We start from the raw sequence: 109361 nt of genomic DNA on the forward strand, positions 1-109361 counted from the left end.
TAGGCAGCCACCGCTCCCTTGCTGATGCCAACCGCGGCCGCAAGGGTCCGGTCGCTCAGTCCAGCCTCGAACTTCAGACGCAGTACGTCGCGGATCCGTCGCATCGACAATCTCTCAGTAGGCATCAGGCAGACCCCGTTCAGAACGAGGTCCCTTAGCCGGCTCAGACTGTCGGCAATCCACCCCAGGCAACCCTCAACAGGGTGCCCACGATCCCGTGGAATCCGTGCCCACCATCCCGTGGAACCGCTGCCCACGATGCCGTGGAATCACTGCCCACCATCCCGTGGAATTCGCACTGACCGCGAGCACCGCCTATGAGTGGGCTGTCCGAGGGTTCAACGATGCCGGCGCCGGACCGTGGAGTGCTACGGCGGTCGCGACCACAATGGCGCCCTTCGCGGTGCCGAGCATCTCCGGCCTCGCGGATTGGCGAAACATGATGGAGAGCGTGGCGGCAGCGCGGCGCAACCACGTGACCGGCACCGATCTCACCGTCGTCGGCACGCCCGTGATGACGGACGCTGGCGTGCGGCTGAAGGGTGGGACGAACTACTTCGTCGGCGTCCCGGAGGCATTGACCCAGACGATCTACTTGGTTGGCAAGCTGCTGGTCCCGATCACCGGCAGTGGCAACAGGCCGGTCCTCATCGGCTCGCGCGTGGGCAATGGAGACATGGGCATCGCAATCTATCCTGCCGCGGTCACGCCAGATCTGAGCGTGATGGAGGTGCGCTGCTATGCGGGCCTGACTACCGGATCGAATGTTGGTGCGGCGGCCCGGGTGCTGGCCTCGGGCGGGGTGGATATGACAGGGCTGGTCCTTATGCGGGGGCAGGTCCGCGACGGCCTGGACGTATCCATGGCCGATCTCACGCACGATCTCATCGGCGCGCCGGTCGCGCTATCGGCCGCCAGGAAGCTGTCGGCCAGCCAGCCCCTCAGCTACGGCTCAGACAACAGCGGCAGCTACCTGGGCGAATGCGTTTTGTCCTGCATCGTCATCGTCAACGGCGTCCCCTCGACACAGGAGGATGCGGCGATCGTCGCGGGGATCCGGGCGGAGATGGCCTACTGGGGTGTGGCGGAGGGGATGTGATGCCCACCCTCATAAAGCGCGCCCCATGAAGCGCCGCTTCCACGCCGCGCTGCGGCAGACAGGGGAGGGCCGATAGGTGCCAAGCAGCCCCAACCTACGCCCCCCGGGCAACACGGGGGCAAGCGACGCAGCAATAGAAGCTGCGGCCAGAGCCGCCAACCGAACTCGCGCGCTCGGCCTGTTCCGCGACCCCTTCCGCTATCCGCAATGGCTGGAGGCCACCTTCGCCATCACCTGGCTGAGCTGGTCGGTCGCGAACCTCCTGGCGCCGAATGCGCTGACGGACCGCCCGACGCTCGCGATACTTAACGTGCTGGGCGGCTGGCTCTGGCCCTGGGTCGGCTTCGCGCTCTTCCCCTGGCAGATCGCCGCTCTCCGGATGGGCAGCCTCCGACAGCGGGCCATGGTGCAGACCATGGGTTACGGCATTCTCCTGCACGTCACGGTCTGCGTCGGGGCCATGAGCCTGGACCCGTTCTCGCCCATCATCACGCTGCTGCTCGCCCTCACCACTATCGCCGGGATCCTCTCGTGGAGGCTCTGGCGCCGATATGCCTAGCCTGACGGCGGAGCAGATCGTCGCCATCGGCTCCATGATGTTCGCCGGCCTAGCTGGGCTTCTCACTGCCTACGGGGCCATCCGGTCGCGCCGCGACGCCATCAACCGCGAGGACGAGGAGGAGATGGAGGCCGAGCTTCGGTCCCTCCGCCGTCGCCTTGCCCACGCCCACTCGTTCATCAGCACCCTGACCCTGGCCGCGGTGAAGATCAGGCACGTCGCGGCTGAGCGCCTGATGCGTGCGGGGGACGACGCTCCTCTGCCTGAAGTGCCGGTCTTCCAAGACCTGGAGTAACCGCCGCCGGGAGGCACCCGGCACCCCTGACAATCTGGAGAAGACGATGGACACCCTACAGGTGGCCCTGGTCGCGCTCACCGTGGCTTTTCTCGGCCTGCTGACCGGCCTGATCCCCTACCTCGGCGCCGCGGCGAAGGCGGCGCTCGTCGCCTACACCGAGAGCAAGCACCAGGCCGCCATCAACAACGCGGCCGAGACGCTGGCAATCAAGGCGGAGAAGGAGGGCGTGGATCCCGCTACCCTGGTCGGGACGCTGCGGCAGCGCCTGCCGGATGCCATGGCCGCTCTGTCGCCCACCGACGCCACCCTGCGTGACGTGTTGACCAAGGCCGGGGCGAAGGTCACCGGCCGCATCGCGATGGAACTCGCGACCGGCCTTGAGGGGCGCGGGGCATGAGCGACGCCATCGGCAGCAGCTACCCGCCACCGCACAGCGCCGGCGATGCCGGGCGGGTCTACTTTGGCGACCGTGAGGTGGGTTCCGGCACTGCCTCAGCGCCGCCGAACCACGCGGTCTGGCTGGGCGACCCGCTCAAGTATCTCAGCCCACCCGCCCTGACGCCTCCGCCCGACTTCTGGGACCGCGTGGCGCGCGAGGCGGCGCGGCTGATGGTGGAGCGGCAGGCGGCGCAGGCTCTCGGTCCCTCTGTGGCGGATGCCCGGTGATGACCCGGCTCCTCCAGGCCCTCGCCCGCCTGTTCGGCACCTACCAGCCGCCGCCGACCTTCCCGACGCAAATCCCGGCCGAAGTCGGAATTCCGGTGACGGAACAAAATCAACCACTTGCAGGCGCGCCCGCAAAACCCGGGCAAATCATCCCCGTCTCCACGGTGGCCGAGACGGTGGAGCTGGCGATCCCGGCGAAGGTGGCCACCTGGGACGGCACCGTCCCGCAGGAGGCCATCGAACTCTCCGAGATGTTCGAGGCCCGGCGGCTGCGTCCCTATCAGGACAGTCGGGGTGTCTGGACCATCGGCATCGGCTCCACGCGGGACATCAACGGTAAGCCCGTGACGGCCGCCACGCCGCCCGTCACCGACGCGCAGGCCGAGACCATGGCGCTGCGGGATCTGAAGCAGGCCGCGACGCTGGTGCGCTCGGCCGTGAAGGTGGACCTGTCCCCTCGGCAGGCGGCCACCCTGATCCTGCTGGCAAACAACGTGGGCGACCTGCGGGTGGCTGGGCCGTCGCTGGTGAAGCTGGTCAATGCCGGCGACTGGCGGGCGGCGGCCGACTTCCTCAAGAACTTCCGGAACGAGCGGAAGAACGGCGTGCTCACACCCAACCTCGGCCTCCGCCGCCGCCGCTGGGCCGAGGCCGCCTACAGCCTGGGGATGGAGCCGAAGAGGGCCTATGACCGGGCCTGGGCCGAGATCAAGACGGTGGACGGGTGGCCGAAGCTGCCTGCCTGAAAGCGCTGGAGATGGCGCGGGGGCAGGGGTATTCTTCGGGGGCTGTGGCGTCGCTCACCGACAACGGCCCTCGGGCCCTTCCTCGGCCGAGGATAGGTGAGATCAGCAATTAGCTCGTCGGCAGCATTCAAGACCTGGGGCAACCCAGGCCGCCCGGGTTGATCGCCGGGCGTTCGCTTTCAGAAGCCGCCCGGCTGGTGAGGCATCCCCTCATCGGTCGGGCGGCTTTTCTGTGTTCAGGCCAACCGCCTAACCCGCGCCCCGCCGCCGCAGACTTCCGCAACTCGCCGATCCGGCCGGTCCACCAGGTCCACCCTCTCCGGCCGGCGGTTGCACTTCCGGCAGCGCAGGCGGGTGGCGACGCGGCTCAGGTCCGCGTCCGGGCCATACTGTTCCGCCAGGAACCGCACGGCATAGTCGACATGGCGCTGGCAGACGCAGGAGGCTGCGAGCCACCAGGTCATGTGGTCGCGGGCGAGGGGCGGGGGCATGGTGGGGGGAGGGTAGGGCCGTGAACACAGGCGGAACAGGGGAATTTCCATCTCCCGTTCTATGCCTGTTCCCGCCCGATCCGTAAGTTATTGATAACGGCCGCGCAGCTTCCCTATCCGCTTGCCTCTTAATCAGCGGGTCCAAGGTTCGAGCCCTTGTGCGCCCACCATTCCATCCTCTTCCTCATTTTTCGGACGGGCCCGGTTCGGCCAGTGGCTTCGGCCAGCCGCCATCGGGCCTGATGGCGGGCGTTGGCATGCCTGCTGCCCGGCCGGGTGCGGCGATGTTCCGCCCGGGGCGGGATGGCGGATCGGTCTGGGCGCGGCGGTCTCTCGGCTTCGGGGCCTCTGAGTCGCCTTCGTCGGCGAAGGGCGGCCGTTCCTCGGCGCTGTGACGGGTTCGCCGCCGGTTCGGGAAGAACTCAGAAGGTCCCGATGATCTCCGTCAGCCGGTCGGAGCGGTCGGAGCGGATGCCGGGGCGGATCAGGTGCTCACGGGCCTTTTCGGCCACGGTGCCGCGCAAGCTGGACATGTGGAGCTGTTGCACCGGTACGCCCTCGGCCTCGGCACGTTGGATCTCGTTCCGGAAGTAGCCGATCGGGCCTGCCACGCGGCAGGTGCTCGAGTATTCCCGGAGATGCGCGACGTTCAGCGTCAGGCGCGATCCTCCCGCGCGGAGTATGTCTCCGATCGCTTCGAAGCAGGCTTCCGCGCGCGCCGTGTCTCCGCGGACGAGGCTGTGCCCCGCCAGGACGCAGAGGCTGCGGACCGTGTTGTAGCAAAGGGTGAAGACGAGGGTGTTGGCGCAGATGGACGCGGTCCGGTCGAAGATGGCCGTCAGGCTGCGCTGGAAGCCGGTCATGTCCTCCAGCGCGGCGCAGGCATGCCAGCGGGCGGTGAGGAGCGAGACGATGGCGTTCTCGTTGTAGTCGCTCGGCGGCAGTTGCTCGATCTGCCCGATCAGCGCGTCGAGGAGCTCCACGGCACGCTGTGCGTGGTCGCGGCGCAGGAGGTCGGTCGCGCGATAGGCGTAGCTCGCCGTCATCGTCATCGCGATCTCCATCCCGCCCGAGGAGATGTCCGCATAGGCGACGGCCATCTGGGCCGTCATGAACATCTGGGTTTCCTTGTCGAGCGGCCGGTTGCACTTGCGCCGCGCGATCTGGGAACGGGAGAACTCCTCCGGTGTCGGGTAGAAGAGCTCGTCCAGCTGGAAGCGGTCGCTGCGCTGGATGCGGATCGGTCCCTGGCTGGAGCGCAGCTCGAAGCGGCGGACCGGCCCGTGCTCGGGGGTCAGGCGGGAGCGCGCCTTCATCCTGAGGAGCCCTGCCTCCACGTAGGGGTTGGGCTCTGCCTCCGGCTCCGCCGTGGCCGGGGGTTCCGCCGAGGGCGGGCGGAGCCGCCAGGTCGCGACCGCGGAGCCGTCTGCCCCGACCGCGACCAATTGCAGGTCCGAGGAGACCGCTTCCCTGGCATAGAGCGTGATGAGCGCCTGGCCGTTGCGGATCACCCCCAGGTCAAGCACGACATCGTCCTCGCCCGAGAGGGTCGGCGCCGTGTCGATCACCTGGCTGCTCATCAGGCGCTGCTCCTCAGGGGCACGAAAATCCGAGATGGGGCCGGGCCAGGGGCCCGTCCGGCCGCTTAGGGCGTGGCCGGATGCCCGTGGTCAAGGGCTTGCAGGAAGAGCGAGGCGATCCGCGCCTCCGGCCCGTCGAGGCGTGCCTCGTAGAGCGCGCGCAGCCGCGCGGTCTCGCTTTCGGGTTCTTTTTCGAGCTTCAGCCGGAGCAGGTCCACGAGGCGGAAGGACTCGGGGTCATGCGGCGGCTGGATGACGAAGCGCTCGGTCATTTCCGCAATCACGACATCCGGCCGCTCCAGGCGCAGGAACCCGGCATCCACCGTGTTGGCGTGGACGAAGACCATGCGCCGGAAGGCCGAGTTGAGGGGGAGGCGGAGGCGGTTCGCGAAGGAGTCGCCGAAGATGACGACGGAGCCTTCGGGCGCCTTGGGGTTGTGCATCACCACCACGCGGCCGCGGTTGTTCAGCTCGCTGTCGAACTCGACGGTCACGTCGGTGTTGCGGCGGCTCAGCTCCAGCACGTCGCCTGCCGGCCGGCCGGGGATCTTGGAATCGAGATCGCCGTAGCGCGGGCGGGTCCTGTAGCCGAAGCTCAGCGGATCCGGCATGTCGCGCCCGACCGTGCGCACGGCCAGCTCGGCCGCGATCGCGGCGCCGAGGTGGTTCCAGTGGGTGTCGCCCTTGTCATAGGTGTCCGCCCGGCCGGGGCGGGGAGCGAGCTCCGCGCAGGGATAGAGGACCGGGACGTCCTTGGGCGCGAGGGACAGGACGGTTTCGATGGGGCGTTCAGCCGCGCGCCGCGCCCGGTGGGGATACCACGCCTCGTAGACGCTTTCCTTGGAGGGAGCGAAGAGCTGCACGAAGCGGAAGCCGAGTTCCGCCCGCAACGCGACGATGCGGTCGAAATGCACGCGCCAGGAATGCTCGGCGGCGGCGGAGAGCTTCACCCGCCCGGTATACTGGCCGACGCTGTCGTTGCCGTCATGGTCCAGGTACAGCCAGCCGTCGTCTCCTTCCATCACCTTGGGGGGAGGGGTGGCCATGGTGGTGGAAGCGTTCGTCATCCCGGCCTCTGCGACAGGCGCGCCGAACCGCGGGCCCGATGCTCCGGGCCAGGCCACGCGCGAGCGGCGACATCGTTCTTCGGACGGCACGATGGGTGTATCATCGCGCCGTCGTGAGTCAAGGTGAATGCTGCGCTGCAGCGTGGGCCGTCAGCCCTTCCTGGGCAGCTGCCGCTCCACCATCGCGGCCCACCAGGAGGCGCCGAGTGGCAGGATGGCGTCGTTGAAGTCGTAGCGGGGGTGGTGCACCTGCGGGTCCTGCGGGCCGCGACCGGCGCCGAGCATGAGATAGGCGCCCTGCTTGGCGTTGAGCATGAAGGAGAAGTCCTCGCCGCCCATGGTGGGCTTGGGCAGTTCCACCACCTTCGCCTCGCCCGCCACGGCGCGCGCGGCATCGGCGGCCAGGCCGGCGCTGACCTCCTCGTTGATGGTGGCGGGGTACATGCGGTCGAACTGCACCTCGGCCCTGGCGCCGAAGGCCTCTGCGATGCCGGAGGCGAGGGCCTTCACCTTCGTCTCCAGGATGTCGCCCACTTCCGGCAGGAACCAGCGCGCGGTGCCGCGCAGGGTGACCACCTCGGGGATCACGTTGAAGGCGTTGCCGCCCTTGATCTCGCCGATGGTGACGACGCCGCCCTCCACCGGCTCCACGTTGCGGGCCACGATGGATTGCAGGGCGGTGACGATCTGCGCGGCGATGACGATGGGGTCGTTGCCCTGATGCGGCATGGCGCCATGCGCGCCCTTGCCGGTGACGGTGATGCGGATGTCGGCGACCGCCGCCATCACCGGGCCCACGCGCCAGAGGAAGGTGCCCTCGGGGGCGCCGGGCCAGTTGTGCAGGCCGAAGACGCGGTCCATCGGGAAGCGCTCGAACAGGCCTTCCTTGACCATCACCTCGCCCCCGCCGCCCATCTCCTCGGCGGGCTGGAAGATCATGTAGGCGGTGCCGGAGAAGTTCCGCGTCTCCGCCAGGTAGCGCGCGGCGCCGAGCAGCATGGTGGTGTGGCCGTCATGGCCGCAGGCATGCATGACGCCGGGGGTGGTGGAGGCGTGGGGAACGCCGGATTCCTCGTGGATGGGGAGCGCGTCCATATCCGCGCGCAGGCCGATCGCGCCGCCCTCGCCGCGGCCCCCTCCCTTGCCGTGGATGACGCCGACCACGCCGGTGGTGGCGATGCCGGTGATCACCTCGTCGCAGCCGAATTCCCGCAGCTTCTCGGCGACGATGCGGCTGGTGCGGACCTCCTGAAAGTTCAGCTCGGGGTGCTGGTGGAAGTCGCGGCGCCAGGCCGTCATGTCGTCGTGGAATTCGGCGATGCGGTTGATGATGGGCATGGGGGCTCCGGTGGCCGAAGAGGTCTGCTGCTTCGCTAGCGCGGCGGGAAGGTGAGGGCCAGCCCCTCCTCAAGCCCGATGGGCGCGACGCCGAGCAGGGTGCGCATGGGGGCGGTGTCGAAGGCCTTGTCCTCCGTCAGGCGGCGCAGCTCGGCGGCGCGGATGCGGGGCAGGCCGGGGAGGAGGCGCAGCAGCGGCGCGGCGGCGAGCAGTGGGGCGAGGGGGATCGGCACCACCCCGGGGGGCGGGAAGCCGGCCGCGCGGCAGACGGCGCGGAGGAAGTCGGCGTAGCGGACCGGTTCCGGCCCGGCGATGACGACGGCCTGCGGCGTCTCCCATTTCCGGCGCAGCGCGGCGAGGACCGCGCGGGTCACGTCGGACTGGTGGATGGGCTGCACCAGGGCGCGGCCGCCGCCGGGCAGGGGGGCGAGGGGCAGGCGGCGGAGCAGGGCGGCGAGGCGCTGCACATTGTCCTCCCCCTGGGCGCCATAGATCATGCTGGGGTGCAGGATGACGCCGGGGCGGGTGCTGGCGAGGAGCGCCGCCTCGCCCTGGCGGACGCCGTCGCCATGGTCGTCGGCCCAGCGGGAGAAGCGGCGGGTGCTGCCCATGAGGACCAGCGGCACGCCCGGAGGGGCGGCGGCCAGGATGGCCGGGGCATGGCGGGCATGGGCGCAGGAGACGATCCGGCCCGCGCCGGCCAGGGCGGCGCGCAGGGCGGGGGCATCGGTCAGGTCCGCGAGGCGCGGTTCGCCGGCCAGGCCGGTGGCGGCCCAGCGGGCGGCGGAGCGCACCACGGGGCGGAAGGAGAGGCCCTCGGCGGCAAGGGCGCGGCACAGGCTGCTGCCGGAGCGGCCGGAGGCGCCGATCACGGCGACGGGCTCCAGCCGGGCGTCGGCGGTGCGGCGGATGGATTCCAGGGCGGCGCGCGCGCGGCCGGCGGCGGCGAGGTAGCCCGTGCCTTCGCCATTGCCGGCCCGGATGTTCCCGGCCCGGATGTCGCCTGCGGCGGAGGTCATCGGCAGGTGCTCCAGCCTCCTCGGTCCAGATGGAAATGGTCACGATGGGCGGCGTTGTAGTCCGGGCCCAGCACGGCGCCGAAGGCCCGGCAGGCGCCGTCGCGCACGGCTCGCAGAAAGGTGTTGGCGGGTGGCGGGGCGTCCCAGTCGCGCGGGAGGCCGATGCTGCGGCCGTCGGCCAGGGTGAAGCCGGCGATGTCCAGCGCGTCGGCGGTGGCGTGGCGGCTGCGGCGGCCGGCCTCGCGGTGATAGACGTTGCGGCAGTTGTAGCTGCCAAGGTGGCGCACCCCGGTGACGCGCTGGCCGAAGGCCTCCTCGGCCGCGGGCTGGAGGCTGTGGCGCTCGAAGACCGCCCAGGCGGCGGCGAGCGGGCAGTTCACGATGGGGACGCCGGGGGAGAAGCGCAGCTCGCTGGGCAGGCGCACGGGTTCGGCGATGCCGCAGCCGTTCCGCATGGGCTGGGGCGGGAGGGGCTGGAGCGGGATGCCGGAGATGGCGAAGGAGGCGGTGCAGAGGCCGGGGTCGCGGCCCATGCGGGAAAGCTTGTAGCGCGTGAGGAGGCCGGGGGGCGCCCGGAGGTCGAGCGGCGCCGAGGGGTCCAGGGTGGGCGGCAGCACGAGGGCGCGCGGCAGGAGCAGGAAGAGGGCGGCCAGGGTGGCCAGCAGGGGGAGGAGGAGGAGCCAGCGGCGCATTCGTGCGTGAGATGGGGGCGGTTCGCGCCGTCCGGCAGGGGTCGGGAGCGTTGTGGTAAGATGATACCACACATGTTTTGCTTGACCTGGGGAGCCGCGGCGGCCATACCCCGCGCCACCTTACTGACTGAACACACGGATCATGCTCGAAACCCAGACCCGCTCGATCAAGCCGGCCGAGGTCCAGAAGGACTGGATCCTGATCGACGCCGATGGCCTCGTCCTCGGTCGTCTCGCCGCGCTCGTCGCGAACCGCCTGCGCGGCAAGCACAAGCCCACCTTCACGCCGCATGTCGATTGCGGTGACCACGTGGTCATCATCAATGCCCGCCGCGTTCGCCTGACCGGCAACAAGGCCGAGCAGAAGGTGTTCTACTGGCACACCGGCTATGCCGGCGGCATCAAGCAGCGCACCGCCCGCGAGGGCCTCGAGGGCCGCTTCCCCGAGCGCGTGCTCGAGAAGGCCGTGGAGCGCATGATCACGCGCAACAATCTCGGCCGCGCCCAGATGCGCAACCTGCATGTCTATGCCGGTGCCGAGCACCCGCATGCCGGACAGGCGCCGAAGACCCTGGATGTCGGCGCGCTGAACCGCAAGAACATCGCTGCCGCCGGCGGCGCCAGTGGCGCCGACGCCGCGAAGAAGGCCGCCTGAATATGAGCGAGCAGACCACCGCCACGTCCGCCACCTCGCTGGCCGACCTGAAGACCCTCGTCGCCGGCACCCCCGCCTCGCCCGAGAATGCCGCCGTCACGCGTGAGCCGAAGAAGGACGCCTTCGGGCGCGCCTATGCGACCGGCCGCCGCAAGAACGCGATCGCCCGCGTGTGGATCAAGCCCGGCAAGGGCACGGTGACGATCAACGACAAGCCGGCGGCGAAGTACTTCGCCCGCCCGGTGCTGCGCATGCTGATCGCCCAGCCCTTCCTGGTTGCGGACCGCTACCAGCAGTTCGACGTGGTCTGCACGGTCGTCGGCGGTGGCCTTTCCGGCCAGGCCGGCGCGGTGCGCCATGGCCTCTCCCGCGCGCTGACCAACTTCGAGCCGGGCCTGCGCCCGATCCTGAAGAAGGCTGGCTTCCTGACCCGCGACCCGCGCGTGGTCGAGCGGAAGAAGTACGGCAAGCCGAAGGCCCGACGTTCCTTCCAGTTCAGCAAGCGCTGACGCTGGCGGGCCGGCGTCGCGCCGGTCCGTCTTCCACTGGACCGAGATCAGGAGGGGCGGCCCGCAAGGGCCGCCCCTCTTGCGTTTCCGCACCCCCCGATCCCTATTTCCACCCGCAGAGGAGAGCCAGATGGCCCAGGGTACCAAGTCCGGCAGCATTCCGAGCGTCTTCATCGATGGCGAGTCCGGCACGACCGGGCTGCAGATCATCGAGCGCCTGCAGGGCCGCGCGGACATTGCCCTGCGTTCGCTGCCGCCCGAGCGCCGGAAGGACCCCGAGGCCAAGCGCGACATCTTCGCCGAGGTGGACGTGGTGGTGCTCTGCCTGCCCGACGATGCCGCGAAGGAGGCGACCGCGCTGGCCACGGGGCTCGGCGCGCGGGCGCCGAAGCTGCTCGACGCCTCCACCGCGCATCGGGTGAACCCGGACTGGGTCTATGGCGTGCCGGAGCTTGCCCCGGGCCAGGGCGCGCGGATCGCGGCCGCGCCGCGCGTGACCAATCCGGGCTGCTACCCCACCGGCGGCATCCTGCTGCTGCGGCCGCTGGTCGAGGCCGGGCTGCTGCCGAAGGACTATCCCGTCACCGTCAATGCAGTCTCCGGCTATTCCGGCGGCGGCAAGGCGATGATCGCGGCCTATGAGGGGGAGGGCGCGCCGCCTTTCGAGCTCTATGGGCTGGGGCTGGAGCACAAGCACCTGCCGGAGCTGCAGCATTATTCCGGCCTCACGCGCCGGCCGATCTTCGTGCCCAGCGTCGGCGACTTCCGCCAGGGCATGCTCGTCTCCATCCCGCTGCATCTGGACCTGCTGAGCGGCGCGCCTTCCCCGGCGGCGCTGCAGGAGGCGCTGGCGGCCTATTATGACGGGGCGGAGTTCGTGCGGGTGGCGCCGCCCGAGGCCAGCGGCAAGATGGAGCCGGAGGCGCTGAACAACACCAACCTGGTGGAGCTGCGCGTGTTCGGGAATGAGCGGCGCGGGCAGGCCGTGCTGGTCGCGCGGCTGGACAATCTGGGCAAGGGTGCCTCGGGCGCCGCGGTGCAGAACCTGGAGCTGATGCTCGGGCTGGGCGCCGCCAACCGGATGGGGAAGGCCGCTTGAGCGGTCCTCTCTACCCCTTTCGGGGGCAGTGGCCGCGCGTCCATGAGGGGGCCTTCGTGGCTCCCTCCGCCTCCGTGATCGGGGATGTCACGCTCGAGGAGGGTGCGAGCGTCTGGTATGGCTGCGTGCTGCGCGGGGACACGATGTTCATCCACGTCGGCGCCCGCAGCAACGTGCAGGACGGCACGATCGTGCATGTGGCGCGCGGCACGCTGCCGGCGATCATCGGCGCCGATGTCACCGTCGGGCATGCCTGCATCATCCATGCCTGCACGCTGAAGGACCGGGCCTTCGTCGGCATGGGCGCCACGGTGCTGGATGGCGCGGTGATCGAGGAGGGCGGGATGCTCGGGGCCGGCGGGTTGCTGCCGCCGGGCAAGGCGATCGGGGCGGGGGAGCTGTGGGTCGGCGCGCCCGCGCGCTTCGTGCGCGTCATGTCCGCCGAGGAGCGGGCTGGCTGGGACCGGACCACGGCCCATTACGTGGAACTGGCGCGGGAGCATCGCGCGAGCCTAGGGGGCGGGGCGCCCTAGGCCGGGCGGGCGGCGGGCTGGTCCTGGAGTTGGCGGGTTCTCGACCATGCGCATCGCATGGTTCTTCCCTCCATCGTCATGGCCGCCGGCGGCATCGCGGGGCTGACGATGCTGACCAAGACCGTGTTCCTGGCCGAGATCGGCAAGCCCTATGTCCTCAGCGCGCGCCCGTGGGGTGCGCGAGGGGCGGGTCCTCTATGGCCATGTCTTCCGCCATGCGATGCTCATCGTCATCGCGGGGCTGCCGGAGGTGGAGGCGATGGCGCGGCGGAAGGGGGCTTGGCTGCTGTGGCCGCCCATCCGCTCCGGCCCGCGCAGCATCGCCTATGACCATCCGCTGCCGGCCCCCGCCCCGCCGGGGCATGGGCATCTCCTCGGCACGGACGACCAAGGGCGGGACGTGCTGGCGCGGCTGATCCATGGGCTGAGGAACTCGCTCGCCTTCGGGCTGATTCTGACCCTGGTCTCCGGCACGGCGGGGGTGCTGGTGGGGGCGGCCATGGGTATCTCGGCGGCGCGGCGGACCTGCTGGGGCAGCGGCTGCTGGAGCTCTGGTCCGGCCTGCCGCTGCTCTATGTGCTCATTGCGCTGTCAGCGCGCGCGGCAGCTTCGTCACGGCGGGCTGGGAGAGCGAGAGGATTTCCGCCGCGCGGGTGACGGAGCCGCCATGCATCACGGCCCGGAATGCTTCGAGCTGGTGGAGGCGGCGCGGGGTCATGCTTCGCTACTCCAGGGAATGGATACGGGAAACTTACGAATCTGCGTGGCCAGGCGAAAGGGTGCCAGCGTTCCGGCAGGACGAGCCGTCCCTCCGCCGGATAGGCAGCGCCGGCTTCTCCGCCAAGGCGTCCGCACCCTGCAAGACGAAGCTCGTCGCCGCCACGCTCTCCATCGCGGACATGGGCACGAAGGACGCGATGAACGGGCCGCGCCGAGGAGCTGGCGGTCCGGGGCCGGCACGGCCGCTGCGGGTTCCTCAGGCCGGTGCATCGGGGGAGCGGATGGTGCTAGGCAGGGGCTCCTGTCGCCGGGAGGGCCACTGATGCGGAGATGCGCGTTCCTGATCGTCCTGGCCCTCGCCGGCTGCGCGGCGCGGCCGGAGCCCGTGCCGCCGGTGCCGCCTCTGGCGGGCCATGGCAGCCGCGCCCCCGGCATCAACGCGATCGAGGGTGCGGCGGAGGCCTTCCGGCACCCCGAGCGCCTGCAGGGCCGGCCAGCGGATGCGGCGGTGGCGGTCAGCCGGCTGGAATGGGCGGCGCTGGCCGTGCCGGCGGATGAGACCTTCGACACCTTCAGCACCGTGACCGGTCCGGCGCTGACCGCCGCGCGCTGGGAGGTGCGGCGCGCGCTCGGCATTGCGACCGACGCGCCGGGGAGCGTGGTGATGGCGGGCATGGAGGGGGCGGCGGCTGCCCTGGCGCGGGGCGATTCCGCCGGCGCGGCGGCGGCGCTGCCCCCGCCGGTCTTCGCGCCCGACACCCTCGCTCGGCTGGCGAACCTGCCGCGCCTGCCCCAGGCGAACCTCGCGACGCTGCGGGCGCAGCGGGATATCGAGTTCGGCCGGGCCGAGGATTGGGACTTCCCGTGACGCGGCGCCTCGGGCGAGGCATCCTGCGCGGCCCATGGCACCGATTCCCCCGATGACCCGACGCCGCGCCCTGGCTTCCCTCCTCGCCCTGGCGCCGCTTGCCGCCTGCGCGGAGCTGAGCCGGCCCAACCTCTCCTGGGCGCCCCCGCCAGGGCTGATGCCGCCGGGGACGGATCCGGGACGCACCGCCATCGCGCTGCTCGTGCAGGACCTGCAGGGCGCCAATACCGGCCTTTCCGGCCAGCCGGCCCGGGTGGCGCGTGCCGCCGCCCTGCTCGAATGGCTGGCGGTGGACCTGATGGCCAACCCGCGCTGGGCCCCCGTGCCGCGCGACGCGCGGGTGGGGATCGGGCTGGCGCGCGACGAGATGCGAGGGGCCCTGGGTGCCGACCCGCTGGCCGCCTCGCCCCGCCTGGCCGCCGCCCTGGCCTCGGCGCATCGCGCGCTCCTCGCCGGAAACCGCGCGGCCGCGGCTTCGGCCCTGCTGGAGGCCCTCTTCCCCCGCGGCGGGGAGGCGACGCTGGGGCGGCTTTCGGACCCGGGGCCGTTGCCGCAGGGCGAGATCGCCAGCGCCGCCCTGGCGGAGAGGGTGCGGCTTCTGGACGAGACGAATGGCTGGGCGGCGGATTTCGACACGCCCATCCCCGCCGAACGGGGCGGGCGCGGGTCGCTTCCTTTCGGGATTTGATGCTGCCCAGAGGTTAGGCGAGGGCTCTGCCCTCGACCCGCCAAGGGCCTGAGGCCCTTGCCCCGTCTGACTGCCGTGGATACCCCGGACCAGTGGGGTCTCTGCTTGGGGTGACTTTCCGGCCCTTGCAGTCGCCTCGGGTCATGGACCCGAGGCGCACCGTCAGCCCCGTAATTTCAAACTTGAAGAAAAAGATGATGGTGAGGGGTCCGGGGAGAGGAAGAATTTCTTCTTCCTCTCCCCGGGACAGACCGCCGCATTCAAGTCAGCACCGCCACCGGTAGGACGCGGGTTAATCCCCCGCCATCACCTTCACATAGCTGCCCGGCGCGTCCTCGAGCGCCGGCAGGGCGCCGGCGCCGGGTTCGCGGGCCGGGACGGTGCTGCGGTCCTGCGCGGTGATCCAGCGTTGCCAGTCCGGCCACCAAGAGCCGGCGAATTCGGTCGCGTGCTCGAACCATTCGGCGGGTTCGGCCGGGAAGTCGCCGGTGGAGACCCAGTGGCTGTACTTGCCGCTGTCGGGCGGGTTCACGACCCCGGCGATGTGGCCGGAGGCCGCGAGGACGAAGCGGACTGGCCCCGAGAAGATCCCGGTCGCGCGGTAGCTGCTCTTCCAGGGCGCGATATGGTCCTCGCGCGTGGCGAGGAAGTAGGACGGCACCTTGATGTCGCGCAGGTCCAGCGCCTCGCCGTCGAGGGTGATGCCGCCCGGCTTTACCAGGTCGTTCTGCTGGTACATGCGGCGCAGGTAGAAGCTGTGCATCTTCGCCGGCATGCGCGTGGAATCGCCGTTCCAGAACAGCAGGTCGAAGGGGAAGGGTTCCTGGCCCAGCAGGTAGTTCTGTACGACGAAGGACCAGATGAGGTCGTTGGCGCGCAGCATGTTGAAGGTGTCGGCCATCTCGGAGCCTTCGAGATAGCCGCGCTGGCTCATCTTCGCCTCGATGGCCTGGAGCTGCTCCTCGTCGATGAAGACGCCGAGCTCGCCCGCTTCCTCGAAGTCCAGCATGGTGGTGAAGAACGTGGCCGAGGCGACGCGGTCGTCGCCCCGCCTGGCCATGTGCGCGAGGGTGGAGGCGAGCAGCGTGCCGCCCAGGCAGTAGCCGATGGCATTCACCTGCCGCTCGCCCGTCGCCTTCTCGATGGCGTCCAGTGCCGCGTAGGGGCCGAGGCGCATGTAGTCCTCGAAGCCCATCTCGGCGAGGGACTCGTCCGGGTTCACCCAGGAGCAGATGAAGACCGTATGGCCCTGGCTGACGGCCCAGCGGACGAAGGAGTTCTTCGGGCGCAGGTCCAGGATGTAGAACTTGTTGATCCAGGGCGGCAGGATCAGCAGCGGGCGCTTCAGCACCGTCTCGGTGGTGGGGCTGTACTGGATCAGCTCCATCAGCGCGTTCCGGTACACCACCTTGCCCGGGGTGACGGCGATGTTCTCCCCGATGGTGAACTTGCTCTCGTCCGTCATGTGGATGCGCAGCTTGCCCTTGCCGCGTTCCAGGTCCGACAGGAGGTTGGACAGGCCTTTCAGCAGGTTCTCGCCGCCGGTCTCGGCGGTCTTGCGCAGCACCTCGGGGTTGGTGAGCCAGAAGTTGGTCGGGCTCATCGCGTCCACGAACTGGCGCGTGTAGAAATCGACCTTCTGCGCGGTCTTGGGCGCCAGCCCCTCCGCCCCGTGCACCACGTTGGTGAAGTAGCGGGAGTAGAGGAGGTAGGACTGCTTGATGAAGTCGAAGACCTCGTTCTCGCGCCAGGCGTCATCCTTGAAGCGCTTGTCGCCGCGGCGCTCGGCGATCACGGGTTCGGCCTGGCCGCCCAGCATGCGGCGGGCGGTGTTCTGCCAGAGGGTGAGATAGTCCTGCCAGAAGCCGATCTGCGCCTGCATCATGCGGGCGGGGTTGGCCATCAGCCGCGTCGTCATCTCCAGGAAGGCGCTGCCGATATTCAGCGGGTCCGGGTTCGGCGGGCCGTCGGCACCGCCCTGGCGGCGCAGGAACTCGTGCACGATGCGCTGCCCGCGCTCGGCGACGTCGGCCATGGTGCGGCCGACCAGGGCGGGGTCGGGCAGGCGGAAGCCGGCCTCGGGCGCCGGGGAGGGGGCGGCGGCCGGCGGGGGCTTCGGCGCGGCGGATTCGGCGGCGGGGCGAGGTGGCTCCGCGCCGGGGGCGGGCTCAGGCGACGGCGTCGGCGCTTGGGAAGGCTGCTGAGGGGCAGGCGGGGGGGCGCCGGAGGCGACGGCCAGCGCGATGCGGGCTGCCTCGGGCTCTGCGGCCGCGGGCATGCTGGCGGGGGGCTCGGCCCTGACCATCGGCGCCTGGTCCGGTTCTGCCGGGGCGGAGGTGACCTGGGCCGGCGTGCCGGTTCCCACGGGGGGCTTGCGCGGGGCGGGCGGGCTGCCCTCGGCCGGGCCGCCGAGCGCCGCGGCCCCGGACTGCGCCACCTCCGGCGGGGTCCGGCCACTCCTCGGCTTTCTGCTCATGCTTGCGTCGTCTCCCTGGTCCCGGCCAGGCGGTCGGGCCCTGGGCTCGCCCGCCATCCGGTGCGCCGGCTGTCCCGGCGTCCTGTTCCGTGGCTTCCGCCGGTCGCCATTCTGCGGCAAACCCCCCGGGAGAGGAGCGTGCGATGCGAGAGCAGGCCATGCCGTCCCGGCCGGTTTCCGTCCGGTACAGGGAAGCTAGGGAGCGGAGAGGGGTGAGGCAAGCAGGCCCGGCCGTGCGATGGGCCGCGTTCGCCGTATGGCTGCCCCTCGGGCTTGCCCTGGGCGGCTGCGTCGGCTCGCCCGCCGAGGGACCTTTCGAGTTCTACCGCCAGATCACGGGGGAGGCGCTGGAGGGCCGGCCGCTGCCGCCGGGGATGGAGGAGCGCAGCCCGAATCTCGGCACCGTTCCCCAGCGGCCGGACCGGGGCCCCGCCAGCAGCCGGGCGGAGCTGTCGAGCCTTCTGGCGGCGAACCGCGCCGCGGCGGCCAATCCTCTTCCCTCCGGCGCCCCGGTTCCGGAGCGGCCGGCCACCGAAGGAGGGGCCGTGGTTCCCGCCGCCCCGCCCGCGCCCCCGCGCCTGGCCCCCGCGCCGCCGGTCGGCGCCGGCCCGGCCACGCTGCTGCTGCCGGGCACCGAGGCGCCGCGCATGGACGAGACCGCGCCCGAGGCGCCGCCCGCCGAGATGGCCGCGCCGCCGCCACCCGATCTCGCAGCGCCACCCAGCTTCCCGCCCATCGCGCCTCGCGGCCTCTGACCACCGCCGCTATCCTGGACGCACCCCATGCCGAGCACCGGATCATGACCGACGAGTTCCACCGCATCCGCCGCCTGCCGCCCTATGTCTTCGCGGAGGTGAATTCGGCCAAGGCGAAGGCGCGGGCCGCCGCCGAGGACGTGGTGGACCTCGGCATGGGCAATCCGGACAGCCCGACGCCGCCGCATATCGTCGCCAAGCTGATCGAGGCGGTGCAGGACCCGCGCACGCATCGCTACTCCTCCTCCAAGGGCATTCCCGGCTTGAGGCGCGCCCATGCGGCCTATTACGCCCGCCGCTTCGGCGTGAAGCTGGACCCGGAGACGGAGGTGATCGCGACGCTCGGCTCGAAGGAGGGGCTCGCGAACCTCGCCCAGGCTATCGCCTCGCCGGGGGACACCATCCTGGTGCCGAACCCGTCCTATCCGATCCACCAGTTCGGCTTCCTGATCGCGGGCGCCTCGGTGCGTTCCATTCCGTATACGCCGGATGACGAGATGCTGCGCGCAATCGACCGCGCGGTGCGGCATTCCGTGCCCAAGCCGACGGCGGTGATCGTCAACTTCCCCTCGAACCCGACGGCGCTGGTGGCGAGCATCGAGTTTTACCGGGAGCTGGTGGCCTTCTGCCGGCGGCACGAGCTCTTCATCCTCTCCGACCTCGCCTATGCCGAGCTGTATTACGGCACGACGCCGCCGCCTTCGGTGCTGGAGGTGGAGGGTGCCAAGGATGTGGCAGTGGAGTTCACCTCCATGTCCAAGACCTACAACATGCCCGGCTGGCGCATGGGCTTCGCGGCGGGCAACCCGCGGCTGATCGCGGCGCTGACGCGGGTGAAGTCCTATCTCGACTACGGGGCCTTCACGCCGATCCAGGTGGCGGCGACGGCGGCGCTGAACGGGCCGCAGGACTGCATCGAGGAGATGCGCGTGCTCTACAAGGAGCGGCGCGACCTGCTGGTGAAGGGGCTGCATGCCGCGGGCTGGGACGTGCCCTCGCCCGAGGCCTCGATGTTCATGTGGGCGCCGATCCCCGAGCGCTTCCGGCATCTGGGCAGCGTGGAATTCTCCAAGCTGCTGCTGGCGCGGGCCAAGGTCGCGGTCGCGCCGGGCGTCGGCTTCGGCGAGCATGGCGACGACCATGTCCGCATCGCCCTGGTCGAGAACAACCATCGCATCCGCCAGGCGCTGCGGGGCATCAGGACCTTCCTGCAGGGCGACAATGCCGCGCCCACGATGGAAGAGGCTGCTAAAGAGGAAACCGTCCGCGCATGACCCGTCCTCTTGCGGTGGCCGTTGCCGGGCTCGGCACGGTCGGGGCCGGTGTGCTCGGCCTGTTGCGGCAGAATGCGGAGATCGTGGCGGCGCGGGCCGGGCGGCGGATCGCCGTCACGGCCGTTTCCTCGCGCGACCGGACGCGCGACCGGGGCATCAGCCTCGACGGGCTGCGCTGGTATGACGACCCGGTGGCGCTGGCGAATGATCCGGCGGTGGATGTCATCGTCGAGACGATCGGCGGCAGCGAGGGGCCGGCGCGCGCGCTGATCGGGGCCGCGCTGGCCGCTGGCAAGCCGGTGGTGACGGCCAACAAGGCGCTGCTGGCCATCCATGGCGCCGAGCTGGCCGAGCTTGCCGCGAAATCCGCCGTGCCGCTGGCCTTCGAGGCGGCGGTGGCGGGGGGCATCCCCGCCATCAAGGCGATCCGCGAGGGGCTGGCGGGCAACCGCATCACCCGCGTGACCGGCATCCTGAACGGCACCTGCAACTACATCCTGACGCAGATGCGCGAGCGCGGGCGCGAATTCGCGGAGGCGCTGAGCGAGGCGCAGAAGCTGGGCTATGCCGAGGCTGACCCGACTTTCGACGTGGACGGGATCGACGCGGCGCATAAGCTCGCCATCCTGGCCGCGCTGGCCTTCGGGCGGCCGGTGGATTTCGATGCCGTGCATGTGGAGGGCATCCGGGCCGTCTCGGCGCTCGACATCAAGCTGGCCGAGGAGCTGGGCTACCGCATCAAGCTGCTCGGCATCGCCTCCTGCTCCGAGGCCGGGGTGGAGACGCGGGTGCATCCCTGCATGGTGCCCGTCTCCCATCCTGTCGCGACCGTGGATGGCGTGTTCAACGCGGTGGTGGCCGAGGGCGACCATGTCGGCCGCGTGGTGCTGGTCGGGCGCGGGGCGGGGGCGGGGCCGACGGCTTCCGCCGTGGTTTCCGACCTCGTGGACATCGCGCGCGGGCGCCACACGCCGGTCTGGGGCGCGGAGTCCTTCTCGGCGCTGCCCTCTGTCGGCATGGAGCGGCATTCCGGCGCCTATTACCTTCGCCTGATGGTGGTGGACCGGCCCGGCGTGATCGCGGATGTGACTGGCGCCCTGCGGGACGGCGGGATCAGTCTGGAATCCATGATCCAGCGCGGCCGGGCCCCGGGCGAGGCGGTGCCGGTGGTGCTGACCACCCATGAATCGCGTGAGGCCGCGATGCGCGAGGCCCTTGCGCGCATTGCGGCGCTGGACGCCGTGCTCGAACCCCCCGCCCTTATCCGGATCGAAAACCCATGAGCCAGACCGCCTCCATCAACCTCGACGCGCCGCTCCAGAGCGACCGCAACCTGGCGCTGGAGCTGGTGCGCGTGACGGAGGCGGCCGCGCTCGCCTCCTCGCGCTGGATCGGCCGGGGTGACAAGAACAGCGCCGATGGCGCCGCCGTGGACGCCATGCGCCGCGCCTTCGACAGCGTGGCCATCAACGGCACCGTCGTGATCGGCGAGGGCGAGATGGACGAGGCGCCGATGCTCTATATCGGCGAGAAGGTCGGCGCCGGCGGGCCGGAGGTGGACATCGCGGTGGACCCGCTGGAGGGCACCTCCATCTGCGCCCGCGGCATGCCGAATGCCATCGCGACCGTGGCGGTGGCGGAGAAGGGCGGCTTCCTGCACGCCCCCGACATCTACATGGACAAGATCGCGGTCGGCCCGGGGCTGCCCGAGGGCGTGGTGCATATCGATGCCAGCCCGAAGGAGAACCTGAAGAATCTCGCCCAGGCGCGGAAGGTGGCGATCGAGGATCTGGTGGTCTGCACCCTCGACCGCGACCGCCACAAGGAGATCATCCGCGCCTGCCGCGAGGCCGGGGCGCGCATCATGCTGATCCCCGATGGCGACGTGGCGGGCGTGGTGGCCTGTTCGCAGCCGGAGGCCGGGGTGGACATGTATCTCGGCTGGGGTGGCGCGCCGGAGGGCGTGCTGGCGGCGGCGGCGCTGCGCTGCATCGGCGGGCAGATGCAGGGCCGGCTGATCTATGAGGACGACGCGCAGCGCGAGCGCGCGAAGTCCATGGGCATTTCCGACCCCGACCGGATCTTCAGCGTGACCGAGATGGCGAAGGGGGACGTCATGTTCTCCGCCACGGGCGTGACCACGGGCGCCATGCTGCGCGGCGTGCGGCGCACCGCCTTCGGCGCCATCACCCATTCCATCGTCATGCGCAGCAAGACCGGCACGGTGCGCTATGTGGAAGGGCACCATAACTTCACCATCAAGCCGAACCTCCTCATTGGCTAATCCCGGGCTTCTGGAGGCGGAGGCGCCGGCGGCGGAATCGGTTCTCGGCGTCTCGCGCAGCGTCACCGGCCGTCGCTGGGTCTGGCGCGCCGCCGATGCGCGGACGGGCCTGGCGATCGCACAGCGGCTGGACGTGCCGGAGCTGGTCGGGCGGCTGCTCGCGGCGCGGGGCATCGGGGTGGAGGCGGCCGCCGACTTCCTGGAGCCGCGGCTGCGGGCCCTGATGCCGGACCCCTCCTGCCTCCGGGACATGGACCGGGCGGCGGAGCGGCTGGCCGAGGCCGTGCGCGCCGGCGAGCGGGTTTCCGTTTTCGCGGATTACGACGCGGATGGCGCCTGCGCCGGCGCGCTCACGGTGCGCGTGCTGCGCGATCTCGGCGTGGCGGCCAGCCATTACGTGCCGGACCGGATCAAGGAGGGTTACGGGCCCAACGCACCGGCCATTGCCGCGCTGTGCGAGGCGGGGGCGACGCTGATCGTCTGCGTCGATTGCGGCATCGCGGCGCATCAGGCGCTGGAGGCCGCGCGGGGCCGGGCGGATGTGGTGGTGCTGGACCACCACAAGGCCGAGGGGCCGCCGCCCCCGATCCTAGCCGCGGTCAACCCGAACCGGCTGGACTGCAATTCGGGCCTGCGCACGCTTTGCGCCGCCGCCGTCTGCTTCATGACGGCCGTGGCGCTGCACCGCAGCCTGCGGAAGTCCGGCTTCTTCGAGGGGCGCGCCGAGCCGCCGCTGCTGGACCTGCTGGATCTCGTCGCCACGGCGACGGTCTGCGACGTGATGCCGCTGACCGGCCTCAACCGCGCCCTGGTTTCCCAGGGGCTGCGGGTGATGGCCCGCCGGGGGCGGCCCGGGGTTGCGGCGCTGCTGGAGGTTGCCGGGGTGAAGGATGCGCCGACGGCGCATTCCCTGGGCTTCGCCTTGGGCCCGCGCATCAATGCCTCCGGCAGGATCGGGGAAAGCGACCTCGCCCTGCGGCTGTTGCTGGAGGAGGACCCGCTGGAGGCGCGGGCCATGGCCGAGCGCCTCGACAGCACGAACCGCCGCCGCCAGGAGGTGGAGGCGGAGGTGATGGGGACCGCCATGGGCATGGCGGAGCAGGGCATGGCCGCGGGCCATCCCGTGCTCATGATCTGCGGGGAGGGATGGCATCCGGGGGTGGTGGGCATCGTCGCCGGCCGGGTGAAGGAGCGCTTCAACCGCCCGGCCCTGGTGGCGGGGGTGGCGGACGGGCTGGCCAAGGGCTCCGGCCGTTCGGTTCCCGGGCTGGATCTCGGGGCGGCGATCATCGCCGCGCGCCAGGCGGGGCTGCTGGAGACCGGGGGCGGGCATGCCATGGCGGCCGGCTTCAGCTTCCGCGCGGAGCGGCGCGAGGCGGTGCATGCCTTCCTGAACGAGCGGCTGGCCGCCGCCACCGCCCTGCCGGATGCGGCCGCCCTGGTGGTGGAGGGCACCCTTTCGGTGGCCGCGGCGAATACGGTGCTGGCCGAGCAGGTCGGGCGCCTGGCGCCCTTCGGCACGGGCAATGAGGAGCCGGTCTTCGCCATTCGTCACGCGCGGGTGGTTCGGGCCGACCGGGTGGGCAAGGAGGGCGGCACCATCCGGCTGTTCCTGGAAGGCGAGGGGGGCGGGCGGCTGAAGGCCGTGTGCTTCCGCGCGAAAGAGGGGCCGCTGGCCGAGCTGCTGCTGAAGGCGCGGGGCACGCCGTTGCACCTCTGTGGCACGCTGCGTGCCGAGAGCTGGAACGGCGAGGTCTCGACCTCCCTTCATGTGCAGGATGCGGCGCCGGCCTGACGTCGCGCGGGTTGTGGCGGGGCGTGGTCCGTCCTACCTCGCGGCGCGGTGCCCGGCCGGGCGCCCTGGATTGCCGGCTCCGATGGGCCGGTTCGCTCAAGCCGGACCCCGTGGAGTTTCCATGCCGCCCAGCCGCTTCCTGCTCCCCCTGCTGCTGCCCCTTCTGCCCCTGGCCGGCTGCACCGGGGACTATTCGCCTGACACCTATTCGACCCGGGCCGTGCAGCAGGCGAACCCGGTGCAGCAGGGGGTCATCATCGGCGCGCGGGAGGTTGCGATCTCCTCTGATGGGAATGCCGGAGCGGCCGCGGGCGCGGCGGCGGGCGGTATCATCGGCGCCGCGACTCCGGGCAGCAACATGACCTCGGCCCTGGCCGGGGTGGGCGGCGGGCTGATCGGCGGGCTGTTCGGCTCGGCGACGGAGCGGGTGGTGAATGACAACCGCGGCACCGAATACATCGTGCGCAAGACGAATGGCGAGCTGGTGAACGTCACCCAGCGCGACGTGCCGCCGCTGCCCATCGGGGAGCGGGTGCTGGTGATTGCCGGGGCGCAGGCGCGGATCGTGCGGGATTATACGGTGCCCGGCGCGGCTGCCGCGGTCGGTGGACAGACTCCTGCGCCGATGGAGTCGCCCGTGCGGGCCGACCCTCCGGCCTCTGGTGGGCCCTCGGGCGGCTCGGCCGGCCAGGGAGCCACGCCGCCTCAGGGCACGCCCCAGCCCCCGACGGAAGCCCCGACCCGTTCCGAGCTTCCGCCCGCCGCGCCGGCCAGCGCCGACGCGCCGCCTTCGCCGCGCGTGCCGCTGGTCCCGCCCGAGGCGCCGCTCTCGCTCTGAGCGCCTGCTTCGGCCGGTGCAACGACGCACCCTGGGTGCTGGACGGGAGCTTGCGGCCGTTGTAGTGACCGCGCGCCCCTGGTGGTTTGGCCAGGGCGAGGCCTGTCCCGTTCGTCTAGAGGCCTAGGACGCGGCCCTTTCAAGGCTGCAACACGGGTTCGAATCCCGTACGGGACGCCACTGTTTTTATTAGCCTTTTCCAGGGCTTTCGCCGCTGCTGTTGGCAGTTGGCAATCCTGTTGGCAGCGCGGAATCACGCCGTGCCTTGGCCGCTGCCCGACCCGTGAGGCCTGAGAATCGGCGGCTGTTCGCCCCCTCGGCCTCGATCGCGTCCAGCAAAGGCCCGAACCGGTCATCCAGCGCTTCCTGGGCCTGCCGGGCGAGCAGGTGCCCGTCGACGTCATCGAGGTAGATCTCGAGGTTCCCGTCGTTGTCGTGGCCCGTGAGCTCCCGGATCGCGCGATTCTCGAAGCCGAGAAGCTTGAGGGCAGACGGGCCCGTCCGGCGGAGCCCATGCAGGGTGTAGCGCTCGAGCCCCAGGTTCTTCAGCAGGGTGCGAAGGGTCTCCTCGGCATTGGAGCGGGTCCAGGCCACGCCGCGGGGCGTGACGAAGAGGCGTTCGGGGTGCCTGCCGTGGACGCTGTCGAACGCCCGCTGCAGGCGGGGAGGGACGTAAAGCAGGAGCCGCTTCGGCTGTGGCCGGTTCGCGGTCTTCGCCTGGACGAATTCCAGCGTCTTCGCCTCGGGATCATAGGCTTCGGGCCGCCAGCTCGTGACATCGCCGCCACGCTGCGCAGTGAGCAGGTAGCCGGTGAGCAGCGCGCGGAATTCGGGCGTTGCGGCTCGGAACACCGGGACGAGCACGGGCTCGAGGGGCCACCTCCGGTTCTGGTTCCCGCGCACAACGGGCAGGTTCCGTGCGGTCTTCCAGGGGTTGTCCGCCATGACCCCGGGATTCCGCCGCCGGAAGAGGTCAACGACGGCGATCATGCGGCTGCGCAGGCGGTTCCAGCCGTCCGGGTCCTCGCCATGCGCCTCGCGGAGCTGGTCGATCCAGACCTCGTCCAGCGCCGGCAGCAGCAGGTCTCCGAAGGATCCTCGGAACAGGTCCAGGGTGCGGCGGTAATCGCGCTGGGTGGGCGAGGCGAGCTTGCCGAAGTCGACGCTGCCAAGAAAAGCCGTGACGGCCGCCTGCACCGAGTAGCGGCCGGGGGCGTCGCGCAGTCCCTCCGCCTCGCGCCGCGCCTTCTCATAGGCGACCTGGAAGGCGTTCGAGCCGAGAGGAAGGGGCAGGGGGATGCGGCGGCCGTTCCGCCGGTAGTAGGCGTATTGCCGGCCGTCAGGCTTTCTGACGAGCTCGACGTGCGGCCACAGCCGGGGGGACGAATCCGGCGAGGCGGTCTGCAGCAGCGGCGCGGGCAACGGCCTGGCCATGATCGTCCTGCTTCTCCATCTTGAATATGCGGCGGGAGCAGGCCTCCAGCTCCTCGCGGTGCCACACCTTCACCCCGTCGCCCCGATCCCGTCCAGCAGGCAGCAAGCCGGCCTGGACGAAGGCGTTGAACTGGCCGGCCGTGTAGTGGAGGAAGCTGCAGCTCATCGCCAAAGGCATGTGCAGCGGCCACCCGGGCAGGTCGCCAGCCCTACCCATCGCGCAGCTCCTTCACCAGCCGCAGGGTCCCTCCGGCCCCCCGCTCGACGAGGTTGTTGTTGCGGAGGTTGGACAGGCCGCCGTTCCAGTGCCCCCCGCGTGGTGCGGCGCCGAGCATCGAGGCGAGCAGAGCCGGTGGGGTCCAGGCCTCGCCCTGGGCGGCCAGCGCGGCGATCATGCCCGGGGCCGGTGCCAGGCAGCGGGCGCAGCTGTTGGGATCGTGCGGCGTGTCAAACACGGGTCACCTCGCAGATGAGGGGGCGGTTGGCGATCTCGAGCAGGACGTCCGCGTGGCAGGGCTCGTGGAGTAGGCACCAGCAGGCCAGGTTCTTGCCGCGCAGTGCGACGACTTCATGAGGGTCGAAGTCGAGCAGATGACCGTGCCCCCCGACGGGGTTCAGGATCGCCCTCCGGAATGCACTCACCGCGCCCTGCTGCGTCTTGTGTTCCGGAAGGCCGCTGCCTGGCCGCCCGACCTTGAAGGGATTGCCCCACTTCGTGGGCCTTGCGACGGACACCGTGTTGGGCGGCATCCTCCATCCCTTCTTGCGGGAGAGCTGGACGCGCTCAGGCATCGGTGAAGAGCTCCCTGGTGCGAGGATCCTGCAGGGCCACGGCGAGTACGAGATGACGGGCGACGCGCAGGCGCAGGAGGCCAAGCTCGAACTCCGTCGGGCGCATCTCGACCAGGTAGGCGTCCGGAGAGAAGAAGGCCCCATCACCGGGCAGCACGAACTGGTACCGCCCGTGATGGGTGTTGAAGTGCCAATCGCCGGGCTGCATGGCGGCCTTCCACCTCTCGGCGGCGAGAGCGCGAAGCGCGGGTGCACGGTGATCGTGGGGGCGGAGGAGCTTCACGCCACTTCACTCCTCAGCGCACCGCCAGGGGCCGTCATGCGGCCCGTCTTGCGGCGCTCGATCAGCATCTCCACGAGCTCGCGGCGGGTGAGCTCCACGGCGCCCGCCTTCACGGCCAGCGCGCGCTTGCTCAGGGCGATGTCGTAGTGGCTGTCGTGCTGGGGTGGGCCCTGGTGGTGCCGCCGAGCGACGCCGATGCGAGCCGCCATGGCGTGCAGCTCGGCGTCCGTGTCGGCGATCATGTGGCAGAGGATCATCTTCCCCAGCCGCGCGCGCATATCGTCCACGTAGACGGTCATGCCGGCACCTCCAGGTGCTCGGCGCCGTCCAGCAGGTGCCCGCCCGCTGTGGGTGTCCGGCCGCCCCATTGCTTGAAGTGGAAGGGAACGCCCAGGGCGCCGCACTGGTCGCGGAGCTCCTGCAGCCAGGGCTGCTCGACGGCGCGGGCGCGGGGGCCGCTCTCGCCGCCGGCGATGACCCATCCGATGCGCCGGGTCTCGACCCGGTCGCTTCCGACGTGGAGCAGGCCGGAGAGAGAATCGAGCCAGCCCCAGCGATCGTCACCGGTCGAGACGTGCCGGAGATCCAGCGGCCCCAGCAGCGGCTCGCAGGACAGGAAGTGCAGGGCTGCTGGGACGTCCAGCAGCTGCCGCACACGGGTGTCGGCTGCCGCCTGGTTCTCCACGCTCGTGCCCAGCCAGACATGCGGCCAACCGTCCGCCCAATCCCTGGGGAGCATCCGGGGAATGTTCCCGGGCCGCTTCGTCAGCAGCATCCAGGTCAGGGAAGGGGTCGCGCGGATCAGCTCCCAGAGATCCTCGCGCGCGCCCTCGGGCGCCCGGTTGTCGAAGACATCGGCGAGGCTGCTGCAGAAGACGCGCCAGGGCTGCCCGTCCTTCGCCGCCTTGCGGTTCCAGGCCAGCGGCTTCTTCCAGTTGCCCGGGCTAGTGCGGCGACGAAGGGCATGCGGACCCCAGGCGACGCCGAGACGGCTGGTGGCCAGCGTCTCGGCGTAGCAGTGATTGCAGCCGGCGGAGACGGGTGTGCAGCCGATCCACGGGTTGAAGGTGCTGGTTGCCCAGCTGATGCCGGTGACCTCAGCCATGGCATGCCTCCGGCGTGGAGAGCTCGGCCTCGATGCGGTCCCGGATGTGGTGCAGGAGCTCAACGCGCTGCTCGTGGGAGCGGGTGGGAGCGCTGGTGGAGAGGTTGATCTCCTCCAGCAGACGGGACGCGGCCGCCTCGGGGCTGAGGAGCGCCGGGCCGGGATGGAGATCCTGGATGCCGAAAGCCGGGGAGCCGCCCAGCCATGCGGTCGAGAGGTAGAGGCCGGCGCTGGTCAGCACCGCCAGGGCAAGGCCGCGCGAGGACCGTCTCAGCATGGCACGGCCCCCGCGGGGCTGAACTTCCCCACCTCGTCGCCCCAGGCTTCCCAGCCCGGCGCAGCCTCGCGCGCGAAGAGCTCGACGCGCGGGGCGGGGAAGACGCGCTCCACATCGGCGCGGAGCTGGTCCGGCTTGCGCGAGTGCTCCCGCACTGGCGCGACGACCAGGTTGCAGACGTTGCGCGCCATCAACGGCACGGCCCCCCGCGTGCCGAGGAGGTAGGGCTCCATGCGGGTGCGGAGGCGGTAGCCGGGCCCCATGTTCCAGGTCCGCCCGGTCCGGGACTGCTTCGCCCAGGCGCCTGCGGTCACATAGGTGAAGCCCCAGGCCGCCATGGTCGCGAGCGCCTGCGGGAGCATCGGGGCGGTGCCCCAGAGCACGAGGCCGCAGCCCTCCGGATGCGCCAGCTCCACCACAGGCAGGGCCAGGATCTCGGCGAGCGGCATCGTCCGGTACTTGGCCTGGGGGCTCTTCTTCTCGCCCTTCGTGGACCGCAGGACGAAGCGCCAGGGCGGGTCGGCCAGGATGGTGCGGTAATAGCCCGAGCGCAGGTCCCCGAAGGGCCAGTTGCGCAGGCCGTGGAGCAGGTCCGGCGTGTAGGGCGTCATCCGACGAAGGCCCTGTAGAGCAGCATCCAGCCGCCGATGCCGAAGACGGTCGCGGTCAGGAGGCCGAAGCAGGCCCCGAGGTCCTTGCGGTTCGCGTTGTGAGGGGAGGGGAGGCGGGTCATGCCCGGCCTCCCTGAACGACGGCGAAGCGCGGGCGCCTGTGCGCCTGCGTGCGCCAGTGCAGGGGGACGGCAGGCGGCGGCACCATGGGCAGGACCTCGACCAGCCGCAGCACCAACGTTGCCTGCCGCAGGGTGTCCTGCAGCGCGTCCATCACCGCCGCCGGCTGCGCCGGATGGGCCGCGCGCGCCGTGACCAGGTGGGCTGCAATGCGCTGCCCCGCGTGCCGAAGGGGCGCGGCAGGCTCGCCCTGCAGCTCGAGGAGCCGGTCCGTCTCATCGGCGAGCCGGTCCAGCACCGCGGGAAGCATCTGCGGACGGCAATTCGCCACGAGGAGCGCCGCCTCGGATGCCTGGAGCAGGTCCCGGGCGATCATGCCGCTACCTGCCCAGCGGGCTGCCGCTTCTTCCAGGCGAAGTACCAGCAGCTGACCTGGCCGATGTCGACCTTCAGCTCCGCAGAAACCGCGCGGGCGAACATGCCGGCGGCGAAGAGCTGCTCGGCGGCCTCGCGGTCGCCATTGTCCGCCGGGAGATAGGCGCCGCCGTCCGAGGTGGTGAGCGACGTGCCCTTCACGCCGGACATGCCGTGAAGGTTGGGGCCGGCCTCCTGGGCGGACTCAGCCCGCACCTGCGACGCGGTCGGCGCGGCCGCCGCGGGACGGCGCACGGACGGAAGGCCGAGGCGCTTCGCCATGGCAGACACGGTGGTGCCGCCCGCGAGCGGATGGCCCTGCATGGCATTCAGGCTCGCGGCGAGATCGGCCAGGGAGAGACGCGTGTTCGCCCAATTGGCGCGGAGGAACGCGTCGCGCTCCGGCGTCGAGCAGCTCTGTCTCATCAGACCACCGCCCCGGCGCGCCGCGCCGCTTCGATGATCATGGCGCCGAAGCGGGCGGCCTCGTTGGCCGTCAGCGCCTCGCTCGTGCCGTTGATGACGACGAAGACGCTGTCAGGGCCGTTGAACTCCACGCGGAGCTCATGATCGAGCTCCCGCGTCGGCTCCAGCAGCTGCCGTTGCGAGCGCGCGCGGAGGGACGGAGTGTGGGCCTGGTGGGAAGCGATGGACATTCGGACCTCCTGGTGGAGGCCCGAACGTAAACGGGGAAATCCCCGTGTCAACTACAAAACGGGTATTTCCCCGTATTAGCCGGGGTAGATGGGTGTCTCTGGCTTGTAGCTGCCCAGCACGAGCGCCGACACGGTAACCTCCTCCCCAGCGCTGGGCTTGGCCTCGATCTGCTCCGGGAACCGACGATCCGTCACGATGTCAGTTCCCTCAACGATCAGCGGCTGCTGATAGTCGGGATCGTTGCTGCGCGGCCAAAACAGGTGCCGCCCGCGCGCGTCCCGCAGATACTCCTTGAGCGTGGCCTCGAACTCAGACCCGGTAGCAGAGCGCCTCATCACCACCACGCGCTCACCGGGGAAGGGTCCACGCCCGATATCGCTATACCGCACGACAATGACGATCGTGCCATCCGGATACACCTTGTCCATGCTGTCCCCTCGGACGAGGAGCCCGAACCGCTCTACGCCAGGAAACCTGCTGTCCGCAGGGACGGTGATGGTGAACCAGTCCACCGGCGCCCATTGCACTGCTTCCCTCCAAACCCCCGCCTGAACGTCGCCCATGACGTGAATGGTGCTCAGGGTGAGCATTGGCTGCAACTGCGCCTGTGAGGGCTGCACGTTTACTGCATCGAGCAAGTAGCTGGTGGGAACGCCAAGTACATTGGCGAGAGCTGCGAGCTTATCTGCCTTGGGAACGTGGCCCCGGCGCCGGATATCCCTGATCCAATCCACTCCGACACCTGCCATCTGCGCGGCAGTTTTGTCGTTTAACTTCAGGGTAGCCATGCGCTGATCTATGCGCTGCAGGAGCTCCCGCACGGCTTCGGGGTACTCCTCCGGCGAGGTTTTGCGGGTTCTTGCCATACGGGTTTTTCCCCGCTGATGGCGGTGCTCGTCATTCGGGATGATCCCCGTTGCCATAACGGGGATATCCCCGTAACGTGCCGCCATGGCCCTTGAAGACGATCTCCTCAGCTGCTCGGACGCATACTGCGACGCACGCGGCATCGCTCGATCCACACTGTCGAGCTTCATGGTCAATGACAGCTCAATGCTCGACCGCGTCGCTCAAGGCGGAAGCCTGACGGTGCGGAACTGGCAGCGCTGCATGGACTGGCTGGCGGAAAATTGGCCGAAGGACGCAGCTTGGCCACCGGACGTGCCGCGCCCCAGGAGGCCACAGGCTCAGCCGGCGCGAGCGCAGCAGGCCAAGATCGTTGCAAGGAGCCGCTCGACGCAGCGGCGTCGGCGGCGTGCGTGATTGGGGTGATGTGCATGCCCGCAATGTCTGCCATCCATGGTGTCGGTTCACCCGGAACGTGTCCGGGCGCGGTAGGCGCGCCATGAAGCGCATTCGCCACTGCACGCCGGAGCGCCTGTCCGCGCTGAAGACGGCCACCGGCAACCTCGTCGCCCATGTCGGCGGCGGCCTGGCTTCGGAAAGCGTCACGCGCGTCCACAAGTCGCAGCTCTCCGACTATGCGAATCCGCACAAGCCGGAGTCCTTCATGCCGGTTGACGTGCTGGTCGATCTTGTCGCTCGCGCGGGAGAGCCCGCGCTGCTCCGCGAGATCGCCTTGCTCTGCGGCTACACGATCGTGCTCATCGAGCCGGCCGACGAGACCGAGCTGGCCGCGGCTATCGCGGAGAGCATGCGCGAGGGTGCGGACGTCTCCGTGTCATTCCTCGACGGGTTGGCGGATGGCGGGATCTCGCCGGACGATGCGCTCCACATCGCGCGCGAAGCCGACGAAGCCGCCGAGAGCCACAAGAAGGTGGCCCGGATCGCCGGCGCGCTTGCCCGCAAGACCATCACGAGCTCGCCCGGCGCCCCCGCGCCGAAGGGCGAGGGACCGTCCGCCGCGAGCCCCATGCCCCCCTCGGGCCGCGGCGGGCGGGTGCCCCGCAGGCGTCAGACATGACTCCGGGGCGCGCACCCGGCCCGCGCGGCCGTCGAGCCGCCCCGCCGCCTCTTCCTCCGATCGACTTCCAGGCGATCAACCGGGTTGCCCTGCACCGGCTGCCGGAGATCTGCGCCCGGTGGCTGCCAGGAGGCCGGAAGGAGGGGGACGAGTGGGTCTGCGGCGACCTGAGCGGCAAACCCGGCCGCTCCTGCAAGGTCAACCTCTTCTCCGGGAAATGGGCTGATTTCGCCGAGGGCGGCGCCAGTGGCGGCGACGTCATCAGCCTCACCGCCGCCATTCACAACCTGAGCCAGGGCGAAGCCGCCCGGCGCCTCGCCGACATGCTCGGCATCGACCTGGGGGGTCGCCATGTCTGAAAATCACCAGCCCGCACCGGTCGGACCCGACGCCTTCGCGCCGCTGCCTGCCGTCAACGGTCACGCCCATGCGGGGCCTCCGAAGAAGCGCGATGAGGAGTGGCACCCCTCGCGCATGCCTGTCGCGGTGCCCGCGCCGAAGCTGGGGGAGCTGTACCACCCAGAGCTCGGGCAGGCCGTGGCCATGTGGCCCTATCGCGATGCGCGGGGGTGCCTGCTCTTCGTGGTCGCGCGCTTCGAGAAGGAGATCGGCGGCAAGCTGAAGAAGGACGTCGCGCCCTTCTGCCATGGCCGCCGGATCTGGACGGACGCGCAGGGGCGGCCCCAGGACAAGACGCGCTGGCACATGAAGGGGCCGGCCGCGCCGGTGCCGCTCTACGGGCTGCAGGACCTGGCCGCCCGGCCCGAGGCGCCGGTGCTCCTGGTCGAGGGCGAGAAGGCCGCCGAGGCGGCCCGGCTCCGGTTCCCGGACCATGTGGTGGTCACGAGCCAGGGCGGCAGCAAGGCCGCGAAGAAGGCGGACTGGCGCCCCCTGCACCGTCGGAAGGTCGTGTGCTGGCCGGACCAGGACGAGCCGGGGCGGCGATATGCGAACGACGTCGCTGCCCTGGCGCGCACGGCGCGGGGGACGATCCGGGCGGCCTCCTTCTCGATCGTCCAGGTGCCGCGCGAGTGGCCGGAGGGGTGGGACCTGGCGGATGCGCTGCCGGAGACCGTGACGGAGGACCTGCTCGCGGAGCTGCTGGAGGAAGCGCTCGACGCAGACCCGCCGGAGCTGCCGAAGGGCTTCGTCTTCCGCGATTCCGGCCTCTGGTTCGACGCGCCGAGGGATCCCGATTCGGAGGCCCTCGCCGAGCCCTTCTTCGTCACCGCGCCCTTCGAGGTGGTCGGGGAGGCCAATGACGGAACCGGCATGGCCTGGGGCCTGGTCATCCGCTGGAAGGACCGGGACGGGCGGCAGCACCAGTGGTCGGTGCCGAAGCGCCTGGTCCACTCGGATGGCAGCCGGATCGCGGAGGAGCTGGAGGACGCGGGGCTGCACTGCTCCCCGAGCGGCCGGGCAAAGACCCTCCTGAAGAACTTCATCGGCGGGGTGCGCAGCAAGCGCCGGCTGATCTGCGTGGATCGGACGGGGTGGCACACCAGCCAGGGCAAGCCGGTCTTCATCCTGCCTGGTGGGGAGGCCTTCGGCCCGGCGGCCGGCTCGGTGATCCTGCAGACGGATCATGCCGGCACAGACGGCGCCTTCATCCCCGCCGGGGACCTGCAGGGCTGGAAGACGAATGTGGCGGCCTATGCGGTCGGCAACCATCGCCTGGCCCTGGCCATCTGCACGGCCCTCGCCACGCCCCTCCTGGACGTGGTCGGCGGGGACAGCGGCGGCATCCACATCGTCGGCGACAGCCAGACCGGGAAGAGCACCACCCTCTATGTGGCGGGCTCGGTTTGGGGGAAGGGGGCGCGCGGCGCCCAGGTGCGGCAGTGGCGCGCGACGGCCAACGGCCTGGAGAGCGCGGCCTCCGAGACCTCCGACACCGCCCTGATCCTGGATGAGATGGGCCAGGCCAGCGCGGCCGACGTCGCGGACACGATCTACATGCTGGCGAACGGGGCCGGGAAGCTCCGGGCCGGCAAGGAGGGGGGGGCCCGGCGGACGAAGACCTGGCGGACCATGTTCCTCAGCACCGGGGAGATCACCCTCGCGGCGAAGCTGGCCGAGGCGCAGCGCAAGGTGATGGCCGGCCTCGAGGTGCGGCTGGTCAACCTGCCGGCGAATGCCGGGGCCGGGATGGGGGTCTTCCAGAACCTCCACGGCATGCCCGGCCCGGGAGACCTGGCCAAGCACCTGCAGCTGCAGGCGCGCACCCACTACGGCACCGCCGGCCGGGCCTTCCTGACCCAGCTTGTCCGCACACGGGTCAGCAAGCAGCGGGAGCTCGAGGCGCGGGTGAAGGGCGCCCAGGCCTCCTTCGCCAAGCTCCATGTCCCCGAGGACGCGGCGGGCCAGGTGCGGTCCGTGGCTGACCGATTCGCGCTCATCGCCCTGGCCGGGGAGATGGCGATCGAGTGGGGCGTGGTGCCCTGGCCCAAGGGCGAGGCGGTGCGGGCAGCGGGGGAGTGCTTCAAGACCTGGCTGCGGGAGCGCGGCGGCGCCGGGACCACGGAGGACCAGCAGGCCATCAACCAGGTGCAGGCCTTCCTCGAGGCCCATGGCGAGAGCCGCTTTACCCCCCTCGTGCGGCACGACCAGAACGGCAATGCGGAAGCCCCCCCGGCCGAAGCCCTTCGCACCAGCAACCGAGCTGGCTGGCGCCGGCGGCCGGCCGGGGACAAGGACGGGTGGGAGTACCTGATCCTGCCCCAGGCCTGGACCAATGACGTCTGCAAGGGGATGGACGCCAAGCGGGTCGCCGCGGTGCTCGCGGGGCAGGGGCTGCTCGTCGCCGGCAAGGGCGGTAAGTCCGCCGCCGTCGTGAATGTCCCGGGTGAGGGGAGCGTTCGGGTGTACCGGGTGAGTGGCGCGATTTTGGGCATTCGGGAAGAAGCGGGGGCCGAAGAGGCGGACGACGCCGCCTGACCTGAAAAACCCGGTGTAACCGGTGTAGCGGGTGTAAAGTCTATGATTTTGAAAGGGAAAACCGGTTACACCCCTGCCGAAAAGGCGTGTAACCGGTGTAAGTCCCACACGCCCCGATTACACCCATTACACGGCCTTCAGCGGCGGGTGTAACCCTTTTCGCCCCGTTAAAACAAAGGGATAACACCTATAACACCGGTTACACCGCACTTTTCAGGTGCGGATTGCCGGAGACCCCTGCCCCCAGCGCCACTGCACAAGGATTGTGCTGCACAGATCGCAGAGGCGTGATACGAAATGGGAACGCGCCGGGCGGGGGCCCGCCGCCCGAGGGACCGTGCAGAGCATCACCGCCGAGCGCCGGGCAGGCGCCTCAAAACACACTTGCCCAGATTCCCCAGTTTCCGGTAGGGCTGGCCCCACGCTGAGGCGAGATGCGCTCGGGGGCTTTCCGCCTCCGGGCGCTTTCGCGTTCCAGGGCCGTGCCATCGAGCACGCCGCCATCCCCACCGACCCCGATCCACCCTCCGGCGACGCGGACCTCCGCGGGCGCCTCTTCGCGCATGGGAGCGCCGAAGCCGTCATGTCGTCCCAGCCCCAGGCCGCGAAGGCGTCCGAGCTGCCCCAGCCCATCTACGCCACCGAGCTGGTGGAGATGCGTCTCTGCGACGCCACAGACACGCTGCGGGCGATCCCCGGGCGGGGCTGCTTCCCGGCCGGCTTCCGGACCAACTGGCCGGCCGAGGCCTTGGCCATGGCCGAGGGCGCCCCAGGGGTGGACGAGGATCTGCCGCGCCGGGTGCCGACGGCCAGGCAGATCGACCAGATGGACGAGGCCTTCCGCTGGATCTCCTACATCCCGGAGACCCATGTCGATCACCGCCGCATCGTCCTGCTGCGCTCCCTGATCTCGGTCCGCCAGAAGAAGCACCTGATGAGCTGGCGCCAGATCGGCGAGAAGATGGGCATGGAGCACCGGACGGTGCAGCGGCGTTTCGCCCAGGGCATCGGGTGGATCTGCCAGGAGCTCTACCGCCAGCAGCTCGCCGGCAAGCAGTGGGCCCTGGACTGGCAGCGCATGCGCCAGGTGGCCGGGTCGCTCAACTCAAAGCAGCTGGTCCCGGAGGCGTCGCCGATCGTCGTGCCCGTCGAGCCAGGCCCGGCGCCCGACCCCTACATCCGCGCTTCACACGCGCCGATCGCCTTCTCCGTCTCCGAGCGCGCGGAGCGCATCTCGCGCTTCCTCTGCGGCATGACCGGGCGCTGCCAGGCCGCCATGGAGCACTTCCCGACGGACGGCTCGCCGCGGTCGATCGCCGGCGGGCGCGGCTTCGGCATGCAGGAGCTGGTGGTGCTCGAGGGCGTGGGGATCCTCGCGGCCGAGCCGGGTGGGCGGGAGTACCGCTTCACCCCCGATGGGGTGACCGCCCGCGCCATGTGGGGCCGCACAGCCGTCGCCGCCTAGGTTACAGCCCGTCCACTTTTCGCTTGCCCGGATTCCCCATCCTGGGGTAAGGGCGGAGCCACACTGAGGTGACGAGCGCCCGGGAGCCACACGGCCCCCGGGCGCTTTTCCGTTCTGGACCTGTCTCGATGGGCGCCGCGCTCTTCTGTCATGCGGTGCCGGGAAGCGGTCGGATGGACCCCCTTGCCCTAACCCGGCGGCGGTCATGTGACGGAGCTCGCGCCGAACATGGCTGGCGGCCTCGGCGCCGCGTACGGCCGCCAGCCCTTATCATTTCGTCAAACGTCCCTTTCGGAACGTGACCTGACACCGGCCGGGACGCGGCTTGCTCGTAGCCCAGGAGCGTTGGGACCGGCGCCGATCACGTTCCCCTTGCTGGGCGACGGCCTTCCACAGATACATGGCGCTTCGCCTTGGGCGGCCCGCAGGCTCTGGATGTGCGGCGGAATGGACAGCCATTCCGACGATGCCCGCGAGCCTGATGCTCTCGGCTAAGAGCTCCTGAACATAGCCGAAGCGCAGCTGCGCTCTGGGCTCCAGCACCAGGTTGTGAGCCAGGTGCTGATGACGAAATTCGCGAAGCGCCTCTAGCCGAGGGTCGCTCATCAGCCGGTCCAGGCTCTCCCCGAGTTGGGCGGCAAGACGCTGGATATCCGCCACAGGCAGGCTGCCATGCAGGACCTGCTCCAGAGCCAGCCGCTCGGCCAGCAAGACGGGAATCTCCGGCCGCTTAAGATCACGCAGGGCCGTGTGAAACGTGACCCTATCCCTTTTCGCCGGATCGAACAGGCGCGCGATGCCCGAGACAACCTCTCGGAGCAGGGCTCTTTGCATGACCTCTGCCGCGCCGGCCGCACCTGAGCGGCCGACCTCTATGCGGATGCACCGAGTGTCGTTGAGGGTGGAGAAGACGGCGAAGAGCTGCTCCACCGTCGAGACCTGGGCCCTGATGTACCGGGCCTGATGCCTAAGCCGCTCCACGAGGGGCAGCTTTTGATCGTCACTCATGCGGCGAAGGATAGGCGAATTCCCGGCAGACGTGGCGGGGCTTGGTTGAGAACATCGAACGCTGCCTCCAGTCCGTCCAACCTCCGGCCGCGGAGCTCGCCAATCGCCACAACACAGGTAACTTGTGTCAGGACATCCGCGCCGACTTTAACTGCTCGTTCGTGACCCGGAACTCGCGGAAGTATTGCTCGAAATTACTGGCGACCTCCGCTCGCGGGCGCCACTGAGCTGATCCTTCCTGTAGCTTCACAGAAAACTTGTGGAGCTCTGTCACGGCTAGGGCGATGTTAAGAGGTAGCGGCTGCTTCAACACAAGCCGGGTAATCCTCTCCAGCTCCTCGAGAGCTGGAGTCCAAACACTTTCTGGTTCGTCCTGTGGCGGCCCGATCTGAACTGAGGACAAGCGTTCACTTAGCTCTCGTTGCATCTCATGGAGTGCTCGGTCAGCGCATTCGGAAACTAGATCAATCGGAAGATTGTGCTGTCGCACTATCGACTGATGCAGCTCTCGGCGGCTCTCCCCCGACCTCCGCCTCGAATCGTATACCGACCAAAAGAATATTAAGAGCGTGCCGACCGTCTGAATAGCCGAAGACACGAACGACGCCCACGCAGCAAAGACCTGCTGCTTAGCCGCGTCTGCTGATACTTGCGCGGCGGCTACGCTTAAATTCGCCAGCTCATCTGGTGACATTCGGTTTCCTTGTGGTTGTCGACCTGAGCGAGCGTGCGCCTCCTCCCAGGTGAGGCAGGCAACTTAATCAAGGACGGCACGCGCGGGCAGGCCGAGTTTGACAATTCAACCAGCGCCCACTGGTTGGCGGCTGCGGGGGCCCATCAGACTTCCAGCAATCGGCCCTGACAGAATTCCCATCTATTCCAACGGCCCACACGTTCCATCGGCGAAGAGACGGCCTACCTGGAGAAGTCGGGAATTACCGGCTCAGCATGACAGCGGCACCAGCCGATGGCGCAGCAGAGGACCTCGCCCGGATATCCCGCTGCCGGAGGGTGATCGAAGCGGAACTTCTTGCCATCGAGGCGTGCGCAAGCTGGGCACGCCCCGGCTTCCCAGCCGCAGCTTCGCCACGTGAAATGGCTGCACCCGAGCGCTACTGCGCGCTCCCTGTCTCGGCGGGCAGTCGCGGCGAACTGGTCGCGCATGCTTTGCCTGTATTCCTCAATTGCCCTCGCACGCTGATCAGGAGCTAGGCCGCGGAGGCGTGGGCGGCTGATGCGCCTTACACGCTCTTCTCCTATGCCCGGGGTACCACTGCGGTCAGCACGCTTCCGATCAGGATCCCCGTAGCCGAACAGGTCCTTCAGCCAACCCATTATGGCTCCCCTCGCTGTCGCCTGATCCTCTCATGATGAGGGGGCACTGTGACAATGCCCACAACGCCCGTTGAAGAGTGACACAGCGCCAGAATGCCCCGCCCTCGGCTCAGGGCGCCCGTACAGGGCGCCGCCGGCGGACCTCTCTTCGTGGCCTACTACCGCGTCTCCACCGATCAGCAGGGCCGTAGCGGGCTCGGGCTCGAAGCTCAGAAGGCGGCAGTAGCCGCATTCATGGCCTCCCAGCCCACCGCGCGGCTCGCCGCCGAGTTCGAGGAGGTGGAGAGCGGGAAGAGGAATGACCGCCCGCAGCTCGCCGCCGCTCTCGCGGCCTGTCGCGCCCGGCGCGCGGTACTCGTCATCGCGAAGATTGACCGCCTCGCGCGCAACGCGCGCTTCCTCCTCTCGGTCGTGGAGGGCGTCGGCGATGCCGGCGTGGCCTTCTGCGACCTGCCCCAGATCCCGCCCGGGCCGACCGGGAGGTTCCTGCTGACGCTGCTGGCCGCCGTGGCCGAGCTCGAGGCCGGCCTGATTAGCCAGCGCACCAAAGCCGCACTCGCCGCCGCGAAAGCGCGCGGCGTGAAGCTCGGCGGCCCGCGCAACTGTCCAGGCTTCGATACCACGCAGACCAGAAATGCCCGCGCCGCCCGCACGGCGATCGCGGCCGCCTACCACGTCGACGTCTGGCCCTACATCGAAGCGGCCCAGCGCGCCGGCGCCACCAGCCTCCGCCAGATTGCGGAGGCGCTCACCGCACGCGGCGTCCGGCCGCCCTCAGGGGGCGAGGTCTGGCACGCGAAGCAGGTCTCGCGCCTGCTGCAGCAGAGGAAAACCGCCTGATGGCCGCCGCGCCCCGCAAGTCGACTGCCGCCCCGAAGGCCGCACCGCTCACCCGTCCGGTCCTGAAGGACGCGAAGCTGGTGAAGATGGTGTCCGAGTACGCTCTGGCCCAGGCCGATGCGAAGGCCCTCGAGGCGCGAATGAAGCAACTGAAGCCCGAGATCTTCGCGGCCATGGGAGAGCACCCGAGCGTCATCGTGGGGAACCACGTAGTGACCCGAGCGGAGGTGAGGGCCCTGGAGCCAACCCCGAATGTGACCATCACCAAGGAGATGGTTGGGCAGGTGATCCCCGGCCGAAGGGGTACGGCGGGCTACAGCACCCTTAAGGTGCAGTAGTTTCCGGCACAGCCGCCGTCTTCGCCATCCGCCGGATTGAGGCCAATAGTTCATCCCGGGCTTCGAGCCAGGATGCATGCTCCTGCTGCGATCGCGTCAACTCTCGGGCGTATCGCTCCGCGATCGGCAGAAGAAACTCTGCGAGGCCGCCGGCGAGATACTGATCACCCTGAGCCAGTGCGGTCTGGATCGTTTGGAGCGTGCTCCTCCGCCACTCCTCAAATCCGTTCTCGTGCTCTCGCTGGCTCACGGCCCCTCAACTCGCTCCTAAGTTGCTTCTGCATATCGCAGCGTTCACCCAATGGTTGCAGTGCAGCATTCGTTGTTAACGAGAGGTTTCGATGAAGCTCGGGGAGGTGAAGGCCGACTTCGAGCCTGTCACCCGGGGGCTGGATGACTTGGCCAAGCGCCAGGTCCCGTTCGCCACAGCGCGAGCGCTCACCAGCGTGGCCCAGACCGCCGCGGTTGCGAACCGGCGCGCTCTGCCATCGGTCTTCGACCGCCCCACCCCGTTCACCATGAACGCCTTCGGCGTCCAGGCGGCCCGAAAGGGCAAGCCGGTCGCGCGGGTCTTCGTGAAGGACAAGCAGGCCGAATATCTGAAGCTGCAGGAGACGGGCGGGACACGGCAGCCGGAGCGCTCGAGGCAGGGCGGCACCGGCAAGGGTCAGGCGATCGTTATCCCGCGCGCGATCAAGCGGAACGCCTTCGGGAACATGGCGCGCGGCGCGCTCGCCTCGGTTAAGCGCCGGAAGGACACGTTCATCGGCAAGACGCCCGGCGGTACAGGCGGCTTCTTCCGCCGCATGGCCGACGGCGCGCTGCAGCCGCTCGCGATCTTCGTGCGAGCCGCGAAGTACAAGCCGCGCCTCGGCTTCCAGGCACGCACCGCGAAGGTCGTGCGAACGGCATCGCTGCCCGCATTCCGCGAGGCGCTGGCCAAGGCAATCGCGACCGCCCGCCGCTGACGCGGGCTCTGCTTCACATCACCGGAGACACTGCGGATGCATCGTCCGTCGCTCGCGCGCGTCCTCGTCGGCGTGGTTGCCGCCCACTTCACCGTGGCTGCGCGCTCCATGGCCGCGCCCACCGTCGAGCAGCTGCAGCGCCTGAAGGCCGAGCAGCTGGCACGCAGCCCGCGCAATCGCGCCGAGGCGCGTCGCCTCAATGCGACGAACGGCCGCGTGGCGCGCGTGGGCGGGGGCGGCACGTATAGCCCGCTGCTCAGCCTGCACCGCCGCATTGAGGTGAACGAGCGACGCCAGGAGGCTCGCTTCCTGGCCGGCCGGCACGTCTGGGCCTGACCTAACGAGTTGCGCCGCGCCCACGTCCTCCCGACCGAGCCCCAGAGGGTGGCCGACGGGGAGAAAGCACGGGGCGCGACGTCGAGGGGTCAGGAGGTGACCCGCGGGCACGGGGAAGGGGGGCCTGACCGCCCGCCCACCCCCCCCCGGTCTGGGTCCTTCCTGACCCCTCCCCCTCGCACGGGACGCTTCGCGCCCCGCGTCTCCCCCAGCTATGGGCGAAAAAAGGTGTCCGCACCCCTGTCCGCACCCACGGTCCGCGGGATCTCCAAGCGCGAGTTCGCCCGGCGCGAGGGGTGCGACGACAAGCTCGTCCGCAAGGCCATCGAGGCCGGCAAACTCAAGCCTTTCGGGGATGGATCGCTCGATCCCGCCCTTGTCGGCACCGGCTGGCGCCACGGTAACCGGCACCCCGTGGCGGGTGCGGACACCCCTGCGGACCGGTCCGCGGACACCCCCGCGGACTCCGGTCCGCAGTCCGCACCTGTCCGCACCCCCAGGTCCGCACTGCCCGACGCGCCTCCGGCGTCCCGGATGGAGCCCCAGCCGCACGGCGGCGAGCTGAAGCGGCGACAGAAGCCGACCGAGGACGAGCCCGATGAGGAGATCGACCTCGAGGGATTCCAGCGCGAGGTCCTGGCCGGGAACATCCCCGATCTCGCCCGCTCCGAGAAGGTGAAGGCCGCCGCCGCTGCCATCCGCGGCATGGTGTCCGCGCGGCGTGACGCCGACGCGGTCGTAGAGATCGGGGTGGCCGAGGCCGTCATGTTCGAGACCTTTCGGGCCTTCCGGGACGCCTGGATGAATTGGCCCGCCCGCGTCGCCCCGCTCATCGCCGCGGACCTCGGGATCGAGGCCGGCCGCGTGCTCGAGGCCCTGACCCCCCATGTCCAGCAGCAGCTCGAGGACCTCGGCGAGCCGGAGCCCGACTTCACCCCGCCCGACGACGAAGCATGAGCGCCTGGCGCGCGCGGCCCGCAAGGGCCTGACGCCGCCGCCCCGGATCTCCGTCCCGGAATGGGCCGACCGCTTCCGCCGCCTGGCCAAGGGGGCTGGCGCCCGCACAGGGCGATGGAAGACCAGCACCGTCGAGGTGGCCCGCGGGCCCATGCTCGCGGTCACCGAGCCGGGCGTCCACATCATCACGGCGATGGTGTGCACCCAGCTGATGAAGACGGCGCTCCTCGAGAACGTCTTCGGCTACTTCGCGCACCTCGACCCCAGCCCCATGCTGCTCCTGCAGCCGAAGGAGGCTGCGGCCGAGCAGTTCTCGAAAGAGCGCATCTCGCCGATGGTGAAGGCCACCCCGGTCCTGCGGGACCTGGTGGGCAGCAGCAAGACGCGGAATGCGGACGAGACGCTGCTGTTCAAGAGCTTCCCCGGCGGCTTCCTGGCCCTCGCCGGCGCCGGCTCGCCCGACAACCTGGCGCGCCGCCCGATCCGGGTCCTGATGTCGGACGAGGTGGACAAGTACCCGGTCACCCGCGAGGGCGAGCCGATCGCGATCGCCGAGGAGCGCACCGCCTCCTTCGACCTCAACTGGCTGTCCATCCGGGCCTGCTCGCCGACGGTCGAGGACGAGAGCCGCATCGCGGACTCTTACGAGGAGAGCGACCAGCGCCGGGCCTCCCTGGCCTGCCCCCACTGCGGGCACCGTCAATTCCCGAGCTTTCACCGGCATGTCCTGCCGGATGAGGAGAGCCGGGCGAGCTGGAAGCCCGAGAAGGCTGCGATCAGCTGCGAGGCCTGCGGGTGCGAGTGGTCCGAGGGCGACCGCCTGCGGGCGCTCTCCACCACGCTCTGGCACCAGACCAAGGCCTTCGAGTGCTGCGGCGAGCGCCAGTCGCCCCTCGACGCCTACGAGCGCGCCTGGCGCGCCGAGGACCCTTCGGACCCCGCGGCCAACCAGCGGGCCGTGAACGCGGTCTGGGATCGCTGGAAGGGGCCGCGCTGGGATGTGCACCGGGCCAAGTGCTGCCATTGCGGCAGCTGGGCCGTGCCGAACAAGCACGCCGGGTTCCAGGCCGGGAAGCTCTACTCGCCCTGGCAGAAGGACAAGCCGTCCGACATCGCCGCCAAGTGGGTGGACGCCCAGGGCAACCAGGACAAGCTGCAGGTCTGGTGGAACACCCAGGACGGCAACCCCTACCGCCCGACGGCGGGGCGCGCCGTGGCGCTGGACGTCCTGCTGGCCCGGCGCGAGGCCTGGGAGGCGGACGTGCCCTTTGGGGTGGGCTTCCTCACCGCCGGCGTCGACGTCCAGGACGACCGCATCGAGGTGGAGATCGTCGGCTGGGGCGCCGACGAAGAGTCCTGGTCGATCGACTACCAGGTCTTGGACGGCGATCCCGACAGCGAGGAGCTGTGGGCGCGCGTCGACGCCTACCTGTTGCGCACCTTCCACCGCGCGGACGGCCGCCCCTTCCGGGTGCAGGCCGCCTGCATCGACACGGGTGGCCACCACACCCAGAAGGCCTACGCCTTCTGCAAGGCTCGGCTTGGCCGGAAGGTCTGGGGCATCAAGGGCGAGAGTGCGCAGAACGGCGCCCGCTCCCCGGTGTGGCCAGCGAAGCGGCCCACGGCCAGGACCAAGGCCAGTTACCGGCCGTTCGTCATCGGCACCAACACGGCGAAGGACATCATCCGGCACCGGCTGACCTTCGAAAAGCATGGACCCGGCTTCACCCATGTCCGCGAGGACCGGGACGTCATCTGGTACGAGCAGATGCTCTCCGAGCGGAATACGCTGAAGGAGGAGGGCGGCCGCCGCTTCCGGGTGTGGGAGTGCCCCTCCCATAAGCGGAACGAGGCGCTGGACTGCCGTGTCTATGCCTATGCCGCCCTGCAGGGCCTGCTGCACTTCGGCAAGAAGCTGAACCGCATCACCGCGACGGCGCAGCTGCCCTACGAAGGCCCACAGCCCGAAATCGTGCTGCCGGTCCCGCCGGCGGTTCCGATGCCGGAGGAAGCGGCCGATGCCGCCGACCCGGTTCCCGTTCCCCCGGCCGCGCCGGCGCCGCCGGTGCCGCGTACCCCCCGCGCAGCCCCCCGGGCTAGCCGCTGGGCATTCTGAGGACCTCATGTCGGACACCATTCAGGTCGGGGTCTTCGCGGGCATGTCGCGGGCGGCCCTGGAGGGCTACCGCACGCGCCTGCAGGAAGCCCTGCTCACCTTCGGCCTGGGCGAGAAGACCGTCACCGTCAGCTACACCCAGGGTACCGGCGCCCGCAGCGTGACCTTCTCCGCGACCGACGAGGAGAAGATCCGGGGCATCATCCGCCAGATCAACGCCGCCCTCGGCATCCGCCGCGGCGCGCGCAGCGTGGTCTTCCGGTGAGCCGGAAGCGCGAGGCGAAGGCGCTCCGCAAGGCCGAGCTCGGGGGTGGCCGCCCCCGGGCCCAGGGCCCGGGAGGCAGCTATGCCCCGGGCGGCCTGGCCGGAGGCTTTGCCTACGACGCGGCGAACCTCTTCGGGCAGGAGACGTCGGAGTGGCAGCCCTGGCTGCGCTCCCCGGATGCCGAGATCAATCAGGACCGCGACCGCATGGTCGCGCGCTCCCGGGACCTGGACCGCAACGACGGCTGGGTCACCGGCGGCGTCACCCGGATCCTGGACAGCGCGATCGGCAGCCAGTTCCGCTTGGTGGCGAAGCCGGACTACCGGGCCTTGCAGGCCTATAGCCGCAGCTTCGACGCGGTCTGGGCCGACGAGTTCGGCCGGGCCGTAGAGGCCGAGTACCGCATGTGGGCGGACGATACCGGGAAGTGGTGCGATGCCGCCCGGCAGCTGACGATGACGCAGCTCTACTGGCTGGCCCTGCGTCACAAGATCCTGGACGGCGAGGCCTTGGGCGTCATGCTCTGGACGCCGGAGCGGGTCGGGCTCGGCGGGGCGCGGTACAACACCACGGTCCAGCTGCTGGACCCCGACCGCCTGTCCAACCCCTACCAGCAGGTGGATACGCCGAATCTGCGCGGCGGCGTGGTTCTGGACGATCTCGGCGCCGCGACCGGCTACCACATCCGTCGCGCGCACCAGGGCGAGAACTTCGCCGCGATCGAGAGCATGATCTGGGACCTCTTCCCGCGGGAGACCCCTTGGGGAAGGCCGGTCACCATCCACGACTGCGACCTGAGCCGGCGCGGTCAGCACCGCGGGGTCGGTATCCTGGCGCCGGTCCTATCCCGGCTGAAGATGGGCTCCCGGGCCGATCGCGCCGAGCTGGCGCAGATGCTGCTACAGACGATCTTCGCGACCGTCATCCAGAGCCCCTACGACGAGCAGGACGTCCTCTCCTCGGCCGAGGATGAGGGAGAACTCAGCGCCTACCAGCAGCTGCGTATGCAGCACGCGAAGGAAAACCCGATCGCGGTCGGCGGGGTGAAGATCCCGCGCCTGGCGCCGGGCGAGGAGCTGAAGGCCATCACCTCCACGCACCCCAATTCGGGATTCGTGGACTTCCAGGCGCACGTGCTCCGGGCCTTCGCGGCTGCGTCCGGCCTGTCCGCCGAGCAGGTCTCCTGGGACTACTCCAAGACCAACTACTCCTCCGCCCGGGCCGCCATGCTCGAGGCCTGGAAGACCCTGATCCGGCGCCGCGACAACTTCGCGGTCGGCTTCGCCAACCCGATCTGGGGCTGCCTTCTCGAGGAGATCATGGACTCCGGCCGCGCCCCGCTACCGCGCGGCGCGCCGTCCTTTGTCGAGATGAAGACGGCGTACATGCGCTGCAACTGGATCGGCCCGGCCCGCGGCTGGGTGGACCCGGTCGCGGAGCGCCAGGGCGCGGTTCTCGGCATGGAGGCGGGCTTCGGCACGCTCGAGCAGGAGAGCGCGGAGCAGGGCCGGGACTACGAGGAGAACCTCGATCAGCGCCAGGTCGAGATCCGCATGATGAAGCAGCGCGGGCTGCCGCTGCCGCAATGGGCGGCCGGCCCGCCCAACCAGCCGCAGGGCGGCAGGAACGACAGATGATGCCGCACGCCGTGCTGAGCCGTCGCGGGGCCTTCGGCCTCGCGGCGCTGCTCTCCCTCGTTCGCCCGCCGCCGAATCCCGTGGCCTTGCCCAGGGCATTGCGGGCGAGGTGCTGGAGCTCCGCAGCTTCGGTGAGGGCATCTGCCTGGACCCCTGCGGGCTCGAACCGATCCGGCCCCAGCCCGTCGCTGGAGCTGCGCCTCCCCGCGTTCCCAGCGAAGGCGATTCCGCCAAGCTGGCAACCGCGCGGGAGCCTGACCCGGGGGTGGCACGCACCGTGGGGCTGGGACACGCTGGAGAACGTCTGGTGACCCCGTTCCCACACCTCGCCCAGCGCCTGTTCAACGTCCCGATCGCCATCCACCCGCAGAAGGCGGAGGTGGTCATGGCGGCCCTGGCGGACCGTCTGGGCATCGCCAGCATGTTCCGCGGCGGCGAGCTCATCTCGCTCAAGCCGCAGGCCTTCGACGATGAGGAGATCGGGGGGCCATCCTCCCGCTCAGGGCGCCGGGAGCGGGACCAGGGCTATGATCTGGTGGGCGGCATCGCCGTCATCCACGTCACCGGCACCCTGGTCCAGAAGCTCGGCACCCTGCGGCCCTACTCCGGCATGACGGGGTATGACGGCATCCGCCTCGCGCTGCTGGCTGCGATGCAGGACCCTGATGTCCTGGCGATCGCCTTCGACATCGATAGCCCGGGCGGCGAGGTCGCCGGGTGCTTCGACCTGGTCGACGTCGTCTACCGGCTGCGCGGCGAGAAGCCGATGTGGGCCATCCTGGACGAGAACGCCTTCTCGGCCGCCTACGCCCTGGCCAGTGCCTGCGACCGCATCACCGTGCCGCGGACCGGCGGCACGGGCAGCGTGGGGGTGATCGGCATGCACGTCGATCTGTCCCAGGCCCTGGGAAAGGCGGGCATCACCGTCACGATGATCCGTCACGGCGAGCACAAGGCCGAGGGGAACCCCTACGAGCCCCTCGGGAAGGACGCCCTCGGCCGCATGCAGGCCGACATCGACACGATGGGCGAGCTGTTCATCGACACCGTGGCGCGGAACCGGGGCCTGAAGGCCTCCGAGGTCCGGGCCACCAAGGCCGGCACCTTCCTGGGGGATGCCGGACTGAGGGCCGGATTCGCCGACGTGGTGAGCTCGCCCGGCGCCGCCTTCCGCGCCCTCCTCAACACCCTCTGACCCGCGCCGCCCCTGGCGGCCCTTCCTCCCTGAGGTCCTGATGTCCCGTACCCGCAAGACCCCGGCGGCGGCAGCGCCCGCGCGCCGCAAGGCCCGCTCGCGCGACGCCGTCGCCGATGCCCTGGTGCCCTTCGCCCATCTGATGGAGCCCGGCGCCGACGCCCCGGCCCAGCCCCGCGCCAAGGCCAAGCGCGCCGAGGACGACGATCGCCGCGAGGACGAAGACGAGCAGGAGGAGCGCAGCCGCGCCCGCCGTGCCCGTCGCGCCGAGGAGGACGACGACAGCGGCGAGGACGACGATGAGGATCGCCGCGAGAGCGCTGAGGAGGACGAGGGCGAGGAGGAGGACGGCGATGAGGAGCGCGATCGCGCCCGCGGCCGCCGCACCGCCGCCGCCGACGACGAGGAGTCCGAGGAGGACGACGAGGAGCAGGACGAAGAGGACGAGCGGGACCCGAAGGCCCGCGCCGCGCGGTCCCGGGAGCGTGCCCGCTGCGGCCGCATCCTCGGCTCCAAGGCCGCCGCCGGCCGCGCCGCCGCCGCGGCGAACCTGGCCTGCAACACCACCATGAGTGCGAAGGCGGCCATCCGGCTGCTCGGCACCCTGCCGAAGCAGCAGGCCGCGGCCCCGGCACTGGGTCAGCGGATGGCCGACTTCGGCAACCGCCCCTCCGCGTCCGAGGCACCCGCCCCCGACCGCAAGAAGGCCGTCGCGGCCTCCTGGGACGCCGCCATGCAGCGCGCCGGCGTCTCCCCCCGCGGCTGATCAGGAAGACCCGAGCATGCCCACCGCCCCCGTCCTGTCCGAGGGTTTCTACCCCGGCCACTTCCTCGTCTCGCAGGCCAACGGCTTCCGGTCGCGCGACACCATCACCATCGCGAACACGACCGGCGCCCCGGTCACGCTGCAGGCCGGCCTCGTGCTGGCGAAGCTGACCGCGAACGGGAACTACGTCCCCTACGACAACGCCGGCAGCGACGGCAGCGAGGTGGCCGCGGCCATTCTCTTCGCGACCGTCACGGTCCCGGCGAACGGAACCAAGCGCGGCGCCGGCGTCACCCGCGCGGCGGAGGTGAACGCCTCCGAGCTGCTCTGGGACGCGAGCGTGGACGCGGCCGGCAAGACCGCTGGCCTCGCCGACCTGCTCGCCCTGGGCATCGTCGCCCGCTGAGCTCGGCGCCCGCCGCCGGCGGGCGCTTGCCCCTCCACGACCGGCTCGATCGGTCCCCGGCGCGCCGTGACGGCGGCCGTCCCCTCTCCGGGAACCTCCCTCACGATGAGCATTCTCAACGTCTTCAAGAACGACGCCTTCTCCACCGTGGAGATGACCGCGGCGGTCGAGCGCACCCCGTTCAAGCCCGCCGGGCTCGGCACGCTGGGCATCTTCGAGGACAAGCCGATCCGCACCACCGCGCTCGCCGTGGAGGAGCGCGACGGCATCCTCACCATCATCCCGACCTCCGAGCGCGGCACCGCGCCGAAGCCCCGCAAGACGGAGAAGCGCAAGATGCGCTACTTCGAGGTGCCGCGGCTGGCGGCCGACGACACGATCTTCGCCTCCGAGCTCCAGGGCATCCGCGAGTTCGGCGAGGAGACGGTGCTGATGCAGATCCAGGCGGAGGTGGCCCGCCGTGTGGCCGGCCCGACGGGTCTGACGTCCAACATCGAGTACACCTGGGAGCGGCACCGCCTCGGCGCCGTGCAGGGCAAGCTCCTCGATGCGGACGGGTCGGTCCTCTACGACTGGTTCGAGGAGTTCGGGGTCACCCAGCCTTCTGAGATCGCCTTCGATCTGAAGGGCGCCAGCACGGCCGGCACGCTGCGCAAGAAGTGCGCGGGGGTGGTCCGGGCGATGCAGCGTGCCTCGAAGGGCGCCTGGACGCCGAACACCCGGGTGCACGCGATCGCCGGCGATGCCTTCTGGGACGACTTCGTCTCCCATCCGGACGTGGTGCAGACCTACGCCAACTGGAACGCGGCGGTGGAGCTGCGGGGCGGCACCGCCTTCTCCTCCATGCCCTTCGGCGACATCGACTGGCAGAACTACCGCGGCTCGGACGACAATTCCGAGATCGCCGTGGCGCCCGATGAGGTGAAGTTCTTCCCGGTCGGCGCCCCGGGCGTCTTCCAGCGGGCGCTGTCGCCGGGCGAGAGCTTCCAGTGGATCAACACCCTGGGCAAGCCGGTCTACATCCAGATGATCCTGGACAAGGACCGGGACCAGTGGGTGAAGGCCGAGGCCTACTCCTACCCGCTGCACATCTGCACCCGCCCCGAGATGCTGCTGCGCGGCAAGCGCGGCGCCTGACGGCGCCGTGCCCGTCGACATCGAAGGCCTCCTGAACGGCGCCGTCCGGGCGGCGTTCGGGGAGCCCATCACCTACCGCCCCAAGGCCGGCGGGGAGCTTCCGCCCGGTCTCCACGGGGTCTTCGATCGGACGCAGGTCGAAGCCCTGATGGGGGAGGCTGTCGCCCTCAGCTCGGTCCCGAAGACCTGGCTCGGGGTCCGCCAGGCCGATTTCCCGCCCGGCTTCGAGCACAGGCAGGGTGACCGGGTCCTGATCCAGGGCCGCACCTTCGCGGTCGTGAACCCGCTGCCCGACGGGAAGGGCTGGGTCTACCTCGAGCTGGGAAGCGCCACCTCATGAGCGCCACGCATCGCGCGGCCATCCGCGACAAGGTGACGGAGATCCTCCGCGCCGGTGTCGCGGAGGCGGCCGGACGGGTCTTCCGGGCTCGGACCTGGCCGCTGCAGGGCGGCGACTATCCTGGCTACCTCGTCTACGGCTGGGAAGAAGAGCTGAAGCGCTCCGGCGGCACCGCGCAGCAGACCTATTTCGAAGCCCGCTTCCTCCTCGCCGTCGAGGCACGGGTCTCGGACGAGTCCACCGATGCCGAGGACGTCGAAGCCCAGCTCGAGCGCCTCACTGGAGCCGCGCGCGACCTGGTCCTCACCTCACCCGAGCTGACCGGCGGTGACACCCGGATGATCGAGCGCTTCGACGCCGTGAAGACGACCCTCGGCATCGACACCCGCAACTCCGAGCTCGCGCTCGGACGCGGCCTGGTCGTCTTCGAGGTGGTCTGGCCCGAGGTCTTCGAGACCGCACGCCCTGAACCCGACTGCGGCTGCGAGGAATCGAGCCTCGCCTTTCGCCCGGTCCCCGCATCTCCGGCCCCGTAGGAGCCCCCCATGTATCTGAAGCCGAAGGAGGGCATGTCCGTGCCCGACCCGGTCCTGCGCGACTTCCTGCCGCCCGAGGGGCGGCTGGTCGAGCCCTCCGAGCACTGGACCCGCATCGTCCGCGACGGCGACGCCGAGCTGGTCGAGCAGCCGGCCGCGCCCGTGGATGAGGGGAGCGACGCCTGATGATCGGCTTCACCCAGATCCCTCAGGGCGGGAAGGCGACGCTCTTCTTCGCCGAGGTGGATAACTCCCAGGCGAACAACCTGACCGCCGGGTCCCTGCGGACCCTGATCATCGGCCAGAAGAACGCCTCCGGCGACATCGCGCCGAACCTGCCGGCCCTCCTCGAGAGCGTGCTCTGGCTGCAGGGCCGCGCCGGCCGGGGCTCCATGCTCGCGCTGCAGGCCGAGTTCTATCGCAAGCGCGACACGACCGGCGAGACCTACGTGCTGCCGCTGTCCGACAGCCCCGCCGGGGTCGCCGCGACCGGGAGCATCGCCGTCTCGGCGCCGCCGACGGCAGCCGGCACGGACACGCTCTACATCGCCGGCCGCCGCATCCAGTACGCGGTCGCGGCCACCCAGACCACGGCCCAGGTCGCCGCGGCCATCTCGGGCGCGATCAACGCCGCCCCCGATCTGCCGGTGACGGCCGCGGTGAGCACCAGCACCGTCACCCTGACCGCCCGCGCCAAGGGTGAGGCCGGTAACGACATCCAGATCGTGCGCAACTTCCTGGGCACCCTGGGTGGGGAGAACGCGCCGGCGGGCCTCGCCATGACGATCACGCCCATGTCGGGCGGCTCGGGCAACCCGGACCTGGCGGCGGCGCTCGCGAACCTGAACGATGACGCGTTCGAGTTCTACGTCATGCCCTATACGGACACGACGAGCCTGAACGCGCTGCGGGACCACATCGCGGCGCGCTGGTCCTGGGACAAGATGCTCTACGGCGGCGCCTTCTCGGCGCTCCGTGCCACCCTCTCCGGCGCGACGACCTTCTCGGCCGCGCGGAACGACCAGCACATGGTGTGCGTGCCTGTGAATGGCTCGCCCACCCCCTCCTGGTTGATCAGCGCGGGTCTGGCGGGCAGCTGCGCGGCGAGCGTGCGGGTGGATCCCGGGCTGCCGCTGCATGGCCTGCCCCTGGACATGCTGCCGCCGCCCCGGGAGCTCCGCTTCGGGATCGGCGAGCGCAACATCCTGCTGAACAACGGCATGGGCGCCTTCGTGGTGCAGGCCGACGGCACGGTGCTGACGGACACGCTGGTGACCACCTACCGCACCAACGGGCAGGGCGCGCCGGATGACAGCTACCTCTACCCGGAGCGGCTGTACTGCCTGGCCGCGGCGATCCGCCGCCTCAAGAACGGGGTGACCAGCCGCTTCGGCCGCTTCAAGCTGGCCTCCGCTGATCAGCGCCCGCGCCCCGGCTCGCGCATCATCACCACCAGCATCATCCGCGACTTCATCCTCGGCGAGTACCGCCGCATGCAGGATGACGGGCTGGTGCAGGAGTATGACCGCTTCGCCGAGGCCCTGGTGGTGGAGCGGAACAGCGCGAACCGCTGCCGCGTGGACGGCCTGCTGCCGATCATCCCCATCGACCAGTTCCGCCAGTTCGCCGGGCTGGTTCAGTTCCGCCAGTCCACGGGAGCCTGATCCATGGCCTACCAGCCCGGTGCCCTCGCGGGCACCTCCTACCTGACCGTGGGCGGCCTGGCGCTGCCCGTCGTGTCCGGCGTCGGCTACGGCGTGTCGCGCTCCCAGAAGGAGACCCTGACCGGCCAGGACGGCGTGCACGGCTTCTCGGTGAAGCCCATCCCGGGCTTCATCAAGGCCGTGGTGCGCGACATCGCCGAGATCTCCGTCGCCGAGTTCGAGGCGATGGAGGACGTGCCGGTCTCCCTCGAGCTCGCGAACGGCAAGCGCATTTCCGGCAACGGCATGTGGTGCGTCGGCGCGATCGAGGTGAATTCGGACGAGGCCACGATCGAGCTCCGCTTCGAGGGCCCGGACGTCGAGGAGACCTGACATGCACGATGACGACGCGATCCTCGATGTCGACGTGATCGAGGAGATCCCGCCCAAGCGGATCAATTTCCCGGCCATCGAATTCGCCGGGAAGAAGTACGACCGCCTGGTGCTCCGCTCGCCGACGGCGCAGGCCCTCGATGAGGCCGAGGCCAAGAGCGTCCAGTCCACCTCGATCGCCGGCGCGGTGCATCTGATCCATCGGGTCAGCGGCCTGCCCCTGGGGGTATGCCTCCAGCTGGACCCGCGCGTGCTCCACCTGGCCGGGGCCTATTTCGAGCGTTTTACGCCGCCCGCCCCGAAGGCGGGTGGGGACGCCTAGCAGGCCACGTAACCATGGCCTGCGGCTTCGGGCCGCAGGACTGCCTGAACATGACGCCGGCCACCCTGCTCTGGTGGGCCCGGCGCGCGGCCGAGAAGGGGCGCCTCTGAGATGACCGCCTCCTCTGTGGGTGCGCTGAGCGTCACGATCAGCGCCGTAGACGCGCTCAGCAAGCCGCTGCTGGCCATGCGGCGCGGGGCGATCGACCTCAGCGCCGGCTTCGCCAAGCTCCGCGCCGAGACGAGCCGGGGCTTCGGCTTCGACCGCCTGCGGACAGGGGCGCGGAGCGCCGCCGAGAGCCTGTCGGCGATCGTCCCCTCTCTCTCGGCCATCACGGCGGCCGGGAGCGTGGTCGGCGTCTACCGGCTGGCCGACGGCTGGGCCCGGATGGGCGCCAACCTCGGCCGGGTGGCCTATCGCACCCGCACCGCGGTGCCGGATCTGAATTCCCTGCAGGCAGCCGCCAGGATCGCCGGTTCCTCGGCCGAGGACATGGCGCAGGGCCTGGAAGGCCTCGGCGACGCGATCACGGACGCCATGGGCGGCCGGGACGACACGGCCATGATGTACCTCCGCCAGCTGAGGGTCAGCCTCAGGGATGCGAACGGCCAGGCGCGCACGGCGGCCGACGTTCTGCCCGAGGTCGCCGGCGCGCTCGAGGGGATCGGCAATCCCGCCCTCACGGCTCGCGTCATGGCGGCGCTTCGCCTGCCGCCGGGCCTGCTCCCGCTGATCGTCCGCGGGCGGCGAGGGCTGCGGGAGCTCCGTGAAGAGGCGGACCGCTACGGCGCCACGAGCGAGGAGGGGGCCCGCGCGGCGCGGCAGTTCGAGGAGGCGCAGGGGCGCCTGAGCCTGGCCGGCCAGGGCCTGGCGAACACGCTGGCCGCCCGCCTCGCGCCCGTCATGGTTCCCCTCATGGACCGCTTCGGCACCTGGCTGGCCATGAATCGCGAGTGGGTGGGGTTGAAGGTGGACCAGGGCATCGGCCTGGTCGCCGACGGATTCAATGCCATGCCCTGGCAGGCCATCAGGGAGGGCGCCGGCCATGTCGGCGAGATCGCTCGCGATCTAGGCCAGATCGGCTTTCCGGAGGGCTTCGGGCGCGAGCTGGGCGAGATCCTGCGGACCTGGAATTCCTGGTACCAGAGCGTCCGCGCGTTCTCCGAGAGCCCGCTCGGCCGCTGGTTCTTCGACAGGGACGCGAGCAGCGCCGGGCAGGGCAAACGCTGGAGCCTCTCAGGCCCCATTGGGACGCTGCCCGAGGGCGACGCCGCGGCGGCGGCGGAAGAGCGGCAGCGCCGTGCCGAGACGGATGGGCAGGACTACATCCCTCGGCGCCGCGACGACTGGCTCGGCCGTCAGTGGAACGGCCTTCTGGATGCTGGGCGCGAGAGCGCCGCGCGCCGGCAAGGCGCCGCGGCAACGGCACCCGGCACGCTCGATGATGCCGATCGCGGCTGGAGGGCGTGGCGGCAGGTGGGGGAGAACCTCGCTGCCGTCTTCGGCCTCGTGAACCGGCCCGAGCGCATCACGGGTCTCGCGCCGGGGCACACGCGCCGCCAGGCGCAGGACGATCTCCCCGCCGGCGATGTGACCGGCCGAGAGGGGGGTGCACCCCGCGGGATCCGCAACAACAACCCGCTGAACCTTTCCTACGTCCCCGGCCAGCAGGGGCTGGATGCGTCCCGTCCACATGATGGGCGGTTCGGCCGCTACGCCACGATGGAGGCCGGCATCGCCGCTTCCGTCCGGCAGATGCAGATCCACGCCCAGCGACGCGGCGCTGACACGCTCGGCAAGATGATCACCCTCTGGGCGCCACCTCAGGACCGGAACGACACGGCCGGCTACATCCAGCGCGTCGCTGCCGAGACGGGCCTGGACCCCAACGCCCGTATGGACTGGCAGGACGCGGGGGCCCTCCGCCGCGTCGTCGGCGCCATGGCGCGGATGGAGAACGGGCGGGGGGTGGATGCCGGCCAGATCGAGCGGGGCGTTGCCCTCGGCCTCGGTCGGCCCGCTGCAGCGTCGAGCGGGCCTGGCCAGGGCGTCGCCCCGCCCGCCGCAGGCCCCTCCGGAGCTGGAGAAGCCCGCCCGGGCATGGACATCCGCGTGCGGGTGGAGAGCCCCCTCCCGACCACTGTCACCACCCGAACCTCCGATGGGCAGAGCAGGGTCGTTCGGCCTGAGCTGGGGACCACCCCATGAGCTGGCAGGACAGCCTCCACCCTGCCTCCTGGCGGGGCCTCTCCTTCGGGGTGTGGGCGCTGGAAGGCCGCTTCGGCCGGAACCTGGCCGTGCACGAGTACCCCTTCCGGGACTCCATCACGATCGAGGATCTCGGGCGCGCCGGGCGGCGCATCCGCATCACCGGCTTCCTCGTCGGCGACGACGTCATCGAGCGCGAGAGCGGGATGATCGCCGCGGCCGAGGAGGAAGGGCCGGGGCCGCTGGTGCACCCGACGCTCGGCGAGCTCGAGGTGCATTGCCAGGAGCTCGCGCCGCTCTGGCGCCACGACCTCGGTCGCGTGGTGGAGCTGACCTTCAACTTCCTGGAGCCCGGCAACCAGCTGGGCGGCCTCAAGGCCGTCGAGGATCTCGGCGCATCGGTCGGAAAATGGGCCGATGAGCTGGACCTGGGCGCCGCAGCCGACTTCGTGAAGGGCGCCGGCAGTGCCCTGCAGCAGGGTGTCGACGTGGTTCGGCAGGTTCGCCAGACGGTGTCCGGCTGGACCTCAGTTGCCTCCCGCCTCATCGGCGACGCGCGCAGCGCGCTGGGCGTCGTCGGGGCCGTGGTCCCCGGCCTCGACCGCACCCTCGGCCGCTTTGCGAGCGGGCTGCGGAGCCCGCTCGGCCAGGTGAACCGGGTGTTCTCGACCGTGGACGGTGCGGTGTCGCGCCTGATGAGCTCGCGCCGGGCGGTGACCCGAGGCGTGGAGCGGATCTCCAAGCTGGTGGACCTGCTGTGAGCACCCTCTCCGACCTGGCAGCGGCGGCCCAGGATCTCGCCCGCCTGGTGCGGGACATGGCCCTGGACCCGGCCGACGCCATCCGGCTGCTCACCCCACTGGCGGCCTGTGCCGCGGATCAGGCGGCGGCCGGGGACGCGATCGGCAGGGCCATGACGGCTGCCCAGGCCGCCTCGGCCGCGCTGTGCCGGCGAGCGGCCCTCGCCGAGCTCGGCCGGGCCGTGGCCCAGGCGGAGCCCCGCTCGTGGGACGAGACTGTCCAGCTGCGCGACCAGGTCTGTGCCCTGCTGGATGCCGAGATCATAGTTGCGGCGGACGCCGGAGAGGACCGCTCCTATGCGGCGCTCCGGGGCCTGCGGGACGCGGTCGCGCGCCGGCTGAACGCCAAGGCCGGGGGACTGCCACGCCTGCGCACCGTCGAGGTGCCGCAGGCGGAACCGGCGCTCGTGCAGGCGTTCCGCCTCTACGGCGACGTCACCCGGGCGGATGAGGTTTCGGCCTATGCCGCGGCTGAGGACCCCAACTTCATCGTCGGGACCTTCATGGTCCGCGGAGCCTGAATGCCTGCCCGAGATGGTGACCTGAAGCTGCTGGTCGATGGCCAGGAGCTGCTCGGCTGGCAGGAGGTGCGCGTCACGCGGGGGCTCGAGCGGACTCCGCCCGACTTCCTGCTGCAGGTGAACGAGCGTTTCCCGGCAGGCAAGGGCGTCATCGCCAAGCCCGGCCTGAGCTGCGTGGTGAAGATCGGGGATGACACGGTCCTGACGGGCTGGGTGGATCGCTACACCCCGGGCGTGAACAAGCGCTCCGGCTCCCGGCGAACCGTCTCCGGCCGCGGCAAGACGCAGGACCTGGTCGACTGTTCCGCGTATCTGCGCGGCCTGGCCAACCAGGTCAGCAATGCGCCCACCCGCCAGGTCATCGAGCAGCTCTGCGCACTCTTCGGGATCGAGGTGGACGCCCGGGACGGCGACGGCCAGGTCGTGCCGCAGTTCAACGTCATTCTGACCGAGCGCTGCTGGGACATCGTGGACCGCGTCGCGCGGCACTCCGAATTCCTGGCCTATGAGGGCACGGACGGCCGGCTGATCCTGACCAAGCTGGGCAAGGACACCATGGCCAGCGGCTTTCGCGAGGGGATCAACGTCGAGGACGCTGATGTCTCCTTCGCCTACGATCAGCGCTACAGCCTGTACGAGGCCGTCACCATCCCGACGGAGATCCTGGGCGACACGGCCCGGGCCCTGAATTCGCCGGATTACAACCTCCGCGCCCGGGTCACGGATGACGCGATCGGCGTCGCAGAGCCGACTAAGGGCAAGCGCTTTCGCCCGCTCGTGCTGATCGCCGAGACCATGCAGAACGGGGTCGATATAGCCCTCAAGAGGGTCCAGTGGGAGCGCGCGCGCCGCATCGGCCGCTCGCAGGCCGTGACCCTCGTCTGTGATTCCTGGCGGGATGCAGCGGGGCGGCTTTGGGAGCCCGGCTTCCGGGCCCCGGTGCATCTGCCCAGCCTTGGCCTGCTCGACAAGGAATGGGTCATCGCGGAGGTGACGTATCGGCGCGGGTCCCAGGGCACGCTGACCGACGTCACCCTCATGCCAGAGGACGCCTTCCTCCCGGAGCCCATCCTGCTGGCCGCCTTCGACGCGCAGCTGGACGCCGCCCTGAACGAGAGGGGCATGATCGAGGGCGGGGGAGGGCCCATCCCATGAGCGGCACGGTGGAGCGTCTCTACGGGCGCCTGATGTCGGTCGTGGGCATTGCCAGGATCAGCGCCTCCAAGGTGCTCGGCGGCAGCGGCGTGCGCCGGTACCAGTGCCGCTTCGATGGGGCGGAGGTCCGCGACGGCACGCCTTCGGTGCAGCAGTACGGCCTTACCTCCCGCGCGAAGGTCGGCGCCGACGCCGTGGTGATCTTCGTCGGCGGCAATCGCGGATCCGGCGTCATCATCGCGACCAACGATCGCCGCTACCAGCTGGAGCTGGAGGAGGGTGAGGTCGCGATCCATGACGACCTTGGCCACAAGGTGCATCTCAGCAGGACGGGCATCCGCATCGACGGGGGCGGGCACAACCTGACCATCACCGGCGTGCCGAAGCTGCTGCAGGACGGCGACATCGAGGCGACCGGGGACGTGAAAGCCGGCACCATCAGCCTGCTCGAGCACAAGCACACGAGCGTCATGCCCGGCGGCGGCCAGTCAGGCCCGCCTACGCCCTGACAGGCGGCGCCTGCGCATGCCGGGCAAAGAGGAACCTCATGGAAGGCGATTTCGCGATCGTCTGGGATGCCGAGCGCACCCAGGGCGACTGGCAATTCACGGCCAATGGCGAGCTGCTGACCGCGCCGGCCCTCGAGACCGCGGTGATGATCAGCCTCTTCACCGATGCCCGGGCAGCAGACGACGACAAGCTGCCGGCTGGCAGCACGGACCGACGCGGCTGGTGGGGCAACACCGTGGACCAGCAGCCGATCGGCTCCCGCCTCTGGCTCCTCCGCCGGGCCAAGCGCGAGCCGGAGACCCTGCGCCGCGCGCGCCGCTACATCGAAGAGGCCCTTGCCTGGCTGGTAGAGGATGAGGTCGCAGCCCGGGTCGAGGTCGAGCCCGTGTGGAGCACCCCGACCGGCATGGCTGCCTCCATCATCATCCATCAGGGCGAGGGCTTGCAGGCCGCGCTCCGGGCCGAATGGGCCTGGCAGGGGATCTGACGAATGGCCTTCGAGCGACCGACCCTGACCGCCCTGGTGCGGCAGGCCCGGGAAGACATGGCCGCGATCGTCGGCGGCGTGGTTCTCCGAGCCTCCCCCCTCGCCATCATGGCGAAGGCCATGGCGGGGCTGGTGCACGGCCTCTACGGCTATCTCGACTGGATTGCCCTGCAGGCCACGCCCTTCACGGCTACCGGGGCCTTCCTGGTCGCCTGGGGCGCTCTCGTGGGCGTCCTGCGCAAGGATGCCGCCACGGCCACAGCCCAGGCGACCTTCACCGGCGCGCCGGGCAGTCAGGTGCCGGATGGGACCCGCCTGGCTAGGTCAGCCGACGGGCTGAGCTACCGCACGACCGCCCTCGGCACCGTGGGCGCCAATGGGACCGTGACCCTGCCGATCGAGGCCGAGGAGGCCGGGGCGGTCGGCAATGCGCTGCAGGGCGCCCAGCTGGCCCTCAGCGGCGCCCTCTCCGGCGTGACCTCCGCCGCCACGCTCGCCACGCCGGCGACCGGCGGGGCCGATGAGGAGGGCGAGGAGGCTTTCCGCGCCCGCATCCTGGCTCGCTATGCCGAGCCGCCCCAGGGCGGGGCACCGAGCGACTACACGCGCTGGGCCATGGAAGTCGCAGGTGTCACCCGCGCCTGGGTGGCACCCAGCGGCGCCGGTGCCGGCACCGTCGTGGTCTACGTCATGCTGGACGACGCGCAGGCGGCCCATGACGGCTTCCCGCAGGGCACGGACGGCGTCGCGGGTGCCGAGACGCGTGGGATCGCCGCCACGGGCGACCAGCGCATCGTGGCGGACCACCTCTTTCCGCTTCGCCCGGCCACGGCCCTCGTCCATGTGGTCTCGCCGATTCCCTATCCGGTCGACATCACCATCTCCGACCTGGCGGCGGACAGCTCCGCGACGCGCGCAGCGATCGAGACTGCTCTCCGCGCCATGTTCCGCCGCGAGGGCAGCCCGGGCGGCACGATCTACCAGAACGACCTTTTCGCCGCGGTCGATGGGGTGGACGGGGTCGAGCGCTTCACCCTGAGCACCTCCTCGATCACGCCGCCAACCGGTCATCTGCCGGTGCTCGGCACCCTGAGCTGGGCCTGACCACATGCCCCTGATCGAGCGCAACGCGGCAGATCATGCCGCGATCCTGGGTGCGCTGCTGCCCCAGGGAGCCGTCTGGCCCGGCGGAGGCACGACCGCGATCGGGCGGGTCTGCCGAGGCATCGCGACCAGCGCAGCCCGCTTGCACGCTCGTGCCGGTGCGCTGCTGGCCGGCGCCTTTCCGGCGACCGCCTACGACCTGCTGCCGGAATGGGAGCTCTCCCTCGGCCTGCCGGACCCTTGCGCCGGCCCAGCGCCGTCCCTGCAGCTCCGCCGCGCGCAGGTGACCGCGAAGCTGACGGCGCGCGGGGGCCAGAGCGTGCCCTACTTCGTGAACGTCGCGGCCCGGCTCGGCTACAGCGTCAGCATTGTCGAGTACGCGCCGGCCCGCCTGGGCGCCATGCGGCTCGGCTCGCGCCTGAACGATGAGCGCTGGGCCCATGTCTGGGCGATCCGTGCCCCGACGACCACCGTGCGCTCCTTCCGCCTCGGCGTGAGTGGCCTGGGGGAGCGCTACCGCGACTGGGGGAACACGGTCCTCGAGTGCGAGATGCGGCGCCTGTCACCTGCCCACACGACCCTTCTCTTCCAGTACTCCTAGGAGACGCCATGCGCCTCATCGCGAACGGCACGCAGGTCGGCATCCTGCCGGCTGTGGCCGCGCCTGTTGGCACGCCCGGCTACGGCACCAACGGCAACCCGGCCGCGGGCCAGGAAGCCACGATCCTCGATGCCGATGTGGTCAACATCGTCCTCGCCGAGCTCATGGCCGTCCTGCAGGCGGTCGGCATCGCGCCCGACAACACTGGGGCGGACAAGACGCAGCTGCTGCAGGCGCTCCGCTCCCTGATGGGCCGCCAGATGGTGGTCTATGCCTCGAGCGGCAGCTGGACGGTCCCGGCGGGCGTCACCCGCATGCGGTTCCGCATCTGGGGCGGCGGCGGCGGCGGGGGCGGCTCGGCCAATGCCAACAGCGCCGGCGCCGGCGGCGGCGGGGCCGGGTTCACCGAGGGATGGGTCGCCGTCACACCGGGCCAGGTGCTGTCCATCCAGGTCGGTGCGGGCGGCGCCGGCGGCGTGCCTGGGGCAGCGGGCGGGGCGGGCGGCGTCAGCCTGGTCGCCGGCATCGCCTCGGCCAACCCCGGCGCCGGCGGTGCCGGTGGGAATGGCGCCATTGGCGGCCCCGGCGGCGCCGGCGGCACCGCGGCCGGCGGCACCTTCAACCAGGTCGGACAGGGTGCCGGCACTGGCTTCGTGACCGGCGACGGCGGCGTCCTCAGCGGCGGCGGCGGTGCCTCGTTCGGCTCCTCACCCCCGGGCGGGGCGGCGAGCTCGGCGACTGTCCCCCAGAACGGCAGTCCGGCGGCCATGCCCGGCGCCGGCGGTCCCGGCGGTGTCGCCGGCGGAGGCGGCGGAAACGGCGCCCCGGGCCTCGTGATCGTGGAGTGGTGAGCATGGCCACCTATGCATTGATCGCGACGCAGAGCCTGTCTCTGCCCCAGGCGGATGGCAGCATCCTCGAATTCGAGGCGGGCGAGGTCGTGAACGTCATTCTCTGGAACCCAGCGGACGAGTTCCACCCGGACGAGGGACTGACCCTTGTCGAGATCGCCAGCACCACGCGGGTGATCGATCGCCAGCTGGTCGAGTGATCAGCGGCCGGCGCCACGTCCCCGGCCCCTAACCAGCACCCACACGCCATCCGACACCGGCACGACCGTGCGCCCCCGGGGTGCGCGGCGATGCCGCGTGCCGGCCTGCCGCTCCCTGGAGAGGTGAACGATGTACGTTGTCCCGAAGCCGGGCCTCAAAGTTTCGGACCCTGCGCAGGGCGACTTCCTTCCCGAGGCCGGCCGCGCCGTCGCGACCAGCGAGTACTGGCGCCGCCGCGCGAAGGACGGCGATGTCACGATCCTGCCCGACGAGGAGGGGCTACCCGCTCAGGTCGCGGACATCGTCGCGGCGGGGACCACGGCCGAGCGGCCGGTCCTCCTCCGGGAGGGCATGTTCCGCTTCAACCGCGACACCAAGCGCTTCGAGGGCGTCGGAGAGGTCGGCCAGGGCTGGGCGGCATTCGGCAGCGGAGCCGAGGCCGTGGCCGCGGCCGAGGCCGCGCGCCAGTACCGCGACGAGACGCAGGAGACGGCGGCGCCAGTGGCGGCCGCCGCAGGGGCAATCGTCGGCCTGGACGGCCGCCTGGCCGCCGCCGAGCAGAAGGTCGCTGGAAGCCTCACGCCGGACGGTCTCCGCACGCAGGGGCCGAGCGTCGGCTGGGGCGGAGGCCTGCTCCGCACCATCACCGGCCTGGTCCGGAACGGGATCTCCATCACCTACGCCACCCTGCTCGATGGCTTCTCCATCTTCGAGTACGGCCCCAAGCACTTCGCCGCCGGCGGCCTCATGGTGCAGCGCCTGGCGGACGGCGGCTGGACTCTGTCCGGCCCGCGCGGCGTGATCCTCTCCTGGGGCCCGACGGGCAAGATCACCTATTCGGACCTGCCGGTCCGCTCCATCAGCATGCCCGGCATCACGCTGGTGCTGCGCTACCTGGACGGCAGCTTCCTGGGCTTCCGCCTGACCAAGGGCGGCTACCTCCGCCGCGCGGATTATCCCGCCGAGGACAGCATCACGGGCGGTGGATCCTCCTCCGCCTTCACCGATGCGGAAATGGCCGCGTTCGCGGCAGAGGCCCGCGCCTATTCCGACAAGGTGCGCCGCCGCGTCGTGGATCTCCGCAAGCCGACTGCCGGGCTGGAGCTGTTCATCAGCTATGGCCAGTCCCACGCCGCCGGATGGGAGACGTGGCCGGCGCTCTCCAAGAACGACCTCCTCTACGACAACCTGATGATGGGGATGGCGGTCCATGGCTGGGGGACGGCCACCTGGAACCCGCTGGGCGGCTCCGCGACGCTGACGCCGCTCAAGGCCACCGTCATGAGCGGCACCAACACCGTCATGACGGATGCCGAGGTCGCGGCGCTTCCCTTCGGGGCGAGCAACCTCGGCGAGACGCCGCTCGAAGGCTTCGCTGCGCAGTTCCGGGCTGCCTGGCTGCGGGCCCGCGGCAAGCCCGGAGGCGACCCGACGAATCGCTTCGTCTTCGCCTCCACGGGTGTGGGCGGGATGAGCGTCGCGGAGCTGATGCCCGGCGCCTCACCCAACCGCTTCGGGCGCTTCCAGGCGGCCATCGCAGCGGCCAAGGCTCAGGCCGCGGCTGCGGGCCTCACCTTCGGTGTCGGCGGCATCCTCTACAGCCAGGGCCAGCAGGACTATGCGATCGGCACCAGCTTCTCCGCCTATGTGACCGGCCTGACCAACCTCATCGCCGCCATGCGGGCCGAGGTGGCGTCCCAAGTGCCGGGGCAGACGGGCATCGTCCCGATCTACCTGATCCAGACGGGCGGCCAGTACACGAGCGACAGCCAGCAGCTGGCGATCGCCCGCGCCCAGATCGAGGTGGCCCGCACCGTCCCCGGCGTCTTCATCGCCGCCAATGACCAGGCGGTGCCGGACAAGGACGACCACCTGACCAGCAACGGCTCCCGCATGAGCGGGTGCACGGCCGGCAAGGTGGCAGCCAAGACCCTGATCGACGGCGAGGGGTTCGAGTGCACTCGCGTCATCCGGTGGACGGTGCGCGGCCGCACCCTGGTCGGCCTGATGCATCTGCCAGAAGGAGAGGTGAAGGTCAGCACCGCGTATGTCGGTCGCGCGCCCTCCGGCATCGAGACCTCCACCAGCCGTGGCATCTATGCCGAGGACGGCGCGGGTGTGCTCCCGATTGAGAGCACGCAGTTCGAGCGCGGGCGCCTGGTCGTCGCGACGCTCGGGCGCGATCCCGTCGGCACGGTCACGGTTTGGGTCGGGCGCGCGGGTGGGGCTGGCGCGCCGATCTGCCTCTCCGACAGCGACAGCACGCCGATCGTCTACCGCTACGAGTACACGGCCGGCTCCGGCCAGACCGCTGACGAGAACATCGCCGACCTCGTGGGCCTCTCCTACCCGTCCGAGAACCTGTGCCTGGCCGATGTCCAGGCCGCCACGGCCGCATAGGCCCGGAGCCCTGACATGAGCTTCAGCACCACCCTCCTCGAGGTGGCCGGCACGCCCAACCCGGCCGAGACCAACGGGATGATCCCGGACATCCGGCTGGCGGGACTGCGCGCCATCTACAAGCTGGGCGGCCCCGCGCTGCCCGGCGAGACGCTGGCCCAGCGCGAGGAGCGCAGCCGCCTCAACCTGCTCAACCCGGCCGGGCCCAAGCTGCAGGTGATCGGCACGCCGCAGCTGACCGATACGGGCATGATCACCACGGCCGGGACGCACTACTTCGACACGCTGCTGACCGAGACCACCAACTTCACCTATGCCGTGCTCGCGCGCTACGCGGGCGCCGGCGCCATTTGCCCGTTGGTCAGCAACTATGGGAGCCCGGGCACCGCCTACGGCACCGCCCTCTATTACGGGGATGTCGCGGCCTCCGGGGCGCCCGGAATCATGCAGGGCAACATCCGGTGCGGCTATGCCACCCTCAACTCGGGGGTGCAGACCTTTGCCAGCACCGGAAACCTGATCGACACGAACGTGTCGGACTGGAGCCTGTTCTTCGGGATCGGCCACGCGGGTACCGGCGCCACGGCGAAGGACCTACTGGGCACGGCGAGCCGCCCAGACGGCAATACCAACCCGCGTGGTGCTGCCGGCTCCGGCACGCTCCTGATCGGCTCGCACCGGCATACGACCGGCAACGGCGGCAAGAGCGAGATCTTCCTCGTCACGATCTGGGAGGACCCGGTGAACCTGCTGGCCGAGCAGCTGCAGTTCGCTGCCTGGGCTCGCGCACTGGGCACGAAATCCTCCCTCATCCTGCCGCCGGCCTGAGCGGCCTCGGCACCACCTATCGGCAGGAGCGGACACGCTTGACCAACATCATTCTCGCCGGCTCCGCTGCCGTCATTCCGAACGGCGCGGCGACCAGCTCCGGCATGGACATTCGCCAGCGGCCTCTCTCCTGGCTGCTGCTTCCGAGCGACTGGCCGGCGGGTGTCGCGCTGACCGTTCAGGCGGCAGTCACGGAGACCATGCCAGCGGCCGGCAGCGCCGACTGGAAAGACGTGGTCGATCGCTACGGCGCGGCCATCACCCTGGCGGGGGCTGCGGGGCAGATTATCGCGATCGAGCCCGGGCTCATCATGGGCTTTCGCTGGCTGCGGCTGAAGGCCGCGGCAAACCAGCTCGCCGAGCGCTCCATCCAGTGGGGCGGGTGGTACCTCTAGGTGCTCGCCGCTCTCCCGATCCTCATGCGACGGCAGGGTGTGCGGCGGCTGGTCGGGCCTAGCAGCTTCGCGGGTCAGATTGCCCGCGCCTCCGCCGCGAATGCCCGCCCGATCAGCGGGGCTGGCTGGGAAACCTACGGCGTCAACGCCCTCCGCCGCACCGGGCCTGCGCGCCGCGCGCTGATCGAGGGCCTGCAGCGGCCCAACCTGCTGCTGAACTCGGCAGCCCTCGCGACGCAGTCCGTGGCTGTCACGGCCCAGGCCTACACCTTGTCCTTCGAGGGCACCGGGAGCGTGACCCTGTCCGGGACCGCTGCTGGTGTCCTGGCCGGCACCGGGGCGAATGACCGCGTCTTCCTGGTCTTCACGCCGCCCGCCGGCACGCTGACGCTCACCGTCGCCGGCGACGTGCGCTTCGCGCAGCTGGAGCCGGGAACCTTCCCCACCTCCTGGATCACCACGGCGGGCGTGGCTGCCACCCGTGCGGCCGACTTCGCCAGCTTCACGGTCCCGGCCGCCCAGGGCACGCTCTACGGTACCTTCCTGCTGCCAGTGCTGGCCGCCGCCTATCAGGCTGTGATCAGCGTGACCGACGGTACCACCGCGAACGGGATCTGGTTCCGGGTGGCGACCGGCGGCGCGATTGTGGCGCAGGGCCAGCGTGCCGGGAGCAACCTGCAGGACGCCGCGAGCGGGTGGGTGCAGGCGAACACCCTCCACCGCTTCGCCATGAGCTGGGGCCCGGCGGGATGCTTCATCACCATCGACGCCCGCCTGCCGCTCTCCTTCGCCGGCCTGCAGCTGCCAATCGGTCTGAACCGGGGGTGGATGGCCTCCCGCAATGGGGACGCGGTTTTCCCCTCCGTTGTCGAGTTCGACAGCCTGGGACTGCTGACGGTGCAGCGCACCGGTGCGCAGCTCCAGGCCTTGGCCGCCTAAAGGTGCACCCATGAGCGAAGCCCTGATCGATCACGCCTGGTATGGCCCGCCCGCTGCTATGGCGGCTGCCCTGGTGGGCCAGGTCAACGTCATCGGCCCACTCGTGCTGGACGGGGTCGCCTACGCCACTGTGCGGGCGCCCGAGCCGCTCCCGCTGCCCCCTGGGGTGCTCACCATGGGCCCGCAGCTGTCCCGGGTGCTGCACGGCTCCTGGATGGGCGATGTGCCGCCCGAGGTGACCAACTTCCAGGCCCATACCGCCCTCCACCATGCCGGCCTCTTCGACGGCGCGGCCGCGGCGGTTGAGGCCAAGGCGGCCGCGATGGAGGAGGCCGGCGACACCCTCGGCGCGGTGACGCTCCGGGAGGCTTGGGACAAGGCCTCCTTCATGCGCGCCAGCCCCCTCATCGCGGACCTCGCCGTCGGCCTGCAGCTCACCGAACAGCAGCTGGACGACCTGTTCCGGGCCGCCGCCGCTATCAGCGTCTGATCAGACGGGCCTCGCGCGACCATCGAGCTCGCCCCGCCCGCTCACAGGAATCCACACATGCCACGTCAGGACCCGCCCGCAGGCGGCCCTTCGCCATGGCTGACGCTCATCGTCGCCGCGGCGGGGTCGGTGTTGCTCATCAGCTCTAACCTCATCAGCTCGGGCCGGGAGAGCGGCGCGCTCGCGACGGAGCTGAAGTCCGTCCGCGAGGAGCTCGCGACACTCCGGACGGGCCTGGCCGCCGCGACCGCGGCCGCGGGCGCCGGCCGGGCGGAGGCCCGTGCTGACCTCGCCGCGCTCTCCGTCGACATCCGCGCCCTCGACAAGCTGGTGGTGGAGCTGCGGGCGACGCAGGCCTCGGCCGAGCGGCGCTGGGAGGAGGCGAACCGGGTGCAGGACGATCGCCTGCGAGCCTGGGGCGATGTGGTCACCAACATGCGTGACGCACTAGTCCAGAACGGGCTGCGGCTAAACCCCACGCCCCGCCGCAGCGGCAGCTTCACCCTGCCGGCGCCCTCCCTGGAGCTGCGCCCGGTTCCCTGGGTCCTCCCGATCCGGACCCACCTCGAGGCGCCGTAGCCGCCTCTCCAAGCCCCTCCTCGAGCCCATCAGCCCCCGCCGAGCTCACGCCGGCGGCGCCGCCGCGCGTCCGCGGCCCGGAGATCTCCATGCCCGAGCTCATCAGCGCGCTCGCCGCCCAGGCGCAGGCCTATGCGACCGAGCTGCTCTTCACCCTGGCCCTGGCCGCCGCCGGCGCCGTGTGGCGCTCCCTCAAGCGGGCGGCGCTCGACAAGGCCGCCGCCCTGAAGGCCCGGGCCGAGGCTGCGGAGGCGGAGGAGCGGGAGAAGGCCTCCGCCCTCGACCGCCTGGCCGCGATGGGCCTGCGCGCCGGCCTGCAGCTGTTGGCCGTCATCCAGGAGGACCCGCAGGCGGCGGAGAAGATCGCCGCGGCGGAGGCGAAGCTCTCGGCCGACCTGGCCGCCGCCGGCCGGCATGCGCTCGACCTCCTGAAGAGCACCAACCCGGCCGAGATCCGCAACCTGGTGCTCGGCAGCACCCAGCAGCTGATCGAGGAGCGCGCCAGGACGGCGATCGGCGCCGGGCTGAACCCGGCCGAGGTCACGGGGGCGCTGTCCGGCGCCCTGACCCGCCTCCGCGGGCTGGCCGGCTGATGGCCGGGCAGGGGCGGGGGCTGACCCCCGCGGACCGCGCCCGCGCCGCCATGGCCCTGGGCGTGGACGTGCCGACGGTCCAGACGGTGCTGACGGTCGAGACCGGCAATGCCGGCGGCTTCCTCGCCGACGGCCGGCCGCGCATCCTCTTCGAGGCGCATCTCTTCAGCCGGGCAACGAAGCGGCGCTGGGACGCCAGCCATCCGCGCATCTCGGCCCAGCCCTGGGACCGGCGCCTCTACGCCGGCGGGACAGGGGAGTGGCCGCGCCTGGAGCAGGCCGCCTCCCTGGACCGCGCTGCGGCGCTCTCCAGCGCCTCCTGGGGCCTGGCGCAGATCCTGGGCTCCAACCATGTCGCCTGCGGCCACGAGGACGTGGAGTCCTTCGTCGCGGCCATGCGGGAGAGCGAGGGGCGGCAGCTGGACGCCTTCGTGGGCTTCATCATCCACGAGGGCCTGGCGCCGCTGCTGCGCGCCCGCGCCTGGGCGGCCTTTGCGCGGCGATACAACGGGCCGAGCTACGCCCAGAACGCCTATGACCAGAAGCTCGCGGCCGTCTATGCGGACCTGGCCGGCACGCCCGCGCCGGCGCTGCCCATCGTCGGCATGCTGCGAATCGGCATGGAGGGCGAGGCAGTTCGCCGCCTGCAGCGCGCGCTGAACGGCCTCGGCCGCCGGCCTCCGCTGGTGGTGGATGGCGACTTCGGCGGGGTAACCCAGCTGGCGGTGCAGCAGTTCCAGGCCGCGCGCGGGCTGCAGGTGGATGGGGTGGTCGGGCCGGTGACGGCGCGGGCCCTGGGCCTGTAGGTCCTCAGGCCGCTTCCTCCACCTCCAGCACCACGCGCTGCCCCAGCGCGCGCAGCGCCGCCTCGAGCACCTCGAAGCGGCTGCCATGGGTGGGATCGAGCAGGCGGCGCGCCTCCTTCTCGTTCTTCCCCAGGCGGCGCGCGAGCTCCACGTTGCTGATGCCCTGCGCCACCTTCGCGGTGTGGAGCGCCAGCTTGGCGGCCGCCATGGCCGGCACAGGCACCAGGTGTGCGCCCGCCACTTCCGACGGCGCGGGGAGCGGCTGGCCTCGATCGACGTAGAAGCTCAGCGCCGCCACCAGGGCGTCCTGGGCCATGTCCAGCGCCTCGGCCTCGTCCTCCCCTTGCGTCAGGGCTTCTGGCACATCGGGGAACGAGACGCTGAAGCCACCCTCGTCCTCGGGCGTCAGCACGGCGGGATACGCGTAGCGCATGGGGGTCACTCCTCCAGGTCCGCTGGGGTGATGCCCAGCTGCTTCAGGATGGCGCGGTGCAGGCCAGTCTTGAGGTCCACCGGATGCCGGGGGATCACCGTGGAGAGGCCGTTCAGCGTCAGCTTCGTGTGGCGCCCGCCTTCCTTCACCTCGATCGACCAGCCGCGCTTCGTGGCGAGGCGGTTGAGGCGGCGGAGGAGGTCGGCGGGCTTCATGAGGATGGTATCGGACATTCGTGTCCGAGCGTCAAGCTTCTTCGGGCAGATTTGTCCGATTTAAGCCACGGCGACACGCGATTGCCAGCCGTCTAGAATTCGCTGCGGGCCAGAGCCAATATCGGAGCCCTCGGCGACGTCCGCCGCGCAACCGGCGCGGGGGCCCAGGCAGCTGCAACTGCCCGAGCCGCATGGCTGGTGACCATGCACGGATAAACCGCCCCGCTTCCCCCGGCCGGGGAGGGGGCTAGTAGAACGTCCCGAGAACATGGAGTCCACCCTTTCGCCGGCCCTGCCGGCGATGCCGCCCGCTGCTTACCTGGGCGGCAAGAAGAACCTGGCGCGGCGGATCATCGCCCGCCTCGGCGAAATCCCGCACACGACTTATGTCGAGCCCTTCATCGGCATGGGCGGGGTGTTCCTCCGTCGCCCCTTCCGGGCGAAGGCGGAGGTGATCAACGACATCAGCACCGACGTCGCGAACCTCTTCCGGATCCTGCAGCGCCACTACGTGCCGCTCATGGACATGCTCCGCTGGCAGCTCACCAGCCGCGCGGAGTGGCAGCGCCTGAACGCCGCGAATCCGGACACGCTGACCGACCTCGAGCGCGCGGCCCGCTTCCTCTACCTCCAGCGGCTCGGGTTCGGCGGGAAGGTCTCCGGCCGCACCTTCGGCGTGGCGCCGACGGTGCCGGCCCGCTTCGACGTGGCGAAGCTCGCCGGCGTCCTCGAGGAGGTGCATGAGCGGCTTTCCGGCGTGGTGATCGAACGCCTGCCCTATGCCGATCTCATCCGCCGCTACGACCGGCCGGGCACCTTGTTCTATCTCGACCCGCCCTATTGGGGCTGCGAGGGGGACTATGGGGACGGCGTCTTCAGCCGCGATGACTTCGAGCGCCTGGCCGACCAGCTCGCCGGCCTGAAGGGTCGCTTCCTGCTCTCCCTGAACGACACGCCGGGGGTGCGGGAGGTGTTCGGCGGCTTCGCTATCGAGGAGGTGACGGTCAGCTACACCGTCGGCCTGCACGCTGCCCGCCCGCCCGCGCGAGAGGTCCTGATCAGCGGCCCCGTCGCTTCATCCTGACCAGCTTAGAGCCGCCCCGGGGGAGACCTCGGGGCGGCTTTTTGCGTTTCAGGCCGTCCGCAGCATCGGCCCCAGCACGCGCGACACGGCCACCCCGAGCAGGGCGTTGCCCTTCGTGTTGAGGTGGCGGTGGTCGCCGAAGCAACCTGTCTCGCCCACTAGGCAGTCGGATAGATCCACGACATGCCCGTAGCGGCGCGGCTCCGACCGTAGAGCCTCCTGCACCTCGCCATAGAACTCCCGCAGCCCCGCCAGATAGCGGAGCCCCGTCCGCAGCATCTTGTTGGCCTTGCTGTCGATGATGGCCTGTTCCTCGGCGGTAGGCTGATAGGCGCCCACACCCAGAACGGGCTGGAGGATGGCCTTGTAGGGGATGTCCAGGTCCTCACAGATCATCGCAGCAAAGCGGTGGTTGTCGAGCCAGAAGCGGCCCCACGACCGCGGGTCCTTGGCGCCGAACGAGATGCCCTTCGCCAGGCCGGCGTCGATCACGGCCTTGGCGAGCGCGTCGCCGTAGCGGTGGGCGAAGGGGTAGTCGCTCCGCATGACGATGCCCGCCGCGTCGCAGATGCCGGACAAGGCCACAACGGCATCGGGGCGGATCGCTGGCACGTCCCGGATGACACGCATCAGCTCCTGGGCGGAGGAGTGCGCGCGGACAGCACCGTTCAGGACGGTGATGGGTAGCCCCTGCTCCTTGAGCGCCTGCGCCGCGTGGATGCCCCAGATGTGGCCGGGCCAGATGCTGGACGAGTTGCCCAGCAGCATGACCCGAGGCCCCTCGCGCTCGGCCTCGGCCTTCGGCCAGACCACGAAGCCTTCATGGCTTCCGTAGCCCTTGGGCGTGCGTGGTATCTGGATGGCGAGCGGGTCGTAGAAGCCGTTTTGCAGCGCGCGGTCGGGCTTCCACAGGGAGGGGAGGGCGGTCTCCTCGGCCGTGGGCTCGGCGTCCTCGGCCGCGTCCATCTCAGCCTGGCTCACCGGCCCCGCTCCGCGGCCATGGCTTCTTTCAGCCTGCCCAGGGCCGCCTGAATGTTCTCGAAGGACGAGGAGGGGCCGAACCCCTGCCCATTAGCCTCCTCGATCGCCAGCGCCCATTCCGCGAGGGTCAGCAGCAACTTGAGTTCCGCATCCGCAAGCACTGACTGTCTCCCGGGCCAGCTTTGTCTCTAATGGGTCCTTTTTGTTACTGCGCCGCTCGTTCGACAAGAGAGATTATGGGCTCGGCCGCCCTTCCGGGTTGAAGCAGAGGTCGCATTCCTCATAGTCCTGCGGGGCGGGGCCGGGCACCACAAGCCACCCGGCGCCTTTGCACACGGGGCAGTCCTCATTGCTCGACGGTACGCGCCAGGTTCCGCGCGAGCAGGTTTGCTTGGCGGGCTGCGGCACCGGGAACTGCGGCGCCACGGCGCAGCGAAGATGCTCCGCAGCGTGGCGGCAATCGTGGCAGGTCGGGCGCAGGGCCATGTCTCCCGGGCGAGGACGCGAGAATATGCCGGCCGGGGGCGACAGCGGAAGCAGCGGCGCCATGGTTCCACCCCGGAACGATCCGCTCCCGTTATCCACAGGATATCCGGACACCGTTTCGTGACCACAACCTTGCAGCGAACCCGGCCTAGGCTGCTTTCCGGCGCCGGCTTGCGCTCACTTCCGATCCGAGTACCCCGCCCGTCCCCTGCGGGCGGGGGTTCGTCATCTACTCGCGCCACCCATCCGGCAGGCCGCCGGGGTTCGCGCCGAAGTCGCTGGTGCTGTGGTTCGGTAGCGGCGGCCCCTTCATGAACCGATAGTTCGCCCGCGCCAGGTGCTCGACAATGTGCCGGGCCATCCAACGGGGATCTTCGCGGATCCTCTTCCTGTGCGCCTTCCCGGTCAGGCCGAAGCGCAAGGCGTAGAAGATGGCCTCCTCGAGGTCAGCCGGGTCGGCCGGGGTGAGGGGCTTCGGCTCTGTCATGCGATGCTCTCTGGCGGATCGAACAGGTCGCCATGCGTGGGCTCACGGGTGCCGTGACGCTCCACCCATTCCTGGGCGGGGCCGAAGAGCCAGTCCCCATGCTCCCGCGCCAGGTGCGCCACAATCGCGAGCACGGTGGCGCGCGCGTCGAGTGCTGGACCTCCCGCCGCGAGATAGGCCGCCTCGGCCTTATCGACGGATTGGAGCTGATCCAGGCCACGGCCCCGCGCCGCACGATAGGTCCGGCCAACGGCCCGGAGATGGTCCACCGGCCAGTCCGGCGCGCCGGTCACGCCGGCCGCTCCGGCTCCTGCGGGACGCGCCCGGTGACCTCAGCCACCGCGCGCGCCTGGGCCAGCAGCATGCGGCGCCCGCCCGCGTCCAGGGCATCCCAGATCTGGACCAGCTCAGCGCGCCCGGCGTCACGGCTGACGGGCAGGGGAGGGGAGGGGAGAAGGTTCAGCATGGCTAAGCTCCTGCATCCGGAGCCACTGTACAGGATGTTCCCTTTGTGTTCATGGCCTAGAGCCAGGATCGTTGGCAGAACCGCGCTTCGTAAGTGGTTGCTGCGCTACGCGAAGTGGCTTTCAAGGCTGCAACACGGGTTCGAATCCCGTACGGGACGCCATTCCTTCATTCCCCCCCAGCGACGACAGCGACGCACGATGCGTCGCTACGCTGCGATGTCGGTCATTGTCGCAGGCGTCATGGACTTCGAGCCGGAGGAGGACTGAACTCCGCCGCAAGGGGCGCGGCGCGGGGGCGGTGCGTCACCCCGCTTGCGGGAGGCCCGCTGTCCCGGATGCTCCATCCCCTTGGGGTGCAATGACCCTCCGCAGAGCCCGTCCGACCTGTGCCGCCGAATACGGCTTCTGGAGCAACTCGAAGCCGTGGTCGTCCTCGCGGGCCAGGACATGGCTGTAGCCGGATGTGAGCACGACAGGGAGCCCGGGCAGCTTCTCGCGCAGGCGCCGGGCGAGTTCGATGCCGCCCATGCCGGGCATGACCACGTCCGAGAACACGGCCTCGAACCCATCCCCATTGGGGCCGAGCCGCTCCAGCGCCTCCTCCGCCGTGGTCACCCAGCTCGTCCGGTATCCGAGGTCCTCCAGGGTTTGGGTGCAGAACTGGCCGACCTCGAGGTTGTCCTCCACCAGGAGCACGCTCTCGCCATGGCCGGCGGGGGAGAGCAGGGAGTCGGTATCGGCCCGCGCTTCGGGCTGCAGCGCCTCGACCTCGGGCAGGTAGAGGGTGAAGGTCGTGCCCTTGCCCGGCTCGCTCGCCACGTCCACGTCGCCGCCGGACTGCTTGGCGAAGCCGAACACCTGCGAGAGGCCCAGCCCGGTGCCCTTGCCCACCTCCTTGGTGGTGAAGAAGGGCTCGAAGACATGGGCGAGCTGAGTTGCCGGGATGCCTGAGCCTGTGTCGGTCACGGAGACTGCCGCGAAGGGGATGTCCGAGCCGGCATGGCCCCGGATGGGCGGGAGCGGCGAGCGGCTGTCGAGCCGGAGGGTCAGCTGCCCCGCGCCATCCATCGCGTCACGGGCGTTCACCGCCATGTTGACGAGCGCGGTCTCGAACTGGCTCAGATCCGCCCGCACGAAGCAGGGGCGCTCCGGCACCTCGACCACGACCTTGATCCGGGTGCCGGTGACGGTGTTGAGCATGTCGGCAATGCCGCTGAGCCTGGCTCCGATCTCGAAGACCTCCGGCTTGAGCGCCTGCCGTCGCGCGAAGGCCAGGAGCTGTCCGGTCAGCTTCGAGGCCCGCTCGACCGTCTCCGAAACCGCATGGAGGTAGCGCCCGCGCCGCTCCTCCGAGAGGCCGGGCCGCTGGAGGAAGTCGACGGAGGAACGGATGATGGTGAGCAGATTGTTGAAGTCGTGGGCGACGCCTCCGGTCAGCTGGCCCACCGCCTCCATCTTCTGGCTCTGCCGGAGGGCCTCCTGGGCCTGGACCAGCTCGGCCTCGGCCTTCAGCCGCGCGGTGACGTCGCGGGCGTGGTGGAAGGCGCCGAGAATAGTGCCGGTCTCGTCGCGGACGGGCGCGTAGTCCAGCTCCCAATGCGGCATCTCCAGCGCCGGGCTGCCGAAGTCGGCCTCGACGGTGAACTCCTCCCCGGCCAGGGCCCGGTCTGCGAAGGCGCGCTGCAAGGCACCCTGCTCCGGCGGGAACGCGTCGGGAAGCACCTCGCCCCGCAGGGCCGGGCGGCCCATGACGCGGAGCCACTCCGCGGCATGGGCGCGGTTGAAGGCGGCGACGCGCTGGTGGGTGTCGTAGGCGCAGATCGGGAAGCGGGCGGACTCCACGATGTTGCGGTACAGGATCAGCTCGGACGTGCGCTCGGCGACCTGATGCTCCAGCGTCTCGTTCAGGCGGCGAAGAGCCACCTCCGCTTCGCGGCGGGCGGTGACGTCGCTGGCCGTGCCGAACCACTCGGTGATCTCGCCCCTCTCATCCAGGAGCGGCACGGCGCGGGACACGGTCCACCCCTCACTGCCATCGATGCGACGCACCCGATGCTCCAGGTGGAACAGGGCTTTCCTGCTGATCGCCTGCCCGATCGCGGCCAGGACGCGGGGCTGCTCGTCCTCGGGGATGTAGTCCGAGAACCAGGTTCGGTTGGCGGGGCGGGAATCGGCCAGGAAGGCGCCACCGGTGAGCTGACGCATCTCGGTCCAATCGGCGGACATCGAGTACAGCACCTCCGAGGAGGCGCTCACGACCGCCCTCAGCCGCGCCTCGCTTTCGCGCAGGCTCTCGTTCTGCTGGGCCAGAGTCGCGTTCGCCTGGAGGAGGTCCCATTCGGCGACGACCTGGCGCGTGGTCTCGGTCACGACCAGGAAGATGCCGGCGATCCGGCCCTCGTCGTCCCAGAGAGGGCTGTGGCAATGGGTGAAGTAGGCTTCCCTCTGCGCCCCGTCCCGGTCGGGCGTGTAGCGGGCGTTCTCGACGAAGAACGACTGCCCCGAGAGGACCTTGTCGAAGATGGGGGTCAGCTGGTCCCACATCTCCGCCCACCACTCCAGGGCGGGGCGGCCGAGATTGCCGGGGTGCTTGCGGCCGAGGCTGGGCGCGTAGGCATCGTTGTAGAAGGTGATCAGCTCCGGTCCCCAGTGGATCATCATGGGGAAGTCGGAGCTGAGCACGATCCGCACGGCCGCTTGCAGGGAGAGGGGCCAGCCCTCCACGGGGTCAAGCGGATTGCTGACCCAGTCGATGGCGCGGAGCCGCTCACCGCACTCGCCGCCCCGGGCCAGGCACGTGTCTTCGAGCACCGGCCTAGCGTTCCGATCCGGACACTCTGGATGCCAGCCTCGCCATCCGCTCCTGCTCGATAGCCTCCTCGCGCTCCAGCACGCGGAGCGCGGCGCGGACGACCTCGCTGGCGTTCTGGTATCGGCCCGAGGTCACCCGGTCGGCGATGAAGCGATCCATCTCCGGGGTGATGGAGACGTTCTTGCAAATCTGGCGCGGCATGGGCCGGGGCATGTCATCGCCCGGAGAGGACATCAAACATTGATGGTGAAGGGGCGCTCTCGCGGAGAAGGGCAGGGGCGGAAGGGAACCGCCTCGTCCGGCCCGCCCTGCGGAAGGGCAGGGCGTGGGCCGCCGGTCCGATCAGCGCGTCGCGGCATCGCTCGGCTTGGCTTCTCCACATCCATGCCGGAGAACGGAACCGGCTGTATTCTGCCCGGAAACATTCGAGCCGCACCGGCCTTCATTGTGTTGGCCGCGCTCCGCACGCTGGCCATTCGACGAGGAGGTCTTGCCGCGATGACTGCGCGAAGGTCGGTCAGCATTCACCGGCAGGGCTTCACCCTCGAATGGCGCCCGGCCCGGAGCGGCTGGCTGATGACCATGACGGATGCCTGCGGCCAGGACCTCGGGGCCTGGCTCCTGGCCCCATCGGTCGCGGGCGCGAACGGGGCGGCCCTGCCGATGATCGCCTCCGCCATGGCGGAGATCGCGGTGGATGCGGGGCGGCCGAGCCGCGCGCTGGCCGGTTCGGAGCTGAGGGAGACCGCAGGGCATTCCGACATGCCGGGCACCCACTGACCTTCCGTGCCTGGCTGCGGAATGCGATCGGCCGGTTCGGGCCGGGGGACACTGGCTGTTGTCGACTAACCTGGGTTAGTGACCTCAGCCGCTCGACCCCGTTGCTCCTTACTTCGGGGAAGCGGTCAGGCCGGGGCGGGGCGGAGGAGCGTCCCGCCCGGCCGCCCTTTTCGGGGCGGGGGCTCCGCGGCGGCGGAAGCCGAATTCCCCCCAGCGGATCGCAGCCAGTGCAGGCCGGGCGAGTTATGGAGCGGAGGACCGGCGGCTCCGCCCGGGGCGCCGGCCTCCACACCTTTCCGGACCCCGCGCCATGAATTCCCTTCGTCTCCGGCCGATGCACCGACCGCTCACGCTGGCGGTGGCTTCCGTGGCGTGCCTGCTTGCGGTGAGCGCCTGTTCCTCCGGCCCCGCGGCGCGGCCTGGCAGCACGCCGGCGGCCACTCAGACAGGCGCCACTGGCGGCGGCGGGCAGCACAAATAGGCGGCTGGGTTGCCCGGCGGGGCTCGGGTCCGGGTCTCGCCGCGCGACAGCGGCTGAGGCGGCGGCCGGTCCCCGGCCCGGGGGAAGTCGCGGCGCGATGCGCCGCACGGGTCCATCCGGCCGGATCGGGTCCTGGTCAGCCCCTGTTTGGCGCCGCCCATCCCAGTTCGCGCGTCATGGCGTTGTAGAGTTCGGCCAGCGCGCGGCAGACCTGGTCGCAGTTGCCCTCTACCTTCTCCAGATGGGCCATGTAGCCGCGCACGGGGCGCCTTCGCTTCTCTCCTGTCGTCGGTATGACCCGCCACCGGCCCAGATGGTCCACCATGACGGCGTGGTGAATCACCTCATTCCATTCCCTTCTCGCCTCCTGGGCCAAGCTGAGCGTCGTTTTCAGCTGGCCCAGGATACTCGGATCATGACGAAGGCGACCTTCGGCGAGTTTCAGAACGAGATTCTGTGCTTCGGCATCGGCCAGGGCGAAGAACTGTTTTTCCGAAATCTGCCTCGGGCTGACGCCGTGACCACCGTGTTTGAGCCCTTCGTAAAGGAGGAATGTCAGCACCCGGGCGGTGTTGACGGTGAGGCTTATCCGGCCGATGGCTGCCGCGAGATCCTTCGGAATTTGCAAGGCCAGATCGATCTGCGTCGGCATCGGGACCATGGTGTTGAGGCGCGGGGGCATAACAGTGCTTCGCCCCGGGGCAGTCCGCGCCAGAGGTCGGATTAATCGCCCAGGCACGAGTTTGTTACGCCGGGGGCGATCAAAGACTGCCATAGGTTAATCCTGCGCCGTTGCGCTTCTTCCGATCCGAGTATCCCCGCCCGTCCCCCCGGGCGGGGGCCGGCGTATTCCGGCGGCTTGAAACGCCGTGATGATGGATATGCCTTTCGTTCCGGTCTCCCGGGCTAGCTGAGCCCCGGTCATTTGCCCCAGAATGGCCAGCGTTGGCTTTGCTGGAGACCGCGATGTCTGAAGAGAATGCCCAGGACCCTTCCCAGGATGTCGTGAACCGCCTGGCCGCCCGGATGCGGCAGGAACGCCGCGCCGCCGGCATCGTGGATGCGGATGCGGAGATCGGGCTGGCCGTGCTGAAGCTGCTCCGCAGCAATGGCGCCGTGACGCGCGACATGCTCGTGAAGCGGTTCAACCGCGTTCTGGGCAATGCCGCCGCCGAGAGCCTGGATGCCAGGGAAGCGGAGGCGGTTCTCCGCCGGCTGGAGACGGCGCCCCCACAGGCCGCCAACGCCGCCTGACGCGGCGCGCCCCGGCCGGCGCAGCCGCGCCGCCGGGGAAGCTGGGCAGGGCGGTTCAATCGGCCCGGGCGCCGGAGGCCCGCACCAGCGGCGCCCATTCCTTTACCTCGCTGGCGACATAGACGGCGAAGCGGTCCGGCGACCAGCCGCGCATGACGGGCGTGCCCATCTCCTCCATTTTGCGGTCGATCGCCGGATCGGCCATGGCGAAGGCCACCGCGGCCGACATCCGGTCCACCACCGAGCGCGGGGTGGAGGAGGGGCCGAACAGGCCGAACCAGGAATAGGCCTTGTAGGGCGGCACCCCGGCCTCGGTCATGGTCGGCACGTCCGGCAGGAGCGGCGAGCGCTCCTCCGAGGTGACGAAGAGGCACCGGGCCTGGCCGGATTGGTGATAGGGCAGAAGCAGCCCGTACACGTCCTGCACGAACTGGATTTCCCCGGTGATCAGCGCGTTGATGGTCTGCGAGCCCGCGCGGTAGGGGACATGCTCCACCTGGGCGCCGATGCGGGTGGCGAAGTTGGCATTGGCCAGATGGCCGGTGGAGCCGACGCCGTTGGAGCCGTACTGGTAACGGCCGGGATGCGCCCGCAGGGTTTCGATCAGCTGCGCCGGGCTGCGCACGCTCCAGCCCGCGGTCGTGATGGCGAGGGCGAGCGGCACGAAGACCGTGGGCGCGATCGCGGCCAGGTCCTTCACGGGGTCATAGGCCAGGTTGGCGTAGAGGGCCTGCGCGACGCCGGTGGAGGCGAGGGTGGCGTGGACGAAGCTGTGGCCGTCCGTGGATTTCGCGACGAACTCCGTGCCCATGGTGCTGCCCGCGCCTGGGCGGTTCTCGACGACGACCGGCTTGCCCAGGAACTCGCTCATCCGGGGGGCGAGGATGCGCATCACGAGATCGGTGCTGCCGCCCGCGCCATAGGGCACCACCATGCGGACGGGCTGCGAGGGCCAGGATGCCTGTGCCCGGAGCGCCGACGGGCAGGCGAGGCCGGCGGCGGAAAGCGCCAGAAGCCCGCGCCGGCGCAGGGCCGGGCGCGGGGGCGGGGCAGGGGGCGGGTGATGGTGACGCATGCTCTCTTCGCCTTCTCGGATGGATGCTGAAAGCCGCGCTGGCGTGTTCTTGGGCCCTTCGGCCGGACGGCGTGGTGGTTGCGCGTTCCCCTCTACTCCGCGGCCAAGCGGCGCTCGGGGCGAAGCGCCCTGAGCTGCAGCGCCCCGAGTTGGGGAAGCGTCTCAAGGAGTCCCGCCCAGGCGACGCGGACGGCGGCGGCGCCGCCGCCTTCGGTCTTCACCGTCTCCATCAGCCGCCGCTTGACGAAGTGGCGCCAGTGGATGGGGAGGGATGCGAGGATGGCCGTCAGCGCGTCATAGGCTTCGCGGTTCCAGATCCTCTCGAAGGCCTCGCGCTCCGGGCCGAAGCGGAAATGGGGTGCCGGCGCCTTGCCCCGGCGGCGGGCGCGCAGGGCTTGCGTCGCGGGCTCGTCCACCGTCTCGCTGCGGATCACCACGCCATAATCCGTCTCGGCGGCTTCGGGCGAGACATAGCCGCAGACCACGTCGCGCAGCACGCGGGCCGGCTCGCGCTCCAGCGGATCGCCGCGCCCGCCGCCGCCGGGGGAGGTGATGGAGACGATGTCGCCGGGATTGGCGCTGAAGGTGTCCACGTTGTTCAGCACGCGCTCATCGGCCCTGCCCGGGTTCAGCGTCATGCGGGAGGGCGCGCCGGGGCCGCCGCCGAGGATGCCCCAGGCGCGGAAGCGGCAGCGGTCGCGGTTGCGGGCGGTGATGCGGGTGTTGGGGGTGAAGGCCTCGAAATCCATCCGCGTGGCCAGGCCGCCGCGCCAGCGCCCCGGCCCGCCGGAGCCGGAGGCCAGGCCGTAATGGCGGAAGCGGATGGGCACCTCCGCCTCGGTGATCTCGATGGGCGTGTTCTTGAGATAGGCGGCATCGGCGCCCGAGCCATCCGTGCCGTCGCCATGCGGCATGCCGCCGCCGCCGCCCACCACGGGGTTGATGGCCGCGATCATCGCATGCCCCGTGCGGTCGTCATGGGTCATGACATTGACGATGGAGGAGGAGCCGGCCGGGGCGGCGGGCATGCGCTCGGGCGTGGCGAGGCCGAAGACGCCGAAGACGAGGCTGCGCAGGCGCGCGCAAGTGAGGGAGCGCATGCCCACCGCGGCGGGGGATGAGGGGTTCACCACCGTCCCCTCCGGCAGGATGCAGGTGAAGGGGCGCGTGAGCCCGTAGTTCAGCACGAGGTTAGGGTTGAGGGTGAAGAGGACGTAGTAGACGCCCACCAGCATCAGCGTGTGGCGCGGATTGCCGCCGGTGGGCACGTTGAGGGACGAGGTGAGCTGCGGGTCGCTGCCGGTGAAGTCCAGCTCCGCGGAATCGTCCCGGATGCGGAGCGTGACGGCGAGGCGGGCGGGATGGCCGTCCGGCCCGTCCTCATCCGCGAAGTCGGAGAAGAAATACTCGCCATCCGGGATCGAGCGGAGGATGTCGCGCGCCTGGTGTTCGGCATAGTCCATCAGGTCGGCCATGCCCTCCTTCAGCGTTTCCACGCCGAAGCGGGCGATCATCTCGCGCACTTTGCGCTCGCCCGTGTTGAGGGCGCCGACGAAGGCCTTGAGGTCGCCCATGTTCTGCTCGGGCCGCCGGACGTTCAGCATCATCACATCCAGCAGCTCCTGGTTCAGCACGCCCTGCCGATAGAGCAGGGAGGGCTTGAACCGGATGCCTTCCTGATGGACTTCCGTGAGGGCGCGGGAGAGGCTGGCGGGCACGGCGCCGCCCATATCGGTGTTGTGGATATGCCCGGCCGCGAAGCAGACCAGCTCGCCCTCATGGAAGATGGGCTTCCACATGTGCAGATCCGGCACATGGGTGGAGAGGAAGCCGGAATAGGGGTCGTTGGTGAAGGCGATGTCGCCCGGATGATACTCCGGGATCATCGCCATGGCCTTGCCGTAGTGCAGCCCCGGATACCAGGTGGCGCCGAGATCCATCGGCACGCCAACCGTGTGCCCGGCCGCGTCCAGCAGCTGGATGGTGAAGTCCTCGGTTTCCTTCACGAAGGTGGAGTGGGCGGTGCGGTAGAGGGTGTAGGCCATGTTCTCCGCCGTCGCGCGGCAGTGATTGGCCAGGATCTGGAGCGTGACCTTGTCGATCGGCATGGGGGCTACTCCGCCGCGTCGAGGATGATGTTGCCCATCTCGTCCACGCTGGCCTGGAAGCCGGGCGGGATGCAGGCGGTGGTGTCGTCCTGCGCCACGACGCAGGGGGCGGCGAAGCGCTGGCCCGTGCCCAGGGCGGCGCGGCGGTAGAGCGGCACCTCGTGCCAGGCATCGTCGAAATAGGCCCGCAGCATGCGCTCGGGCGTCGCCTCGCCCTCTCCGCGTGGCGGGGCCTGCATGGCCGGGCGCGGGGGGCTGCCGGCCATGACCAGGCGCAGGTTGACGATCTGGGCCGGGCTCTCGCGATCCGCGAAGTCGTAGATCGCCTCATGCGCGGCGTGGAAGGCCTCCGCGATGGCGGCCGTGTCGCCCGCGCGCACGGCGGCGTCCGGCAGCGCCACCTCGATCTCGAAGGACTGGCCGCGATAGCGCATGTCGGCGAACCAGGAGGCGATGGCGGGGCCGTCGAAACGCTGCTCCTCGCGCAGCCAGGCGAGGCCCTGGCGCTCCAGCGCCGCCGCCTCCCGCGCGATGGAGGGGCCCTCGGCCGGTTCGGCGGTGGCGAAGAGGGTGCGGATGAAGTCGTTGCGGATATCCGCCACCAACCCGCCCAGGGCGCTGACGACGCCGGGACGCGCGGGCACCATCACCCGGCGCACGCCCAGCTCCCGCGCCAGGAAGCAGCCCAGCATGGGGCCGGCGCCGCCGAAGGGCAGCAGGGCGAAATCCCGGGGGTCCACGCCGGAGCGGGCGACGAGCTTGTTCACCTCCACGAACATGCCGGAGATGGCAATGCGGATGATGGCCTCCGCCGCCGCCTCGGTGGACAGGCCCATGGGGGCCGCCACCGTGTCGATAGCGGCCTTGGCCAGGGCCGCATCGGGGCGCAGCGCGCCATAGGCCAGCTCATGCTGGCCTAGGAAGCCGCAGACGGTGAAGGCGTCGGTGATGGTTGGCCGGGTGCCGCCGCGGCCGTAGCAGGCGGGCCCCGGATCGGAGCCGGCGCTTTCCGGCCCCACCTTCAGCACGCCGAACTCGTCCACCCAGGCGATGGAGCCGCCGCCATCGCCGATGGAGGTGACGGAGACGGTGGGGATGTAGAGGGGCAGGTCGCCGATCTTCTCGCCCAGGCCGAATTGCGGCTGGCCGCCGATGATGAGGGCGACGTCGGCGCTGGTGCCGCCGATATCGAGGGTGATGACGCGGTCCTGCCGCGCCTGCCGGGCGAGGAAGGCGGCGCCGATGACGCCGGAGGCGGTGCCGGAGAGCACCATGCTGACGCAGTTGCGCTTGCCCAGCGCCGCGGACATGACGCCGCCATTGGACTTGGTGATCAGCGGCTCCGCAGGGACGCCGCGCGCCTTGAGGCCGCCGATGAGGTTGTCGAGATAGTCCCGCACCTTCGGGTGGACATAGCCGTTGATGAGGGCGGTGGTGGTCCGCTCGTATTCGCGGATCACGGGCCAGACCTCGGTGGAGCGGAAGACGAAGAGCTCCGGCGCCTCGCGCCGCGCGATCTCGGCCGCGCGCTCCTCATGGGCGGGGTTGCGGTAGGCGTTGAGGAGGGAGACCACGATTCCGTCCACGCCCTTGGCCCGTGCCGCCCGGGCCGCGCGGGCGACGCTTTCCTCGTCCAGGGGCATCTCCTCCGTGCCGTCGGACAGGATTCGGCCGCGCAGGCCGAAGACGCAGTCCCGGGAGACGAGGGGGGCGCCGCGGCGGGAGAAGAGGCTGTAGGCCTCCGGCATGCGGAGCCGGGCCAGTTCCACCACATCCTCGAACCCCGCGGTGGCGAGCATGGCGAGGCGCGCGCCCTTGCGTTGGATGACGGTGTTGATGCCGACCGTCGTGCCATGGACGAAGCTGGTGATCTGCGCGGGGGCGGCGCCGTGGCGCTCCTCCAGGATTTCCAGCCCGCGCAGCAGCTCGGCGCCGGGGGTGGCGGGGGTGGTCAGCACCTTCAGGCTGTGCAGCTCCGCCGTGTCCTCGTTCCACAGGCAGAAGTCGATGAAGGTGCCGCCGATATCGACGCCGACGCGAAATCCCATGAAGTCCCGCATCCCGTTCCGTGCCCCGGGGGGCTGTCGGCCGCCGATTATGGGCAGGGCGGGCTCGCGATCCACGACAAAGCCGTGGCAGGATCATAGCCCTTGGTTATGGGATGGCCGGCATGAACGGGCGGCAGCTCGAGATTTTCCATGCCGTCATGCGGATGCGGAGCGTGACGGGAGCCGCGGGCTTCCTCGGGATTTCGCAGCCGGCCGTCAGCAAGGCGCTGCGCCTGGCGGAGCGCCAGGCGGGGTTCCGGCTCTTCCGGACCGTGAAGGGGCGGTTGCTGCCGACCCCGGAGGCGGAGCGGCTGCTGCCGGATGCCGAGCGGATCGTGGGCGACCTGGCCGCCTTCGCGCGGCTGACGGGCGAGGTGCGGACGGGAGGCGCCGGGCTGGTCCGGATCGCCGCATCCTCCTCCCTTTCCACCAGCGTCATCCCCGGGGCGGTGGCGCGGTTCCGGCAGAGCCATCCGCTGGTGCGGATCTCCTCACACCTACTGCCGGCGCGGGACGCTGCCGGAGCCGTGCTGGCGGGGCAGGCGGATCTGGGGCTGTGCCTTTCGCCCGTGCCGATTCCCGGCCTGGCCGTGCGCAGCCTGCGGGGGCCGCGGATGATCGTGATCGCGCCGCTCGGCCACGCCCTGCTGCGGCGCCGGGTGGTGCGGCCGGCGGATGTGGCACCGTATCCGCTCGTCTCCTTCGGGCCGGAGACGCATTTCGGCCAGATCCTGGACCAGACCTTCGCCGACGCCGGGCTGAAGCGGGAGTTGACGATGCAGGTGACGATGAGTGTCTCGGCGGCCTGCCATGTGCGCGCCGGGGCGGGGGTGGCGATTGTCGACGGCTTCGCCCGGCGGCTGGGGCTGGAAGGGCTGGGCTGGCGGCCCTTCGAGCCGGCGATCACCCTGCCGGTGACGATGATGACGCTGGAGAACCGCGCCGTGCCGCAGCTGGCCGGCGCCTTCGCCCAGGCGCTGGCGACGGAGCTGGAGGAGATCGGCGGTTGAGCGCGGAGGGGCGCCGGCTTCAGGAGAGCCGGTTCAGCTCCTCGACCGGCCAGCCATGCAGCTTGGCCAGCACGTCGGTGAGGACCTCATCCGCCAGGGGCAGGTCATGGGCGCGGGCGTGGTCGACGAGGTCCTTCACCGCCGTGAGCAGGGCGTCCGGGGCCGGCCGGGCGGTGCTGCGGGCCGGAAGGGCCTCGGAAGCGCCGGGTCTCCGTATGACGGGCAGGCTCCGCATCCTCATCATCCTCGTTCCTGATCGTTCACAACTGAAACGTGCAGCGACCGGTGGGGAGCCGGCCGGGTCTCGCCCGCAGGCGGGTATGGGGCCCCGGTGCTCGCCATTCTGGTTGCGACATTTTGTGCCGGACTCAACCTTGGCTAGAATTCCCGCGCTCTCTCTGGCCGACCATCACGAAAATGTCAAAGCGTTCTGTTGTGGCGAATGATGCTTTGGAGGCAGCGTGGCTGGAGCGTGCCGGGGCGGATGATCCTTGACGCGGGGGCGAGGCTTCGGTAAGCGCGGCCCCTCACGGGACCTGTCCCGCCCGACGGTCGGTTGCCCCCTGGGCGCCGGCTCCGCCGCTCCGCGAAGGCTCGCGCAGCGGCGCGATCTGTCATGGGGCGATCCCAGAAACGAAGGATCCACCCCGCCCGAATGTTCGAGGCGCTTTCCTCCCGCCTGAACGGCGTCTTCGACAAGCTCCGCCGCCGCGGGGCCCTGTCGGAAGCCGACGTCAACGAGGCCCTGCGCGAGGTCCGCATCGCCCTGCTGGAGGCCGATGTGGCCCTGCCGGTGGCGCGCGACCTCATCAACAAGGTGCGGGAGCGGGCCGTTGGCGCGGAGGTGATCCGCAGCGTCTCCCCGGCCCAGCAGGTCATCAAGATCGTCAACGACGCGCTGGTCGAGGCGCTCGGGGGTGGGGAGGGGGGCGAGGCCCCTGACGGCTTCGCGCCGGGGCTGGACCTGAACGCGCCCGCGCCGCTGCCGATCCTGATGGTCGGCCTCCAGGGCTCGGGCAAGACGACCACCTCGGGCAAGATCGCGCTCCGGCTGCGGACCCGCGACAAGAAGAAGGTGCTGCTGGCCTCGCTGGACGTGCAGCGCCCGGCGGCGCAGCTCCAGCTGCAGACCCTGGCGGGCCAGGCGGGCGTCACCAGCCTGCCCATCATTCCCGGCCAGTCCCCGCTGGAGATCGCGGCGCGCGCCATGGATGTGGCGCGGCGCGAGCTCTACGACGTGGTCATCCTCGACACCGCGGGCCGCCTTTCCATCGACGATGCGCTGATGGAGGAGGTCGCGGCGGTGAAGGCCGCGACGCGGCCGCACCATACGCTCCTCGTGGTCGATGCCATGACGGGCCAGGACGCGGTGAACACCGCGCGGAACTTCCAGGACCGCGTCGGCGTCAACGGCATCGTCATGACGCGCGTGGACGGCGATGCGCGCGGCGGTGCGGCGCTTTCCATGCGCGCCGTCACGGGCGCGCCGATCCGGCTGCTGGGCGCGGGCGAGAAGCTGGACGCGCTGGAGGACTTCCACCCCTCCCGCATCGCCGGCCGCATCCTCGGCATGGGGGACATCGTCTCCCTCGTCGAGCGTGCCGCCGAGACGATCGACCGCGACGAGGCCGAGAAGCTCGCGGCCAAGATGCAGAAGGGTCAGTTCGACCTGGAGGACTTCGCCTCGCAGCTGAAGCAGGTCGGCAAGATGGGGAACCTCTCGGGGATCCTCGGCATGCTGCCCGGCATGGGCGCGATGAAGGACAAGATCGCCAACGCGAAGATCGATGACGGGATGATTGGCCGGCAGGCCGCCATCATCTCCTCGATGACGCGCAAGGAGCGCAAGAACCCCGACATCATCAAGGCGTCGCGCAAGAAGCGTATCGCCGCGGGTGCCGGTGTCACGGTTCAGGATGTGAACCGGCTGCTGAAGCAGTTCGACGACATGTCCGCGATGATGAAGCGGATGAACAAGCTCGGTCAGAAGGGGCTGATGCGGGGCGGGCTCGGTGCCCTGCTTCCGGGCGCCGGAAACCGCAGACCCTTTTGAGCAGAGACAGAGAGAAGGACTAGACGATGGGCCTCAAGATTCGCCTCGCCCGCGCCGGTGCCAAGAAGCGCCCCTACTACCACATCGTGGTGGCCGACAGCCGTTCGCCGCGCGATGGCCGCTTCATCGAGCGCCTGGGTTCCTACAACCCGATGCTGCCGTCTGACCATGCCGAGCGCGTGCGCCTGTTCGATGAGCGCATCAAGCACTGGCTGAGCCAGGGCGCCATCGCGACCGACCGCGTGGCGAAGTTCCTCGGCAAGGCCGAGCTGGCCCCGATGCCGGTGTTCCGCGAGCAGCCGAAGCAGTCCGCGCCGAAGAAGCGCGCCCAGGAGCGCGCCGCGGCTGCCGCCGCCGCGAACGGCTGAGGCTAGCGCCGTCCGGCCATGTCCATGTCGCGTCGCATCCTGGTCGGCGAGTTTGGCCGCCCGCACGGGGTGAGGGGGCTGATCCATGTCCGCTCCCACACCGCCGAGCCGGCCGCCATCGCCGGTTATGGCCCGCTTTCGGATGAAGGCGGGACGCGGAGCTTCGTGCTGAAATGGCTGGCGGACGGGCTGGTGCAGGTGGAAGGCGTCGCCGACCGCGATGCCGCCGCGAAGCTCACCGGCACGCGCCTCTATGTCGCGCGCGAGGCCCTGCCGCCGCCCGAGGAGGACGAGTTCTATCTCAGCGACCTGATCGGCCTCCGTGCCGAGACGGAGGCCGGGGAGGTTCTCGGCACCGTCGCGGCGGTGGAGGATTTCGGCGCGGGCAGCCTGGTGACCCTGCGCGACGCGAATGGGCGCGAGACGCTGCTGCCCTTCACCAAGGCCGTGGTGCCTTTGGTGGAGGTCGCGGCCGGGCGCATCGTGGTCGTCCCGCCGGGCGAGCTGGAGGTTCCCCCGCAGCCCGGCGAGGCGGAGGCGGGGGACACGCCCCGGCCGCGCCGCCCCTCCATGCGCCGCCGCAGCGGCGGGAGGGATGCGGCGTGACCTGGCAGGCGACCGTCCTCACCCTGTTCCCGGGCATGTTCCCGGGCCCGCTGGGCACCTCGCTCGCCGGGCGGGGGCTGGAGCGCGGGCTGTGGTCGCTGGAGGCGCGCGATATCCGCGCCGTCGCCACCGACCGCCACCGCACGGTGGACGACACCCCTTTTGGGGGCGGCGCCGGCATGGTGCTGCGCCCGGATGTGGTGGATGCCGCCTGCGCCGCCGCCATGCCCGAGGGCGATGCGCGCCCGCTGGTCTTCCTCACCCCGCGCGGCGTGCCGCTCCGGCAGAAGCTGGTGCGGGAGCTGGCGGCGGGCCCCGGCGTGGTGCTGCTCTGCGGCCGCTACGAGGGGGTGGACCAGCGTGTCGTGGAGGCGCGCGGGATGATCGAGGTCTCCATCGGCGACTATGTCCTCTCCGGGGGCGAGTTGGCGGCGATGGTGCTGCTCGATTCCTGCGTGCGCCTCATCCCCGGGGTGATGGGGGCGGCCGAGAGCGCGGAGGAGGAGAGCTTCGCTTCCTCCGACCGGGGCAGCCTCCTCGAATATCCCCACTACACCCGCCCTGCCGAATGGCATGGCCTGCGCGTGCCGGAGGTTCTTCTCTCCGGCCACCATGCGGAGGTCGCGCGCTGGCGGCGGGAGCAATCCGAGGCGGTGACCCGGGAACGGCGTCCCGACCTCCTCACCGAACAAGGGCGCGACGCTTCGGCGCGGGCGCCATTGCATCCGGCGGCAAGCCCCGCCTAAACGAGCCGAAGAGAAGGACCACAGCCATGAACCTGCTTCAGCAGTTCGAGCACGAGCAGATGACCCGCCTGGCCGGCGCGCGCCAGACCCCTGAATTCGACGCCGGCGACACCGTGCGCGTGATGGTGAAGGTGCAGGAAGGCGAGCGTATCCGCACCCAGGCCTATGAGGGCGTGGTGATCGCCCGTTCCAACCGCGGGCTGAACAGCAACTTCACCGTCCGCAAGCTCTCCTATGGCGAGGGCGTGGAGCGCGTGTTTCCGCTGTATTCTCCGAATGTGGCGGAGATCCAGGTGATGCGCCGCGGCAAGGTGCGTCGCGCGAAGCTGTACTACCTGCGTGGCCGCACCGGTAAGTCGGCCCGCATCCAGGAGCGCACGGTGGCCAAGAAGGCCACCGAGGAGCAGGCTCAGGCGTAAGCCCGAAGCGCGGCCCGCCGGGATACCGGGCGGGCCGTTTTCGGTGTTGAGGAGGGAAGAAGCATGTCGGCCACGAAGCCGCGCACGTTGTTCGACAAGATCTGGGACGCGCATGTCGTCGAGAATCTTCCGGACGGAACCGCTCTCCTCTACATCGACCGCCACCTCGTCCACGAGGTGACGAGCCCGCAGGCCTTTGAGGGCCTGCGGACCGCCGGCCGGCGCGTGCACCGGCTGGACGGCACCTTCGCGGTGACCGACCACAACGTGCCGACCGATTCCACGCGCTTCACCGGCATCCAGGAGCCGGAGAGCGCGCTGCAGGTGGCGACGCTGGAGAAGAACGTCGCCGAGTTCGGCGTCACCTACATTCCGCTGAACGACAAGCGGCAGGGCATCGTCCACATCATCGGGCCGGAGCTGGGCATCTCGCTCCCCGGCATGACGATCGTCTGCGGCGACAGCCACACCTCGACCCATGGCGCCATGGGGGCTCTCGCCTTCGGAATCGGCACCTCCGAGGTGGAGCATGTGCTGGCTACCCAGACGCTGCTGCAGAAGCCCGCGAAGAACATGCGGGTGACGGTGAATGGCAGGCTGGGCTTTGGTTGCACGGCCAAGGACATCGTCCTGGCGATCATCGGCAAGATCGGGACGGCCGGCGGCACGGGCCATGTGATCGAGTTCGCCGGCGAGGCGATCCGTGCGCTCGACATGGCCGGGCGCATGACGGTCTGCAACATGTCGATCGAGGCCGGTGCCCGGGCGGGCATGATCGCGCCGGACCAGACCACCTTCGACTATGTCCGCACCCGCCCCATGGCCCCCAAGGGCGAGGCGCTGGAGCGCGCGATCCAGTGGTGGAGCACGCTGCCGACGGATGAGGGCGCGCATTTCGACAAGGAGGTCGTCCTCGATGCCTCCGAGATCGTCCCGATGGTGAGCTGGGGCACCTCGCCCGAGGACGTGCTGCCCATCACCGGCGTGGTGCCGGACCCGGAGAGCGGTGCCGACGAGGCGCGGCGCACCCAGCTCCGCCGCATGGTCGAATATATGGGCCTCACCCCCGGCCAGCGCCTGCAGGAGCTGAAGGTGGATGCCGTCTTCGTCGGCTCGTGCACGAATGGCCGGATCGAGGATATCCGCGCGGCGGCCGAGGTGGTGCGTGGGCGCAAGGTGGCCGAGGGCGTACGCGCCATGGTCGTGCCCGGCTCCGGCCTCGTGAAGGAGCAGGCGGAGCGCGAGGGCCTCGACATCATCCTGAAGGAGGCCGGCTTCGAGTGGCGCGAGGCCGGGTGCTCCATGTGCCTCGGCATGAATCCGGACCGGATCGGGCCTGGCCAGCGCTGTGCCTCCACCTCGAACCGCAACTTCGAGGGGCGCCAGGGCAAGGGCGGGCGGACCCATCTGCTCTCCCCGGCCATGGCCGCGGCGGCTGCGGTCACGGGGCGCCTGACCGACGTGCGGGAGCTGTCGCGCGAAGGCGCGCAAGGAGGCCTGTCGTGACCCCTTTCACCACGCTCACCGGCATCGCGGCGCCGCTGCCGATCGCGAATGTCGATACCGACAAGATCATCCCCGCGCGCTTCCTCAAGACCATCGAGCGCAAGGGGCTGGGCCGGGCGGCCTTCGCCGATATGCGCTTCAACGACGACGGGTCGGAGAAGCCGGACTTCGTCCTGAACCGCGAGCCCTACCGCGCCGCCGAGATCCTCATCGCGCATGAGAATTTCGGCTGCGGTTCCTCGCGCGAGCACGCGCCCTGGGCCCTGCTCGATTTCGGCATCCGCTGCGTCATCGCGCCGGATTTCGCCGACATCTTCTTCAACAACAGCTTCAAGAACGGCATCCTCCCCATCAAGCTGTCGCGCGAGATCTGCGACATGCTGATGGAGGACGCGAAGATGGGCGCGAACTCCCGCATCACGGTCGATCTCGCCCGCCAGGTGGTGGTGCGGCCGAACGGGGAGGAGATCCCCTTCGAGGTCGATCCGCTTCGCAAGCACCGGCTGCTGCATGGGCTGGATGATATCGGCGAGACGATGCAGCGGGCGACTGTGATCGAGGGTTTCGAGCAGAAGCAGCGCGCCGCGCAGCCCTGGCTCTACGGCTGATCCCTTTCCCACAAGCACCAGGAGCGTCCGAATTGCCCGCCAACAAGAAGCTGCTGGTGCTGCCGGGTGACGGCATCGGCCCCGAGGTCATGCGCGAGGTCCGCCGGGTGGTGGACTGGATGGATCGCCGGCGGCATGTGAGCTTCAGCATCGAGGAAGGGCTGGTCGGCGGCGCCGCCATCGATGCCGAGGGGCATCCCTGCCCGGATTCGACGGTGGAGAAGGCGCTGCGCGCCGATGCCGTTCTCTTCGGCTCGGTGGGTGGGCCCAAGTGGGACAGCCTGCCCTTCGAGAACCGGCCGGAGCTGGGCATCCTGCGCCTGCGCAAGGATCTCGGCCTTTTCGCCAACCTCCGGCCCGCCATCGTCTGGGCGCCGCTGGCCCAGGCTTCCTCGCTGAAGGCGGATCTGGTCTCTGGGCTGGACCTGATGATCGTGCGGGAGAGCACGGGCGGGATCTATTTCGGCGAGCCGCGCGGGATCGAGACCCTGCCGAATGGCATGCGGCGCGGCTACGACACCGAATCCTACACGGAGGAGGAGATCGCCCGCGTCGCGCGGATCGCCTTCGAGCTGGCCCGCAAGCGCCAGAACAAGCTGACGAGCGTCGAGAAGGCGAATGTCATGCAGTCCGGCCGCTTCTGGCGCGAGGTGGTGACCTCGGTCGGCAGGTCGGAGTTCCCGGAGGTGGAGCTGTCGCATATGTATGCCGACAACTGCGCCATGCAGCTGGCCTCGCGCCCGAAGCAGTTCGACGTGATCCTGGCCAGCAACCTGTTCGGCGACCTGCTGTCCGACCTCGCGGCCGCCGTCACGGGCAGCCTGGGCATGCTGCCCTCCGCCACGCTCGGCGCGCCGGATTCGAGCGGCCGTCGTCATGCGCTCTATGAGCCGATCCATGGTTCCGCGCCGGACATCGCCGGCCGCGGCATCGCCAATCCCTGCGCGCAGATCCTCTCCTTCGCCATGCTCCTCCGCTGGTCCTTCGGCATGGAGGAGGATGCGCGGCTGATCGAGAATGCGGTGGAGAAGGTGCTGGCCGGTGGCCTGCGCACGGCCGACATTATGGTGCCCGGCGCCGCGCGCGTCGGCACCTCCGTGATGGGCGAGGCGGTGGTGCGCGAGCTGGACAAGATCGCGGCCTGATGAGGACAGGGCGGGGCCGGGCGGCCCCGCCATGACTAGGGCTTCAGCAGCGTGAGGCTGTTGAGGCAGATGCCGAGGGGCCGGTCGTCCGACTTCAGCCCGAGCTCGCGGGGCGTCTGCGGGTTCAGGATCCGGAGGACGAGCCAGACCTCGCCGGCGGCGCCCACCACGTCCTCCGGCACCTCGAAGACGGCCTTGGTGAGCCTTGTTTCCGTGCCGGTGAAGCGCCATTCCGCAACGCGCTCGCCATTCGCGATCACGTCCACCTCGCGACTCTGTCCCTTCTCGCCGAGCAGGGGCTTCAGCAACAGCTCGAAGCGGCTCGGGCCAGAGGGGCGCTGGCCCAGGCGGATCAGCATGGTCGCGCGCGGGGCGGTGGTCCAGGTGCCGCCCCCTTCGGAGCGGCCCAACCCGTTCAGCTTCCTCAGCCAGGGGCGCGTCTCCTGCGGGGTGAAGCCGTAGCGCTCGCCCGGCTGGATCGGTGAGACCGGGATCTCCAGCTCCGTGATGCGGTCCAGCAGCGCCTCGCGTTCCTGCATCCAGGGCCAGGCGGCATGGGTGCGCGGACTCCAGCGTTGCAGGTGCTCTGCGACTGACCGGTTCCAGTCGGGGTCGTTGGTGCGGGTGCCGTCAAAGGTCGCGATGGTCTCACGGTAGATCGCGACGAGGCGCTCGATATAGTCGTCCAGCCCGGCTTCGGCGCGGAGGCGGTCCGCCGCCAGGGCTGCGTCGCCGGCATCGTAGCGGTCCAGTTCGGCGGCGAGGCAATCCGCCGTCAGCGGCTGGTCCAGGACGCCCAGGCCGAAGTTCCATTGCCGGAATCTGGGCAGGCGCTCCGTGGTGCACATTCCGGCCAGCCCGCGCGGATCGCAAACGATGACGGCCCTGCCGCAGGCCATGGCTTCCATGGCCGTCAGCCCCGAGGCGAAGACGATGTCGAAATGCGGCATCACCTTCTCCGGGGCATCGCTCAGCTGGCCCACGGCGCTGCCGAAGATGGTGAGCGCCAGGCCACGCCTCTGGCAGGCCTCTCGCACGGCTTCGACATAGCTGCGGCCCTTGGCGAAGAGAGCGGCCTTCTTCGGCGCGGCCGGCAGGGGCTCTCCCGGCGTGAAGCGCCTGGTGTCGACCGGGTTGAGCATCAGAGCGATGCGTTCCTCCGGCACGCCGCACTCCACGCTGAGCCGGTCCACCAGGGCGCTGCTCACCACCAGGTTCTTCAGGATGTTGGGCAGCACGGGGGGAATGTCGTGCCACTGGCGGAAGTCCTGGCAGAGGAAGAGAGCGGGCCTGTGGCTGAAGCGAACCGCGGCCGTTGCAGCCGTGGGGGTGTGGTGCCCGTGGACGATGTCGACGTCGCGCGTGATCTCGCGGATGTCGGCGGCGACGGGAACGGAGGCGAGGCGCAACTCGTCGACCAGCGGGCCGTGGACGGGTGAGTAGACGATTGGGCGATGGCCCTGACGCCTCAGGCCCAGTGCGATGTTGCGGGTCAGGATTTCCGAGCCGGTGCGGCCGCCGAGGGTGATGTTGGTGAGGAGGACGGTGAGCGGCGACGACGGATCGCTGGGCACGTTTGAAGCTCCGGCAGGAACCGGATTGTGCTGGATCGGCTTCTCCGGTGGCAATCCGCACGGGCGTTCGCGACCGGCATGACCGTGCCGCCGGTGCGTCTATTCTTTTGGGAGAAGGGGGTTGCGCGTCCAATCCTATGGGGGTATTTCCCCGCCCCAAGGAGAGCGTTCGTCGCTCAACTGGACAGAGCACTAGACTACGGATCTGGGGGTTAGGGGTTCGAATCCTCTCGAGCGCTTCAAGCTCCCAGGCCTGGAATTCTTGCTCTGTTGTTCATTGAAGACTCAGGCGTGCGCCCGTAGCTCAGCTGGATAGAGCACCAGACTACGAATCTGGGGGTCAGGAGTTCGAATCTCTTCGGGCGCGCCAGTCTTTCAATGCTTCTTCCCGTGACATTTCGCGGTTGCCCAGCGCCTGACTGAGGGCTGCCGTGCGACCGTCTTCGCGTCTCCGGGCTTGGCCCGCGAGGCGTCGTCCTCGTTGGCTGCTTCGTTCCGCCACGCGGCGGCGGGCCGGCATTCCGCGTTCGCGGCCTATTCCAGCGGCTCCGCAGGACCCTTCCGGCTATTCCTCACGCCAGACCGGCCTCGAGGCTTGGGGCGCCCGCAGCCAGTAGCGCAGGTAGCGAAGGAACCGGCTCATATTGAGCGAGGCGAGGGACGGCATTCGGACACCGCATTGGAGGGGGTCTGTTCCACGCCGCGCAGCTTGCTCGCGTTTTCGTGATCACGCAATCGGAAAGGCGGGTGGCGTCTAGAAGACGTTCCGGCCGGCGAGCCCGGTTACCAGCGTCCGGAGCATGATCTTGACGTCCAGCCACAGCGACCAATGGGTCATGTAGTGCAGGTCCATCTCGATGCTGCGGCGGGCATTCTCGGCGGAGCGCAGGGCGTAGCTGCGCATGCCGTGGGCCTGGGCGTAGCCCGTGAGGCCCGGCTTGATCCGGTGGCGCTCGGCATATTGGGCGACGAGGTCGGAAAACCGCTCGTTCCCCACCAGCATGTTCGCGACATAGGGGCGGGGGCCGACGATGGACATCTCGCCCTTCAGCACGTTGAAGATCTGGGGCAGCTCGTCGATGCTCAGCCGCCGCAGCACAGCGCCGACGCGGGTGATCCGCGGATCGCGGCGGCCGGTGGTGCCGATCGTCGCGTCGTCGTTCGGGTCCACCTTCATCGTGCGGAACTTGTAGATGGCGAAGGGCTTCCGCCCGAAGCCCGGGCGCCACTGGCGGAACAGGATGGGCCCAGGCCCTTCCAGCCGGATGGCGATTGCGGCGAGCAGCATCAGCGGGCTGAGCAGCAGCAGCGCCAGAGAGGCGATCAGGTAGTCCTCGGCGACCTTCAGCACGCCCTGCGAGCCCTTGAAGGGCCGGTTCATCACCTGGAGCGTCGTCCGCCGGCCCATGGGCGTGATGCCCGTATAGCCTGGCGCCACCTCGGAGTTCTCGAAGGGGATGACGACGTCGGCCGCGATCCAGTTCACCGATTCCATGAGCCGGAAGATGTCCGGCGCGCGAGACCAGGGGAGGGCGAGGACGACGACGTCGATCGTCTCGGCCTGGGCGAAGGCGTTCAGCGCGTCGAGATCGCCCAGCACCGGTATGCCGGCGATCTGCGCCGCCGCCGGACCGTCCGATGCGTCCTGGAAGATGCCGAGGATGTCGTAGCCGCCATTGCCCGCATCCGAGAGGTCCATCACCAGCCGCTCGGCGACCTCGTTCGCGCCGATGATCACCACGCGGCGCCGGAGCAGCCGGCGCCTGTTGGCGAGCCCGATGAGCCAGCCCTGCGCCTGCCTTCCGGCAAGAAGAAGGACGAGCTGAAGGGCGTGCGAAAGGATCAGCCAGCCCGGCTGCTGGAGCGCGCCGGGAGCGAAGGCCACCAGCAGGATCAAGCTCACACCCCAGGCGGGAAGAAGCCCGCCGACGAGGTGCAGGACGGAGGTCACGGGGTCAGTGTAGTGCTCGACCCGGTAGGCCGAGACGCGGGTCATCATCTGGTGGAAGACCGCCGTCTCCAGCAGCACGAGCACCAGGTGCTGCAGGGGGGAAAGGCTGTTGGCGATGTCGGCGACGGGACGGGAGAGGGAGAGAGTGGCCGCCAACAGGATCAGGGCCATGTCGGACACCGCCACCAGGCGGTTGATCAGGCCCTGCGTCCAGCGGACGAAAGACAGGGTTTTCCCGTCGTCCTGGGGCTGCGAAGGGGCCACCGTCTCCTGCACTCCGTCTCGACCGGCCGCCGGCGGCCTCATTTATGAGAGGATAATATATAAATGATTGTTACCGGCTAGTTAGTCTCGCAGCTGCGGGATGGCGAGCGCCATACGGCGCTTTCGCGTGCACCGATGCGCGCGGCGTTCCCCTCTTCGGTACGGGGGCGGGACGGTGGCTACCAGTAGCAGCCACGCTCGATCTTCTGCGCGGCGGGGGGGGCCTCCTCGCCGCTGGGGCGCGTCCAGGCCGGGGTCATGGCGCTTTGGAAGAAGGGCTCATTGTCCCAGCGGCGGCCGCGTACGCCGAAGAGAACCTGGGTCGGGCCGCCCATATGGAAGCCGATTTTTCCCATGCGCTGCGCATGGGCGGCGAGGAGGATGGAAATGCCCCCGGCGCCCACCAGCAGCACGTCATAGGGTTCGGCCTCGACGGCTTCGGTCACCCGGGCCAGCCGTTCCTCCCAACTCGCCTCGGACGGCGTGGCGAGGCCGGGGGAGAGGGGCATGGCGACGGTGCGGAGCTGGAACTCGGGCAGAACGTCCCGCCCCGGCCAGATTTCGGCGCGCCTCTGGTACTGGCGCTCGATCGTGCGCGCGAAGGGCGAGACGACGGTGACGCGGCGGCCGGCCAGGTGGCGGGACCAGGGATCCGGAAAGTACCAGGGATCCAGCGCCTTGAGCGAGATGAGCCGGGCCTTCGTGGCATGGTGCAGCAGCACCTGCGGCTCGCCGGGATAGCCCATGACCCCCATGATATCGAGCTCGGCGGCGGCTTTGATCAGCGCCGTGCAGAAGCGGTCCAGCGAGGCGTCGTCGACCGGGAAGAGGCCGACATTCAGGAACATCTGGGCCCGGAGGCGCTTCGGATAGGGTTCGCCCTTCCGGCGGGGCCCGAGGAAGAATCCGGCCGCTTCCCCTTCGAGCCCGCCCACCTTGCCGACTCCGAGCGGACCGCCGCGGGCCATGGCGGCGGCAAGCTCCGTCTGCCCCGCCGCGTCGCCCCTGGCCATCCGGTTCGAGAAGAGCCAGCGGATCCGGGCATCCCGCACGCGCTGGCGGAGCCAGTCATAGGTCGGGTGGAACAGGTCCCAGAGCGCAGGCCGATCACGGACGAACTGGGCAATGGCACGGCGGGCTTCCATTCCGCACGCCTATCCCAGTATCAAAATATTGAACAGTCCTACTTGTACGAGGCAGTCATTCCGCGCTTCCTTCGGGCATGATCCTGGATGCGGAGACGCTCGAGCAGGGCGCGACTCTCGAGGCGGAACTCTGCATCCTGGGCGCGGGCGCTGCGGGAATCGCGCTCGCGATGCAGTTCCTGCGCGGCCCCGGGCGGGTGATCCTCGTCGAATCCGGGCGCGGGATGGCGGATGCGGCGAGCCAGGCCCTCTATGAGGGAGAGGTGGCGGACCCGGCGCTGCACTCCCCCATCCACACCTATCGCGCGCGGCGGTTCGGCGGTTCCACCACCCTGTGGGGCGGGCGGTGCATTCCGCTCGACCCCGTGGACTTCCGCGCCCGGCCCTGGATGCCGCATTCCGGCTGGCCCTTCGGCCCGGAGGAGCTGGCGCCCTGGTATCCGGCGGCGAATGCGCTTTGCGAGGCCGGTGCCTTCGACTACCGCGCGGACACCGCCGTGCCGGGCGGGATGCGGCCGATGATCGCGGGCTTCGCGCCGCGCGACTTCTCCGAGGACGGCATCGAGCGTTTCTCGACGCCCACGAATTTCGCCGCGCGCTATGCGCACCGGCTGGCGGCCAGTGAAAGCCTGCGGGTGCTGCTCGGCGCCAATTGCACGGCCATCGAGCCGGCGCCCGAAGGCGGGCGTGTCGCCGCGCTGCGAATCCGCACCCTCACGGGGAGGGATGCGACCATCCGCGCGGCGCGCGTCGTCCTGGCTACCGGAGGGCTGGAGACGCCGCGCCTGCTGCTGGCCTCGCGCGGGCCCGGGGCGGAGAACGGGATCGGCAACGGGCATGATCTCGTGGGCCGCTATTACATGTGCCACATCGCCGGCACCTCGGGGCGGCTGCGTGTGGCCCTGCCACCCGCCCTCGTGCATCCGGGCTATGAGGTGGCGGAGGATGGCACCTATATCCGCCGGCGGCTGCATCTCACCGAGGCCGCGCAGGCGCGCGAAGGGGTGGGCAATGCGGTGATGCGGCTGCACTTCCCGCGCATCCCCGACCCCCGCCATGGCAGCGGCGTGCTGTCCGGCCTCTATCTCGCGCGCCACCTGCTTCCCTATGAATACCGCAAGCGGCTGGAAGAGGCAGGGGCGGGCAACCCGCGGATGCTGCTGCGCCACCTGCGCAACCTCGCGGCCGATCCGTTCAGCGCGGTCGGCTTCGCATGGACCATGCTGCGGAAGCGCCGGCTGGCCGCGCGGAAGTTCCCCTCCGTCATCGTCCGCCCGCCCGGCAACGTCTTCTCCCTCGATTTCCACGGAGAGCAGGAGCCTAACCCGGAAAGTCGCGTGACACTCGGGGGGGGCTGCGACGCCCTGGGCATGCCGAAGCTGCACGTGGACTGGCGCTGGACCGAGCGCGACATCCGCACGGCGCAGGTGAGCTTCCGGCTGCTGGCGGAGGATCTCTCACGCTGGGGGCGCGGGTGGCTGGATTTCGACCCGGATGAGGTCGCGCGGGACATGCTGCGCGACGGCGCCTATGGCGGGCACCATATCGGCACGGCCCGGATGGGCACGACCCCCGCCACCGGCGTGGTGGACCCCGATGGCCGGGTGCATGGCATGGCGAATCTGTGGGTCGCCGGCAGCGCGGTCTTCCCCACCTCCGGCCAGGCGAACCCCACCCTCACGGTGGTGGCCCTGGCGCTCCGCCTCGCTGCCCAACTGAAGCAGGATATGGCGCGGCCCTTGAGCGTTGAGGGCTGAGTGGGGGCGGGTCCTACCGCCCTGCGGAGGTTTTGGAGGTTTGCAGGCGAGGGCTCCGCCCTCGACCCGCCAAGGGCCTGAGGCGCTTGGAACCCCGTCTGACTACCGTGGATGCCCCGGATCAGTGGGGTCTCGGGTTGCTGGGCGCTTGGTCTGCCTTTGCAGTCGACTAAGGTCTCAGACCTCAGGCGCGCGTCAGCCCCGCAATTCCAGCCTTGAAAAAGAAGATGAGGGTGAGGGGCCCGGGGAGAGGAAGAATTCCTTCTTCCTCTCCCCGGGACAAACCCACGAATCAGAACCGAGGCGCGCCGGTATTACCCTTCGCGCAGGAACCAGTGCGCGGCTTCCGAGATGGCTTGGGCGGGCGGAGTTCTGGCGAAGCCGAGCGCCGCATCCGCCCGGCGATGGTCCAGGGTGATGTCCTGGCGGAACAGGCGCAGCAGGGAAGGGGGGATGGGGTCGGGCGTGCGGAGGCGGGCTTTGCCGGCGCTGATCTCCATCACCTTCAGCGGGTAGGCGGCGAGCTTCTCGGCCTTCAGTTGCCAGCCGGGCAGGCGGCGCAGCGGGGTGGCTCCGGTGGCGAGGGCCAGGGCGAGGAAATAGGCGTTCCAGTCGCCGGGGGCGGGGTCCGACAGGTTCAGCGCCATGGCGCCCGCGGGGGCGCCGGGCAGGCGCAGCGCGGCCGTGGTGGCCGCCACGAGGTCGGCGGCCGAGGTGAGATTGCACACGCCGTCCCCGTCAGGCCCGAGGTCGCCGAGGCGGCCGGCGCGCAGCAGCCGTGCGGGGCGCGCGGTCCAGCCCTCGGAGCCCGGGCCGTGCACGCAGCCCGGGCGCAGCATGATCACGGGGCCGGGCAGGGCTGCCAGCAGCCGCTCGCTTTCGGCCTTGGCCTCTCCATAGGCCCCCTCGGGGGTCAGCGGCGCGTCCTCGCCGACAAGGCCGGTCGCGCTGCCATAGACGGCCATGCTGCTCAGATGGACGATGCGGCGGCGGCCGGCCGCCTTGGCCAGGGCGCGCGTCGCCGCGACCATGGCGGCCGGATCGGCGGCCACGCAGTTCACCACCGCGCCCACCCCGTCCAGTGCCCGGCTGAGGGAGCCCTCATCGGCGGCATCGACCTGCCGGAACTCGGTGCGTTCCGGTTGCTGGCCCAGTTGCTGGCCCAGTGGCTGGCCCAGTGGCTGGCCAGGTCGGCGCCGCATGCCGGCGATGACGCGCAGGCCTGCCGCGGACAGGCCTGCGGTCATGTGGCGGCCGATGAAGCCGCCGGCGCCGAGGATCAGGACTGGGCCTTGCATCGGCGGAGTTTCGCACCCTGCCCGCGGCCCCGCCAATGCCGGCGGGTGCCAGAAAGAGGCATTTCGCCCAAACCCGACGACATGTTATCAGGATTTGAGAAGGATTGGGGCCGGTCCCCGCTATGCCCGGGGGGCAAGGTCGGGTGATACAACTGGGGATGGTGATGAACCGGAGCGGGGCGCCGGCTGGCGGCCCTCCTGCCGGGCCGGGGAGATCGGGCCGTTGAGCCTTATCGCCAGCCCGCGCCGCGCCATGCCCGCCGTCCAGCGCCGCGCGCCGCTGCCGCGCGCGCCGATGCCGGAGCCCGGCTTCACCCTTGCCCCGCGCGACATCCTGACGACCATCTTCGTTCGCAAGACGCTGATTGCCCTGGCCTTTCTCGTTCCCTTCATCGGCGCACTGCTGGCCGCCCTGCTCATCCGCCCGCTTTGGCCGGCGGAGGGGCTGCTGCTCGTCCAGGTGAGCCGCGAAAGCGCCGGCGCGCCGGACCTGACCGGCACGGGGCCGATGGTGGTGAGCGTTGAGATGCCGAAGGTGGTGCAGTCGGAGCTGGAGATCCTCCTCTCCGATGTCGTGCTGCGCCGCGCGCTTTCCGAGGCGCCGCCCGGTTCCATCCTGCCCGAGCCGGAGGGCCGGCTGTTCGGCCTTCTGCCGCCGCGGGAGGAAAGCCTGCCGCAGCAGGCGCAGCGCCTGCGCCAGTCGCTGCTGGCCCTCACCTCCGCCACTTCGAACCTGATGCGCGTCACGGCTTCCCTGCCGACGCGCGAACAGTCGACGGCGGCGCTGCGGGCGGTGTTCGAGGCCTATACCGCGCATCGCCGGGAGATCTTCGCCCAGGGAGACGCGGCCGTCCTCTCTCTCGAGACGGACAAGATGGCGGCGGAGCTGCGGGCACTGGACGACGAGATCGCGCGGGTGCGGTCGGAAGCGCGGGTACTGGACCTGCCGCAGGACGTGCAGATCGCCAATGCGCGGCTGGACAACGTGACCGGCCGGATCGATGCCCTGCGGGAGCGCAAGGCGGCGACGGATGCGCAGCTTGAGGCGGCCCGGGCCCGGCTCGCGGCCTATCCGCAGCGGGTGGTGGCGGCCTCCGAGACCACCAACCTCGCACCCAATGACGACAGCCGGAACGAGCTGACCCGCCTGACGCTCGAGCGCCGCCGGATGGCCGCGCAATACACGCCGGACTGGCCGCCCCTGCGCGAGCTGGACCAGCGCATCGCCACCCTGCAGCAGAGCATCGCCGGCAACCGGAACAACCGCTTCGAAACGGTACGGGAGGTGCGCAACCCCGCCGTGGAGCAGCTCTCGCTGCGGATCGCGACGCTGGAGGTGGAGGCGGATGCCTCGGGCCGCCAGATGGCAGAGCTGGACAGCCAGCGCGCCGAGGCCCAGGCGCGGGCGGAAGCCCTGTTGCGGTCCGAGGCCCAGCTGCGTGACCTCGGGCGCCGCCGGGACGCGATGGAGGCCTCCTTCCGGCAGCTCGCCAACCGGGAGACCGGGGCGCGCATCGCCGAAGATGCGCGGCGGTCCCGTTCCCCATCCGTCACCGTCGCGCAGAGCCCGGTGGCGGCGGCGCGGCCGCGGGACCTGCGGATGGCCTTCGTCGTCGGCGGCGTGCTGGGCGGGATGATCGCGGCCGGGGCCGCGGCCGTGCTACTCACCCTTTTCCGCCGCAGCTTCGCCACCTCCGACGAGGCGTCGCGTGGGCTCGGCCTGCCCGGCCTCGCCTCCATCCCGCCCGATGTGAAGCTGATCGGCGGCGCGGCGACGCCGCAGGTGACGGATCTCGCGGCGATGCTGCTGGATGCGCGGGCGAGCGGGGAGCGACTCTCCGTCATCCAGTTCGTCGCGACCGATGCGGAGGACGGGCGCAGCGCGATCGCGCTCACCGTCGCGGCGGAGATGGCGCGTTCGCGCGGGCTGCGCACCCTGCTGGTGGATCTGGAGACGGATGGGCGCGCCTATCTCGCCGCGATGGGCTCCCACCCCGTGCACGAGCCGCAGGACCCCGAGAACCTGCTGGCCTTCAACACCGCCATTCCCCATCTCTGGGTGGCGTATGGCGCGCGCCAGAGCATCCTCGGCGACCCACATGCCGGCATCGAGCGTACGGTCGCGCTGCTAGAGCGGCTGCGGCGCGACCTGGATGTGGTGGTCGTCGTCGCGCCGACCGATGCGGAGGATTATGCCATGCGCCGCCTGACCGCGCTGGTGGATGCCAATGTGCTCGCTCTGCGCGCCCAGCGCACGGACAAGGGGACGATCCGGGCGGCGCGGGACGCGGTGCTCTCGGCCGGTGGCCGGCTCGTGGGTTTCGTGATGAGCGGCGAGCGGCCCCTGGTGCCTCGCCGCCTGGCCCGGATGGTCGGCTGATGCGCGCTACGCTTTCCCTCCTCCTCCTGCTGGCGGCCTGCGCGCCGGGCACCGACAATTTCGGCACCACCCAGTCCATCCGGGTGGAGGAGCGCATGCCGGAGGGCTTCGCCGCCTGGACGGATGCGCCGGCCCCGTATCGCTTCGGCCCGGGCGACCGGGTGAAGATTCAGTTCCTCCTCACCCCCGAGGTGAACGAGACGGCGCTGGTGGCCCCGGACGGCACCATCTCGCTCCGCGTCGCCGGGCGGGTGGAGGCGGCGGGGCGCAGCACGGCGGAGCTGGAACGCAGCGTGGCCGAAGCTTCCCGCCGGAGCCTAACCAACCCCATCGTGACGGCCGGGCTGGACGAGGCCGGTTCCTCGGTCGCCTATGTCGGCGGTTCGGTGCGTAAGGCGGGTGCCTATCCGCTTACGGGCCGCCGAGGCGTGGCGGAGGTGGTGGCGCTGGCGGGCGGGCTGGAGGAAGCGGCGCGGATGGACCAGGTGGTGCTCATCCGCCGTTCCCCGGACAACCGGCCGATGCTGCGCACGGTGAACCTGCAGGCCTTCATCTCCGGCAGCGATCCCGGCGGCGACGTGCCGCTGGTGGCGGGCGACATCGTCTATGTGCCGCGTTCGCGCATCGCGGAAGTGGGGCTCTGGGTCGACCAGGCGATCAACCGGATCATCCCCTTCTCCCGCTCCTTCTCCTACGCCATCAACAAGAACACGCCGGGCAACCTGTTCTGACCATGCGGGAGATCAGCCTGCTCGGCCGCGCGCCCGTCGCGCCGCTGGACCTCGCGGCCGCCGCCCGGGCGATCGCGGCGCGCGACCCCGGACTGCCCTTCGCCTATGTCGTCACCATCAATGCGCAGATCCTGCTGCTGGCCGAGGACCCCGCGACCGGCCTTCGCGCCGCGCATGAGGAGGCCTGGCTGCGGCTGAACGACAGCGGCATCCTCGCGCGGCTGCATCGCTGGGCGCTGGACGAGGCGGTGCCGATGGCGGCGGGGAGCGATCTCTGCGTGGCGCTGCTGAACGGCGTCATCCGGCCGGAGGACCCGATCACCATCATCGGCGGCGGGCCGCGCATCGCCGAGGCGCTGCGGGCCCGCTTCGGGCTGCGCCACATCGCCCAGCACGAGCCCCCGATGGGCTATATCGACCGGCCGGAGGCGCGCGAGGCGGCGATCCGCTTCATCGAGGACCACCCGGCCCGCATCACCTTCGTCGCCACCGGTGCCCCGCGTTCCGAGCGGCTGATGCAGGCGGTGGCGCGGCGGGGGAAGGCCAGCGGCATCGGCATCGCGGTGGGAAGCGGGTTGCTCTTCGCCGCGGACCTCACGCCGCGCGCGCCGGCCTGGATGCGGCGCTACGGGCTGGAATGGCTGCACCGCGCCTTCACCGAGCCGCAGCGCCTCGGCCGTCGCTATGCCGCGGACATGCTGCCGTTGCTGCGCCTCGCCATCGCGGCGCGGCGCGCCCGGGGGGCGGGGCGGTCCTGATCGGGCGCCTGCGGGCGGTTGGCCCGCGCACCCTCCTCGCCTTCGCGGATCAGGGGCTGGCCGCGCTCCTCTCCCTCGGCGTCACGCTGTGGCTGATCCGGCGCGGCACGGCGGGGCAGCTCGGCGCCTATGTCTTCTGGATCAATGTCGCGCTGGTGGTGGGCACCATCGTCTCCGCCTTCACCTCCGTCCATCTCTACCGCCTCCCGCCCGCGCCCTCGGCCGGGCGGCGCCAGGCGGAGCGTGCGATCCTGTCGGGCAATCTCGTGCTCACTGGGCTGGCGGGCTTGCTCGCCGCGGCTTTCATGCCGCTGCTCGGGGCGAGCTTCGCGGCCTGGGGGGCGGTTCCGCTGGTGGTGGGCAGCGTGGCGGGGCTGCATGCGCGCACCCTGGCCTCCTCCCATGGCGACATGGCGCGGACGGCCGTCATCCCCGCCGCGTCCCTCGCGGTCGTGGGCACCGCGCTGGGGGTGGAGGCCGCGCTGGGAGAGCTGCCTTCGGTCTCGCTGCTGCTGGCACTGAACGGGCTGGGGCAGGGGGCCGCGGCGGTGCTGGTAATCCGGCGCCTTTCCGGGCCCCGGCCCGCCGATTTCGGCGGCGCCGCCCGGCGGCGTTGGCGCGTGCTCGCGCGGCGCTCGGGCTGGTCGCTGGTCGCCGGTGCCGCGAACGAGGCCTTCACGCGGCTGGCCATCTTCACCGTCGCCGCCTGGTTCGGCGCGGCCGCGCTGGCGGGGCTGGTCGCCGGGCAGACGGTGCTGCGCCCCGCCACGCTCCTTGCCGGTGCCTTCAGCGCCGCCTCCCGCCGGCCCCTCGCAGCCCGGCGCCACGCCGGCGATGTGCGCGGCTTCTGGCGCCTTCTCCTGCTCGGCGGCGGGGTGCCGGCCCTGGCCACGCTCGGCCTCGGGCTCGCCGCCGCGCTGCTCTGGCCCTGGATTTCGGCCTGGCTCTATGCCGGGCGTTATGCGGGGCTGGAGTCGGAGGTGCTGCTCTGGACGGCGGTCTTCGTCATCAGCTCCTTCTGGGTCGCGGGCCTCGTGGCGCTGCAGGCCCTCGGGCGCCTGCGGGACCTGGCCCTGGCGGAACTCGGCGGCGCGCTGGTCTGCGGGGCCGCGATGGCGCCGCTGCTCCAGAGCTTGGGGCCGCAGGGCGCGCTGGTCGCCATGATCCTCGGCGGGGTGGTGCAGGTGAGCCTGCTGGCGCGTGGCGTGCGCCGCGGGTTGCGGGCGCTGGGCGGGGGCGCGGTGGCGCCATGATCCGCGGCGGCCCGCGCGGCACCGGGTGGCGTGGTGCGGGCCGGGGCCCGAACGACAGGGCCGTGTGATCGGAGGAGGGGAGAGTGCCTCTCGGCGCGCTCGTCTCGGGGCCGGGGTAGGCGAGGGCTCCGCCCTCCACCCGCCAAGGGCCTGAGGCCCTTGGAACCCCATCGGACTGCCGTGGATACCCTGATCGAAGGGGTCTTTGGCTGGGGCGCTAATTCCTGGCTTTGCAGTCGCCTCGGGTCGTGGACCCGAGGCGCACCGTCAGCCGAGTGATTCGAAACTTGAAGAAAAAGATGATGGTGAGCGGTCCGGGGAGAGGAAGAATTCCTTCTTCCTCTCCCCGGACAGACCGAACAGATCAGAACAAGCGCATCAGGGCGCACCGACGGCCGCTCGCGCGGCGGGGATCCGGCCCGATGCCCAGGCTGGGGTCTCGGCGCGGCTGGCATCGACCTGTCCCGGCCAGCCCGGCTGGCTCTCGGCCATTCCGGCCTCGTCGCGCAAGCGCAGCCACCAGGCTATCGCGGCCACCGTCACCACCGGGCCGGGTGCGTACATAACGGAGTAGACGACGGAGCAGAGGATTTCGAACAGCACGTAGTCGCCGAGGGCGGCGCGAAAGGCGCTGCGGTGGCGGAGGGCGCGGGCGGCGGTGAGGGCGCGGAGGTGCAGCGCGATGATCATCGCCGTGCCGATCAGACCGTACTCCATGATGACGCCGAGCCATCCGATGTCCGTCAACCAGAAATCCGCATTGCCGAAGAAGTCGGCCATGGTGAGGTCGGAGAAGGAGGAGGTGGAGCCGCTGCCGAGGATGAGCTTGACGGGGTCGGAGATCAGCCAGTCCCAGGCGATGGTGCTGGAGCGCAGGCGGATGAAGAGCGAGGCGTCGAAGATCTTGCCGAGGATGGCGGGAAGGTCCGGCGCGATGACCACCGTCCCGGCGACGGCCGGTAGCGCGGCCAGGGCACCCAGGCCCCAGCGCCAGTTGCGGGGGAGGGGCGTGGCGAGGATCATCAGCAGCACGAGGATGCTGACGCCGGTGGGCAGGCGGGCGCGGTAGATGCTGCCCATGGCGACGACGCAGGCGATGGCCAGGAGGAGCTGCCAGATCCGCCATTCCCGCACGAAGCGCCGGCCCAGCCAGAACATGGTCAGCACGCCGAGCATCATGGGCATGCGGATGTAGGAGCCGCGGCCTTCGTCCCAGGAGAACATGGTCAGGCCGGGCTGGTAGCGCTCGGCGGGAACCGTGACCCAGAGCAGCAGCATGATGGCATAGGTGGCCGCGCCGGCGAGAAGGGCGCCGCGCTTCACGGCCGCTTCCGAGGGGCGGAGCAGCCAGAGCAGGGCGGCGAAGGAGAAGTAGAAGGTGAGGGGCCAGGCCTTGATGGAGGAGAGCAGCGCGTCCACCAGCCCATTGGGCAGGTAGATCATCGAGAGCAGCACGGGCACGACGAGGGAGTAGGCGACGGCCGCGAGGTAGAGCGCGCCGTCCGGCAGGCGCAGCGTGGTCACGCCCAGCAGGACCAGCGGCGCGAGCAGCACCGGCCAGAGCTTGGAGAGGTAGTAGAGCGGCCCTGTCTCGTTCTTGTAGTGGTAGAGCTGGAAGAACATGGGCATCAGCAGGAACCAGACCCATGTGCGCGACAGCAGGCCCTCCCGCCGGGGCGCGGCGGGGCTGCTTGCCGTGCCCGGCGCTGCCGGCGGGTCTGGTGTGAGGAGGAGGCCCTGCATGCCGCGCTTCGATTGCCGCTGCCGCGACACTTGTCCAGCCCGGCGACGGGGGCAAGCGCGCTCGTGAGGGGGAAGGCACGCCTCGGCCGGCGTGGGTTGCTGGCGGCTGGCCTTTGCCCGGTGCTGGCGAGAGCGGATGAACTTGGGCTGGCCACCCTGGCCCAGGCGCGGGGAATTGTCTTCGGCACCACCCTGACACGCGGCCAGGTGGAGGAATCCGGCGAGATGCGCCGGATCGCCGCCGCGGATGCTGCGATGATCGTGCCGGGGCTGGAGCTGAAATGGGCGGGGCACCGGCCTTCGCCGGAGGGCTTCGACTTTCAGGACGCGGATTTCATGCTGCGCTTCGCCGAGGAGCGGGGCCAGGCGGTGCGTGGCCATGCGCTCGTCTGGCACGAGGCTCTGCCACCCTGGTTCGCCCGCGCGCCACGCGATGCGGCGGGGATGCGCGCTCTGCTCGAGCGGCACATCCGCACGGTGGCGGGCCGCTATGCCGGGCGGATGCAGTCCTGGGACGTGGTGAACGAGCCGGTGGAGCCCTGGGACCGCCGCGCGGACGGGCTGCGCGACACGCCTTTCCTCCGGGCGCTTGGGCCCGGCTATATCGACCTGGCCTTTCACCTGGCGCGCGAGGCGGATCCGGCGGCGCGGCTGGTGCTGAACGAGTATGGGCTGGAGCTGGCCACGCCGGAGCAGGAGGCACGCCGGGTCGCCGTGCTGGCCCTGCTGCGCGGCATGGTGCGGCGCGGCGTGCCGGTGCAGGCCCTGGGCATTCAGGCGCATCTCGGCGCGGCGGCGCGGGGCTTCGAGCCCTCGGTCCTGCGGGATTTCATCCGGGCCGTGGCGGGGTTGGGGCTGGAGGTTTATGTCACCGAGCTGGACGTGACCGATCGCGGGCTGCCACCCGATGTCGCAGCGCGGGATGCGGCGGTTGCCCGCAGCTACCGGGCCTTTCTCGACGCGGCGCTCGCCGAGCCCGCCCTACGGCTCGTGACCCTCTGGGGCATTAGCGACCGGTACACATGGATGAACGATAGCCGCTTCGCACGGCGGGAGGACGGGCTGCCCGTGCGCGCCCATCCCTATGATGATTCCTTCGGGCGCAAGCCCGCCTGGTACGCCATCGCCGAGGCCTTCCGCGCGGCCCCGATGCGCTGAGCGAGGCGTCCCGCCTTCCGCGCGACGTGATCGGTGCCCCGGGCGGAAGCGGCGCTAACCCATGGACGCCGCTCCGTCCCGTGGTCCAGGCTGGTGCCAAAGCCAAAGTCTGGAGGAAACGATGCTTCACCGGCGCTCTCTAATGGGCGGCCTCGGCGCCGCGGCCCTGCCGGCCCTGGCCGGCCCGGCTTCGGCCCAGGAGGCCTATCCCTCCCGCCCCGTCACCATGCTCGTCGGCTTCGCCCCCGGCGGCGGCACGGATATCGTGGTGCGCATGCTTTCGCCCCGGCTGCAGGAGGAGCTGGGCCAGCCGGTCACCGTGGAGAACCGGCCGGGTGCCAGCGGCACGCTCGCCGCGGCCGCCGCCGCGCGCTCCAGGCCCGACGGGTACACCCTCCTCACCGGGACCGTCAGCACGCAATGCACCGTGGCACCGCTGATGCGGCCGCCGCCCTATGACCAGCTCCGCGACTTCACGCCGATCATGCTGGTGGGCACCCTACCGCTGGTGATGGTGGTGCGGGCGGACAGCCCGGCACGGGACGTGGCGAGCCTCAAGGCCCTCGCCCAGGAGAAGCCGGACGGCCTGAACTACGGCACCTCCGGCGTCGGGAGCCAGCAGCATCTCGCGAGCGAGCTGCTCTCGCGGCGGGGGGGCATGCGGATGACCCACATCCCCTATCGCGGCACGGGCCAGTCTGTGAACGCGCTGATGGCGGGCGATGTGGACGTGAACATCGACACGCTGGCGACCTATCTCCCGCATATCCGGGCCGGGCGCATGCGGGCCCTGGCCACCACCCTGCCGCAGCGCGCGACGGCGCTTCCGGATGTCCCCACGGTCGCCGAACAGGGCTATCCCGGCTACGACATGTCGGTCTGGTACATGGTTCTCGGCCCTGCAGGCCTGCCCACTGAGGTGGTCCGGCGATGGGAAACGGCGCTGGGCCGGGTGATCGCGGACCGCTCCATCAACGCCCGGCTGGTGGAGGCCGGTTATATCCCGGGCGGCGGCTCGGCCGCCGAGGCCGCGGCCCTGGTCCGGCGCGATGCCGAGCGGCTGGGGCATGTGGTGCGGGAGGCGGGGGTCAGGCTGGAATAGAACAAAGAGGCGCAGGAGGCTGGCCTGTACGCTACGGTGGCGCGTAGCGGCCGGTCAGCTGCGCGTTTGGGTTGTTCCGGAGCGGGGTTCGGCCAAGTATAATCAGAAGTTCGAGAGGTGCCCGATATATCCGGGTGCTGCCGTTCCCCTCGCCGGAGTGATCGTATGGTCGGGTTGCTGGATGTGGCTGGGGCGGCACGCCGGGCTGTGGGCAGCCTGTGCAGCCTCGTGCTGGCCTGCTCCCTGGGCATTGTGGGGGGCGGTCTTTCTCCCGCTGTGGCCCAGGCGCCCACGCCCGCCTCCCCCGCGAATTCGGCCCCGATGCGCCTTCAGGTGGTCGGGGGGCTGGCGGGCGTCAGCCAGTACACGCGGCTGGAGCAGCCCTTCTGGACGCGTCGTCTTCCCGAGGTGACCGGCGGCCGGCTGACGGCGGATATCTCGCCCTTCGACCGCAGCGGCATCCGTGGCCAGGAGGCGCTGCGCCTTCTCCGCCTCGGGGTCACCCCGTTCAGCACCGCGCTGCTCGGCCTCGTGGCCGCGGAGGAGCCGGAGCTCTCCGCCCTCGAGCTGCCGGGCGTCTCCCCGGACATGGCGACGCTGCGGCGGGTGGTGGCGACGAACCGCCCCTGGCTGGAGACCATGCTGCGCGAGCGGCATGAGACGGAGCTCCTGGCCGTCTATGTCTATCCCGCCCAGGTCTTCTTCTGCGCGAGACCCTTCCAGAGCTTGCTGGACCTGCGAGGACGGCGCATCCGCACCTCCGCCGCGGCGCAGTCGGAATGGGTTTCGGCGATCGGGGCCGTGCCGGTGGTCATCCCCTTTGCCGATATCGTCCCCTCCCTCCGTGCCGGAGTGGTGGAATGCGCCATCACGGGAACGCTTTCCGGCTGGCAGATCGGGCTGAACGAGGTGACGAGCCATGTCCATGCCATGGCTCTGACCTGGGGCGTCTCGCTCTTCGGGGCGAACCGCGCGGCCTGGGCCGCCCTGCCGGAGGATCT

General features: G+C 70.4%; 118 protein-coding genes and 3 tRNA genes (1 of these 121 running past the window's edge). 80 read left to right on the forward strand and 41 right to left on the reverse strand.

What is annotated here, in order from left to right; translation table 11 throughout:
* Positions 1 to 439: 439 nt before the first annotated feature.
* From BUB97_RS15305 to BUB97_RS15330, 6 genes are all read left to right on the forward strand, one after another.
* The gene (locus BUB97_RS15305) at positions 440 to 1099 is read left to right on the forward strand and encodes a hypothetical protein (RefSeq protein ID WP_139281358.1); all 660 of its coding nucleotides are present in this window, start codon (positions 440 to 442) and stop codon (positions 1097 to 1099) included.
* A 76-nt stretch (positions 1100 to 1175) separates the two neighbouring features.
* Complete coding sequence (locus BUB97_RS15310; RefSeq protein ID WP_073136266.1) at positions 1176 to 1658, forward strand: hypothetical protein; 483 nt, start codon at positions 1176 to 1178, stop codon at positions 1656 to 1658.
* Positions 1651 to 1953 carry a hypothetical protein gene (locus BUB97_RS15315; RefSeq protein WP_073136268.1) on the forward strand — a complete coding sequence of 101 codons (303 nt, stop codon included), beginning with the start codon at positions 1651 to 1653 and terminating at the stop codon, positions 1951 to 1953. Before BUB97_RS15310 ends, BUB97_RS15315 begins: the two co-directional genes overlap by 8 nt.
* A gap of 46 nt (positions 1954 to 1999) precedes the next feature.
* A complete protein-coding gene (locus BUB97_RS15320; RefSeq protein WP_073136270.1) occupies positions 2000 to 2353 on the forward strand; it encodes a hypothetical protein in 354 nt (117 codons plus the stop codon).
* Positions 2350 to 2622 carry a hypothetical protein gene (locus BUB97_RS15325; RefSeq protein ID WP_073136272.1) on the forward strand — a complete coding sequence of 91 codons (273 nt, stop codon included), beginning with the start codon at positions 2350 to 2352 and terminating at the stop codon, positions 2620 to 2622. The genes BUB97_RS15320 and BUB97_RS15325 overlap by 4 nt, the downstream gene beginning before the upstream one ends.
* Positions 2622 to 3368 carry a lysozyme gene (locus tag BUB97_RS15330; protein WP_073136274.1) on the forward strand — a complete coding sequence of 249 codons (747 nt, stop codon included), beginning with the start codon at positions 2622 to 2624 and terminating at the stop codon, positions 3366 to 3368. The genes BUB97_RS15325 and BUB97_RS15330 overlap by 1 nt, the downstream gene beginning before the upstream one ends.
* Positions 3369 to 3604: 236 nt before the next feature.
* On the opposite strand, the gene BUB97_RS15335 is transcribed toward BUB97_RS15330, so the two are convergent.
* The 6 genes from BUB97_RS15335 to BUB97_RS15360 all read right to left on the reverse strand — a co-directional run bounded on the left by BUB97_RS15335 (position 3605) and on the right by BUB97_RS15360 (position 9555).
* A complete protein-coding gene (locus BUB97_RS15335) occupies positions 3605 to 3910 on the reverse strand; it encodes a hypothetical protein (protein ID WP_073136276.1) in 306 nt (101 codons plus the stop codon).
* Between the two features lie 371 nt (positions 3911 to 4281).
* A complete protein-coding gene (locus BUB97_RS15340) occupies positions 4282 to 5439 on the reverse strand; it encodes a hypothetical protein (protein WP_073136278.1) in 1158 nt (385 codons plus the stop codon).
* 65 nt (positions 5440 to 5504) lie between these two features.
* Positions 5505 to 6506 (reverse strand): alginate O-acetyltransferase AlgX-related protein, encoded by a 1002-nt coding sequence (locus tag BUB97_RS15345; RefSeq protein WP_073136280.1) that lies wholly within the window; start codon positions 6504 to 6506, stop codon positions 5505 to 5507.
* 150 nt (positions 6507 to 6656) lie between these two features.
* Positions 6657 to 7844, reverse strand: coding sequence for a M20 aminoacylase family protein (locus BUB97_RS15350; RefSeq protein ID WP_073136282.1), 1188 nt, complete (start codon positions 7842 to 7844; stop codon positions 6657 to 6659).
* Positions 7845 to 7879: 35 nt separating this feature from the next.
* On the reverse strand, positions 7880 to 8863 hold the full coding sequence (locus BUB97_RS15355) for an SDR family oxidoreductase (RefSeq protein ID WP_245818321.1): 984 nt from the start codon (positions 8861 to 8863) through the stop codon (positions 7880 to 7882).
* Positions 8860 to 9555 carry an extensin-like domain-containing protein gene (locus tag BUB97_RS15360; RefSeq protein WP_073136284.1) on the reverse strand — a complete coding sequence of 232 codons (696 nt, stop codon included), beginning with the start codon at positions 9553 to 9555 and terminating at the stop codon, positions 8860 to 8862. The genes BUB97_RS15355 and BUB97_RS15360 overlap by 4 nt, the downstream gene beginning before the upstream one ends.
* A gap of 142 nt (positions 9556 to 9697) precedes the next feature.
* Between BUB97_RS15360 and rplM the strand changes: the two genes are divergently transcribed.
* The 4 genes from rplM to BUB97_RS15380 all read left to right on the forward strand — a co-directional run bounded on the left by rplM (position 9698) and on the right by BUB97_RS15380 (position 12351).
* A complete protein-coding gene (gene rplM / locus BUB97_RS15365; RefSeq protein ID WP_073136285.1) occupies positions 9698 to 10210 on the forward strand; it encodes a 50S ribosomal protein L13 in 513 nt (170 codons plus the stop codon).
* Positions 10211 to 10212: 2 nt separating this feature from the next.
* Entirely contained in the window at positions 10213 to 10719 is a 507-nt protein-coding gene (gene rpsI / locus BUB97_RS15370; RefSeq protein WP_073136287.1) for a 30S ribosomal protein S9, read from the forward strand.
* Positions 10720 to 10849: 130 nt separating this feature from the next.
* Positions 10850 to 11818, forward strand: a complete 969-nt coding sequence (gene argC, locus BUB97_RS15375) for an N-acetyl-gamma-glutamyl-phosphate reductase (protein ID WP_073136289.1) — start codon at positions 10850 to 10852, stop codon at positions 11816 to 11818.
* Positions 11815 to 12351 carry a gamma carbonic anhydrase family protein gene (locus BUB97_RS15380; RefSeq protein WP_073136291.1) on the forward strand — a complete coding sequence of 179 codons (537 nt, stop codon included), beginning with the start codon at positions 11815 to 11817 and terminating at the stop codon, positions 12349 to 12351. Before argC ends, BUB97_RS15380 begins: the two co-directional genes overlap by 4 nt.
* A gap of 580 nt (positions 12352 to 12931) precedes the next feature.
* On the opposite strand, the gene BUB97_RS15385 is transcribed toward BUB97_RS15380, so the two are convergent.
* On the reverse strand, positions 12932 to 13069 hold the full coding sequence (locus tag BUB97_RS15385; protein ID WP_245818327.1) for a LysR family transcriptional regulator: 138 nt from the start codon (positions 13067 to 13069) through the stop codon (positions 12932 to 12934).
* A 324-nt stretch (positions 13070 to 13393) separates the two neighbouring features.
* Between BUB97_RS15385 and BUB97_RS15390 the strand changes: the two genes are divergently transcribed.
* Both BUB97_RS15390 and BUB97_RS15395 read left to right on the forward strand, forming a co-directional pair.
* Positions 13394 to 13939 (forward strand): hypothetical protein, encoded by a 546-nt coding sequence (locus BUB97_RS15390; protein WP_073136293.1) that lies wholly within the window; start codon positions 13394 to 13396, stop codon positions 13937 to 13939.
* Between the two features lie 52 nt (positions 13940 to 13991).
* Entirely contained in the window at positions 13992 to 14627 is a 636-nt protein-coding gene (locus tag BUB97_RS15395) for a hypothetical protein (RefSeq protein WP_073136295.1), read from the forward strand.
* 292 nt (positions 14628 to 14919) lie between these two features.
* Here BUB97_RS15395 and BUB97_RS15400 read toward each other — a convergent pair whose 3' ends face one another.
* Positions 14920 to 17103: a PHA/PHB synthase family protein gene (locus BUB97_RS15400; protein WP_408906138.1), complete on the reverse strand. Its 2184-nt coding sequence runs from the start codon at positions 17101 to 17103 to the stop codon at positions 14920 to 14922.
* A 233-nt stretch (positions 17104 to 17336) separates the two neighbouring features.
* Between BUB97_RS15400 and BUB97_RS15405 the strand changes: the two genes are divergently transcribed.
* The 7 genes from BUB97_RS15405 (at position 17337) to BUB97_RS15435 (ending at position 24229) form a co-directional block, all read left to right on the forward strand.
* Positions 17337 to 17858 carry a hypothetical protein gene (locus BUB97_RS15405; RefSeq protein WP_073136297.1) on the forward strand — a complete coding sequence of 174 codons (522 nt, stop codon included), beginning with the start codon at positions 17337 to 17339 and terminating at the stop codon, positions 17856 to 17858.
* Between the two features lie 44 nt (positions 17859 to 17902).
* On the forward strand, positions 17903 to 19132 hold the full coding sequence (locus tag BUB97_RS15410) for an LL-diaminopimelate aminotransferase (RefSeq protein ID WP_073136299.1): 1230 nt from the start codon (positions 17903 to 17905) through the stop codon (positions 19130 to 19132).
* The gene (locus tag BUB97_RS15415) at positions 19129 to 20415 is read left to right on the forward strand and encodes a homoserine dehydrogenase (RefSeq protein WP_073136301.1); all 1287 of its coding nucleotides are present in this window, start codon (positions 19129 to 19131) and stop codon (positions 20413 to 20415) included. Before BUB97_RS15410 ends, BUB97_RS15415 begins: the two co-directional genes overlap by 4 nt.
* Positions 20412 to 21416: a class II fructose-bisphosphatase gene (gene glpX, locus BUB97_RS15420; protein WP_073136303.1), complete on the forward strand. Its 1005-nt coding sequence runs from the start codon at positions 20412 to 20414 to the stop codon at positions 21414 to 21416. The genes BUB97_RS15415 and glpX overlap by 4 nt, the downstream gene beginning before the upstream one ends.
* The gene (gene recJ / locus BUB97_RS15425) at positions 21364 to 23211 is read left to right on the forward strand and encodes a single-stranded-DNA-specific exonuclease RecJ (protein ID WP_086062236.1); all 1848 of its coding nucleotides are present in this window, start codon (positions 21364 to 21366) and stop codon (positions 23209 to 23211) included. The genes glpX and recJ overlap by 53 nt, the downstream gene beginning before the upstream one ends.
* A 121-nt stretch (positions 23212 to 23332) precedes the next feature.
* On the forward strand, positions 23333 to 24049 hold the full coding sequence (locus BUB97_RS15430) for a hypothetical protein (protein WP_073136305.1): 717 nt from the start codon (positions 23333 to 23335) through the stop codon (positions 24047 to 24049).
* 104 nt (positions 24050 to 24153) lie between these two features.
* Positions 24154 to 24229 (forward strand) — tRNA-Glu (locus BUB97_RS15435).
* Positions 24230 to 24238: 9 nt separating this feature from the next.
* Here the strand turns inward: BUB97_RS15435 and BUB97_RS15440 are convergent.
* The 13 genes from BUB97_RS15440 to BUB97_RS15495 all read right to left on the reverse strand — a co-directional run bounded on the left by BUB97_RS15440 (position 24239) and on the right by BUB97_RS15495 (position 30779).
* Positions 24239 to 25483, reverse strand: a complete 1245-nt coding sequence (locus tag BUB97_RS15440; protein ID WP_139281359.1) for a tyrosine-type recombinase/integrase — start codon at positions 25481 to 25483, stop codon at positions 24239 to 24241.
* Positions 25484 to 25692: 209 nt separating this feature from the next.
* Entirely contained in the window at positions 25693 to 25938 is a 246-nt protein-coding gene (locus BUB97_RS15445; RefSeq protein WP_139281360.1) for a hypothetical protein, read from the reverse strand.
* Complete coding sequence (locus BUB97_RS15450) at positions 25931 to 26275, reverse strand: DUF4326 domain-containing protein (protein ID WP_073136311.1); 345 nt, start codon at positions 26273 to 26275, stop codon at positions 25931 to 25933. Before BUB97_RS15450 ends, BUB97_RS15445 begins: the two co-directional genes overlap by 8 nt.
* Positions 26268 to 26483: a hypothetical protein gene (locus tag BUB97_RS15455; protein ID WP_073136313.1), complete on the reverse strand. Its 216-nt coding sequence runs from the start codon at positions 26481 to 26483 to the stop codon at positions 26268 to 26270. Before BUB97_RS15455 ends, BUB97_RS15450 begins: the two co-directional genes overlap by 8 nt.
* Before the next feature lie 71 nt (positions 26484 to 26554).
* Complete coding sequence (locus tag BUB97_RS15460) at positions 26555 to 26857, reverse strand: DUF4031 domain-containing protein (protein WP_073136315.1); 303 nt, start codon at positions 26855 to 26857, stop codon at positions 26555 to 26557.
* The gene (locus BUB97_RS15465; protein ID WP_073136317.1) at positions 26854 to 27663 is read right to left on the reverse strand and encodes a DUF5131 family protein; all 810 of its coding nucleotides are present in this window, start codon (positions 27661 to 27663) and stop codon (positions 26854 to 26856) included. The genes BUB97_RS15460 and BUB97_RS15465 overlap by 4 nt, the downstream gene beginning before the upstream one ends.
* Positions 27656 to 27940 carry a hypothetical protein gene (locus tag BUB97_RS15470; protein ID WP_073136319.1) on the reverse strand — a complete coding sequence of 95 codons (285 nt, stop codon included), beginning with the start codon at positions 27938 to 27940 and terminating at the stop codon, positions 27656 to 27658. The genes BUB97_RS15465 and BUB97_RS15470 overlap by 8 nt, the downstream gene beginning before the upstream one ends.
* Positions 27934 to 28551 carry an MT-A70 family methyltransferase gene (locus BUB97_RS15475; RefSeq protein ID WP_073136321.1) on the reverse strand — a complete coding sequence of 206 codons (618 nt, stop codon included), beginning with the start codon at positions 28549 to 28551 and terminating at the stop codon, positions 27934 to 27936. Before BUB97_RS15475 ends, BUB97_RS15470 begins: the two co-directional genes overlap by 7 nt.
* Positions 28548 to 28673 carry a hypothetical protein gene (locus tag BUB97_RS27270; protein ID WP_277614035.1) on the reverse strand — a complete coding sequence of 42 codons (126 nt, stop codon included), beginning with the start codon at positions 28671 to 28673 and terminating at the stop codon, positions 28548 to 28550. The genes BUB97_RS15475 and BUB97_RS27270 overlap by 4 nt, the downstream gene beginning before the upstream one ends.
* Positions 28670 to 29047 (reverse strand): hypothetical protein, encoded by a 378-nt coding sequence (locus BUB97_RS15480; protein WP_073136323.1) that lies wholly within the window; start codon positions 29045 to 29047, stop codon positions 28670 to 28672. Before BUB97_RS15480 ends, BUB97_RS27270 begins: the two co-directional genes overlap by 4 nt.
* On the reverse strand, positions 29044 to 29511 hold the full coding sequence (locus BUB97_RS15485) for a hypothetical protein (protein WP_073136325.1): 468 nt from the start codon (positions 29509 to 29511) through the stop codon (positions 29044 to 29046). The genes BUB97_RS15480 and BUB97_RS15485 overlap by 4 nt, the downstream gene beginning before the upstream one ends.
* Positions 29511 to 29741 (reverse strand): hypothetical protein, encoded by a 231-nt coding sequence (locus BUB97_RS15490; RefSeq protein ID WP_073136326.1) that lies wholly within the window; start codon positions 29739 to 29741, stop codon positions 29511 to 29513. The genes BUB97_RS15485 and BUB97_RS15490 overlap by 1 nt, the downstream gene beginning before the upstream one ends.
* A 75-nt stretch (positions 29742 to 29816) precedes the next feature.
* Complete coding sequence (locus tag BUB97_RS15495) at positions 29817 to 30779, reverse strand: LexA family transcriptional regulator (protein WP_245818322.1); 963 nt, start codon at positions 30777 to 30779, stop codon at positions 29817 to 29819.
* Between the two features lie 308 nt (positions 30780 to 31087).
* On the opposite strand from BUB97_RS15495, the gene BUB97_RS15500 reads away from it, so the two are divergent.
* From BUB97_RS15500 to BUB97_RS15515, 4 genes are all read left to right on the forward strand, one after another.
* Entirely contained in the window at positions 31088 to 31666 is a 579-nt protein-coding gene (locus tag BUB97_RS15500) for a hypothetical protein (RefSeq protein WP_073136329.1), read from the forward strand.
* Positions 31663 to 32025, forward strand: coding sequence for a hypothetical protein (locus BUB97_RS15505; protein WP_073136330.1), 363 nt, complete (start codon positions 31663 to 31665; stop codon positions 32023 to 32025). The genes BUB97_RS15500 and BUB97_RS15505 overlap by 4 nt, the downstream gene beginning before the upstream one ends.
* A 115-nt stretch (positions 32026 to 32140) precedes the next feature.
* Positions 32141 to 34603 carry a DUF927 domain-containing protein gene (locus BUB97_RS15510; RefSeq protein ID WP_073136331.1) on the forward strand — a complete coding sequence of 821 codons (2463 nt, stop codon included), beginning with the start codon at positions 32141 to 32143 and terminating at the stop codon, positions 34601 to 34603.
* Between the two features lie 583 nt (positions 34604 to 35186).
* Entirely contained in the window at positions 35187 to 36068 is an 882-nt protein-coding gene (locus tag BUB97_RS15515; RefSeq protein ID WP_073136333.1) for a DUF6362 family protein, read from the forward strand.
* Between the two features lie 270 nt (positions 36069 to 36338).
* On the opposite strand, the gene BUB97_RS15520 is transcribed toward BUB97_RS15515, so the two are convergent.
* On the reverse strand, positions 36339 to 37076 hold the full coding sequence (locus BUB97_RS15520; RefSeq protein ID WP_073136334.1) for an AbiU2 domain-containing protein: 738 nt from the start codon (positions 37074 to 37076) through the stop codon (positions 36339 to 36341).
* Positions 37077 to 38561: 1485 nt separating this feature from the next.
* Here BUB97_RS15520 and BUB97_RS15530 point away from each other — a divergent pair.
* The 36 genes from BUB97_RS15530 (at position 38562) to BUB97_RS15705 (ending at position 68074) form a co-directional block, all read left to right on the forward strand.
* The gene (locus tag BUB97_RS15530; protein WP_245818323.1) at positions 38562 to 39251 is read left to right on the forward strand and encodes a recombinase family protein; all 690 of its coding nucleotides are present in this window, start codon (positions 38562 to 38564) and stop codon (positions 39249 to 39251) included.
* Positions 39251 to 39589 (forward strand): hypothetical protein, encoded by a 339-nt coding sequence (locus BUB97_RS15535; protein ID WP_073136338.1) that lies wholly within the window; start codon positions 39251 to 39253, stop codon positions 39587 to 39589. The genes BUB97_RS15530 and BUB97_RS15535 overlap by 1 nt, the downstream gene beginning before the upstream one ends.
* A gap of 341 nt (positions 39590 to 39930) precedes the next feature.
* The gene (locus tag BUB97_RS15540) at positions 39931 to 40557 is read left to right on the forward strand and encodes a hypothetical protein (RefSeq protein ID WP_073136340.1); all 627 of its coding nucleotides are present in this window, start codon (positions 39931 to 39933) and stop codon (positions 40555 to 40557) included.
* A gap of 36 nt (positions 40558 to 40593) precedes the next feature.
* On the forward strand, positions 40594 to 40893 hold the full coding sequence (locus BUB97_RS15545) for a hypothetical protein (protein ID WP_073136342.1): 300 nt from the start codon (positions 40594 to 40596) through the stop codon (positions 40891 to 40893).
* A 228-nt stretch (positions 40894 to 41121) separates the two neighbouring features.
* A complete protein-coding gene (locus BUB97_RS15550) occupies positions 41122 to 41850 on the forward strand; it encodes a hypothetical protein (RefSeq protein WP_086062237.1) in 729 nt (242 codons plus the stop codon).
* Positions 41780 to 43966, forward strand: coding sequence for a phage terminase large subunit family protein (locus tag BUB97_RS15555; RefSeq protein WP_086062238.1), 2187 nt, complete (start codon positions 41780 to 41782; stop codon positions 43964 to 43966). Before BUB97_RS15550 ends, BUB97_RS15555 begins: the two co-directional genes overlap by 71 nt.
* Positions 43967 to 43973: 7 nt before the next feature.
* On the forward strand, positions 43974 to 44231 hold the full coding sequence (locus tag BUB97_RS15560; RefSeq protein WP_073136343.1) for a hypothetical protein: 258 nt from the start codon (positions 43974 to 43976) through the stop codon (positions 44229 to 44231).
* Positions 44228 to 45868: a phage portal protein gene (locus BUB97_RS15565; protein WP_073136344.1), complete on the forward strand. Its 1641-nt coding sequence runs from the start codon at positions 44228 to 44230 to the stop codon at positions 45866 to 45868. Before BUB97_RS15560 ends, BUB97_RS15565 begins: the two co-directional genes overlap by 4 nt.
* 307 nt (positions 45869 to 46175) lie before the next feature.
* Complete coding sequence (locus BUB97_RS15570; RefSeq protein WP_073136346.1) at positions 46176 to 47063, forward strand: S49 family peptidase; 888 nt, start codon at positions 46176 to 46178, stop codon at positions 47061 to 47063.
* Between the two features lie 40 nt (positions 47064 to 47103).
* Positions 47104 to 47829, forward strand: a complete 726-nt coding sequence (locus BUB97_RS15575) for a hypothetical protein (protein ID WP_073136347.1) — start codon at positions 47104 to 47106, stop codon at positions 47827 to 47829.
* Between the two features lie 16 nt (positions 47830 to 47845).
* The gene (locus BUB97_RS15580) at positions 47846 to 48235 is read left to right on the forward strand and encodes a head decoration protein (protein ID WP_073136348.1); all 390 of its coding nucleotides are present in this window, start codon (positions 47846 to 47848) and stop codon (positions 48233 to 48235) included.
* A 105-nt stretch (positions 48236 to 48340) separates the two neighbouring features.
* Complete coding sequence (locus BUB97_RS15585; protein WP_073136349.1) at positions 48341 to 49372, forward strand: major capsid protein; 1032 nt, start codon at positions 48341 to 48343, stop codon at positions 49370 to 49372.
* A 7-nt stretch (positions 49373 to 49379) separates the two neighbouring features.
* Positions 49380 to 49712, forward strand: a complete 333-nt coding sequence (locus tag BUB97_RS15590) for a head-tail joining protein (RefSeq protein WP_073136351.1) — start codon at positions 49380 to 49382, stop codon at positions 49710 to 49712.
* Positions 49709 to 50248 carry a hypothetical protein gene (locus BUB97_RS15595; RefSeq protein ID WP_073136352.1) on the forward strand — a complete coding sequence of 180 codons (540 nt, stop codon included), beginning with the start codon at positions 49709 to 49711 and terminating at the stop codon, positions 50246 to 50248. Before BUB97_RS15590 ends, BUB97_RS15595 begins: the two co-directional genes overlap by 4 nt.
* Before the next feature lie 9 nt (positions 50249 to 50257).
* Positions 50258 to 50434 (forward strand): DUF2635 domain-containing protein, encoded by a 177-nt coding sequence (locus tag BUB97_RS15600; RefSeq protein ID WP_073136353.1) that lies wholly within the window; start codon positions 50258 to 50260, stop codon positions 50432 to 50434.
* Positions 50434 to 51912: a phage tail sheath subtilisin-like domain-containing protein gene (locus BUB97_RS15605; RefSeq protein WP_086062240.1), complete on the forward strand. Its 1479-nt coding sequence runs from the start codon at positions 50434 to 50436 to the stop codon at positions 51910 to 51912. The genes BUB97_RS15600 and BUB97_RS15605 overlap by 1 nt, the downstream gene beginning before the upstream one ends.
* A 3-nt stretch (positions 51913 to 51915) precedes the next feature.
* Entirely contained in the window at positions 51916 to 52284 is a 369-nt protein-coding gene (locus tag BUB97_RS15610) for a phage tail tube protein (RefSeq protein ID WP_073136356.1), read from the forward strand.
* 1 nt (position 52285) lies between these two features.
* Positions 52286 to 52606, forward strand: a complete 321-nt coding sequence (locus BUB97_RS15615; protein WP_073136358.1) for a phage tail assembly protein — start codon at positions 52286 to 52288, stop codon at positions 52604 to 52606.
* 111 nt (positions 52607 to 52717) lie between these two features.
* On the forward strand, positions 52718 to 54814 hold the full coding sequence (locus BUB97_RS15620; protein WP_073136359.1) for a hypothetical protein: 2097 nt from the start codon (positions 52718 to 52720) through the stop codon (positions 54812 to 54814).
* Entirely contained in the window at positions 54811 to 55575 is a 765-nt protein-coding gene (locus BUB97_RS15625; protein ID WP_073136361.1) for a DNA circularization N-terminal domain-containing protein, read from the forward strand. The genes BUB97_RS15620 and BUB97_RS15625 overlap by 4 nt, the downstream gene beginning before the upstream one ends.
* Positions 55572 to 56135, forward strand: coding sequence for a hypothetical protein (locus BUB97_RS15630; RefSeq protein WP_073136362.1), 564 nt, complete (start codon positions 55572 to 55574; stop codon positions 56133 to 56135). Before BUB97_RS15625 ends, BUB97_RS15630 begins: the two co-directional genes overlap by 4 nt.
* Positions 56136 to 57290: a phage baseplate assembly protein gene (locus BUB97_RS15635; RefSeq protein ID WP_073136364.1), complete on the forward strand. Its 1155-nt coding sequence runs from the start codon at positions 56136 to 56138 to the stop codon at positions 57288 to 57290.
* Positions 57287 to 57799 carry a phage baseplate assembly protein domain-containing protein gene (locus BUB97_RS15640; RefSeq protein ID WP_073136365.1) on the forward strand — a complete coding sequence of 171 codons (513 nt, stop codon included), beginning with the start codon at positions 57287 to 57289 and terminating at the stop codon, positions 57797 to 57799. The genes BUB97_RS15635 and BUB97_RS15640 overlap by 4 nt, the downstream gene beginning before the upstream one ends.
* 38 nt (positions 57800 to 57837) lie before the next feature.
* A complete protein-coding gene (locus BUB97_RS15645) occupies positions 57838 to 58287 on the forward strand; it encodes a phage GP46 family protein (RefSeq protein WP_073136367.1) in 450 nt (149 codons plus the stop codon).
* 3 nt (positions 58288 to 58290) lie between these two features.
* Complete coding sequence (locus BUB97_RS15650) at positions 58291 to 59391, forward strand: baseplate J/gp47 family protein (protein WP_073136369.1); 1101 nt, start codon at positions 58291 to 58293, stop codon at positions 59389 to 59391.
* A gap of 4 nt (positions 59392 to 59395) precedes the next feature.
* Positions 59396 to 59992 carry a YmfQ family protein gene (locus tag BUB97_RS15655; RefSeq protein ID WP_073136371.1) on the forward strand — a complete coding sequence of 199 codons (597 nt, stop codon included), beginning with the start codon at positions 59396 to 59398 and terminating at the stop codon, positions 59990 to 59992.
* 8 nt (positions 59993 to 60000) lie between these two features.
* A complete protein-coding gene (locus BUB97_RS15660; protein WP_073136373.1) occupies positions 60001 to 60843 on the forward strand; it encodes a glycine-rich domain-containing protein in 843 nt (280 codons plus the stop codon).
* A gap of 2 nt (positions 60844 to 60845) precedes the next feature.
* Positions 60846 to 61043 carry a hypothetical protein gene (locus tag BUB97_RS15665; protein ID WP_073136374.1) on the forward strand — a complete coding sequence of 66 codons (198 nt, stop codon included), beginning with the start codon at positions 60846 to 60848 and terminating at the stop codon, positions 61041 to 61043.
* Positions 61044 to 61173: 130 nt separating this feature from the next.
* Positions 61174 to 63444, forward strand: a complete 2271-nt coding sequence (locus tag BUB97_RS25880) for a DUF2635 domain-containing protein (protein ID WP_073136376.1) — start codon at positions 61174 to 61176, stop codon at positions 63442 to 63444.
* A 15-nt stretch (positions 63445 to 63459) separates the two neighbouring features.
* Positions 63460 to 64272, forward strand: a complete 813-nt coding sequence (locus BUB97_RS15675) for a hypothetical protein (protein ID WP_073136379.1) — start codon at positions 63460 to 63462, stop codon at positions 64270 to 64272.
* Positions 64273 to 64310: 38 nt separating this feature from the next.
* On the forward strand, positions 64311 to 64667 hold the full coding sequence (locus BUB97_RS15680) for a hypothetical protein (RefSeq protein WP_073136382.1): 357 nt from the start codon (positions 64311 to 64313) through the stop codon (positions 64665 to 64667).
* Positions 64668 to 65606: a hypothetical protein gene (locus BUB97_RS15685; protein WP_073136384.1), complete on the forward strand. Its 939-nt coding sequence runs from the start codon at positions 64668 to 64670 to the stop codon at positions 65604 to 65606.
* A gap of 10 nt (positions 65607 to 65616) precedes the next feature.
* Positions 65617 to 66096, forward strand: a complete 480-nt coding sequence (locus BUB97_RS15690) for a hypothetical protein (RefSeq protein ID WP_139281361.1) — start codon at positions 65617 to 65619, stop codon at positions 66094 to 66096.
* 57 nt (positions 66097 to 66153) lie between these two features.
* Positions 66154 to 66675, forward strand: a complete 522-nt coding sequence (locus tag BUB97_RS15695) for a hypothetical protein (protein WP_073136388.1) — start codon at positions 66154 to 66156, stop codon at positions 66673 to 66675.
* A gap of 89 nt (positions 66676 to 66764) precedes the next feature.
* Positions 66765 to 67268 carry a hypothetical protein gene (locus BUB97_RS15700; RefSeq protein WP_073136390.1) on the forward strand — a complete coding sequence of 168 codons (504 nt, stop codon included), beginning with the start codon at positions 66765 to 66767 and terminating at the stop codon, positions 67266 to 67268.
* Positions 67268 to 68074, forward strand: coding sequence for an N-acetylmuramidase domain-containing protein (locus BUB97_RS15705; RefSeq protein WP_073136392.1), 807 nt, complete (start codon positions 67268 to 67270; stop codon positions 68072 to 68074). The genes BUB97_RS15700 and BUB97_RS15705 overlap by 1 nt, the downstream gene beginning before the upstream one ends.
* A 4-nt stretch (positions 68075 to 68078) precedes the next feature.
* Here the strand turns inward: BUB97_RS15705 and BUB97_RS15710 are convergent, their stop codons facing one another.
* Positions 68079 to 68507, reverse strand: coding sequence for a type II toxin-antitoxin system HicB family antitoxin (locus BUB97_RS15710; protein ID WP_073136395.1), 429 nt, complete (start codon positions 68505 to 68507; stop codon positions 68079 to 68081).
* Between the two features lie 5 nt (positions 68508 to 68512).
* Positions 68513 to 68740 carry a type II toxin-antitoxin system HicA family toxin gene (locus tag BUB97_RS15715; RefSeq protein WP_073136397.1) on the reverse strand — a complete coding sequence of 76 codons (228 nt, stop codon included), beginning with the start codon at positions 68738 to 68740 and terminating at the stop codon, positions 68513 to 68515.
* A gap of 250 nt (positions 68741 to 68990) precedes the next feature.
* Between BUB97_RS15715 and BUB97_RS15720 the strand changes: the two genes are divergently transcribed.
* Positions 68991 to 69806, forward strand: a complete 816-nt coding sequence (locus tag BUB97_RS15720; RefSeq protein WP_073136399.1) for a DNA adenine methylase — start codon at positions 68991 to 68993, stop codon at positions 69804 to 69806.
* 48 nt (positions 69807 to 69854) lie between these two features.
* Here the strand turns inward: BUB97_RS15720 and BUB97_RS15725 are convergent, their stop codons facing one another.
* The 7 genes from BUB97_RS15725 to BUB97_RS15745 form a co-directional block, all read right to left on the reverse strand.
* Positions 69855 to 70787 carry a hypothetical protein gene (locus tag BUB97_RS15725; RefSeq protein ID WP_073136401.1) on the reverse strand — a complete coding sequence of 311 codons (933 nt, stop codon included), beginning with the start codon at positions 70785 to 70787 and terminating at the stop codon, positions 69855 to 69857.
* Positions 70784 to 70924, reverse strand: a complete 141-nt coding sequence (locus BUB97_RS26245) for a hypothetical protein (protein ID WP_175562644.1) — start codon at positions 70922 to 70924, stop codon at positions 70784 to 70786. The genes BUB97_RS15725 and BUB97_RS26245 overlap by 4 nt, the downstream gene beginning before the upstream one ends.
* Before the next feature lie 578 nt (positions 70925 to 71502).
* Entirely contained in the window at positions 71503 to 71760 is a 258-nt protein-coding gene (locus BUB97_RS15730) for a hypothetical protein (RefSeq protein WP_073136404.1), read from the reverse strand.
* Positions 71757 to 72053 (reverse strand): hypothetical protein, encoded by a 297-nt coding sequence (locus BUB97_RS15735; RefSeq protein WP_073136406.1) that lies wholly within the window; start codon positions 72051 to 72053, stop codon positions 71757 to 71759. Before BUB97_RS15735 ends, BUB97_RS15730 begins: the two co-directional genes overlap by 4 nt.
* Entirely contained in the window at positions 72050 to 72226 is a 177-nt protein-coding gene (locus BUB97_RS26250) for a hypothetical protein (protein ID WP_175562645.1), read from the reverse strand. The genes BUB97_RS15735 and BUB97_RS26250 overlap by 4 nt, the downstream gene beginning before the upstream one ends.
* Before the next feature lie 304 nt (positions 72227 to 72530).
* Positions 72531 to 75038 (reverse strand): hybrid sensor histidine kinase/response regulator, encoded by a 2508-nt coding sequence (locus BUB97_RS15740; protein WP_073136408.1) that lies wholly within the window; start codon positions 75036 to 75038, stop codon positions 72531 to 72533.
* A 4-nt stretch (positions 75039 to 75042) separates the two neighbouring features.
* Positions 75043 to 75240 (reverse strand): type II toxin-antitoxin system ParD family antitoxin, encoded by a 198-nt coding sequence (locus BUB97_RS15745; RefSeq protein WP_073136410.1) that lies wholly within the window; start codon positions 75238 to 75240, stop codon positions 75043 to 75045.
* A 297-nt stretch (positions 75241 to 75537) separates the two neighbouring features.
* On the opposite strand from BUB97_RS15745, the gene BUB97_RS15750 reads away from it, so the two are divergent.
* Positions 75538 to 75819: a hypothetical protein gene (locus BUB97_RS15750; RefSeq protein WP_073136411.1), complete on the forward strand. Its 282-nt coding sequence runs from the start codon at positions 75538 to 75540 to the stop codon at positions 75817 to 75819.
* Between the two features lie 617 nt (positions 75820 to 76436).
* On the opposite strand, the gene BUB97_RS15755 is transcribed toward BUB97_RS15750, so the two are convergent.
* Entirely contained in the window at positions 76437 to 76982 is a 546-nt protein-coding gene (locus BUB97_RS15755) for a hypothetical protein (RefSeq protein WP_073136414.1), read from the reverse strand.
* Between the two features lie 284 nt (positions 76983 to 77266).
* On the opposite strand from BUB97_RS15755, the gene BUB97_RS15760 reads away from it, so the two are divergent.
* Positions 77267 to 77554, forward strand: a complete 288-nt coding sequence (locus BUB97_RS15760) for a hypothetical protein (protein WP_073136416.1) — start codon at positions 77267 to 77269, stop codon at positions 77552 to 77554.
* Between the two features lie 55 nt (positions 77555 to 77609).
* Here BUB97_RS15760 and BUB97_RS15765 read toward each other — a convergent pair whose 3' ends face one another.
* The 3 genes from BUB97_RS15765 to BUB97_RS15775 all read right to left on the reverse strand — a co-directional run bounded on the left by BUB97_RS15765 (position 77610) and on the right by BUB97_RS15775 (position 82785).
* Positions 77610 to 78629, reverse strand: a complete 1020-nt coding sequence (locus tag BUB97_RS15765) for a Bug family tripartite tricarboxylate transporter substrate binding protein (RefSeq protein WP_073136418.1) — start codon at positions 78627 to 78629, stop codon at positions 77610 to 77612.
* A gap of 92 nt (positions 78630 to 78721) precedes the next feature.
* Entirely contained in the window at positions 78722 to 80737 is a 2016-nt protein-coding gene (locus tag BUB97_RS15770) for a hydantoinase B/oxoprolinase family protein (RefSeq protein ID WP_073136420.1), read from the reverse strand.
* Positions 80738 to 80742: 5 nt separating this feature from the next.
* Entirely contained in the window at positions 80743 to 82785 is a 2043-nt protein-coding gene (locus BUB97_RS15775) for a hydantoinase/oxoprolinase family protein (protein WP_073136487.1), read from the reverse strand.
* A gap of 122 nt (positions 82786 to 82907) precedes the next feature.
* Between BUB97_RS15775 and BUB97_RS15780 the strand changes: the two genes are divergently transcribed.
* Positions 82908 to 83795, forward strand: a complete 888-nt coding sequence (locus BUB97_RS15780) for a LysR family transcriptional regulator (protein ID WP_175562646.1) — start codon at positions 82908 to 82910, stop codon at positions 83793 to 83795.
* A gap of 19 nt (positions 83796 to 83814) precedes the next feature.
* On the opposite strand, the gene BUB97_RS15785 is transcribed toward BUB97_RS15780, so the two are convergent.
* Positions 83815 to 84030, reverse strand: a complete 216-nt coding sequence (locus BUB97_RS15785) for a hypothetical protein (protein WP_073136424.1) — start codon at positions 84028 to 84030, stop codon at positions 83815 to 83817.
* A 420-nt stretch (positions 84031 to 84450) separates the two neighbouring features.
* Between BUB97_RS15785 and ffh the strand changes: the two genes are divergently transcribed.
* From ffh to leuB, 8 genes are all read left to right on the forward strand, one after another.
* Positions 84451 to 85848 (forward strand): signal recognition particle protein, encoded by a 1398-nt coding sequence (gene ffh / locus BUB97_RS15790; protein WP_073136426.1) that lies wholly within the window; start codon positions 84451 to 84453, stop codon positions 85846 to 85848.
* 26 nt (positions 85849 to 85874) lie between these two features.
* Entirely contained in the window at positions 85875 to 86216 is a 342-nt protein-coding gene (gene rpsP, locus BUB97_RS15795; RefSeq protein ID WP_073136428.1) for a 30S ribosomal protein S16, read from the forward strand.
* Positions 86217 to 86240: 24 nt separating this feature from the next.
* Complete coding sequence (gene rimM, locus BUB97_RS15800) at positions 86241 to 86822, forward strand: ribosome maturation factor RimM (protein ID WP_073136489.1); 582 nt, start codon at positions 86241 to 86243, stop codon at positions 86820 to 86822.
* Positions 86819 to 87568 carry a tRNA (guanosine(37)-N1)-methyltransferase TrmD gene (trmD, locus tag BUB97_RS15805; RefSeq protein WP_073136430.1) on the forward strand — a complete coding sequence of 250 codons (750 nt, stop codon included), beginning with the start codon at positions 86819 to 86821 and terminating at the stop codon, positions 87566 to 87568. Before rimM ends, trmD begins: the two co-directional genes overlap by 4 nt.
* 26 nt (positions 87569 to 87594) lie before the next feature.
* Positions 87595 to 87987, forward strand: a complete 393-nt coding sequence (rplS, locus tag BUB97_RS15810) for a 50S ribosomal protein L19 (protein ID WP_073136432.1) — start codon at positions 87595 to 87597, stop codon at positions 87985 to 87987.
* 63 nt (positions 87988 to 88050) lie between these two features.
* Entirely contained in the window at positions 88051 to 89493 is a 1443-nt protein-coding gene (gene leuC / locus BUB97_RS15815; protein WP_073136434.1) for a 3-isopropylmalate dehydratase large subunit, read from the forward strand.
* Positions 89490 to 90101, forward strand: coding sequence for a 3-isopropylmalate dehydratase small subunit (gene leuD / locus BUB97_RS15820; RefSeq protein WP_073136436.1), 612 nt, complete (start codon positions 89490 to 89492; stop codon positions 90099 to 90101). The genes leuC and leuD overlap by 4 nt, the downstream gene beginning before the upstream one ends.
* Positions 90102 to 90133: 32 nt before the next feature.
* Positions 90134 to 91246 carry a 3-isopropylmalate dehydrogenase gene (gene leuB, locus BUB97_RS15825; RefSeq protein WP_073136438.1) on the forward strand — a complete coding sequence of 371 codons (1113 nt, stop codon included), beginning with the start codon at positions 90134 to 90136 and terminating at the stop codon, positions 91244 to 91246.
* A gap of 35 nt (positions 91247 to 91281) precedes the next feature.
* Here leuB and BUB97_RS15830 read toward each other — a convergent pair whose 3' ends face one another.
* Complete coding sequence (locus BUB97_RS15830; protein ID WP_073136440.1) at positions 91282 to 92820, reverse strand: glycosyltransferase; 1539 nt, start codon at positions 92818 to 92820, stop codon at positions 91282 to 91284.
* 165 nt (positions 92821 to 92985) lie between these two features.
* Here BUB97_RS15830 and BUB97_RS15835 point away from each other — a divergent pair.
* Positions 92986 to 93059, forward strand: a tRNA-Arg gene (locus BUB97_RS15835).
* Between the two features lie 54 nt (positions 93060 to 93113).
* Positions 93114 to 93190, forward strand: a tRNA-Arg gene (locus BUB97_RS15840).
* Between the two features lie 384 nt (positions 93191 to 93574).
* Here the strand turns inward: BUB97_RS15840 and BUB97_RS15845 are convergent.
* Positions 93575 to 95035, reverse strand: a complete 1461-nt coding sequence (locus BUB97_RS15845) for an exopolysaccharide biosynthesis polyprenyl glycosylphosphotransferase (RefSeq protein WP_245818324.1) — start codon at positions 95033 to 95035, stop codon at positions 93575 to 93577.
* Between the two features lie 179 nt (positions 95036 to 95214).
* Positions 95215 to 96180 (reverse strand): hypothetical protein, encoded by a 966-nt coding sequence (locus BUB97_RS15850; protein ID WP_073136442.1) that lies wholly within the window; start codon positions 96178 to 96180, stop codon positions 95215 to 95217.
* 77 nt (positions 96181 to 96257) lie between these two features.
* On the opposite strand from BUB97_RS15850, the gene BUB97_RS15855 reads away from it, so the two are divergent.
* A complete protein-coding gene (locus BUB97_RS15855) occupies positions 96258 to 97937 on the forward strand; it encodes a GMC oxidoreductase (RefSeq protein ID WP_073136443.1) in 1680 nt (559 codons plus the stop codon).
* A gap of 314 nt (positions 97938 to 98251) precedes the next feature.
* On the opposite strand, the gene BUB97_RS15860 is transcribed toward BUB97_RS15855, so the two are convergent.
* A complete protein-coding gene (locus BUB97_RS15860; RefSeq protein WP_073136445.1) occupies positions 98252 to 99235 on the reverse strand; it encodes an NAD-dependent epimerase/dehydratase family protein in 984 nt (327 codons plus the stop codon).
* A gap of 223 nt (positions 99236 to 99458) precedes the next feature.
* On the opposite strand from BUB97_RS15860, the gene BUB97_RS15865 reads away from it, so the two are divergent.
* The 3 genes from BUB97_RS15865 to BUB97_RS15875 are packed head-to-tail and all read left to right on the forward strand — an operon-like array spanning position 99459 to position 103104.
* A complete protein-coding gene (locus tag BUB97_RS15865; RefSeq protein ID WP_073136447.1) occupies positions 99459 to 101615 on the forward strand; it encodes a GumC family protein in 2157 nt (718 codons plus the stop codon).
* Complete coding sequence (locus BUB97_RS15870; protein ID WP_073136449.1) at positions 101615 to 102346, forward strand: polysaccharide biosynthesis/export family protein; 732 nt, start codon at positions 101615 to 101617, stop codon at positions 102344 to 102346. The genes BUB97_RS15865 and BUB97_RS15870 overlap by 1 nt, the downstream gene beginning before the upstream one ends.
* Positions 102347 to 102348: 2 nt before the next feature.
* Positions 102349 to 103104: a WecB/TagA/CpsF family glycosyltransferase gene (locus tag BUB97_RS15875; protein ID WP_073136451.1), complete on the forward strand. Its 756-nt coding sequence runs from the start codon at positions 102349 to 102351 to the stop codon at positions 103102 to 103104.
* Positions 103105 to 104735: 1631 nt separating this feature from the next.
* Here the strand turns inward: BUB97_RS15875 and BUB97_RS26255 are convergent.
* A complete protein-coding gene (locus BUB97_RS26255; RefSeq protein ID WP_073136453.1) occupies positions 104736 to 106100 on the reverse strand; it encodes a hypothetical protein in 1365 nt (454 codons plus the stop codon).
* A gap of 63 nt (positions 106101 to 106163) precedes the next feature.
* Here BUB97_RS26255 and BUB97_RS26260 point away from each other — a divergent pair, with 63 nt between their 5' ends.
* The 3 genes from BUB97_RS26260 to BUB97_RS15895 all read left to right on the forward strand — a co-directional run.
* Positions 106164 to 107258, forward strand: coding sequence for an endo-1,4-beta-xylanase (locus BUB97_RS26260; RefSeq protein ID WP_073136456.1), 1095 nt, complete (start codon positions 106164 to 106166; stop codon positions 107256 to 107258).
* 121 nt (positions 107259 to 107379) lie between these two features.
* Positions 107380 to 108360 (forward strand): Bug family tripartite tricarboxylate transporter substrate binding protein, encoded by a 981-nt coding sequence (locus BUB97_RS15890; RefSeq protein ID WP_073136458.1) that lies wholly within the window; start codon positions 107380 to 107382, stop codon positions 108358 to 108360.
* Between the two features lie 165 nt (positions 108361 to 108525).
* Positions 108526 to 109361, forward strand: partial view of a TRAP transporter substrate-binding protein gene (locus tag BUB97_RS15895; protein ID WP_086062243.1) — the 5' portion only. It continues 322 nt past the right edge of the window; 836 of the gene's 1158 nt are visible here — the first part of the coding sequence; its start codon is at positions 108526 to 108528; the stop codon falls past the right edge of the window.

The sequence above is a fragment of the Muricoccus roseus genome (assembly GCF_900141905.1).
Lineage (GTDB): Bacteria > Pseudomonadota > Alphaproteobacteria > Acetobacterales > Acetobacteraceae > Roseomonas > Roseomonas rosea.

Excerpts from the sequence above, each read along its gene's own strand:
- BUB97_RS15855 (WP_073136443.1), top strand. The coding sequence starts at position 96,258 with ATGATCCTGGATGCGGAGACGCTCGAGCAGGGCGCGACTCTCGAGGCG.
- BUB97_RS15455 (WP_073136313.1), bottom strand. The coding sequence starts at position 26,483 with ATGCAGCCCGGCGATTGGCACTTCAACACCCATCACGGGCGGTACCAG.
- BUB97_RS15870 (WP_073136449.1), top strand. The coding sequence starts at position 101,615 with ATGCGCGCTACGCTTTCCCTCCTCCTCCTGCTGGCGGCCTGCGCGCCG.
- BUB97_RS15385 (WP_245818327.1), bottom strand. The coding sequence starts at position 13,069 with ATGACCCCGCGCCGCCTCCACCAGCTCGAAGCATTCCGGGCCGTGATG.
- BUB97_RS26250 (WP_175562645.1), bottom strand. The coding sequence starts at position 72,226 with ATGCTGAACCTTCTCCCCTCCCCTCCCCTGCCCGTCAGCCGTGACGCC.
- BUB97_RS15860 (WP_073136445.1), bottom strand. The coding sequence starts at position 99,235 with ATGCAAGGCCCAGTCCTGATCCTCGGCGCCGGCGGCTTCATCGGCCGC.
- BUB97_RS15465 (WP_073136317.1), bottom strand. The coding sequence starts at position 27,663 with ATGGCTGAGGTCACCGGCATCAGCTGGGCAACCAGCACCTTCAACCCG.
- BUB97_RS15350 (WP_073136282.1), bottom strand. The coding sequence starts at position 7,844 with ATGCCCATCATCAACCGCATCGCCGAATTCCACGACGACATGACGGCC.
- BUB97_RS15585 (WP_073136349.1), top strand. The coding sequence starts at position 48,341 with ATGAGCATTCTCAACGTCTTCAAGAACGACGCCTTCTCCACCGTGGAG.
- BUB97_RS15540 (WP_073136340.1), top strand. The coding sequence starts at position 39,931 with ATGAAGCTCGGGGAGGTGAAGGCCGACTTCGAGCCTGTCACCCGGGGG.
- BUB97_RS15730 (WP_073136404.1), bottom strand. The coding sequence starts at position 71,760 with ATGACAGAGCCGAAGCCCCTCACCCCGGCCGACCCGGCTGACCTCGAG.
- BUB97_RS15760 (WP_073136416.1), top strand. The coding sequence starts at position 77,267 with ATGTCTGAAGAGAATGCCCAGGACCCTTCCCAGGATGTCGTGAACCGC.
- BUB97_RS25880 (WP_073136376.1), top strand. The coding sequence starts at position 61,174 with ATGTACGTTGTCCCGAAGCCGGGCCTCAAAGTTTCGGACCCTGCGCAG.
- BUB97_RS15635 (WP_073136364.1), top strand. The coding sequence starts at position 56,136 with ATGCCTGCCCGAGATGGTGACCTGAAGCTGCTGGTCGATGGCCAGGAG.
- ffh (WP_073136426.1), top strand. The coding sequence starts at position 84,451 with ATGTTCGAGGCGCTTTCCTCCCGCCTGAACGGCGTCTTCGACAAGCTC.
- BUB97_RS15440 (WP_139281359.1), bottom strand. The coding sequence starts at position 25,483 with ATGGCCAGGCCGTTGCCCGCGCCGCTGCTGCAGACCGCCTCGCCGGAT.
- BUB97_RS15315 (WP_073136268.1), top strand. The coding sequence starts at position 1,651 with ATGCCTAGCCTGACGGCGGAGCAGATCGTCGCCATCGGCTCCATGATG.
- BUB97_RS15890 (WP_073136458.1), top strand. The coding sequence starts at position 107,380 with ATGCTTCACCGGCGCTCTCTAATGGGCGGCCTCGGCGCCGCGGCCCTG.
- BUB97_RS15625 (WP_073136361.1), top strand. The coding sequence starts at position 54,811 with ATGAGCTGGCAGGACAGCCTCCACCCTGCCTCCTGGCGGGGCCTCTCC.
- BUB97_RS15470 (WP_073136319.1), bottom strand. The coding sequence starts at position 27,940 with ATGCTGAGACGGTCCTCGCGCGGCCTTGCCCTGGCGGTGCTGACCAGC.
- BUB97_RS15615 (WP_073136358.1), top strand. The coding sequence starts at position 52,286 with ATGCACGATGACGACGCGATCCTCGATGTCGACGTGATCGAGGAGATC.
- BUB97_RS15535 (WP_073136338.1), top strand. The coding sequence starts at position 39,251 with ATGGCCGCCGCGCCCCGCAAGTCGACTGCCGCCCCGAAGGCCGCACCG.
- BUB97_RS15620 (WP_073136359.1), top strand. The coding sequence starts at position 52,718 with ATGACCGCCTCCTCTGTGGGTGCGCTGAGCGTCACGATCAGCGCCGTA.
- BUB97_RS15775 (WP_073136487.1), bottom strand. The coding sequence starts at position 82,785 with ATGGGATTTCGCGTCGGCGTCGATATCGGCGGCACCTTCATCGACTTC.
- BUB97_RS15480 (WP_073136323.1), bottom strand. The coding sequence starts at position 29,047 with ATGATCGCCCGGGACCTGCTCCAGGCATCCGAGGCGGCGCTCCTCGTG.
- glpX (WP_073136303.1), top strand. The coding sequence starts at position 20,412 with ATGAGCCAGACCGCCTCCATCAACCTCGACGCGCCGCTCCAGAGCGAC.
- rplS (WP_073136432.1), top strand. The coding sequence starts at position 87,595 with ATGAACCTGCTTCAGCAGTTCGAGCACGAGCAGATGACCCGCCTGGCC.
- BUB97_RS15390 (WP_073136293.1), top strand. The coding sequence starts at position 13,394 with ATGCGGAGATGCGCGTTCCTGATCGTCCTGGCCCTCGCCGGCTGCGCG.
- BUB97_RS15415 (WP_073136301.1), top strand. The coding sequence starts at position 19,129 with ATGACCCGTCCTCTTGCGGTGGCCGTTGCCGGGCTCGGCACGGTCGGG.
- BUB97_RS15320 (WP_073136270.1), top strand. The coding sequence starts at position 2,000 with ATGGACACCCTACAGGTGGCCCTGGTCGCGCTCACCGTGGCTTTTCTC.
- rplM (WP_073136285.1), top strand. The coding sequence starts at position 9,698 with ATGCTCGAAACCCAGACCCGCTCGATCAAGCCGGCCGAGGTCCAGAAG.
- BUB97_RS15655 (WP_073136371.1), top strand. The coding sequence starts at position 59,396 with ATGCCCCTGATCGAGCGCAACGCGGCAGATCATGCCGCGATCCTGGGT.
- BUB97_RS15410 (WP_073136299.1), top strand. The coding sequence starts at position 17,903 with ATGACCGACGAGTTCCACCGCATCCGCCGCCTGCCGCCCTATGTCTTC.
- BUB97_RS15600 (WP_073136353.1), top strand. The coding sequence starts at position 50,258 with ATGTATCTGAAGCCGAAGGAGGGCATGTCCGTGCCCGACCCGGTCCTG.
- BUB97_RS15340 (WP_073136278.1), bottom strand. The coding sequence starts at position 5,439 with ATGAGCAGCCAGGTGATCGACACGGCGCCGACCCTCTCGGGCGAGGAC.
- BUB97_RS15395 (WP_073136295.1), top strand. The coding sequence starts at position 13,992 with ATGACCCGACGCCGCGCCCTGGCTTCCCTCCTCGCCCTGGCGCCGCTT.
- BUB97_RS15560 (WP_073136343.1), top strand. The coding sequence starts at position 43,974 with ATGTCGGACACCATTCAGGTCGGGGTCTTCGCGGGCATGTCGCGGGCG.
- BUB97_RS15650 (WP_073136369.1), top strand. The coding sequence starts at position 58,291 with ATGGCCTTCGAGCGACCGACCCTGACCGCCCTGGTGCGGCAGGCCCGG.
- BUB97_RS15355 (WP_245818321.1), bottom strand. The coding sequence starts at position 8,863 with ATGACCTCCGCCGCAGGCGACATCCGGGCCGGGAACATCCGGGCCGGC.
- BUB97_RS15595 (WP_073136352.1), top strand. The coding sequence starts at position 49,709 with ATGAGCGCCACGCATCGCGCGGCCATCCGCGACAAGGTGACGGAGATC.
- BUB97_RS15875 (WP_073136451.1), top strand. The coding sequence starts at position 102,349 with ATGCGGGAGATCAGCCTGCTCGGCCGCGCGCCCGTCGCGCCGCTGGAC.
- BUB97_RS15695 (WP_073136388.1), top strand. The coding sequence starts at position 66,154 with ATGCCACGTCAGGACCCGCCCGCAGGCGGCCCTTCGCCATGGCTGACG.
- BUB97_RS15325 (WP_073136272.1), top strand. The coding sequence starts at position 2,350 with ATGAGCGACGCCATCGGCAGCAGCTACCCGCCACCGCACAGCGCCGGC.
- argC (WP_073136289.1), top strand. The coding sequence starts at position 10,850 with ATGGCCCAGGGTACCAAGTCCGGCAGCATTCCGAGCGTCTTCATCGAT.
- BUB97_RS15690 (WP_139281361.1), top strand. The coding sequence starts at position 65,617 with ATGAGCGAAGCCCTGATCGATCACGCCTGGTATGGCCCGCCCGCTGCT.
- BUB97_RS15665 (WP_073136374.1), top strand. The coding sequence starts at position 60,846 with ATGGCCACCTATGCATTGATCGCGACGCAGAGCCTGTCTCTGCCCCAG.
- BUB97_RS15660 (WP_073136373.1), top strand. The coding sequence starts at position 60,001 with ATGCGCCTCATCGCGAACGGCACGCAGGTCGGCATCCTGCCGGCTGTG.
- BUB97_RS15610 (WP_073136356.1), top strand. The coding sequence starts at position 51,916 with ATGGCCTACCAGCCCGGTGCCCTCGCGGGCACCTCCTACCTGACCGTG.
- leuC (WP_073136434.1), top strand. The coding sequence starts at position 88,051 with ATGTCGGCCACGAAGCCGCGCACGTTGTTCGACAAGATCTGGGACGCG.
- BUB97_RS15335 (WP_073136276.1), bottom strand. The coding sequence starts at position 3,910 with ATGGAAATTCCCCTGTTCCGCCTGTGTTCACGGCCCTACCCTCCCCCC.
- BUB97_RS15450 (WP_073136311.1), bottom strand. The coding sequence starts at position 26,275 with ATGCCTGAGCGCGTCCAGCTCTCCCGCAAGAAGGGATGGAGGATGCCG.
- BUB97_RS15555 (WP_086062238.1), top strand. The coding sequence starts at position 41,780 with ATGTCCAGCAGCAGCTCGAGGACCTCGGCGAGCCGGAGCCCGACTTCA.
- BUB97_RS15360 (WP_073136284.1), bottom strand. The coding sequence starts at position 9,555 with ATGCGCCGCTGGCTCCTCCTCCTCCCCCTGCTGGCCACCCTGGCCGCC.
- BUB97_RS15785 (WP_073136424.1), bottom strand. The coding sequence starts at position 84,030 with ATGCGGAGCCTGCCCGTCATACGGAGACCCGGCGCTTCCGAGGCCCTT.
- rimM (WP_073136489.1), top strand. The coding sequence starts at position 86,241 with ATGTCGCGTCGCATCCTGGTCGGCGAGTTTGGCCGCCCGCACGGGGTG.
- BUB97_RS26255 (WP_073136453.1), bottom strand. The coding sequence starts at position 106,100 with ATGCAGGGCCTCCTCCTCACACCAGACCCGCCGGCAGCGCCGGGCACG.
- BUB97_RS15700 (WP_073136390.1), top strand. The coding sequence starts at position 66,765 with ATGCCCGAGCTCATCAGCGCGCTCGCCGCCCAGGCGCAGGCCTATGCG.
- BUB97_RS15750 (WP_073136411.1), top strand. The coding sequence starts at position 75,538 with ATGACTGCGCGAAGGTCGGTCAGCATTCACCGGCAGGGCTTCACCCTC.
- BUB97_RS15720 (WP_073136399.1), top strand. The coding sequence starts at position 68,991 with ATGGAGTCCACCCTTTCGCCGGCCCTGCCGGCGATGCCGCCCGCTGCT.
- BUB97_RS15575 (WP_073136347.1), top strand. The coding sequence starts at position 47,104 with ATGTCCCGTACCCGCAAGACCCCGGCGGCGGCAGCGCCCGCGCGCCGC.
- BUB97_RS15675 (WP_073136379.1), top strand. The coding sequence starts at position 63,460 with ATGAGCTTCAGCACCACCCTCCTCGAGGTGGCCGGCACGCCCAACCCG.
- BUB97_RS15715 (WP_073136397.1), bottom strand. The coding sequence starts at position 68,740 with ATGTCCGATACCATCCTCATGAAGCCCGCCGACCTCCTCCGCCGCCTC.
- BUB97_RS15495 (WP_245818322.1), bottom strand. The coding sequence starts at position 30,779 with ATGAAGCTCGACAGTGTGGATCGAGCGATGCCGCGTGCGTCGCAGTAT.
- BUB97_RS15765 (WP_073136418.1), bottom strand. The coding sequence starts at position 78,629 with ATGCGTCACCATCACCCGCCCCCTGCCCCGCCCCCGCGCCCGGCCCTG.
- rpsI (WP_073136287.1), top strand. The coding sequence starts at position 10,213 with ATGAGCGAGCAGACCACCGCCACGTCCGCCACCTCGCTGGCCGACCTG.
- BUB97_RS15490 (WP_073136326.1), bottom strand. The coding sequence starts at position 29,741 with ATGTCCATCGCTTCCCACCAGGCCCACACTCCGTCCCTCCGCGCGCGC.
- BUB97_RS15645 (WP_073136367.1), top strand. The coding sequence starts at position 57,838 with ATGGAAGGCGATTTCGCGATCGTCTGGGATGCCGAGCGCACCCAGGGC.
- BUB97_RS15330 (WP_073136274.1), top strand. The coding sequence starts at position 2,622 with ATGACCCGGCTCCTCCAGGCCCTCGCCCGCCTGTTCGGCACCTACCAG.
- BUB97_RS15605 (WP_086062240.1), top strand. The coding sequence starts at position 50,434 with ATGATCGGCTTCACCCAGATCCCTCAGGGCGGGAAGGCGACGCTCTTC.
- BUB97_RS15705 (WP_073136392.1), top strand. The coding sequence starts at position 67,268 with ATGGCCGGGCAGGGGCGGGGGCTGACCCCCGCGGACCGCGCCCGCGCC.
- rpsP (WP_073136428.1), top strand. The coding sequence starts at position 85,875 with ATGGGCCTCAAGATTCGCCTCGCCCGCGCCGGTGCCAAGAAGCGCCCC.
- BUB97_RS15485 (WP_073136325.1), bottom strand. The coding sequence starts at position 29,511 with ATGAGACAGAGCTGCTCGACGCCGGAGCGCGACGCGTTCCTCCGCGCC.
- BUB97_RS15520 (WP_073136334.1), bottom strand. The coding sequence starts at position 37,076 with ATGAGTGACGATCAAAAGCTGCCCCTCGTGGAGCGGCTTAGGCATCAG.
- BUB97_RS15305 (WP_139281358.1), top strand. The coding sequence starts at position 440 with ATGATGGAGAGCGTGGCGGCAGCGCGGCGCAACCACGTGACCGGCACC.
- BUB97_RS15770 (WP_073136420.1), bottom strand. The coding sequence starts at position 80,737 with ATGCCGATCGACAAGGTCACGCTCCAGATCCTGGCCAATCACTGCCGC.
- BUB97_RS15400 (WP_408906138.1), bottom strand. The coding sequence starts at position 17,103 with ATGAGCAGAAAGCCGAGGAGTGGCCGGACCCCGCCGGAGGTGGCGCAG.
- BUB97_RS15510 (WP_073136331.1), top strand. The coding sequence starts at position 32,141 with ATGCCTGTCGCGGTGCCCGCGCCGAAGCTGGGGGAGCTGTACCACCCA.
- BUB97_RS15515 (WP_073136333.1), top strand. The coding sequence starts at position 35,187 with ATGTCGTCCCAGCCCCAGGCCGCGAAGGCGTCCGAGCTGCCCCAGCCC.
- BUB97_RS15505 (WP_073136330.1), top strand. The coding sequence starts at position 31,663 with ATGACTCCGGGGCGCGCACCCGGCCCGCGCGGCCGTCGAGCCGCCCCG.
- BUB97_RS15780 (WP_175562646.1), top strand. The coding sequence starts at position 82,908 with ATGAACGGGCGGCAGCTCGAGATTTTCCATGCCGTCATGCGGATGCGG.
- BUB97_RS15345 (WP_073136280.1), bottom strand. The coding sequence starts at position 6,506 with ATGACGAACGCTTCCACCACCATGGCCACCCCTCCCCCCAAGGTGATG.
- BUB97_RS15580 (WP_073136348.1), top strand. The coding sequence starts at position 47,846 with ATGCCCACCGCCCCCGTCCTGTCCGAGGGTTTCTACCCCGGCCACTTC.
- BUB97_RS15500 (WP_073136329.1), top strand. The coding sequence starts at position 31,088 with ATGAAGCGCATTCGCCACTGCACGCCGGAGCGCCTGTCCGCGCTGAAG.
- BUB97_RS15460 (WP_073136315.1), bottom strand. The coding sequence starts at position 26,857 with ATGACCGTCTACGTGGACGATATGCGCGCGCGGCTGGGGAAGATGATC.
- BUB97_RS15475 (WP_073136321.1), bottom strand. The coding sequence starts at position 28,551 with ATGACGCCCTACACGCCGGACCTGCTCCACGGCCTGCGCAACTGGCCC.
- BUB97_RS15850 (WP_073136442.1), bottom strand. The coding sequence starts at position 96,180 with ATGGAAGCCCGCCGTGCCATTGCCCAGTTCGTCCGTGATCGGCCTGCG.
- recJ (WP_086062236.1), top strand. The coding sequence starts at position 21,364 with ATGTGGAAGGGCACCATAACTTCACCATCAAGCCGAACCTCCTCATTG.
- BUB97_RS15745 (WP_073136410.1), bottom strand. The coding sequence starts at position 75,240 with ATGCCGCGCCAGATTTGCAAGAACGTCTCCATCACCCCGGAGATGGAT.
- BUB97_RS15710 (WP_073136395.1), bottom strand. The coding sequence starts at position 68,507 with ATGCGCTACGCGTATCCCGCCGTGCTGACGCCCGAGGACGAGGGTGGC.
- BUB97_RS15640 (WP_073136365.1), top strand. The coding sequence starts at position 57,287 with ATGAGCGGCACGGTGGAGCGTCTCTACGGGCGCCTGATGTCGGTCGTG.
- BUB97_RS15755 (WP_073136414.1), bottom strand. The coding sequence starts at position 76,982 with ATGCCCCCGCGCCTCAACACCATGGTCCCGATGCCGACGCAGATCGAT.
- BUB97_RS15430 (WP_073136305.1), top strand. The coding sequence starts at position 23,333 with ATGCCGCCCAGCCGCTTCCTGCTCCCCCTGCTGCTGCCCCTTCTGCCC.
- BUB97_RS27270 (WP_277614035.1), bottom strand. The coding sequence starts at position 28,673 with ATGACCCGCCTCCCCTCCCCTCACAACGCGAACCGCAAGGACCTCGGG.
- BUB97_RS15545 (WP_073136342.1), top strand. The coding sequence starts at position 40,594 with ATGCATCGTCCGTCGCTCGCGCGCGTCCTCGTCGGCGTGGTTGCCGCC.